The following is a 115343-nucleotide window of genomic DNA, read 5'->3' as shown; positions in this document are numbered from 1 at the left end:
GTTCTCGCCCCTCGGCAAGATGGCCTTGACCAATTACATCGGCGCGACAGTGATCGTGTTGGCGGCACGATTCCTCGTGCCTGGTCTCTTCGAATCCGAAGACCCTGCCTCGTGGGTGTGGTGCCTGGTCGGTTGTGGCGCAGTACTGGTCGTCCAATGGCTGTATTCGAAGGCCTGGCTACGCGCGTTCGCCCAGGGACCGCTGGAGCGCTTGTGGCGTCTGGTCACATGGTGGGGAAACGGGGCTTCTCGATCCGTGCCGCGGAGCAATTGATCGAATCCCGCAACCTTGTCGAGCAGGATCTAGGAGGCGACTGCAAAGCCCGTCCCAATGGTGATGAGGTGGAAGCTGATCGCAATTGAAAGCATGGGGCCTGCGATCCTTGGCCCAGTCTGTCCTGCCCATAGCGCGTGGAATATTTTTCGCAGCCGGTCCTCTGGCGAGACCCCTGCCAGTTTAGGACGTAACACGTTTTACACCCGTGGATACATGATCGAACATCCTGTACAGGTCCTTGCAAAAGACGTGGATTTCGGCATCCTAGCTCGTCTGCCGAGAGCGGGACCTACTTCACGTGGGCGAGGGGCCGATGACGTTACCGCCCGAACTGGCGCAATCGCAGCGCGTTCAGGACCACAAAGACCGACGAAAATGCCATCGCGGCACCGGCGATCATGGGGTTGAGAAGACCGAAGGCAGCTACGGGGATGGCGATGACGTTGTAGCCGAAGGCCCAGAACAGGCTCGACGTGATGACCCGGAGCGTGGCTTGCGAAAGGCGAATCGCCTGTGGAACCGAACCGACCTCGTCGCGCACCAGAGTGATGTCCGAGGCTTCGAGGGCGACATCGGTACCTGCCCCCATGGCAATACCCAGGTCGGCGCGCGCCAGAGCGGCCGCGTCGTTGACCCCGTCTCCGACCATCGCGACGACGTGCCCCTCGCTTTGCAGACGTTTGACCTGATCCACCTTGCCGCTCGGGCTGACACCCGCGATCACATCGGACCCGGCGATGCCGACGTCCGCCGCTATGGCCCGGGCCACGGGAGCGGCGTCGCCCGTGAGCAGAATCGGTCGCAGCCCCATGTCCTTGAGCTCTGCGATCGAGCCCTCGGCGTCGATCTTCGGCTTGTCGCGGAGGGCCAGCAACCCGGCAACGGCGCCGTCCACCGCGAGAAAGACCGAAGTGGCGCCGTCTTCCTGGAATTCGGTCATGACGTCGAGATCGATGGAGGGGACCTCGACGCCAACGTCCTGCAGCCAAGAAGACTGCCCGATCACGATGTCGTGCGCAGTGCCACCGATATCAACCTGCCCACGGACCCCGCCGCCGGGGGAGCTCCGGAAATCCGAAACAGGCGGCAGATCCCCAAATTCCCTGCGCGCAGCATCTGCAATCGCGCGGGCTATGGGATGCTCCGAAGCGTTCTCCAGGCCACCCGCGACCGCCAGAACCTCATGTTCATCAAGGCTCATGGCAGAAGAGTTTAGAACTCGGGTCTCCTCGAGCGTGAGTTCGCCGTTGGTTACTGTGCCCGTTTTGTCGAGCAGAACGGTGTCCACGCGGCGTGTGTCCTCGAGGACTTGGGCGGATTTGATCAGGATGCCGAGCTGGGCGCCACGGCCGGTTCCTGTCAGGAGAGCCGTCGGAGTCGCGAGCCCGAGCGCACAGGGGCACGCGATCACGAGCACCGAAACTCCCGCGACGAATGCCGGGGCCAACGCTCCACCGATGACCCACCAGAGAATGAACGTGAGAGCCGCAAGCGCCAAGACGATGGGCACGAAGACCGCCGAAATCCGGTCGGCCAGCCGGGCCACGGGAGCCTTGGAGGATTGGGCATCGGCGACGAGCCGCCCCATCTGCGCCAAAGTGGTGCCCTCGCCGACACGGGTGGCCCGGATAACGAGCCGCCCTCCCTGGTTGAGGGTCGCACCCGTGACGGTGCTTCCCTCGGCGACCTCCACAGGCGCGGACTCCCCGGTCAGCATCGACTCGTCGACTGCGGAGTTCCCGTTGATGACCGTTCCGTCCGTGGCTATTTTTTCGCCAGGGCGAACCAGGAATTCATCGTCTACCTGTAGTTCTTCGACCGGGACGCGGACCGACCGTGAGCCGCCGTCCCGCAACACCTCGACCTCACGGGCCCCCATGTCCAAGAGTTTGTGCAGGGCTTCGCTCGAACGGGACTGAGCGCGCGTTTCGATGTATCTGCCGATGAGCAGGAAGAACGTAACCACTGCGGCGGTCTCGAAATAGACCTGGTGTGAAGACATGTCCATGTGGACGCCGGGATGGGCCCCCGCGGTCATCGACGGATCTGCGATGAGGCGTCCGAGGGAATAGAGATAAGCGATGATCACGCCTAGCGAGACCAGGGTGTCCATGGTCGAGGAACCGTGGCGCGCGGCCCGGGCCGCGGTCACGTGGAAAGGCCACGCCGACCAGGTTGCCACCGGCAACGCGAGTACTGCGGCCACCCAAGCCCAGTGCGGGAACTGAAATACCGGGATCATGGAAATCGCGAACAGCGGGATGGTGAAAATCGCCGAAACCCAGATTCGCTTTTTCATGGAAGATTCGGCGGGCATCGCCATGTCATGCCCCGCGTGCTCACTGTGGCGGTGCGTTACCTCGTGCTCGCCGGAGCGCTCGGTTGCACTCGAGGAGCCGTGGGCGCTGGGGGCGATCGACGGCGTGTACCCTGCGCTACGAACGGTCTCGAGGAGAGTTTCGTCGGCAATATCCTTCGGTGCCGTCACCCGAGCCGACTTGAGCGGGAGATTCACACTGGCCTCGACCCCCTCGATTTTTCCCAGTTTGCGTTCGACCCGGCCGACACAGGAGGCGCAGGTCATCCCCTCAATGCTGAGGTCCACGATGCGGGTGCCACCCGATACGGAGCCGCCAGCGGACTGCTGGGATGCGGTAGCCATGATTCCTCCTTGGACGAGAAATTGAGGTGTTCAGCTGACGAGGGTGTAGCCGGCTTCTGCGACGGCTGAGCGAACCTCGGACGAATCGAGGTGACCCTCGTGGGTGATCCGGACAGGTGAGTCCCCGCCGGCGTTGAGCAAAACCTGGACGTCGCGGACGCCACCGATCTCCTGGAGCTCTTCCGTCACGGAGGCGACGCAGTGCTCGCACGTCATGCCCTGGACCGTAATGTCGGTGGTATTCATGAGTTTTTTCCTTTCGGCGGGATGCAGTGTCTGAGGCGAGCTGCCGATGGTTAGCTGCGGATCAGTCGGGATACCGCGGCGGTGGCCTCGGCTATTTTTTCCTGAACGGCCTCGGGATCGCCGCCGTCGGCTGCTGACTCCACGGCACCCACGACGCAATGACCGAGGTGTTCGTCCAAAAGTCCGACCGCCACCGCGTGGAGCGCCTTGTTGATTGCCGAAATCTGGGTGAGGACATCGATGCAGTACTTGTCCTCCTCGATCATCCGTTGGATGCCACGGACCTGCCCCTCGATGCGTCGCAATCGCTTGAGGTAGGCCTCCTTGTCATGCGTGTAGCCGTGGGGTGTCCGGGTGGGATCCGCGATGTGGTGGCTCGATGCTTCGCTCATAACCCGAATATATACCCCCTAGGGGTATGTCTCAAGAGGGTCGAATGTGAGAATTGAGGTGTTTGACCGGTCAGGAGACAACCACCGGAGATCTTTGTGCGAGAGTTAACCCATGGCTTCGAAGATTGAGGACTACGCCCTGCTCTCGAATATGAGCACCGCTGCACTGGTTTCACGCGAGGGGTCCGTGGATTGGTTCTGCACGCCCAGATTTGATTCCGAAGCCGCCTTCGCGGCGCTCTTGGGGGACGAAGACCACGGGCGTTGGCTGCTGGCTCCTGCGGCGGCAGTCTTCCCCGTGACCGCAAGCGAGGAAAACCCTGAGGTCTCCCAGGAAGAGGACTCATCGGCCCGAGTGGCCGAGAGGTTCTACGGCGAGAATTCTTTTGTTCTCCACACCATTTGGTCCACGGGCACCGGTTCGGTTCGCGTCACCGATTTCATGCCGTTGGGCAACCGCACCGAGATCGTCCGCCGTGTCGAGGGCCTGACTGGTGAAGTGACGATGCATCAGGAGCTTGCGTTGCGTTTCAACTACGGACGGACCGTGCCGTGGGTGACTCGTTACGAGGGGGCCCCGGACCCGCAAACCGGCTATCCCGACCCTGCCGATGGGATGCTTGTGGCGATGGCCGGTCCGGATGCGCTGGTCTACCGTGGCGACCCGATTCCCGAAGCCGCTCACCGATGCCACGCCGGTCAATTCGACATCTCTGCGGGACAGGTTCGTGATTTCTCACTGACCTACTTTGCCTCGCACCGGAATCCCCCCGCACCCGTGGACTTCAACGAAGCTCTGCACCGCACCGTGGATCAGTGGAGCGAATGGTCCGACCTGTACAACGACCCCAGCGAGCCCGCCCCCACCGGCACCGGTCCTGTCCCGACCACGACGGCGATGCCGATGGTCGACGTGAATTCCGACGCCATGCCGTTGGGTGCGGTCCCAGGAGGACAAACCGAGGCCGAAGAAAAAGATACGAGGCTCGACGACTACCGTGAAGCGCGCCTACGGTCGCTTCTGGTCATTCGCGCTCTCATGAACCGTGAGACCGGCGGCGTGGTGGCCGCCCCGACGACCTCGTTGCCCGAGGTCATCGGAGGCCCCCGAAACTGGGATCACCGATTCTGCTGGTTGCGCGACGTCGCCCAGTCCGTTGGCATCTCGATCGCCCATGACCACGATCGCGAAGCGACCCAGCTGCGCAACTGGCTTCTGCGCGCCATTGCGAACGACCCGACCAAATTGCACAACGTATACGGCCTGGCCGGCGAAAGCGATGATTTCGAGCGGCATATCAATCTGCCCGGGTACGAAGAATCGGAACCGGTGCGGCGCGGCAGTGGCGCGGCCATGCAGTTACAGGGGGACGCCATGGGACAGCTCATGGTGACCTTCGAAAACTTGCGTCGCCTGGGTTACGCGGAAGACCATCTTTCCTGGCCCCTCCAGCAGGCGCTGCTCGGCTCCGCCGTCGAACATGTGGGCGAGGAAGACCAGGGCATTTGGGAGACGCACGGAGAGACGCACGTCTACACTCACTCCCAAATCATGTTGTGGGCCGCGTTGGACGCCGGTGTCCGGGCGGTCCGCACGCACGGTTTGTCCGGGGACGCCGATCGGTGGGCTTCCGCCCGGGATCGGCTCGCCCAGCAGATCTGGGCCCACGGGTTCAACCGCGACCTCAACTCGTTCGTCCAGTACTACGGCGGAACGACCGTCGACTCGTCATTGCTCAACATCGCTCACACCGGCTTCGTCTCCTTCGATTCGCCGGAAATGCGCGGAACCGTCGAACGGATCGAGCGTGAACTCGACGCGGGCGGCGGCATGATTTACCGCTACCGCAACTCGGATGGGTTGGATGGATTCGAGGGGCAGGACAACCCCCATTTCGCCTCGACGTTGTGGCTTGCAGAACAGCATATTCGGTCCGGATACATCGAACGAGGGCGCGAAATTCTGGATGCCGTGCTCGAACGCGCCAACGACGTCGGGCTGTTCTCGGCCGAATACTCGCTCAAGCGGGGCCGGATGACGGGCAATTTCCCGCAGACCCTCGCCCACATTGCGCTGGTGTCCGCGATAGACGCGATCCTGCTCTAGCCGCCGTCCTGCCGCGTCGATTCCGTCGTTCCGGGGCGGGACGTCGAGTCTGCCCGTGGGGCAGGAGTGGTGGATCATGATCGGCTCGGTGGGATCGAACCAGCACCTGCGCTCCTCATTCGTTCAGGTCGATGGTTCTGTCCACCCGGATGCGTGCCAGGAAGTCTTCGTCGTGGCTCACGACGATCAGCGCTCCGCGGAATCCCGCCAGAGCATTGACGAGCCAGTCGACCGTAGCCATGTCCAAGTTGTTGGTCGGTTCGTCCAGAATCAGCAACCGCGGGGCGGGTGCGGACAAGAGGATCCCGGCCAGGGCAACCCTGAAACGCTCCCCGCCGGAAAGAGTCTTGACCGGGGAGAACACCCGGTCCCTGCGGAAGAGCAACCGGGCCAGATCGTCCCTGAGCTGCTGTTCGCTCGCGCGTCGGTTGGTGGCCGCAACCGTCGAGAGCACGGAATTCTCGGGGGCGAGTTCGATGCGCTGTGGCAAAAAACCTAAGCGGCCCACCCTGTACTCGACCTCGTACACACGGCCCATGCCGGGCGAACGAGCTGGCCGTGTGGCGTTGTCCTTTGGGCCTTCGACGATGCGGTGCAAAAGGGTGCTCTTGCCTGACCCATTGCGCCCCGCGATGCGCACGTGTTCCGGTCCGGTCACGATCACGTGACGTTCATCGGTGCCCAGTGGTGCACCCCGGACCTCTTCGGCCGTCGGATCCTCGGTGATTTGTAATTCCACAATTCTGATGCCGTTGCCGACGGCGGTGTCCGGCAGATCGAGGTACACCCCTTCGGTCTGTCGCAGCGAATCCTCGGCATCCGCGAGCCTGTCGCGAGCCGCGCGCTCGCGATCCGCCATGACGGACCGTGCCCGAGCCGAGGACTTCTCTGACTTCTCCTTGTCGCCGCCCATCGCGATGGGCGGTTTGCGTTTGGTCTCGGCGAACTTCTTTCCGCGTCGCTCGTCCCTCGTCTGCTTGATTTGCTGGTTCAGACGGTCGCGTTTTTCCCGCGAGGCGTTGGCGCGGGCATCTCGAATGTCGCGGTGTTTTGCGGCTTCCTCTCCTGCGACGGCGCTCTCCCATGCGGAGAAGCCGCCCTCGAATCGTCTGAGGACCGCTGCGTTGGTCCGAGGGCCCGCGGTCCTAAGCTCGCTGATCGAGTCGCAGGTCTCCAGAAGAGCCTTGTCGTGGCTGATGACCAGGATTGGGATCCGGGGTCGGAACTGGTCCAGGAGACTCCACAACTGACCGCGGGCGTCGGCGTCGAGATTGTTGGTGGGTTCGTCGAGAATCAGAGCTTCCGGCCTGGCCACTTGAATTCCGGCCATGGCCGTCCTGACGGCCTGTCCGCCGGAGAGGCTCCCGACGTCGCGCTGCATATCAATTCCCGGCAACCCGGAACGGTGCATCTCGGCACGGGCGCGTTCGGCGATGTCCCAATCGTCGCCAATGAAGTCGAAGTGCCGTTGGTCTATGTTCCCTTCGGTTACCGCGGTGATTGCGTCGAGAATTGGGGATATGCCCAATAAGTCTGCGACGGTCGCCGCTGTGTCGAGACCTAGGTCCTGACTCAGTACGGAAATCCGGCGCGGCGCGGCGATCGAACCGCTGGCTGGGGCGAGGTCACCCGCGATGAGTCTGAGGAGGGTGGATTTTCCGGAGCCATTGGGGCCGATGATTCCGTGGAGTCCTGCACCGTATATTGCGTTGATGCCAGTCAGGCAGGCGGTTCCGTCTGGCCAAGTGAAGTTGACTCCGGATATGGAAATGTTCTGTTGGATAGGCATAAAGCATTCCTCTCAGCATGAATTGGTGCTGAGCGGACGCAGGGTCTCACTCAGCGAATTGCGAGGAGAGGTGCACTATCCAATGCATTTCCTTTGCTCGGGGGCAGAAACGAGTAGAGCGTAGCATGCAGTTCGTTTCTCAGGAAAGCGTCGATCGGCGCGAGCGGCGATTATACCGTCCGGCGTCGGGGTCATGGTCCCGGACGCCGCCTGAGGCCCTGACCCGGTGGGGGGGGGGGGCGAGAGAGCGCCGCAATACCGGGTCAGCCATTCTCCGGCGGTTTAGGAGGCCATGGGGGCTGGCCGTTCCCGGGGTCGATACCATAACCACGGTCGCCACGGGAACGCGGGTCACCACCTTCATGAGCCGAAGAGCCGTTGGTACCCTGCGGGTTCGGTCCCGGGCCTCCAGTACCCTCAGCCGGTGATGGGGTCTGCGGTTGTGGGCCTTGCGGACCGCCCAACCCATTGGGTCCTCCAAAACTTCCGAAGCCGCGGCGACCGGGCCCGGCCCAATGGATGTCGAGAAGATCGGGTATCGGCCGATCACGCCGATCTGCGATGACCTTGTCGTGGACCACGTTGACGCCCCAGTGGGTGTTGCCGGGCCTCTCCGGATAACCGTCGATGAAGGAGTTGCCTTGCAACGGGTCCGGCCAAGAAGCGGCAGGCTCGGCCGCGGGAACCATGGAGATCGGATTGTTCTCCGGGTTGAATCGGGGCCTCCAAATGAGCCGTCCCGGGCGGGAGCGGTCACGGAGCGCATGGGCGCGCCACGTCGTCGCGGGATGGGACATATTCAGGTTGGCGAGCCAGGTAAACAAGCCGCGCTCGTAGACGGCGCGGTCAGCGAACTCTTGGAAATTGACGTCCTTGTTCAGGTACTTGCCGGCAGCCAGGGTGCGGATCGTTCCTTCCGAACCGCGCGGGCAAAAACGGAAACCGAAGTTATCCGCCGTGTACTCCTGCGCGCGGGAAAGGATCGAGGACAAAAAGGGCACGTTCTGGAAAGCAGAGATGCCCAAGAGCCGGAAATACGAGGTATGGCCTGCGGCAATATGCCCCACCTCGTGACCGATGATGAAACGCAGGGCATCGGGGTCGCGTGCCGCGCCCCCGATCTCGAAGAGGTCCGAGTAGATCGCGACGAAGCGCCGGTGGCCGTGGCCCGAAGCGAACGCGTTGATCGTGCCGTTGCCGAGGACCACATAGGCGTCAGGGACCCGCCGCAGACCGTGGGCTTTCGCCGCACCGACGAGCATTTTGTAGGCTTCCGGGAATTGCGTGGGAGTAATGCGCACGCCCGTCAGGCGCATTTGTCCGTACAGCATGCCGCGGGTGAAGAAAATGATGATCGGCAACAGGCACAGTAGGGCAAGAAGTTGATCGAAGGTCGACGCCGTATCGGCTTCCGCGTACGTCGTCGGAGTCGTCACCAAGGGCATGAACGTGCGGATGAACAAAACCCAGAACGCAAAGGTATATGCCGCGAGGGTGAAGCAGATTCCCACGATGAGCCACGGAATCTCGCCGGGATGCCGCAGTTTCTTGCGGAGGCTCTCGTCCAGGAGCGACTGGGGCGAGAACAAGGATGGGCCGGGAAAAGGACTGTGCGCTCTCTGGCGCGAGTCCTCGGGCACCCAACCGTTACTCACATCGTCAGCGAGCGGTTGGGACGGGATCGAAGCTTCCGGCGGGTGGATGCCGGGTGCACCGTACGTGTGTGCATCCTTCTCGAAGTTGGGGTCCGGTGGGGACCCGAACGGGTTCTGGGTCATGAACGTCCTCTCGGTGGTTCATATCAGCGAGACGTGCTTCAGGCGTCGCGGCAACGGTATGACTTCCAACTGTACCCAGGGCCGTCATTCGATGGGTGGATACGAAGTGAGGAAAGCCTGGGAGGACGGGGCCATACGGAAGAACGAACCGGCATGGCGGGATGCGGAACCCTCTCTGCCGGCAGAGAGCAATGAGCGTCGATGCCCGAAGACCGGACATCGACGCTCAACGCCCCTTGACCAAGGGGGAATTTAGCTCACATCTAGACCGTGTACGTCCAGGGGGTGTTGCCCTCGGCGGCCTGAGTGATGATGTTGGTCAGCTGGGTTTCGGTGGCCTGATAGGACTTCTTGGAGGTCTTCAAAGGGTCGTTGACCGTGAAGGTTCCCTTGTCCTTGTTGTATCCGGAGACGTAGACGAAATGGCCGTAACCCGGGGCCGCGTCCTCGCCGGAAATAACGCCTGTCTGAGTCAGCACGATGGCCTGTTTGCCGTCTTTGATGCTCGCGATCGCGTCGGTGGCATTGGCGTTCACGTGTGCCGTGCCCTTGACGCCATGATTACTGAGAATCGTGGCGACGTCATCGCTCTGCAGGAACTCGGAATTGCCACGCCCGGCTTCCTGCCGGATCTGGGTCATGGCGGCGCTCTGATCCGAGTCGGAGTACTTGCTCGGCAACTTTCCGTCGTTCTGCAGCAGGGCCATCAGAATGGAGGCCGGGCCGCAGTCGTTGTACTGCGAAGCCTGGCCCTGTACCTGGCTGATGTACTGGAACTTGTGCTGGGCCTGGGTTGAGGCCTGGACGTTGCCCGCGCTTTCCGGTGCTGCGGTTGTGGTTGCATTTGCGGCTCCGGCCATCGCTCCAGTGGCCAACGAGGCGATGGCGGCACCAGCAACGAACCTGCGTTTGAAGCTATTCATCTTTGAATTCCTTACCGTCTGTTTGGGGTGTTTCGGGCATTTTCGACGGTACGAATGAAATGTGTCATGAGTCAACGTTTTACCGGAGGTTTGTTGATTCCGGAGAATCGCTCGTAATTATCAATTTGTAATAGGTCGAATTAGTCAACGACACGGTGGCTCTATTGTGCGACAACCGTGGAAGTGTGTTCATTGCAGGGGTTCGGATCTTGGATTTAATAGGTTGAAATATCGCCCGCCTGACGGTATATATGGGGCGCTTATCTAAGTTTTAACATAGTTAACCGGCGGTTCCTCGAGAGTTTCTCTTAGGTCACACTCACGCGAACGAATTCATTCATCGATAATGTTTTCCCTCGTCAGATTCGACCGAGAGGGTGGTGGTCCTGGGTGATTTCGGTCCGGATGCCCGTTTTGTCATCTCAGTTTTCGTCGGTAGCTTGGGCTCAGAACCACTTTGCACTCCACCTGGAGAACCACGTCATGTCCAAAAATGGAATAACTTTGCCTGCCTTCGTCTCTGCGGCGCTTCTCGTCACGTCTTCTATCCTCCTGGGAGGGTGTTCCTCCGATTCCGGGGGCGACGCCGAATCCTCTTCTTCCGGCGTCTCGGAAGGTTCTTCGGAATCGCCGGCGGGAGAAGGAAAGGGCAAGTCGTCCGAACTCATCGGTGGCGGACGGACCGTATTTCCTGATCGTCGCATGGTCGCACTGTACGGAACTCCCGGAAATCCGGCGCTGGGGGCTCTCGGCGAGCAGGATCCTGCCGCCTCCGTGGCGCGGGTCAAGGACCTTGCTGAGAAGTATCAACCGTACAGTGATGAACCGGTCATTCCGGCTTTCGAGGTCATCGCCTCGGTTGCGGACGCCGTGCCCGGTGATGACGGGGACTACTCCAACGAGCTTTCTCCCAATGACCTCAAACCGTTGCTGGATGAGGCCAAGAAAAATGGGGTCTACGTGATTCTCGATTTTCAGCCCGGACAACAAGACTTCACGAGCCAAATCAAGGAATACGAGGAGCTGCTGAAGGATCCGAACGTCGGCGTCGGCCTCGACCCAGAGTGGCGGCTCAAGCCAGGTCAGAAGCCATTAGAGCAAATCGGCTCCGTAGACGCTTCGGAGATCAACGAATCGTTGGATTACATTGCCGATTTGACCCGTCGGGAAGACCTGCCGCAGAAGGCTGTGGTCATTCATCAGTTCGCGGGCTCCATGATCACTCAGCGGGAGAGCCTCAATACTTCCCATCCTGAGCTCGGCATCACCCTGCACGCGGATGGGCACGGGACACCCGGTCTGAAGGAGCAAACGTGGTCAGCGTTGCAGGAAGGCCTGCCGCAAAACATCTACATGTCCTGGAAGAACTTCTACGATGAGGACACGCCGATGTTCACGCCGGAACAGACCTACCAGATGGACCCCAAGCCGTGGATCGTCACGTATCAGTAGATCTCTGGGCCTCGCATGGCCCGAGGACGCGGAATCGTTCCATCACCACAGGGGTCGAATCATCGAGGATGAAATCTTTCCCCAACACAGAGGACATCTCCTCCGAATTCCAGTACGCCGCATGGCCTTCACGCCATTGGGTAACCGTTCGGTATCCCTCGCCCTCGCCGATGGCGTGTTCCAGCGGGACGTCCCCGAAAGGGACGATTTTAACCTCGGTCGTTTCAATGACGAACAGCTCGTGCCCCTCGGAATCGATGACGACCCCCTGTTCCCCAACAACCGGCAGCGGATCGCCTCCCACCTCGTATTCGCGAAGGAGTGAGCTGGTCGTGCATTTTGCGCCGGTCCTAATGGCGGCAATGAGTCGATCTCGCAAAGGCCCTGGGAACGCGAATTCTACGGGGGGCAGGTCGGTACGCATACGAACATTTATACATGGGGCAAGAGGCTATGAGTTCAGCGTCTTGGCAAGCGATCGCGAAACCTGGTGGATCACCTCATCGTGGCGGCCAGCTCTGACGAGTCTAGAGTGCGATCTGCGAAAACCAGCCGAATCGCCGTCGGGTCCGGATTCCCTGCGTCAGGCCCACGGTGTTGAAGGGTCAACCCAACCTTTCGGGCGACGGCCGCTGAGGCCTCGTTGTGCTCGAGCAGATATGCCACGATCGGCAGATCAGGGCGTAACTTGCGTGACCTTTCTACGGCTCTGTGGGAAAGCTCCGTCGCGAATCCCCGTCCTTGGGCTTCCGGGGCGAAACGGTATCCGAGATTCCAAAAAGTATTCTGGCGCAGAGCGCAGCCGCCGTGGCCGACCGTTATGCCATTTTCGCGGGCCACCCACGTTCCCAGACCTGATTCCCATGCGGCAATCCATCCGGAGAGGACTTCTTCCGTGGTTTCGATGTCTGCGAAGCGACCGCTCGGCAGGTGGCTCCAGACCCGGGGATCCGAATACAGGCGGTGCAAGTCGGAAAGGTCCGACGTCCGTGGGATATGAAGGTCCAGTCGTTCCGTCCGATCTTCCGGAAGATCTCCGTTGGCCGGTGCTCTTGTTGTGCTCACAGGTTGCCTCGCAATATCGATCGGACTTCGATTCCTGTGATGCATATTACGGCCCTTCGCACCTGTGGCGGTGCGGATGCGGCGTGCGTAGGCTGAGTTCATGGCTGACCAGACTTTTCATGCAGAACACAAAGTTGCCGGCGGCAAACTCGTCGTCGCCGATGTGACCACCGACGGCGAGCGTATTACTGACGCCACGATTTCCGGGGACTTCTTCTTGGAACCCGAGGAGGCGTTCTTCGAGCTCGCACCCGCACTGGTCGGTTCATCGGCTTCCGACGACGGTGCCACGCTCACGGCCCGTCTCGACGCCGCGCTCGCTCCATTCGGTGAGGACCTGGATCTTCACGGATTCTCCACCGGCGACGTAGCCCTGGTGGTCCGGCGCGCGATTACCGGAGCGAAGGACTTCGGCGACTTCGAGTGGAGCATGCTGCGGCCCGGGCCCCTCCCGACCAGCCTGAACGTCGCGCTGGACCAGTATTTGCTCGACGAAGTGGCCTCGGGGAGAAGGGGTCCGACCCTGCGTTTCTGGGATTGGGAGGACAGGGCAACGGTCATCGGGTCCTTCCAGTCGTATATGAATGAGTTGCATCCGGAAGGCGTCGAGAAGCACGGGATCGACGTCGTGCGTCGCATATCCGGCGGCGGCGCCATGTTCATGGAGGGCGGCAACTGTGTGACCTACTCGCTCTATGCGCCGGCTTCCCTGGTGGCCGGGCTGAGCTACGAGCAATCCTACGTTTTTCTCGATCAGTGGGTCCTTCAGGCCCTCGGGGAACTGGGCGTCAATGCTTGGTACAAGCCCATCAACGACATCACGTCCTCGGGCGGAAAGATCGGCGGCGCAGCCCAGAAGCGGGTGAGCGGTGCTATCCTGCACCACGTGACCATGTCCTATGACATCGATGCCGACAAGATGACCGAAGTGCTCCGAATCGGCAAAGCGAAGATTTCCGACAAAGGCATTCGCAGCGCCAAGAAACGTGTGGACCCGTTGCGTCGCCAGACCGGCGAGAGCCGCGAAGGAATCATCCAGACCATGGGGCGGACTTTCCAGGCGCGCACAGGCGCCCAGTGGGCCACGCTGTCTTCGGAAGATCTCGATGCCGGTCGTCGGCTCGTCGAGGAGAAGTTCGAAACCGAGGAATGGACACACAGGGTCCCGTAATCGTGTGGTTTGGGGGCGTGGTGCTGCCGGGAAAAGAGGCGTGCGTTCATCGTCGGGTCACCCGTCATGACGAGGACCTGGGCGTCGGATTGTCAGTGTGCTGGGTTGGGCGTCAGACCGTTTGGTCTTGTGCCCGACGGCGGGACCTCGGCCCGACCCGGGAAAGGTCGCGGATGCTCGGGGGCAGGGACAGCAGCAGAATGAGTAGGGCACCGATGATCAGGGCCCGGAAGTCGAAGAGCCAGAAGCCCGCGATTCCGATGCCGCCGCCGGCCATGAACAACATGACCAAAAGGGCCAGAACCGTGGCCTTCTCCCGGTCCATCCGGACCGGGGGACCACCGCTGCGCGGAAAACGCCCATAGACCCATGTGCCGACCTCGACGCCCAGATCGGTGATCATCCCCGTCACGTGGGTGGTGCGAACGGGGAAGTCGCGGATTTTGGTGATGAGAGCGTTTTGCAGACCCATGGCGAAGCACAACGGCGGCACGATGGTGAGCTCTTGGCTGAGGTGGTCCAGATCGCTGGCCAGAATCCCCACGATCAGGATGAGCGTTGCCTCGAAGACGAGTACATTGGCATACCTACTGGCCAGCCGCCTTCTTCTGGCCCACGTGAAGATAATGGTGCACGCCATGGTCCCGGCCGTGAAGGAGCCGACGGCCAGCAGGCCCGTGAGCAGGAGGCCGACTTCGGCGCGCATGACGTGATTGGCAATATCGGCAACCATCCCGCTCATGTGGGAGGTGTAAAGGCCCAGGGCCATGAACCCGATGGCATTCAATGCGCCGGCCTGGAGCACCAGCAGATACGCCAGATGTCGGTCGAATTTGGGGCGACGGCGCGGTCCCGAGATCAAGTGTGGGTACCGGGAGACTTTGGTCAGTTGGGTCAGGACGGTGCTATTGAGGTTCTTCAGGGCTGGTCCTCACGATCGCATCGGTGTTGGGGCCGGCTCAGCGCACGAGGTCCGTAGGGCCACGGGCGAAAGGTCACATGCGGCGATTTCTTGGTTTTTCACAGTGCCATTCCCGCGGGTGCGCGCGCCAGAGACGGATGGTTTTGGTCCTTCTGTGACACGCTCGCCGCGCAAGGCAACGGCCGCCGTGGCGGGCTACGGCGGCCGTTGCGGAATGGTTAAAAGGGGCGGCTACTTGACGCCGAATTCGACGGAATCCGTGGTCCACGCCCGGGCTTGATCGCTGAAAGTGACTCCCAACCCGGGACGATCAGGAACTATCATCCTTCCGTCCCTGGTTTCCAGTCGTTCGTTGAACAGGGGATCGAGCCAATCGAAATGTTCGACCCATGGCTCGCGAGGATAGGTCGCGGCCAGATGAAGATGAATCTCCATCGCAAAATGCGGGGCCAAATCCAGGCCTCTCTGGTCCGCCAGAGTCAGCAGCCTCTGGAATTGCGTCACACCTCCGACCCTGGGACAGTCCGGTTGGATGATGTCGCACGCGCGGTTGTCGATGAGGCGCTCGTGCTCCGCCACGGAAGCCAACATTTCGCCAGTGGCAATGGGGGTATCCAGTGATCGAGCCAGTTCCGCGTGTCCTTCGACGTCGTAGGCGTCCAAGGGCTCCTCGACCCACGTGAGGTCGAATTCTTCGAGGCGGCGCCCCATGCGCAGGGCCGTCCGTCTGTCCCATTGCTGGTTGGCGTCGACCATCAGCGGTACATCGGGACCGATGTGCTCTCTCACAGCGGCAACCCGGCGCAGGTCTTCCGCAGAATCCGGAAGGCCGACCTTGATCTTGATGCCGCCAATCCCCTCTTCGAGGGAACGAGTGGCACGGTCCTTGACCTCGCCGATCGAGGCGTTCAAGAACCCTCCGGAGGTGTTGTAGGTCCGCACCGCATCCCGGTGGGAGCCCAGCAGTTTCGCCAGAGGCAGCCCTGCCCTCTTCGCTTTGAGATCGTGGAGGGCAATATCGACCGCGGCCAGGGCCTGGGTCGCGACCCCGGAGCGTCCCACGGATGCCCCCGCCCAAAGCAACTTGGTGTAGATCCTGGCGATGTCGCTCGGGTCCTCGCCCAGAAGCCCTTCAGCGACCTCTTTCGCATGAGCGTACTGCGCCGGCCCGCCGGCTCGCTTCGAGTAGCTGAAGCCGAGCCCTTGGAGCCCTTGTACCGAGGTGATCTCAGCGAAAAGGAAGATCACCTCTGTCATGGGTTTTTGCCTGCCCGTGAAGACTTTGGCGTCGGAAATCGGCACCTCCAGCGGCAACCTGACGCTGGAGAGTGCTACGTGCCGGATCGAATCCTGAGAAGAGTTCATGGTGAGTTCCTATCGGTCGAGGGCCGGACGCTTGGCATCGAAGGTCCAACCGGGGACGAGATACTGCATCGAGGCAGCGTCGTCGCGCGTTCCCAATCCGTGCTCGAGGTACAACTGGTGAGCCGCTTCGAGCCGCTCGCGGTCGATCTCCACCCCCAGCCCCGGGGTATCCGGAACGCGGATTTGTCCTTCGGAAATCGTGAACGGGCGGGTGGTCACGTGCTGACCGTCCTGCCAGATCCAGTGCGTGTCCAAAGCCGTGATTTCGCCCGGTGCGGCAGCTCCGACCTGAGTGAACATTGCCAGCGAAATGTCGAAGTGGTTGTTGGAATGCGACCCCCACGTCAGTCCGAAATCGTGGCAGAGCTGTGCAACGCGTGTGGAGCCGGACATGGTCCAGAAATGCGGGTCCGCGAGCGGGATGTCGACGGACGCTTCCCGGATCGCGTGTGCCATCTCTCGCCAATCGGTCGCGATCATGTTGGTCGCGGTGCGCAGTCCCGTTGCACGGCGGAATTCCGCCATGACCTCTCGGCCCGAAAAACGGCCCTCGGCCCCGCATGGGTCTTCCGCATAGGCGATGTGGCCCGCCATTTCCCGTCCGTAGCGGACTGCATCCTCGAGCGGCCAACCACCATTGGGGTCGAGGGTGATTCGCGCCTCCGGGAATTCCTTGCTCAGGGCCTTGACGGTCTCGACCTCTTGGTCGCCCGGAAGGGCACCTCCTTTGAGCTTGAAGTCCTTGAACCCGTATTTCTGCTGAGCCGCTTTGGCGAGCTCGACGACGGACTCCGGCGTCACGGCCTCTTCTCGCCGCAACCGGTCCCAACCGGTCGCCGCAGGTTCCCGAAGATACGGAAGATCGGTCTTGTCCGGGTCTCCCACATAGAAGAGATACCCCAGCATCGGAACGCTGTCCCGCTGCTGGCCGTCGCCCAGAAGCTCGGCGACGGGAACGCCGAGAAATTGGCCGTTCACGTCCAGGAGCGCGGATTCCAGAGCGGTGACGGCGTGGATCGTGACGCGTTGGTCGAAGGTCTGATTCCCACGTCCGGCTACGTCCTGGCCCGCGAAGCGAGCAGCAACGTGGCGGAGGAGACTCTTGTACCGGGTGATCGGCTGGCCGGTCAGGAGCCCGGCCGCTTGCTCGATAGTGGACCGGATAGGCTCCCCACCGGGAACTTCGCCCAGGCCGGTGCGGCCTTCACTGTCCGTGATCACCACGATGTTCCGGGTGAAGAAAGGGGCGTGGGCTCCGGAGAGGTTGAGCAGCATCGAGTCGTGACCGGCGACCGGGATGACTTCGACCTGCTGGACGACGGGTGCGGAAGTAGGTGTCATGGCAATTTCCTCGCTTTCAGGCGGCTCACTTGCCGTCGATCGATTGGCTGACATCCCACGGGTTTGCATCCGTGGCCGGTGTGGGAAGCAGGTCCTGAGGGAAGTCCTGGTAAGCGACGGGCCGGAGGAAACGTTCGATGGCCAAGGTCCCCACGGACGTCGTGCGGGAATCGCTCGTGGCAGGGAAAGGACCGCCGTGCACCATGGCGTGTCCGACCTCGACTCCGGTTGGCCACCCTCCGTACAGGATGCGGCCTGCCAGATTCTCCAGTCGAGGCATCAGGGCGGCGACGTCGTCGTGGTCCGCCTCCGTCGCGTGGAGCGTCACGGTCAACTGGCCTTCGACCTTCGCCACGGCTTCCTGAAGTTGAGCCGGTTCCCGGTACCGGACGATCAACGAGGCCGCTCCGAAGATTTCCTTCTGCAACTCGGCGTTGACCAGGAGTGTTTCCGTATTCGTCTCGAACAGCACCGGTCCGGGAGCGTTGAAGCCCTGCCCGTCCTCTCCGCGGGCCACGATCTCGACGTCGCTCTGAGCCGACATGTGCTCGACTCCTTCGGTCCAGGATTGGGCGATCGAAGGGGTCAGCATGGTCTGGCCGACCGTGGCGTCCACGAGTTCGACAGCCCGAGAGACGAATTCGTCTCCCTCCGGGCCTTCCGGAACGAAAATCAGACCGGGTACGGTGCAGAGCTGCCCAGAAGACCCCGTGACGGAGCCGACGAAGCCCTCGGCCAGATCAGAGGCTGATTCCAGTGCACCGGGCAAGACAACCACGGGATTGATGGAGCTCATTTCCGCATATACGGGGATGGGCCGAGCGCGCTCGAAGGCGGTCCGGGCAATGGCCAATCCGCCCGAGCGGGAGCCCGTGAAGCCGACGGCCGTGATCCGCGGATCCGCGACGAGCTGCTGGCCGATCTTCGCGCCGGGGCCGTACACGAGAGAAAAGGCGCCCGCTGGCAGGTCCTGCTCCGTGATGGCTTCGTGGACCGCTTGGGCTACCAGCTCTGCCGTGCCAGGATGCGCGTTATGTGCTTTGAAGACCACGGGGCAACCCGCGGCCAGCGCCGAAGCGGTGTCTCCGCCGGCCGTTGAAAAGGCCAACGGGAAGTTGCTGGCCCCGAATACGGCCACAGGCCCCAGGGGGATCATGCGTTGCCGGATATCCGCCCGTGGAGCTGGTTCTCGCTCGGGCAGTGCGGGGTCGATCCGAACCCGGTGGAAGGACCCGGAGCGAACCACCGTCGCGAAGAGCCGAAGTTGATTCGAGGTCCTGGCCAGCTCGCCGTTGAGTCTTGCTTCGGTGAGTCCCGTCTCTTGCTTCGCGCGGTCGACGATGTCTTCCCTGCGATCCTCCAGGTTGGCGGCAATGCGATCCAAGAAGTCGGCTCGCGCCGTGGGATCCGTGGCGCTGTACCTCGGGAAAGCCTCGTGAGCGGCCCGAACCGCCGTATCGAGTTGGTCGGTGCCGATCAGCGAAAACACCGGTTCAAGGTGTTCTTCCGTGGCCGGATTGAGAGCTTTGATTTCTCCTTCGTTCCCGGGGACCCACTCGCCATTGATCAGTGAATTTCCGTTGAGGGTGTTGGTCATCGTGTCTCACCTTCCTGGGTGGTGCGAACGCGCGCGACGTTCGAGGTTTGAACCAGACGTTCGAGGTCGCTGAAATCGTGTGGTCTGAGGTCGTGCAAGGGCGGACGGACCGGACCGCATCCGCGTCCGACGATCTCGAGCCCGGCTTTGATGATCGAGACTCCATATCCTTTGCCGCGGTCCCTGATGTCGAGGTACGGCAGAACGAAGCTCCGCAGTTTTTCTTGGACCGAGGAATGATCGAGATTTCGGACATCGGCGTAGAACTCGAGAGCGAATTCCGGCGCGAAATTGAACAAGGCGGAGGAGTAGGTGCTGACGCCCATCTGCAGGAGTGGAAGTGCATAGGTTTCCGCCGTGGGGAGGCCCCCGAGGTAGAAGAGCCTGTCGCCGTTCAGGGCCGTGACCCGCGCGAGCTGCTCGATATTTCCGACAGCATCCTTGAATCCGATCAAATTCCGGTGCCTTTCGGCCAAACGGGCGATGGTTTCGGCGGAGTAAATCGCATTCGCGCGGTTGTACACGATGACGCCGATGTCGACCGAAGAGCACACCGCGGAGGCGTGTTCGAGCAGACCGTCTTGGTCGCATTCGGTCAGATAAGGAGGCAGCAGAAGAATGCCTTCGGCGCCGGCTTCTTCGGCGGCCTGGGCGCAACGGACCGCTTGTTTCGTTGATCCGGAGGCCGAGCCGAGCACAGGGACTTCCGGCCTGGTCGAATGAACCGCCCAATCCGTGACCTTGGCGTTCTCCTCGGGAGTGAGGCTGAATCCTTCGCCCGTTCCGCCGGCCGCGAAGAGACCTGCGACGCCGAAACTGGACTGCCATTCGATGTGGTTCCGGTAAGCGGCTTCGTCGAGCTCCCCGTCCTGTCCGAATGCCGTCGCGGGGAATGAGAGCAAACCATCCTTGAGATGGATTGCGAGCTCGTGGGGCGAGAACTGCGCCATGGGGACTCCTTCACGTTTCGTGCGTCGATGGGTGGAACTCATCGGAGTCTATGAACTGCGTCTCATGCATGTCCAAGTGCAATTATGCATATATCAATGCACTTCCGGTATCAATACGCTTCGCTTCACCGTGCCCAGTCCGGAGGCAGGGAATCCATGAGCTGCCGGAGTCGTATGGCGGTAGGTGTGGCTCGTTCTGCCAAAGTGATGAGCTGCAGCTCGACGATGTCCTTCCTCAAATCGTCGAATTGGCGGTACATGACGCCCGGGAAGTTCAATTTGGTCGCGGATTCCGGAACGAGGGCGATGCCGTGTCCGGCGGCCACCAGGCTAACCATCGTGGTGATTTGGCTCAGGGAATGGGAAACGTCCGCGTGGTCGATCTTGAAGTTCCTGACCACGAGGTCGTAGAAATACCGGGCTCCCTCCGCCGAGTGCATGATCAGCGGATGACCTGCGACGTCCTCGCGGTGCAGATGCCGCCCGGCCAGCAGCTCATGGCCATCTGGGGCCGCGAGGACCAGGCCCTCGGTGTGGATCGAGTCGGTTCTGAAGCCTTCCGACGGCATCGACAGCCGGCCGAGCCCCGCGTTAATCCGTCCGTCCTCGAGGGCCTCGAGCTGGCGGGACGTCACCATCTGGTGCAGATCGATCGCAACGCCGGGCATATGTTCCTTCAGGAGGGTCAGGAGGGGGCCCAGGGTCGTGAGTCCCGCGGCCGCCGTATACCCCAGGCTCAGGCGCCCCCGAAGCCCCTGGGATGCCTGGACGGCCGATTCCCCGGCACGAGTGACCGATGTCAGGATCAATCGGGCCTGGTCGAGGAAGGCCGACCCCGCCGCCGTGAGCTCAACTCTTCGGTGTGTTCTCAGAATCAACTGAGCACCCACGCTTTTCTCCAATTTCTGGATTTGGCGGCTGAGTGGAGGTTGGGTCATGGCAAGTTCTTCGGCCGCCCGGCCGAAATGCAAGTTTTCGGCGACGGCGACAAAGCATCTCAGCTGATCGAGAGTAAACATAGGCCTCCGAATGAGTGATGTCTTTTAGGTATTAGTTCATGCAAACCTAGTTATAGACAATATTGAAGCACAACTCATAAGCTCGACCCCAATGTGAACCAGAACACGAATTGACGCATCCGACCTGCTCTGGGGCTCTCGCCCGGGCGGCAGGGATTCGAAGGAGAATTTGATGCCCCTACTCATCGTGGCCGTTGCGGTGGCTTTGTTGCTCATCCTGATGACCAAGTTCAAGCTCAATGGTTTTGTGGCGCTGCTGATCGTCTCGGTATTGGTCGCAAGCTGGGGTGCTTTGTCGGGCGTGCTGACGCTCGACGACAAACCCGCCACGGTCGCCGACATACCCGACATCATCGGCAGCGGCATGGGTGGTCAGCTCGAAGAAACCCTCGCCGTCATCGGAATCGGTGCCATGATCGGCAGAATCCTCGGCGACGCCGGAGCGGCGCAAAGAATTGCCCTGCGCGTGGTGGACCTCTTGGGGGAGAAGCGCGTGCAGTGGGCCATGGTGGTCACATCCATGCTGATCGGCGTGACCATGTTCTACGAAGCTGCCTTCGTGATCGTGGTTCCGATCGCGTTCACGCTCGTCAGGGCGACACGGACCAACTTGCTGTGGGTCGGGCTCCCGATGTCCATTGCATTGTCGACCATGCATTCCTTCTTGCCACCACACCCGGGACCTACCGCGGCCGCGAGCATCTATCAGGCCTCTCCGGGGTTGGCGCTGCTCTACGGATTGTTCATCGCAGTTCCCGCCGGCGTGCTGGTAGCCATGGTGTGGCCCCGATTGCCCTTCGTGAAGAAGATCCAGCCCGAGATCCCTCGCGGCCTCATCTCGGAAAAGAGCTTCACGGACGAAGAGATGCCCAGTATGGGCCGCTCGTTGCTCGTTGCCCTTCTTCCCGTGATTCTCATCGCCGGCGCGGAAATCTACATCATGGTCGGGGAGGAAAGCTCGAGCCTGATGCAGTTCGTGACCTTCATCGGTTCGCCGACGGTCGCTCTGCTGATCTCGCTGCTCGTCGCCATCGTCGTCTTTGGTCCGATGAGCGGGAGGCCGTTGTCCGAGTTGGCCGTCTCCATGTCCGAATCCGCGCGGGCCATGGCCATGATCATTATGGTGATCGCCGCGGGCGGAGCATTCAAAGAGGTTCTGGTCTCCACCGGCATCGCGCAGTACATTGCGGACATGACCTCGGGTTGGCCGGTCCATCCGATCATTCTGGTGTGGTTGACCGCCGTAATTCTCCGAGTTGCCCTGGGCTCGGCATCGGTTGCCGTCACGACAGCCGCCGGAATCGCGGCACCGCTAGTCGCTTCGAGCGGAGTGTCCCCGGAGCTGATGGTCTTGGCCACTGCTTGTGGGTCGATCGCCGTGAGCCACGTCAACGATCCCGGCTTCTGGATGTTCAAGGAGTACTTCAACTTGTCGGTCGTGCAGACCCTCAAGGCCCGCACCACGTACACAACGGTTCTCTCGGTTCTGGGGCTGGGAGGAGTGCTGCTCATGAACCTGATCGTGTGAGGCTGGCCGGCCCCTACCATCCCGAGAGCACCTCGACCACATCTTGACACCGACCCGAAGGCGAAGCACATGGCCGCAGATACCACGATTTCAACCATCAGGATCACCCCAGTCGCCTTTTCGGACCCGCCCCTCCTGAACTCGGTGGGTGTTCACGAGCCATATGCGCTCCGTTCCATCATTGAAGTCGAAACGGCGTCGGGAATCACCGGTATCGGTGAGTCGTACGGCTCGGCCATCCACCTCTCACGACTTGATTTGGCCGCTCGCGCGCTCATCGGGGTCGACGCGGAGAGCCTGCTCGCGATGCGTTGCGCCGTTTCGCGCTCATTGACCGACGATCCTGTCCGCGGCGGAGACGGCATGGCCGGAATGGTCACAACGTCATCGACTCTTGATCGGGTCTACTCGCCCTTCGAAGTCGCCGCCCTGGACATCCAGGGGCAGAAGTTCGACGTTCCCGTCAGCAGCCTCCTGGGTGGTCTGGCGAGGGAAAGCGTCCCGTTCAGCGGATATCTCTTCTACAAGTGGTCGGCTCACCCCGGTATGGAACCGGATCAATGGGGAGAGGCGCTGAATGCGTCCCAAATAGTTACTCAAGCGGAGAAGATGGTGTCCGAATACGGTTTCACCGCGCTCAAACTCAAGGGCGGCGTCCTGAGGCCCGAGGACGAAGCCGAAACCGTGGAGGCATTGGCAGAGAGATTCCCGGACATGCCCCTTCGGATCGACCCCAATGCGGCCTGGTCCGTGAATACCGCGATCAGAATCGGCAATCGACTCGAGGGAAAGCTCGAATATCTCGAAGATCCCGCTCCTGGACTGGACGGAATGGCCGAGGTCCGGAGCTACGTTCCGATGCCGCTCGCGACGAATATGTTCGTCGTCGCCTTCGAGCACATCCCGGAATCCGTGAGCCGGGAGGCCATCGACATCATCCTGTCCGACCCACATTTCTGGGGCGGCCTGGAACAGACCAAACTTCTGGCCGGAATAGCGTCCACGTTCGGCATGAGTCTGTCCATGCACTCGAACTCCCATCTGGGAGTCAGCCTGGCCGCGATGCTGCATGCGGCCGGTGCGACACCCAATATCGATTACGCCTGTGATACGCACTGGCCCTGGAAGAAGCCCGAGGACGACGTCGTATCGGGAACGCCGTTCACTTTTGAAAGCGGCGCCGTCTCGGTGCCGACGGGTGCCGGACTTGGTGTTTCGCTGGACCACGAGAAACTGTCGCGTCTGCACGAGCAGTATGTGAAGGCCGAGATGCTAGAACGAGACGACACCGGCTATATGCAGACGTACAACCCAACTTTCGATCCCAGTATGGGGCGTTGGTAGAAGGCGAGGCGGCGGACCTCGCGGTACGGAATCGAGGTGCGCGCCCAGGACTTCCAGAGGGGCGAAGAGCCGAAATATGCCCGTACGTCGCCGCAACATGAAGGTGATAACAGCCACTCCGCCCGATGGGAATGAGCACAGGACTGGGTGGGTCCAACCTGACAGTTGCGTGATGTTCGATATCCTGAGGAAGCCGTAGGGACCGGTCATCTCCGATGATTGTCGCTTCTCCGCGGATGACAGACCAGCCAAGACGGCAGCGAGCTCCGGGGCACGCTTCTGGGCGGTCCCTTTGGTCCGAACTGAAGCCGAAATCGCGTGGTGCGTGAAACCTGGGGTATACGGAATATGCTTGATCCGTCTTGGAAAGTATTTACCCTTGCCCATCGGAGTTCAGAGATTTGCACAAGTTGAAAGAGGCCGACTCCCTTCAGTCGTCCGCGGTCGGTCAGTCCGTGGCGTGGGGCAAGGTCATTCTTTTCGGGGAGCACTCGGTGGTCCACGGGCATCCCGCAATTGCGTTCCCGCTGCCGCAGGTCGGCCTGACGGCCACCGCAACCCCGTCTCCGGGACCGCTGTGGCTCACGGTTGACATCTACGACGGCCCGCTCGCCAGCGCGCCCCCGATGCTCGCCCCGCTGGGAGCGACGATCACCGCAACCCTCGAGCTCATCGGGCATCGCCAGCAAGGTCTCCACATCACATGCATCGGAGACTTCCCGCTCGAGCGCGGACTTGGTTCCAGCGCCGCGGGAGCGGCCAGTATCGCAAATGCGATTCTCGACCTGACCGGAAACGACCTCCCGCGTTCCGTCCGCCACGGACTCGTCCAGACCGGCGAGAGGGTGGCCCACGGAAACCCCTCGGGGCTGGACGCGTATACCGTCCTCAGCCGCTCGCCCATCTGGTTTCAGGCCGGCATCGCAGAGAATATTGAGGTGAATCTGGGGGCACCGATTGTCGTCGCCGATTCGGGCCAGCCCGGTGACACCCACTCGGCCGTCGGCGCCGTGACGGAAATGCGCCGGACCAACCCGGGCGACGTCGCTCGATACTTCGAGACGATCCGCGACCACACGGTTGCGGCCCGCGAGAATCTCAAGAATGATGAGCGCGAGGCGCTCGGACGCCGTATGAACGAGGTTCACGAGGCCCTGCGCGAACTATCGGTCTCAAGCCCGCATCTGGATCAACTGGTTCGATCCGCTCGCGATGCCGGAGCCCTCGGGGCGAAGCTGACCGGCGGGGGCCGCGGGGGCTGCGTCATCGCCCTTGCGCGGGATTTCCAGCACGGCGAAGAGCTGGCCACGGAACTTCGGCAGGCCGGGGCGCTGCAAACCTGGAACCTGAACCCAGAGGAGTTCGAGCAGTGACCCTTGCCCGCGCGACGGCCGTGGCCCACCCGAATCTCGCCCTCATCAAATACTGGGGAAAGCGGGACGAGGAGCGGGTGCTCCCCTGGACCGGAAGCCTGTCATTGACTTTGGACGTTTTCCCGACGAAGACCTCGGTCACGCTCGACCCGTCATTGGACGAGGACCGTTTCTTCCTCAACGGGTCGGAAGTCTCCGGGACACCATTGACCCGTGTCCGTACATTCCTGGATCTGGTTCGGGAGAAGTCCGGTCGCAGTGCCCGAGCCACCGTCGAATCCCGGAATTCCGTTCCGACCGGCGCGGGACTGGCCTCCAGCGCCTCCGGATTCGCGGCTCTCGCGACTTCGGCGAGCCAGGCCTACGGGCTGCCCACCGACACCGTGTCCCTTTCCCGCTTGGCCCGCCGAGGCTCAGGATCCGCTTGTCGCTCCGTCCTCGGAGACCTGGCAGTCTGGCGTGCCGGCGAAGGATCCGGCGACGAAGCCGATGCAGCATCTTATGCGGAACAGATTCCCGGTCCTCGGCTCGCCATGGTCATCGCCGTGGTCTCAGCAGCGCAGAAGTCCATTTCCTCGCGGGTCGCGATGCGCGAGACCGCGCGGACCTCATCCTTTTTCGACGGTTGGGTATCCGGCACCACGCAGGATCTGACGGCGATGATCGCCGCGCTCGCTGACGGCGACTACACCCGAGTGGGCGAGTTGACCGAGTCCAACGCCCTGCGCATGCACGCCGCGATCAACGGTGCACGGCCGCCCATCCGCTACCTTGCTCCGACCTCAATTGAACTGTTCGACGCCGTGGCACAGTTCCGTGCCGACGGTTTGGAGGTCTACGGGACCGCGGATGCCGGACCCAACGTGGCCATCCTCTGCCGGGACGAAGACCTCGAAAAGACCCATCAGGCACTTTCGGATCGGTTCCCCGATCTGGAACTCATTCCGGCGCGCTCCGGTCCGGGTGCGCACCTCGTGGAGGATGCATGATCCTGTCAGAGGCGCCCGGCAAGCTTTACGTCGTGGGAGAGTACGCCGTCGTCGAGCCCGGTCACCGAGCGATTCTGATTGCGGTGGATCGTTATGTCAGCGTCGAGGCGCGCTCCGCGGAAGAGGTCGGGGTTCTCTTCTCGACCGCCAGTGACCAGCCCCTGACGTGGAGACACTCCGGAAACGTGGTCGAGTTCGACGAGGACACGGCCGGTTTCTACCGTTATCTCGTGGCCGCCCTGCAGACGGTCGAGAGACTTCGTCGCGAACGCGGGCTCGAGGCGAAGCACTACGAGCTGCACGTCAGCAGCCATCTCGACGACGCCGCAACCGGAACCAAATTCGGCCTCGGATCCTCTGGGGCGGTGACTGTGGCAGCGGTCGGTGCTATCGGGTGCATCTACGGTTTGAACCTCAGCCCGGAGAAGATCTACCGCCTTGCCATGATCGCGACCATGCAGGTCACGCGCACGACCTCGGGCGGTGACATCGCAGCGAGTTCACTCGGCGGATGGGTCTCCTACGCATCGCCGGACCGCGAATGGCTGTTCGAGGCTTCGCTCGAACGTGACGTCGAGGATCTCCTCGCCATCGAGTGGCCGGGGCTGTGCCTCGACCGTCTGGACGGGCTAGATCGCGATGATGAGGACCGTGCGGCTGCCTACACCGCGAGCTTCGCGTCATCGACAGCTGTCGAATCTCCCGCTGAGTCGCCGCTGACGGTGCGGGTCGGATGGACCGGTGAGCCGGCGGACACCCCGGAACTCGTGGGCCGCTTGCGGAAGAAGACGGCGCTCCCGTCGGACTTGCTGCGACGCTCCGATGCGCAGGTCGAGGCGCTTGAAAAGGCTTTGACCAGCGGAAACATTGAAAATTTGAGTGAAATTGTGGCCGAAGCCCGCACGATTCTGGGAGAATTGGCGAGGCAGCGGGACAGTGTTATCGAAACCCCTGAATTGACCGCGCTCGTGGAATCGGCGCTGAGATCCGGTTGGGCGGCCAAGTCCTCAGGCTCAGGCGGCGGAGATTGCGGAATCGCGATCGGTCCGGCGGGCAGTGACGACCGTGAGTTGGAAAGGGCTTGGATCAAAGCCAATATACGTCCGTTGCCTCTGCGCGTTTCGTCACGAGGGCAGAAAATCCTGGCGGATTCCATCCGTTCCACCAACCCGAGGGACTCAGCATGATCAGTAACCGCAAGGATGACCATCTGAACTTCGCCGCAGCCCAGCAGCGTGAGGAGGGGGCGCGGACGGACTGGGACGAGGTCCGCCTGCTTCACCACGGGCTGGCCGGAATCGACGCGAGCGACGTCGATATCTCTACCTCGCTGCCAGGCGATATCCGCTGGTCCCTTCCGTTTTACATCAACGGCATGACCGGCGGGACCGAAACAACCGGTAAGGTCAACGCCGCGCTGGCCGAGGCAGCGGCCGAAACGGGCATCGCGATGGCGACCGGTTCGATGAGCATCTACCTCCGCGACGAAAGTGTGCTTCCGACCTTCCGTGTGCTCCGTGACAAGAACCCTCATGGCTTCGTGATGGGCAACCTCAGCGCGGACGCCACCCCGGCGCAGGCGCGTCGCGTCGTCGAGGCCCTTGAAGCAAATGCCCTTCAAATCCACATCAATTCGGTTCAGGAGACCGTGATGCCGGAAGGCTCGCGCGGTTTCGGATCCTGGGCGGAGAACATTGCGTCCGTCGTCGAGTCGACGCCCGTTCCGGTGATCGTCAAGGAGGTTGGCTTCGGAATGTCTCGCGAGACCATCGCCCGCCTTGCGGAACTGGGCGTGAGCATCGCTGACGCGGCCGGAAACGGTGGAACCAATTTTGCCCGGGTTGAAAATGACAGACGCGCGGGCAAAGACTATGCTTTCCTGGCTGACTTCGGCCAGTCCGCCGCCGCATCGCTGCTGGACGCGACGACGCTTCCGGCGGAGACCCCGCGCCCGGCGTTGTTGGCTTCCGGCGGAGTGCGGCACCCCTACGACGTGATCCGGGGTCTTTCCCTCGGAGCGCGAGCGGTAGGAGTTGCGGGGACCTTCTTGCACACGGTGTTGGGGGAGTCAGGGGTCGAGGCGAACTCCGCGGGAACCAAACGCCTTATAGAGCAGGTCAACGACTGGCGGGACCGCCTTACCGAGATGTATGCGATGTTCGGTGCGGCCACGACCCGACAACTCGGCGAAACCGACGTGATGATCGGCGGCGAACTCGCCGAGACGGCCCGATTGCGGGGCGTGAATCTCGAGTTCCTGGCGAACAGGCGCAGCATTAGACGATGACCGGAGGAAATATGCACGAGCCGTTTCAGACACCTATCCCGACGCAGTGGATCGGGCCGATCCGTGTGTCCGGGAACGTGATCGGAAACGAAGAGGTCGAGGTTCCCCTCGCGACCTACGAAACGCCCCTGTGGCCCTCGGTCAAAAGAGGATCCAAGATTTCTCGGATGGTCGAAGGCGGGATCCGCGCGACTTTGGTCGACGACCGCATGACCCGCTCGGTGTACTTCGAAGCGCCCGACGCCGGAGCGGCTCACCGTGTGGCTCGTGAATTGGACGCGCGACGGGACGACCTCCAGGCCGTCGTGTCCCAGGCGTCTCGGTTCGCGAAGCTCATCGACCTGCACTTCCAGTACGCAGGCAATCTTCTGTACGTCCGTTTCGACTTCACCACGGGCGACGCGTCCGGTCACAACATGGTCACCCTCGCGGCCGACAACCTCATGCCCTGGATTCTTCAGGAATACCCCGAACTCGAGTACGGGTCGATTTCCGGGAACTTCTGCTCGGACAAGAAGCCCACGGCGGTCAACGGCATCCTGGGGCGCGGCAAGAACGTCGTGACCGAAATCGTGATCCCGCGGGACGTCGTCGTGCGTCATCTCAAGACCACACCCGAGCAGGTCGCGGACCTCAACGTGCGGAAGAACCTCATCGGTACCAACCTGGCCGGCGGTCTGCGTGCGGCCAACGCGCACTACGCCAATATGCTCTTGGCGTTTTACCTTGCCACGGGGCAGGATGCGGCCAATATTGTGGAAGGTTCGCAAGGGGTGACTACTGCCGAAGTCCGAGACGGCGACCTGTACTTCTCCTGCAATCTCCCCAACCTGATTGTGGGGACTGTCGGTAATGGCAAGGGTGCAGGTCTGACCGTTGTCGAGGACAATTTGCAGAAGCTGGGCTGCCGTGAGGATCGGGAGCCCGGCGCGAATGCCCACCGTCTCGCGGTTCTATGTGCCGCGTCGGTCTTGTGCGGGGAGCTTTCCCTGATGGCCGCTCAGACTAATCCCGGTGAGCTCATGGCAGCGCACGTGAAGATTGAAAGGAATCAGTAGTTGAGCACAGAAACCACGGAAAATCCGCAGGCGGGGGCCGCGCACGGCACCGTCCCGAGCGGAATCCAAGACATCGCCTTCGCAACCGGTCACTACTCCTTCGATCTCGCGCATCTTGCCGAGAAGCAGGACATCGACGTCAACAAGTACTACATCGGGATCGGCCAGGAGACCATGAGTCTGACCGCCGAGGACGAGGATACCGTGACCATGGGGGCCGCGGCGGCCCAACGCATCATCGACCGCAACGGTACCGAGGGGATTCGTACCCTGCTGTTTGCGACCGAGTCGGGAATCGACCAGTCCAAGTCGGCCGGCGTCTACGTGCACGGTTTGTTGAACCTTCCGCGCGAGGTTCGCACCATCGAGACCAAGATGGCCTGTTACGGCGGAATCGGCGCGCTCCAGATGGCGCTCGGCATCGTGGCCAGGAACCCTGAGGAAAAGGTTCTGGTCATCGCGTCGGACGTCGCCCGATACGACGTGGACACGTCCGGCGAGCCCACGCAGGGAGCTGCCGCCGTCGCGTTCCTGGTGCAGGCTAACCCGGATATTTTGGCGATCGAACCTGCCCAGGGCGTGTACACGCTGGACGTTCAGGACTTCTGGCGTCCGAACCATCGCAACACTGCCCTCGTGGATGGAAAGTTCTCCGTGGGAGCGTACTTGGATGCGTTGGTGGGGGCGTGGAATGACTACCGTGCACACGGCGGCGTCGGCTTCGATGACATCAACTGGTTCTGCTATCACCAGCCCTTCACCAAGATGGCGGTCAAGGCGCACGTTCGGTTGACCGAAGAAGCCGGGACGCCGCTGGAGAAGGCCGAAGCTGCCGCCGCACTGGCCCCGACCTTCGGATACAACAAGCAACTCGGCAACAGCTATACCGCCTCGATTTTCTTGGGATTCCTGGCTTTGCTGGATTCGGACGAGGAGATTGCCGGTCAGCGAGTCGGCTTCTTCTCCTACGGATCCGGCGCGGTCTCCGAATTCTTCGTGGGTGTGATCCAGCCCGACTATCGCGATCACCTCCGCGCCGAGGAACATCAGGCAATCCTGGACGCACGCGAGCCCGTCGACTACGACCAGTACCGGGCCCTGCACCCGGGGACCATGGTCCAGCCGCTCGACAATTACAAGACCCAGCGGCAGACCGAGTCCCCGTTCCGCTTTGAGGGCGTCGACGAGGGATCGCGGATCTACGGCAAGTCGTAATCGGTTCACAGGCTCCCCCGACGATGCGGCAACGATTCGTTGTCCGTAGTTCGAAAGCCGGGGAGGGGCCGTTCGGGAGGGGCGGTGGGTGCGGTTGTTCAACCTTATCCACTGCCCCTCTTAGCCGGTTCGGCGTTGATCAGGACTTGATGATGCCGAGCGGCACCGCGCTCAAGTCCGGATTCTTCCCACCGTGCGCAGCCCACAAGGGTCCGGGATTCCGGCGTCAGTCGCACGCGCGTGCGAATTCGAGACCGCCGATGGTTCCCTCTGCGAAGACGTCGAGACGGCCTGAACCCAGACGTGAAAAAGTTGCGTAAGCTGAAAGGTGTCTGGGAGATGCGGATATGGCAGAGGGCCGGGAGCGACGTCGGCGAGGCGATGGCGGCCTACGGTAAGGACGGCGTGGTCTGTGCGGCTGTCGGCGCCAATATGGCGAGGGCACTGAGACCCTTGCGCACTCATGTGGCAGCACGCACTCCTTGGACGGACCTGGACCGGCTCCAGCCTGCCGCCGCAGCGAATTAGCATCTGACAACAACTCAAAGAAGCCCGCGTATGTGCCAAGCATGCGCGGGCTTCTTCATCTCTCCGGCGTATAGGCTCTCCCCGATGACATTCTTCTCCGAGGCCGCTCTATCGAACAGTTTGTAGTCATCTCGGTGCGAACTGAAGGATACCGGCACGTCCCCGCTCCTTCTCGCCCAGGGTCGGTTGTTCGTTGACCAGCGCAATAACGCTCGGCTGCTCTTCCGGGATCCGAAAGTGCATGCGCTGCACCCCGGCTGATCCCGGTCCGTTCGAGAATCCGCGACCATGTTGCGGATGGAAGCGGGCCGGAACCTGCGTGACGGCGACTTCGGCCGAGGGGGGGAACGTTCGAATCGCTCTTAGCCGCCGACAACCAAGGGGAACACGGCCCGAGCGGTTCCGGCGATGGCGGCCTTCTGACCGGTGGTGTCATCCGTACGCTGTGACTTGGTGAAGACCGACATGATGACTGGAGCACCCTGCTTTGGCCAGATGACGGCGACGTCGTTGGACTCGCCGTGGGTGCCGGATCCCGTCTTGTCGCCGGTGAGTGTTCCCTCCGGGAGGCCCGCACGGATCTGTTCGGCGCCGGTTGTCGATTCTTTCATCCACCCGACGAGTTTGTCCCGCCCGGAGGCAGCCAGTGCGTCGCCGAGGGTCAGTCGGTTCAAGGTCTCGGAGAACGCGGCAGGAGTCGTCGTGTCGAGGGTGCCGGAGGCATCGTTGAGGTCGGGCTCGATCCGGTCGAGTCTGGTCGTGACATCGCCTGTGGACCGGACGAAAGCGGTGACGGTCTCGGGGCCTCCGCACTGCTCCAGCAGGAGGTTCGACGCCGTGTTGTCGCTGACCGTCAGAGCCGCTGCGCAGAGTTCCTCGACGGTCATGCCGCCCTCCAGATGCTGGCTGGTCACGGGTGCATAAGGAAGCAGGTCGTCCTGCGTGATGGTCAGCCTCTTGCCCAGCAACTGCGGATCATCGGCCGCCAGGTCGAGCACCGTGGCAGCCACGAGAACCTTGCTCACGGAGCAGAGCAGGAATGGCTGCCGGTCCCGGTAGCCGAAACAGGCGCCGGTCGACGTGTCGAATGCGTGGACGCCGATCTCTCCGTCGAGTCCGCGCTCGAGTTCACGGATCCTGGATACCACGTCGGGCCGTTGCGTGCTGTCCGGCGCCTGTCCCACGCCCGGAGTCGAAGCGCCGGCGGCGGTCGCGATCAGCGCCGCAGGGACCGCGGCGGCGGCTCCCGCCAGCACGGTTCGCCGGCTCATGCCGCTCGAGGCGGCCTTTCGGTCGATGGATCGGGCGGAATGTTCCTTGGGGCGGGACAATGACATAGTCAACCTTTCTCTGACATTTCACGGGGCTCGAGGTCAAGAGGGTAGGAACCACTGCTACAGGCGTTCATATCGTTCAGGCTTACCAGGGAAAACGGCCCATCCGCCAGGCCTGGCAGTCTCACCCGACCGAGCGCAGGGGCAACCGACGCACGACGTCGTCGTGTTGGGGCGGCACGCGGTGCCTCTGAGCACGTTCGATCTGACCCGTATGAATCAGCTCCTGCAGGTGTTCCAGACGGGCGGCAGTCGTCGAGTCCTCGGGCTGTTGGATCGAGAGAGCGAGCCTTCGGTCCTCCTGCACGACTAGGGTCAGATTGCTCAGGCGCAAGCTTCCCACCCAGGGGTTGTCCACGGTCTTGACGTGATTGGCCTCCCGCACCACGTCACCGGAATCCCAGAGCCTGCGGAATTCCGTGTGCGTCCGTAGCCTGTTCAGGTGCTCCACCCAATCCGGGTGCTCGGGCGACTCGCCGAACGACGCGCGCAGCTTGGCCACGAGAATCCTAAGCTGCTCGGGATCATTCCGGTAGGCGTTCTGCCACGTTCGGTTCTCCAGGAGCTGGTGGACGCAGGATCGATCCGTTGCCTCGTCAGCATCCTCGATCAGAAAGCGGAAAGCGGGATTGTAGACGCGCCACCGATAGAGCTCATCGTGAACCATGGCCGGGTACGGCATGGCCTTGTCCAGCATTGCGCGAAGCCTGTCATCGATGATGCTCGTGCCCGGGCGCTGGGCCTGCGCCGGGTAGCCGCCCAGCCTGAACAAGTGCGCGCGCTCCTCGGGTTCGAGCAAGAGCGCGTCCGCGATAGCGGTCAGGACGTCCACGGAAGCATGCACTTCGCGCCCCTGCTCGAGCCACGTGTACCAAGTGGTACCGACGTGGGCCAGAACCGCCACCTCCTCACGGCGCAGACCTGGCACGCGCCGTCGCGGCCCGCACGGCAGGCCGACGTCCCGAGGCTTCAGCCGATCTCGACGACTGCGCAGGAACGCACCCAACTCGTGGTTGCTCAGTTCCCCGCGGTTCGTGCTTGTCATGAGAACATTCTTGCAAGATCGTGAACCAGGAAGAAACCCCTCAACCTGGTAGCGGCACTACCAGCATCGTCCAGCACTGCCATTCCCTCCTCGCCTGCCGCACGGTTGAGGCATGAACAAACCAATCCTCTGGCCGCTGCACCTGGCGGCCCTGCTTTCAACTTTCGTCTTTTCCCTGGGATCCATCACCGCTCCCCAGATGAAGGAATCACTCGCCGCCGATGACGCTCAGAGCGCGCTCATGGTCGGCATCTTCGCCGCCGCGTTCGCCTCCGGGATCATCTACTGCGGTCGGTTGGGGGACAAATTCGGACGACGCCGCCTGTTCATCATTGGCATGCTGGGACTCGCCGTGTGCTCCGTCGCCGTAGCCTGCGCATGGAGTCCCAGTTCTGCCATCACGGCGCGGGTGGCGCAAGGATTTGCTGCCGCCGGGATGATGCCGCAAATCCTCTCGATCATCCAGGCCACCGTCTCCGGAGCGGCTCGGACCCGGGCGGTCGGGATATACACCGCCGCTGCCGGTGTCGGCACCGTGGCCGGTCAGGTCATCGGCGGGTTCCTGGTATCCGCGGGGGGACCTGAACTCGGGTGGCGGTTGGCATTCGCCGTGTTCGCCGTACTCTGCGTCCTCGCCGGGCTGAACGCATTCCGCTTGCCTTCCGACAGCGGAAATCCGGGGCTGGGGACCGACCCGGCTGGGGCTGTCCTGTTATTGACCACGCTCGGCGGCTTGATCATCGGACTCTCATTGGGACCGAAGGCGGGATGGCCCACCTGGTGCCTGGCTTTGATGGTTCTTGCGTTCGTGGCATTTGTCGGGCTGATCATGCAACAGAGAGCGACCGCTCGCGGAGGAGGACACCCTCTGTTGCCTCCGGAAGTGCTTCGTGCCCGGCCCCTGGTGATCGGCGGGACCATGGCGATGGTGTTCTTCGGCGGATATGGGGCATGGACGTTCAATTACGCCGTGCTCACCCAATCCGGACGGGGCGACCCCGCCTGGTTGTCCGGAACCGTGCTTGTCCCCTTCTGCCTGGCCTTCCTCCTGGCCTCGTTGCAGTACCACCGCATCACCGCCCGGCTGGGCGGGCCCGGAACCATGCTGCTCGGCGCGGCTCTCCAAGGGATCGGTCTGATCGGGGTGGGGCTGGTTTCCCTGATCTCCGACGCCGGCTGGGAATGGTGGTTCCAGGTTCCCGCCGTCGTCCTAGGGGTCGGTCAGGCCCTGCAATTCGGACCCTTGGTGTCCACTGTGATGGCGGAAGTTCCGGAGCGCGTCGGCGGGCTGACGGGCGGATTGATCTCGACGATGCAACAGACGGGGATCGCGGCCGGAGTCGCCACGATCGGCGCGGCCTATGCATGGTTTCAGTCTCTGTTCACGTCCACCCAGGCCTTCGGTATCGTCGCCATCGTCCAGCTGGTACTGGTAGCGGGATTCGGGGTGGGCGCCCTCGTGCTTAGACGCGTCTCCAGGAAAGCTGCGTACGAGGCTCCGGCCCCGGAGGATCATGGCCCCAGGGCCGCGTCGCGGAGCGCGGCACTGCCGGATGCCACATCCGAGCAGGGCAGCACTGCAGCGAGGTACGAGGACGTCGCAGCAGCGCTGACACGGACCGATCAGAGGTCTTGCCGTCTCTGAACGGGGGCTACCGGTGGTGGTCGATCCTCGCCTCGACCAATCCGGCAGTCGCCTCTGCGATGGCGCGTTCCTCATCGGTGGGGACAACCAGAACCGTGATCGCCGAGTCCTCCGCGGATATTACCCGGATCTCACCGGATCGGACCTCGTTGGCTTCTTCGTTCAACGTGATGCCCAGAGCAGTGAGTTCCTCGATGACGAGTTTGCGGAATACCGCCGAATTCTCTCCGATTCCGGCGGTGAAGACTAGGCTCCTCATACCGCCGACAGCAACGTGATAGCCGCCGATGTACTTCGCCAAGCGATATGCGGCCATGTCCATGGCCAACTGCGCGTTCCGATCACCGGAGCCGGCGCGTTCGGCGAGCTCGCGCATGTCATTGGTGCCGCCGACGGCCACAAGGCCCGATTCCTTGTTGAGGATTTCGTCCAAACGCTCGGCGTCGACATCTTTGTTGCGCGTCAGGATTCCCGTGAGCACCGAGGGATCGACGTCGCCCGAGCGGGTGCCCATGACAAGGCCGGCCAGCGGCGTGTAGCCCATTGAGGTGTCGATCGATGTGCCGCCCCTGATCGCGGTGACCGAGGCGCCATTGCCGAGGTGTGCAATGACCGCGTTGAAATCCTCACGAGCCACTCCGACGAATTCGGCGGCTTTGCCCGTCACGTAGTCGTGACTGGTTCCGTGGAAGCCGTAGCGGCGGATGCCGTGCAGGCGGTAGAAAGCGTCCGGAATGGCGTAGCGCCACGCCTTTTCCGGGAGGGAACGGTGGAACGCGGTGTCGAACACGACCACCTGCGGCAAACTTGGCCACTTCTTCTGGATGGCCCGCAGGCCCAGGGCCGCTGCCGGATTGTGGAGCGGCGCAAGCGGCGCGAGGCGTTCGATGGCGCGGATGATCTCATTGTTGACGATCACCGGCGCGGAGAAGCGTTCGCCTCCGTGGACGACGCGGTGGCCCACGGCGTCGATCTCGCGGCCGTTCAGCTCACGGTCCAAGCGCTCGGCCATCACGTCCAATGCCTGGGAATGATCGCCGATCTCCCCGCCTTCGCCGATGTTCTCGATGAGGCCTTTCGTCAGAACCTCATCGCCCTCCGCGCCAAGTGTCGCCCGCTCCAGGGTGATGCGTTCGTTGATGGCCGGCATCGATGAAGTGTAGGGAGCGATGTTCTCCTCCGATGTGGAGACCTCTCGTACCTGATACTTGATCGACGAAGATCCGGAGTTGATGACGAGGACGAGCATTGGATTCCCTTCGCGTCGTGACGGTGCACGGTCCAGTATCTCACCGTCACGACGCGATTCTGGGCTTCGAGTTCAGGATCACTTCTGGGGCGTGATGAGCCTGTCCGCGGCGTCGTCCTCGGCCGCGAGCTCCGCGACCTTGAAGTGCATCTTCTTGCCGGTTGGCGTCAGCGGCAGCTCGTCCACGAACCGGTAAGCGCGAGGTCGTTTGAAATCGGCCAAGCGCTGGTTGTTCCTGCACAGCCCGTCGAGCTCTTCCGCGGTGACACCATCGCCTTCGGGGAGGACATAGGCGACAATTCGTTGGCCCCAATGCTTGTCCGCCACGCCCACGACCACCGCGGCATTCACCCCGGGGTGCTCCTCCAGGGCTTCCTCGACCTGGACCGGGTGGACGTTCTCTCCACCCGAGATGATCATGTCGTCCTTGCGCCCGACGACGGTCACGAATCCCTGATCGTCCCACGTCGCCAAATCGCCTGGGTAGAGCCAGCCGTAATGGAATTTTTCCTCGTCGCGGTCCGGGTTGTTGAAATAGGAGAACCCGGACTTGGGGGAGCGCATGATGACCTCACCGATTTCGGTGTTGTCAGTGGCCGCCGTTTCTTCAGGGGTAGCGACTCGGTCTTCGAAGATTTTGACGACGGCGACGTCGTCGTCCGTGTTTGCCCGGCCAGCGGTACCCGCATGGTCCGGCAGGTCTTCGGGGCGCAGGAAAGTATTCCAGAAGGTCTCGGTCGTCCCGTATCCGTTGAAGATCCGAGGGGTCAGGGTCTCCTGGTATCTGATGGCATCCGCACGGGAGAGGGGAGCGCCCATCGTCACGATGCCTCGAAGCGTCGAGAGGTCGCGCGGGCGACGTTCCTGGGCAGCCGCGAGCATGCCGAGGGTCACTGGCGCCCCGATGAGGAAGCTGATTCCCAGTTCTTCCGTGAGATCCAGCGCCTTGTCCGCGTCGAATACGCGCATGGGGACCACCGAGCCGCCGGAGTAGAAGACAGGGTTCGGGCCCCCGGAATATAGGCCACCGCGGTGGAACCAGGGTGTGGTGTTGAGCGTGCGATCATTTGGTGACAAGGGGAAATGCATGATGACGTCGTGGGCGGACATCACGTCGACGAGCGAGGGGAGCGGCACGCCCTTGGGCATTCCCGTGGTCCCTGAAGTGTACAGACGGGTGGCCTCTTCATACGTGGAAAAGTCTTCCGGCACACGCGGGTTGTGGTCCGGGGCCGTATTCACGGCCTCCCAGAAATCGACGGCTCCGTCCCGCGTCTCGTCGCCAAGGACCCACTCGATCGGGTTGCCCTGTGCGAGTTCGACGGCCTGGTCGGCCGTCTCACGGTATTTGCCGGTGAATACGAAAACCTTGGGGGAGCTGTCGTCGAGAATGTGCGAGGTTTCCCCGGCCGACAAACGGTAATTGATCGGTACGCTGACCGCGGCGATACGTTGCGTTGCAAGATAGAGAATCGCGAATTCGGGGCAGTTGGGAAGCTGATAAACAACGGCGTCGCCGCGGCCTACCCCGGCCTCGATCAGTGCGGACGCGGCCCGCGCGACGTCGGCGTCGAGTTCGGCGTAGGTCCACTGTCGGTTGGTTTCCGGGTCGATGATCGCTGGGTCGGATCCGTACCGGCGAACATTGCGTCGGAAGCCGGCTTCATAGGTGAAGGCGCTTTCGAAGTAGTCCTTAAAGCGTTGGGGGTTGTACACCTTCCGCATCTCCTGTGTCGAGTGATTGATGTATAGGGAAACTATAGAAATTCTACGCCTGGAGCGGTCTCCGCATCGTTCTGATGACGCGAATGCATGGACAAGCCCTTGGTGCGGTGGCGATGTTCGAAATTCGTAGTGGTTCTGGTCTAACACAACGGGGTGCCGGAAGCACTGCCCCCGAACGAACAAAGCCCGGGAAATCATGTGCCTCGGCTAGGCCGATAACACGTGATTTCCCGGGCTGAGATGCTCGGAAATGGGCCGGATTACTTGGCTTCGGCCGGCGTACGCGTTTCTGCGCTGATGAACCAGGCCTGTTGCTCGAGTTTCTCGATGATTCCGTGCAGAATATCGGCCGACGTCGGATCGGCCTCGTCCACGGCGTCGTGTACTTCTCGCATGGTGCCCGTGGTTGCTTCGAGGGAGCGGACGACCACGTCGATCGCATCGGTGGTCAGTACTTCGCCCTGAGGCATCTCCGGCAGGGTAGTGTCCACCGCGACGACGGCAGGCCGACCATCCGGCGTAGCGTGCAGGGCACGCATGCGTTCGGCGACATCGTCGGAGGCCCCACGGGCGATGTCGACGACTTCGTCCAGATTCAGGTGCAGATCGCGGAAGTTCGGTCCCACGATGTTCCAGTGGGCCTGTTTCCCGACCATGTGCAGGGCGATCAGATCAACGAGAACCTTCTGCAGGTCATCACGCAATTCTTTGGGGGCAACGAATCCCTTTTCCGCGTTCTCGCGGCGGGTCTTGGTGTCGCCTGCGGGCTGCGGGGCCTTAATGGTTTCAGTCATTGCTACTCCTCTGTGAGGGTCCTTGCAATTCAGGACTCGAATGTGGTTCGTCTGATAGCTATGTGAAGGGGACGGGAGTTAGTTATCCGTAGCCGGCGTTCGTCCTTGAGAATCGGTCATGTCACCGACTGCGCCGTCGCCGGGTTCTCCCTGAGAACCCGATTCCTCTTGATAGGCCTTTTCTTCCTCCGGGCTCATCCCGATTTTTTCTTCCGGGGAGTCCTCTGCCTTGTTCGTGCGACTCATAGTGCACCTCCTGAAGAAGGGTTGTGTCGCCGGGGCGCTCTGTGCGCCCTGGGTCCGGGTCTCATCGGTCACCCCAGTCGGCGTGACCAACACCCATCTGTTCAAACGCTACTCCCATGCTCGACGGATGCGGAAGGGGTCTATGCCCAAGGCGTATGCGGTCCGCAAGCTCACGGGGCAACAACGGCGACGGCGTTTCGGCCGGGTTGGTGATCCTGGTTGGCGTTGGGCCGCGACCGGAACAGGTGGGTGCTCGGTTACTTGTCCTTGACGGGTATTGCCAGTCCAGTAACGAGCGTTTCGGTCTCGGCGTCGGGGCCCGGCTTGGTCTCGTAAGCCTCCCAGAAAGGCATGAGTGGGGTTTTACCGTCCGCTTCAAGCTTTTCCATGAAGGACTGCCACGATTCCGGGAGCCCGTCATAGGGGCCACGATGCCTCGTTGTGGCCAAGGGGCAGGCCGGCAACTCGGACGGAATGATCTTTACCTCGCCGACCGTGACCGTTTCGCTCAAAGGCTCGTTCACAGGGAAACCGGTCTCGAACGTAGCGGTTTGGTCGGGAACGGATTCGTAGCGGGAGAACGCGGGACCGGCTGGGCTGAAGAGGCCCTGCTGAACCGCTTGGTCCAACGTTGAGAATGCCTCGTCCATGGCAGTAGGCATTTCACGCATGGGCAGTTCACGGAACCGAACAACCACTGTTCTCATTCCAGGAAAATCGATGTATTCGGGATGGGGGACACTCATAGCGCTCGAACTCCTTCACGCGGTGCTTGAGTGAAGTCTAAGGTCGGACGCCCGGAACCGCTAGGACATTCCATGATCCCCGGGGCCGGCGGCGAGAACGGACGCAGAACCCTGCCGGGGTGTGGGCTACTCCGACTGCGCCTGAATCGCCGTGATGGCCACAGTGTTCACGATGTCGTCGACGGTGCAGCCGCGAGAAAGGTCATTGACCGGTTTGCGGAGCCCCTGGAGGACCGGGCCGACTGCCACGGCGCCCGAGGACTGTTGAACCGCCTTGTAGGTGTTGTTGCCCGTGTTGAGATCCGGGAACACAAAAACCGTGGCCCGGCCGGCAACCTGAGAACCCGGGAGCTTCGACTCCGCAACTGAAGCATTGGTCGCGGCGTCGTACTGGATCGGTCCCTCGACTTCGAAATCCGGGTGCGTTGAGCGCACCAACTCGGTTGCTTCACGCACGCGGTCAACGTCCTCACCCGAGCCGGACCCTCCGGTTGAATAGGAAAGCATGGCAACCCGTGGTTCGACGCCGAACTGCCTTGCGGTCTGGGCGCTCGCCTTTGCGATGTCGGCGAGCTGTTCGGCATTGGGATTGGGATTCACCGCGCAGTCCCCGTACACGAGCGCGCGATCCTCGAGGAGCATGAAGAACACCGAGGAAACGATGTTGACTCCCTTTTTGGTTTTCACGAATTCCAGGGCCGGGCGGATGGTGTTGGCCGTGGTGTGCGCAGCGCCCGAAACCATCCCGTCCACGTGACCGAGTTGAACCATCATGGTTCCGAAGTAAGAACCGTCCAGCATGCGTTCCTTGGCCTGCTCGAGTTCTACGCCCTTGTGGGCCCGGAGCCTGGCGTATTCGGCGGCGTATTCGTCGCGCAACGGGGAATCGGTGGGGTCAATCAATCTGACTTCGCCCCGGCTGGGGGATCCGCTGGAGGCGAAGTTGAGGTCGATACCTTCGGCCTGGGCCAGCTCGCGAACCGTCGACTCGTTTCCCAGAATGGTCAGGTCGCAGAAGTCGCGCCGGACAATGATCTCGGCAGCACGCAGGATTCGGACGTCTTCTCCTTCGGTCAGAACGATGCGGCGCCGATTCGAGCGAGCCGTTTCGATCAGTTCGTGCAGGAAGCGCAACGGGGTCATGGTGGCGGGGCGAGGCAGGTCAAGGCGCCCGAGCAGTTCCTTCTCGTCCACGGACTTCGACCATTCGCCCATGGCCGCCGCGATCTTTCGGGGCGCACCCGCCCGCAACTGGCCGTGGACCGCTCCCACAGCCTGGGCCGCGGAGAAAGTATCCACCGAAGTGCGCAGGATCGGAAATGGGGCAGCCTTGATCAACGCTTGGGTCGCGGTATTGATATGAAGGTCCCCGGAGAGGAGCACACCTGAAGGAACCGGGAACGTTGGGGAGAGCGCAGAGGCCAATGTAGCCATCACGACGTCGGAGCGGTCCGACGGTGTGATGACGAAGTCTCCGTCCGCCATCTGTTCGAGGAAATTGCCGACCGTCATCGCCGCGACTTTGACCGCTTGGATGTCGCGATCCAGTGACGCCCCGACGCCCTCGGCCTCGAGGTCGAGTTCGTTGACAACCTCGTCGACCGTGGGGTGCGAAATTGCTGGAGTCTCCGGCACAACGTAAACGTGGCCGCCGCGGCGCCCCGCGGGAACATGAGCCTCGACTTCGGAGGCCATCTCGGGATCAACCCTGTTGACGATGATGCCCAGCAGGTCAGTTTTGGCAGCGTGCAGCTCGGCGCGTGTGACTTCCACGGAGTTGACGATGTCTTCGACGCTGTCTGCCTCGGCCCCGGAGATCACTGCCAGGACGGAGCAACCCATGTTGTTGGCGAGTCTGGCATTCATGTCGAATTCTGCGGTTGCCGCATTGTGAGCCAGCAGATCAGTGCCGTCCACAATGACGACGTCGAATTTTTGACTCATCTCCGAGTAGATCGACAAGGACGTGTTGACCAGCTCGTTGAGATCTCCGGCGGCGAGGAGCTCGCGGCATCGCGCCAGCGAAACGCCGCCGCGTGCCGAAGAACCGTCCAGATCGAAGGTCTGGCGCATGAGCTTGATCCGTGGGTCGGTCTCGACCGTGTCGGTCTCGAAGACCGGTCTGAAGTAGCCGACAGAGTCCGCCCTGCGAATCAAGGAATCGGTCAGGCCCAAGGCGATCAGAGTCTTGCCCGCCCGCGGGGTCATTGCATCGAGAAAAATTCCGGTGGTCATGATTCGTCCTTCGCTGGAGGGCTCGCCTGCTCGGCGCGCTGACGTTATCGATTTTAGGCGCGCCGTCGTCACGGCGGTACGTGGTACGTCTCATGTGGAAGATTCAACGGTTGGCGGAATTCTCTAGGACATTGAGCATGGTCGGTGGCATTCTAGAATCATGTTGTTCGCATTCTCAGTTGCCCCGTCCGGCGGCGAGTCCCCCGACGCTTCGGTTCACGAGGCTGTCGCTGCGGCAGTCCGCATCGTCCGTGACTCCGGTTTGCCCCACCGCACCGATGCGATGTTCACCACCATCGAAGGCGGCTGGGACGAATGCATGGACGTCATCAAGCGCGCGACCGAAGCCGTCGGCGAGTACGGAACGCGCGTGTCCCTCGTACTCAAGGCGGATATTCGACCAGGGTACGAAGGTGAATTGACGGGTAAGCTCGAAAGGCTCGAGCAAGCAATCGCAGGAAATGAATGACCTTCGTCTGCGACGGAAAATATGTGATTTCTCCCGCTGGTGTCGAAGAAGCCTCGACCTACACGCAGGTGCACCTGAGTGCTCTCGAAAAGTCGTACCGGAACCTCATCGGGCCTGAGTTCGGATCCAGGATGCGTGCTCAGGCTGGCGACATCGCTTCCGAGGACCTTGAGTACCTCTCACAGTCGGATGCCCGTGCTTTCATCGCCTGGGCGAACCCCCAATTCGGTGAGAGCAACGATTACGGTTGCTGTTCCGTCGGTGCGGACCCAGATATGTGGTTTCGACCCGTTGGTATAGCCCTGGCCGCCGACGCGGGTCCGCTCGAAGCCTGGGAGCGCGAGATCGGTGCCCACCGGCTCGAACCCCCGGCAGGCCGGCGACTGCGCAAACTCATTAACCTGTACATCCTCCCCGAGGCGCAGAATGACGGTCTTGGAAAAGAATTGCTGCGGGAAGTTTTGCCCTCCGAGGACCCGGCTTTTTTGTGGCTTATCAACGGTAACGAGGCCGCTGCCCGTTTCTACCGCCGTCACGGGTTCCAGGAGCTGGGCGAGGCTTTTGAAACAGAAGGTTCATGGGCGCCGTCGACGACGGGCCGCATGGTTCGGGGAATGGCTTAGGCCGGACAGCATTGCAGGACAAAGGCACTCGTTAGGCCTATCTTTGTCCCGCAACGCTGTCTTGGGGCAGGCTTGACGACGATCGTGCGCATCTTTGGGTCAGCGCTTACCCCCAGGTTTGGCGCTCCAGCCCGCTCAGCAGCAGATCCAGCCCGGCGATGAATTCGGAGCGGTCGTCCATCTTGCCGAATTCCCCGAGAATCGCGTGTACAAACGGGAACTCTTCGGGGTCCGAGGCTTCCCATTCACGGATTTGATCGACGAACCCTTCTTCCCTGCTCTCCAGCCCAGCTATCTCCTTGGCACCCTCGGCGATCTCTGCGCCCATGCCGGAGGCGTAATTGATCACGGCCAGAGACGCGTGAAATTGCTGGGAACTGGACAGCTCCATGCGCAAGAGCTGTTGCCCTACCGTCTCCCAGTACATGAAGGAATTGCGCTCATCCGGTCCTGCCTTGATGAGCTGAGCGGCGAGCCACGGATGTCCGAGCATCTGTGCGAAGAGGCACAGGACCAGACGACGGAGCCTCATGAGGGCGTCAGCGGTTTGTCCGCTCGTACGAGGGTCGGGTGCTGGAGTCGCGAAATCCGCAAAGTCGGCAGGTGTGGGGGTCCCGGAGGAAGCCAGGATCTCGTTTTCCCGGAGGGCTCTGCCGAGCAACTCGTCAGCGGCCAACGCCATGAGCTCTTCCTTTCCGCTTGCGTACCAGTACAGGCTGGCGACCCCGCTGTCCAGGTCGGCAGCCAGACCCCGGAGGGTCAGCTTCTCCGCGCCCTCACGATCAAGGGTTGCGATGGCTGTTTCAAGGATCGAGTCGAGAGAAAGGGACGCTCGTTGACGGGCCATTCCCCGGCCGTTGCCGGGCCGTGACCGCTGATTGTCCACCCGGTCGCTCCTGCGCGCCTGGCGCTGAGCATTGCGCCGCGCATTGAGGCGTACCTCGCGCTGCTGCGCTCGCTCGGCGGCGGTGAGGCTCTGCCTGTTCGGCCGGGGTCTGGGCGATGTCATACCCAAAAATCTACGCAGGCTCTTGCGCGGAATCAAACAACGTTCTATTCTCGAACACAGTTCGATTTATCGAACGGCGTTCCATTACTCGAACGCAGTTCGATCCGATAGAAAGGTTTCCCTATGTCTGCCCAAGAAATTTCGACGTTGGAGGCTCCACCACAAGCCTCCAACAAGCCTCAGAGCCTGCGCGCGGCGTGGCCCGCACTCCTCGGCCTTTGTCTGGCGATGCTCGTGGAGATGGTCGACAACTCGATCCTCAATGTCGCCCTGCCTACGGTCGGGCGAGACCTTCGTGCGAGTCCGACGGATCTTCAGTGGATCGTCGGAGCCTATTCCCTCACTTTCGGAGGGCTGCTCATGGTGGGCGGCACCCTCGGTGACAAGCTCGGGCGGCGTCGCACCTTGTTGACCGGGCTCGCACTCTTTGGTCTGGCAGGTCTGGCGGTTCTGCTCGTGCAGACCCCGGCCGAGCTGATCGCCGTCCGTGCCCTGTCCGGGGCGTTCGCCGCGCTCATGGCCCCGCTGACCATGTCCTTGGTATTCCGCCTCTTCGACCGAGAAGACCTGCGGACCAAGGCGATCGGCGTGATCATGGTCGTGTCCATGATCGGCTTCGCGATTGGGCCGACACTGGCTGGGCTCGCCGTGGAAAGCTGGCCGTGGCAGTCGCTCCTCGTCCTCAACGCCCCGATGGCCCTGGTCGCGTGGTTCGGGGTTCGATTCGGTGTTGAGAGGGACAAGCTGGAGGACCGTCGAGTCGGCGGAACCGACGTTCCCGGAGCGCTGTTCTCCGTCGGAGCTCTCGGGTTGATCCTCTATTCGTTCACCGCCGGAACCGAATACGGTTGGTCCTCTCCGAAGACCCTGGGCATCCTGGCCGCAGGAATCGTGTGTCTGGTGTCTTTCATCTGGCGCGAGAAAACGGCCGAAGATCCGATGCTCGACCTGACGTTGCTGTCGATTCCGACGGTTCGGGGATCGGCCATCATCCAGACCGCCGTGATGATCGCGATGGTCGGTGTGATGTTTGGTTCGACCCAGCTGTATCAATTCGCCTGGGGTTGGTCCGCTTTCAAGGCCGGGTTGGCTAACCTGCCGTTCGTCGCAGGAATGCTGCTGGCCGGACCTTTCGTCGACAGAATGGTGCTCAAACTCGGCCACCGCAAGACCTCGATGATCGGTTCGGCGCTGGTTCTGGGGAGTCTGTTGTTGTGGGTGTACGCAGTTGCCCATAGTTATGTCTGGTGCGCAATCGGGATGCTCATCATGACCATGGGTATGCGAACCATCATGACGACGGGCGCGGTCGCCCTCTTGGGCGCCCTTCCTGAGACCCACACGTCAATCGGTTCCGCGATGAACGACACCGCTCAAGAACTCGGTAATGCAGTGGGTGTGGCGGTCGTCGGAACGGTCATGGCAACCGTCGTCGGGAAGACTCTGCCTCATGGTGCGTGGGATGCCGCGACCGTCAACGGATTCGTGCACTCCCAGCAGATCTCCTTCTGGATTCTTGCGGCCATTGTGCTCGTCATGTCCTTCATTGGGGTGCGCACCCTGACGGATTCCAAGGAGGCGGAAGAGCACTGAGGCTTTGCGCTTTGGCTGCACCAGGGCCAACGTGCTGATGCCGCAGGTCACCGTTTTCGGGCGCGGGTAGGGTGGTGACGTGGGCAGAAAGAACAAGACGCAGAAGGCTGCGGCATCCCCTCAGGGGAGCGTGAGCGGCCCCGTTGAGGGGGAGTACCCCATAGACACGGGTACGGCGGAACTGGAGCGGGACACGTTCCATCCCAACGCCTGGATGCTCAAGATCAACGGCGTGCAGTCGAGTCACGTGGTCGTGGGGGAGCCTCAAGAGCTCGCTTTCGAGTACATGCGCTGGATCGCTTCTGCGGCGAACCATTTCATCGACCGGCATCTTGAGTCGTCCAAGCTCCGCATGACCCACCTGGGTGGCGGTGCCTGTTCCATGGCCCGCTATTTCGCATCGGTATACCCGCAGAGCCGCCACACCGTCGTCGAATTGGATGGAAAGCTGGCCGCCTCCGTGCGCGAGTGGTTCGATATCCCGCGGGCCCCTACGGTCAAGATACGCGTCGGCGAAGCTCGGGAAGTCACCGAGTCGTTTGTCGAGGGTTCGCGTGACGTCGTCCTTCGGGATGTATTTGCCGGTGCGAAGACGCCTTCTCCACTCACGACTGTAGAGTTCTTCGAGCACGTGCACCGTTCGCTCTCGCCGGGTGGACTGTACCTGGCCAATTGCGGGGATACGCGGGAGCTTGTGGGGGCACGATCGGAAATTGCGGGACTGTCCGAGGTATTTGCCCACGTCGCATGTATCGCCGACCCGCCCATGCTCAAGGGGCGCCGTTACGGCAACATCATTCTCTTGGCTTCGGACACGCCGTTTCCTGATGCCCTGGATCCCGATGCCGCAGGGCTCGCCCGAGAGCTCCTGGGCGGTGCGGTTCCTGCGCACTTCAAAGACGAGGCGTGGACCAGACGGTTCACCTCCGGTTTTGCCGCGAAGCGCGACCAGGAGTGAGCGCGGCGCCGCCCAGTCGCCGAAGTGAACCGGGCGGCGCCATCTTTTGTTCTAGGGCGCGACCGCGACGGCCGGGATCAGCGAGGTCGCTTCCTGCACCTCATTCATCTGTGCAAACAGGTGCCGACGCTTCTGTCGCAAGGTGCCCAGGACTGCAAGCAAGATTCCGCCGACGGTCCAGGCGATCATGACCCAGACGGGCTGTGCGAGGGAGACGTCGGGGAAGTACGCCGCGTCCCGGACCGCCTCGATCCCTTGGGCAGAGAACAGCCACGGGTTCACGCCACCGTAGAAACCGTTGATCATATCCAGTGGACCGTTGATGCCGGACGCGGACATACCGAGGAACGGCATGAGCAACATCGACAGCGGCATCATCGCGGGCCCTATGACAAGCATTCCGCCGCTGGTCACCGCCAGACACGAAAGCCCCAACAGGTAGAACATGAACCACGGGGCAACGGCGGACGAATCGAAGATGCCGAACATTCCCCAGCCGTAGAAGATCTCGCCGAAAGCCACGATTGCGGGCATGACCAGTCCCAGAATCAGTCGGAGGGTGGTGGAGACCGGGACCATGCCCAGAATCATTCCGGCCATGAACCCGCCCAGCACCGCTCCTAGTGCAAGGTAGACGGCGATGTTCGCCAGGTTGTCGTCCGAGGACGCGGGCTGAATATCGTGCGACGTGAGGCTCGTCTTGGACTGTTGAGCCGTCGAGGAGAACAGGTTGGTTACTGCCGACTTGACCTGTGGCCCGTTGGCTCCGGCGAAGTACATATCCCCGCTCGCGGGATTGTAGGCCGCGCGTAGCGTGTGGTCCCTAATGTCGTTCTCGGCCTGGTTCACGGAGTCCACGCGGGAGACGTCGAATGAGCCCGCGGTCTGCTTGTCCAGATCTTCTGCGGTTTGCTTCATCTGCTCTTCCGAACCGATGACAGCCACTTTCATATGATGAGGTGTGAGGTGGTGAGTCATGCCGGTCATGACCAAAGGCATCATGACCATGATGAAAAGCGGAAACAGCATGCCGATGGTTACCATGCGCTTGGTGGTCAACGCCTGATTGACCTTGCGGGGTGGCTTGGTGGGGTCGGCGTGCACGCCAATCCCGGAGGCCGGCGGCGCCGCCATGAGAGTCTCTTTGCGGGTAGCTTTCCGGTGAGTGCTGGACCGGTGACGAGCAGATGTGGAACCGGATTCTTCCTGCTGCGGTGTCTCCGATGAGGAACGGTTTTCAGTCATGAGAAGTCTCTATTCCTATCGAGTGGGCTGGGAGGCGTACTTGGCGTCGCCTTCGGGCGGGACGGCATCGTCCTCATAAGCGGTCAGGAGCGGTTCATCCGGGGCCCGACGCGGCCGCCGCGGCTCCTCGGAGCCGATGGCGGAAGCGGGCTGAGAGCGGAGGGAAGCCATCCAGAGCAGACCGGCGCCCACGACCAGCCATACCGCGAGTACCAGGATCTGAGGCCCGATGCCGTGACCGTCGAAGTACAAGCAGCGTCTCATCAGCTCCGAGCTCGCACCGGTGGGCAACAGCTGATGCATGATGCGGAAGAATCCAGGCATCATGTCGAAGGAGACGGCGACGCCGGTCGCCGGAATTCCCAGGATCACGAATATCACCAATCCGATCAAGGCGGCGGCGGGTCCGAGTAATTCGACGAAGCCCAGCTGGACAATCGACGCCGTGAAGAACGTTCCCGCGACGATGAGGGCCACGGGCATGATGTGGCCGTCGAACGACCCGAAGATCTCGAAGGAGATCGCGGTTTCGATGACACCGGCCATGATCGCCATGACCGCGTGAACCGACAGCTTGGTTCGGAGTCGAAGGCGGGCGCCGAAGGCGCTGATCATGGAGGCGGTCATGTAACCGGCGATCGTGGCACCGATGATCAAGTAGAGGAACGAGGTTCCGGTGGAGTCGTTCTCGGTGGGGGCCCTGAGATCCTGGACCTTGAGGTTGGTCTGGGACTGTTGGGCGACTTGGGAGAAGACCCCTTCGGCGGCTTGGGTTGCTTGGCGTCCGCCCGCGGAGGCGACATACACATTCCCGTTGCTGGGATCGTAGGCGGCACGGGTGTTCAAATTCGTGACATCGTCCTTGGCGGTCTGCACATCGGGAACGGTTTTGACGTCAGTGGCGTCATCCGCCTGGCTCGTGATCTCTTGGCTGATCTGCGAGGCCTGTTGCGAGGTCCCAATGACTTCGATCTTCATGTCCCTGGGATGTGGATTGTGGAAAGCAGAAACGTATGAGCCGGGGTAGGCAAAGGCCATGAACAAAGGGAAGAGCATGGCCAGAAGGACGAATTTCGTCGGGATCTTCTGGGCGGTTAACCGCTGAGGCTGAACTGACATGGGGGACACTTTACACCTGTAAACCTGGGCATCAGGTGTAAGATGGGTCAACACTTCGAAAAATATGAGGGCAGCACCATGACGAGCGAGAGCAACGCAGAAGTTGCCGATCCCCGTATCCTCCATACGCGTCGAGCCTTCAAGCAAGCACTTCTCGATGCGGCCTCACCGAAATGGGATTGGAAAGTCTCGGTCTCCGAGCTGTGCAAGAAGGCGGGGGTTTCCCGGCCGACGTTCTATCAGCATTTCACGACGGTGGACGACGTCTATGCGGAGCTTCTGCATGATCGACTCGTAGACATCGCCCACCCCGAGATGTGGCACAAAGGTGCCGGGGTGCCCCGGGACAGCGAGCTCGTTTCATTCTTCGAGGATCTCCGGGAGGTGCCCGGGTTCTACGAACCTATACTCGGTGGGGACGAAGTCTTCGGCAAAGCACGGAGGGCTTTCGTCCACTGGGTTGCCCAACGAATAGCCGAGTCAGTATTCGACACGGCATACGAGGACCTGAATGCCGAGGCCCGCCAGCGAGCGCTCTTCATCGCAGGCGGCATCGTGGTCACGATGGGTCACTGGATTTACTCGCCGGACCCGTGCACCAGGGTGAGTGCCGTTGAGATTTCTCGACAGGTCAACTCGTACATCGCGGCGCTGTCGGTGCGGTTCGAGCCTGCGACGGGTGATGCCGGCCCGGAGGGGGCGGCCTGAGGAGCTTGGGGGGACCGAATCCGAGGTTGTGTTCTGGGCTCTGGCGAGACGGGGATCGCTATTCGGCGGGAAGCGGGTCTCCGTCCACATAGAACCACCGGCCGTTCTCGCGGACAAAACGGCTGTCTTCCCTCTGGGCGCCTTTGACGCGCTTGTCTGAGGGAGTCCCGGGTTGGGAGCGATAGTGGGCTGCGAATGCGACGCGGGCGGTGTCAGCGAACGGGCCACCGGCGGTTCGGAGAATGTCCAGGCGTTGCCATCGAATCGATTCGTCCATCTCCAGCGATGCCGGCCGGGTGCTCGGGTGCCATGTGGACAGGAGATAAGCCTCCTTGGACATTGCGAAAGCCGTAAAGCGGGACCTCATCAGGGCCTCGGCGGTGGGAGCAGTGTTGCGGCCCGTGATGAGCGGGCCGCAACATGCGCCGAAAACCTCCCCTGTTCCGCAGGGGCATCGCTGACCGTCGGAAATCAATGCCATACGAACCAGGGTACCGGCACACTATGAGGTGGCTTGATGGATTATCACAGGGCAATTCACTTCATGGGTGAATCTGTCCTGCCTTGCTTTGGGTGTCGAGAAGTAGCTGCAACACACGTTGAGCAACAAGGGTCCCTGCCTCGAGATAGTGGGGTGCGAAGTTCGCCGAAGTATCGTCGAGCTCCAACGTAGCTTCTTCGATGGTGCGGTGCTTTCGGCGGGGGTTTCGCTTACCGGACCGCCCTCGAGGCGCGTCGTCTGAGGGCCGCGGACAGGCAAGTCAGCTCGTCCAGCCCTGGATCACGCCCATCCCGAAGTAGGCGATGAAAGCCACGGAAACCAGGTACATGAGCGGGTGAACTTCCTTGGCCCGGCCCTGAACCACGCGGATAAAGGTGTAGGAGACGAATCCGGCGCCGATGCCGTCGGCAATCGAGTAGGTGAACGGCATCATGGCAATCGTCAAGAAAGCCGGTATGCCGAGGCCCCAGTCGTCCCACTTCACATGGACCGCTTGGCGGACCATCAGGAATCCGACCACGACCAGAGCCGGGGCGACGGCCTCGAACGGCACGATGTTGACCAAGGGGGAAACGAACATTGCCAGCAAGAACATGATTCCCGTAATGACCACGGAAAAGCCGGTGCGGGCGCCCTCTCCGATGCCGGTCGCGGACTCCACGAAGATTTGGGACGAGGATGCCGACCCGGCACCGCCTGCGATGGATCCGACTGCGTCCACGGTGAGAACCCGGTTGATGTCAGGGATCTTTCCGTCGTCGCTAATGTTGTGGGCCTCGGTCGCGAGACCGACGGACGTGCCCATCGCGTCGAAGAAGACTGAAAGCAAGATTGCGAAGACCATCAGGGATGCCGCCATCCCACCGAGGGTCTGGAATGCGCCGAACATGTCGAAGTTGCCGATCAGGGACAGGTCGGGCATTCCCACCCATTGGTGGGGAATCTCGGGGGACACGAGCGACCATCCCGTCGGTTGATCTGTGGAAGACCCCGCCGGTGCCACGGCCTCAAGGATGACGGACAGGATGGTCGAGATGATCACGCCGATCAGGATTGCACCGCGCACATTGCGGATCATCAGGGCAATCGTGAGGAAAAGGCCCACAATGAAAACGAGAATCGGCCAGCCGATAAGGTCGCCGTTGACGCCGAAAGAAACCGGAACAGTGGTGCCGGAGGAGTCGGGCATGCGTCGAATGAATCCCGCATTGACGAAGCCGATGAGCGAAATGAACAGGCCGATGCCCACGACGATGGCGGTCTTGAGAGACTGCGGGACAGCGTTGAAAACCGCGGTTCGGAAACCGGTGAGGACCAGTAGAAACATGATGATACCGGCCCACACCACAAGACCCATGAGGTCGGGCCATGTGAGATCGGGCGTCGTCGCGATGGTGGCGGCCAGAAAGGCGTTGATGCCGAGGCCTGCCGACATGGCGAACGGGTGGTTGGCGATCACCCCCATCAGGATGGTCATGACACCCGAGATCAGAGCGGTTGCCGCTGCCACGCGGGCGAGGCCGAGTTCCGAACCGTTGGCATCGGCAATGATGCCGAGGACCAGTGGATTCAGGACCACGATGTAGCTCATCGCGAAGAACGTGGCCAGGCCGCCCCGAATTTCGGTGCCAACGGTCGAACCGCGTTGCGTGATCTTGAAGAAGCGGTCGAAACCGTTTCGGGGACGGTTGGGGCGGCTGGGAGCCGCGGTGTTCTCAGAAGTCATTCGTGAAAATCCGTAGATACTCTCTCGATGGATGGGGTTGGGGTGCCTGGGGGTCGACGCCGACCGCGTTCTCGAAAACCGGGGTCGGCCACGACGTGGTCCGATTCAGCCGCCTCAAAAGGTAGAGGCGTCTCTTCTATCCCAAGCTGAGGGAGAAGCGACGCCGCTACTGGTGAGTCTAATGCATTGAGCTCAGGGTGAAATTCCGGTTGGGGAGACTAAGGACGGGCCAGGCGGGGCGTTCTCCCGGTCTTCCGCAGCGGCGTCGAGGTTCCGCAGACGTACCGCCCCGGTCCTGGAACCGTCCTGATTCGGTGCTTCCCCAGTTGCTTCACGAGCCTCATTCGGGAGGAGTTTTTCCAGAACCGACCGTTTCTTCCTGCTGTCAGGGTTATGACCTTGGGCGCTCACGGCTAGGGTTGAATCATGACTTCTACGCCGGAATATCGTTCATTGGGCAATTCGGGACTCGTCGTCTCCAGCGTCGGATTGGGGTGCAACAACCTCGGTCGTGCCGGAACACCGACCGAAACCCAAGAAGGCACGGACGCGGTTATCAAGACCGCGGTGGACTCGGGCATCACTCTGTTCGACGTCGCGGACGTCTACGGCAAGGAGCCCGGAACCTCTGAGCGGATGTTCGGCCGAGCGCTGAGCGGGCTGGGCAGCGCCGCGGATGATGTCGTGGTGGTGTCGAAATTCGGTATGGACATGCAGGGGGCAAACGGCGCGGATCACGGTGCTCGTGGCGCTCGCCGATACATCAACCGGGCCCTGGATGCTTCCTTGGAACGCTTGGGCCGCGACCACATCGACCTGTACTTCTACCACACACCGGACGGCATCACCCCGCCGCAAGAAACCCTTGCGGCTCTGGATGACGTCGTTCGAGCAGGCAAAGTGCGTTATATCGGCACCTCCAACCACGCCGGGTGGCAGATCGCAGACGCAGACCATCTGGCGCGCGCAACCAACGGGACCCGGTTTGTTGCGGCCGAGAACCACTACAACTTGCTCGACCGCCGCGCCGAACTTGAAGTCCTCCCCGCTGCCGAGAGGTTCGGAATCGGTGTACTCCCGTATTTCCCCTTGGCCAATGGGCTCCTGACGGGCAAATACCGGAACGGCAAGGCCCCGGACGGGTCACGACTGTCCCATTCCAAACCGGGTTTGCTGGAATCGACCAATTGGGAGCAGATCGAGCGCTTTATAGCCTTCGCCGAAGAGCGGGACCTGAGCCCGCTGGAGGTCGCTTTCTCCTGGTTGGCTTCGCGTCCGCAGGTTTCCTCGGTGATTGCCGGAGCGACATCGCCGGAGCAGGTCCGCACCAACGCTGCTTCCGCCGCATGGGTTCCGGGCGAGCAGGACTTGGCCGAGCTCGACGAGATCTTCCCGGCACCGGAGAAGATCGCGCTTTTCTAGAGAGCGGCCTTCGCGGCCTCGACGACTGCCTGCCGCACCCACCTGGGGGATCTCCCATCCAAGGCGAGGGAGGGGGTCGGTTGTCGCAGGGAAGGCATCCTTGAATGCTTGGTTCCATCAACCCGGTGGCCAAGTGCAAGGACTCGACCAGTCGCGCCGACGTCCAGCTCATGCGTGCAAATTCCGAGTGGGCAAAAGTGGCCACGTCGGATGCAATGGCACCTCAAGAGAACCGACGATCCGGCCCTATCCTTCCCGGGAAACCTTGAGATCACTGTTGAGTCGTTTAATGCGGGTCCCCTGGGCCGACTGGGTATGGTCATGCACCGGTTTGCCGGAGGGGGCACGGAGGTGCTCGATGTTTCGGTGGGCCCCTCCATGCCGAACTCCTTGACGACCAGTCCAATACCAAAGACATCGCGATCCTCGCGTGCGGTCCCTCATCTATCTGAGTCTGCACATGCCTGCATACGAGTCGAAACCGGTGAAGGGCCCCTTTCTCAAGTAGGAGGTCCTGACACAAGACAGGTCGTTGAGGGAGGGTTCCTTGCCCTCGCCCGATTCTAAGTTAATTTGTCCGGACAAAGCCTGGACAGGTCATCCTGAGCAAGCTAGTTTGTTCTACATCACATTTTTCACTAGCACGAGCTAGTTCAAGGTCGGTTCGGGTGGCCTCACTTCCCGATCGCCCAATGGACAAAGGAGTCTGCGATGTCAACATCAGCGGCCGATAGAAAATCTCCAAACCTGCCACCACTCGTTCCCGGGGCATACCGACGACGTCTGGGCCTCATGTCCGTCATTGCCTGCTTCGGCGGATTGCTCTTCGGCTATGACACCGGCGTAATCAACGGTGCATTGCGCCCCATGGCCGAAGAGCTCGGGCTCACCGCACTGACCGAAGGCGTCGCAACAAGCTCGCTTGTTTTTGCCGCGGCCATCGGCGCTCTCTTCGGCGGACGCATCTCCGATGCGATCGGTCGGCGGAAAACCATTATTGTCCTGGCGGTTCTCTTTTTCCTGGGAACCGTGATTGTGGTCTTCACACCGAACGTGGCGGTGTTAATCGTAGGTCGTATTTGCTTGGGTCTTGCGGTCGGAGGTGCCTCCACGGTGGTGCCCGTGTACCTCGCTGAGCTTGCTCCCTACGAGATCCGCGGTTCGATCACTGGCCGCAACGAAGTCGCCATCGTGATCGGCCAGCTCTCTGCCTTCGTCATCAATGCGGTTCTGGGCAACACTCTGGGGCACCTGGATCACGTGTGGCGCTTCATGTTCGCGATTTGCGCGATTCCGGCGATCTGTCTCTTCATTGGGATGCTCCGCATGCCAGAATCGCCGCGATGGTTGGTTGACCAGGGCCGAGATAAGGAAGCTCTCGCGGTTCTTCAAGGGGTACGCCCGGAGGGTCGCGCCGAAGCAGAACTCCTTGACGTCGAGGAAGTCGCGCATGAAGAGAAGGAGCAGCGAACCGGCCTGAGCGCGATCTTGACCAACAAGTGGTTGCTTCGCATCCTGCTCATCGGAATCGGTGTAGCGATGGCCCAACAGCTGACCGGTATCAACTCGATCATGTACTACGGACAGATTGTCCTGATTCAATCGGGCTTCGCGGCGAACGCTGCGTTGATCGCCAACATCGCACCCGGCATCGTTGCCGTGATCGGTGGGTTCATCGCTTTGTACATGATGGACCGCGTGGATCGACGTAAGGTCTTCACGATCGGCCTGACCCTCACTACCTTGTGTCACGCGCTCATTGGAGTCTCGTCTCACTGGATTCCCGAGGGCAACCCGTTGCGCCCCTGGGTGCTCCTGTTCCTGATCGTCGCCTTCGTGGCGTCCATGCAGACCTTCCTCAACGTGGCTGTCTGGGTGTGGCTCGCGGAAATCTTCCCCTTGCACATGCGCGGCGTAGCAATCGGTGTCTCAGTGTTCTTCGGTTGGACGACCAACGGATTCCTGGCCCTGTTCTTCCCCCAAATGGTCGAGGGCATGGGGATGACCGGCGTGTTCTTCCTCTTCGCGGGCATCAACCTGCTCGCCCTGATCTTCGTGCGAACGCAGGTCCCCGAGACCCGCGGGAGAACCCTGGAGGGCCTCGAAGAGGACGTGACCACGGGCGAGATCTACATCGTCAACAAGTAGTCGCCGACTGACATATCAGACCGTGGTCTTGGTACCCAGGATTCTCTCGACGACCGTGCCAAGATGAGATTCATGACCACCGAAGAAGCTCCGGCGTCCCCCAAAAGGAGGTCGCGGGCCCAACCTCCCACCATGAAGTCGATCGCGGAGCACCTTGGGGTCTCGCGCCAGCTCGTGTCCATCGTGTTGCGTGATCAGCCCGGCGCGAGCGAATCGACGCGAAAGCGCGTTCGGGAGGTCGCCCGCGAGCTCGGCTACTATCCGGACGCATCTGCCCGGGCGCTCCGGGGCAAACGGACCCGCCGTCTGGGGGTCCTCTTCTCGATGCGTCAGCCATTCGAAGTGGACCTGGTTGAGTCGCTCTTCGAAACGGCCAGGGCAAGAGGATTTTCCCTGATCCTTGCACCGCTGACCCCAGGGCGCACCCAGGACGACGCCGTGGCCGAACTCCTGGGGCAGCGAGTCGAAGCCATCTTCGTGCTGTCGACGGAGGTCGACGGTACCCAGGTGAAGCGTTTGCCCGTAGCCGTCCCCCACATGGTCCTGGGCGGGCCACGAAGCGACAGTGCCAAGGGCGACTTTCGCGTGGACGATGAGCTGGGTGTTCGCCTTGTCATGCATCATTTGGCGGAGCTGGGGCACCAAAGCATTTGTTATGTTTCAGGCGGCCGAGGATACAGCCCCTTGCTGCGTACGACGGCCTATCAACAGGTTATGGCGGAGCGTGGGTTGGAGCCCGATATTCTGGAGGCGGATTTCACCGAATCCGGTGGGGCGGAGGCGGCGCGTGCGATTCTGTCGCGCACCGTTTTGCCGACGGCGATCCTGGGCGGAAATGATCGCTGTGCCGCCGGTATTCTCGCAACGCTTGCACGGGCGGGCGTGGGTGTTCCCTCGGAGGTATCCGTGGCCGGTTTCGACGACAGTAGCGTCGCGCGCCTCGCGTTCATCGACCTGACCACCGTGGGGTACGTCCCGTCCAAGCTCTCGGAGCGCGCCGTCGATGCGATGGTCGAACTCTTGGACAATCCCGAGAGTACGAGGAAATCTCACCGTGAAGCGCCGTACCTCATCGAACGCGGAAGCACTGCGGCACCGCGCGCGGCCGACTGAACGCCCCGACGCCAAGACGGATATTGCCGGCTGACCTCTCTGTCTATAGACGGTCGTCGGATAGCCGGACTAGTGTTGGCACCCTCATAGCGGTCATAACCCCGCGGAAAGCAGGAACCCTGATGAGCACCCCCATGATCGCTCTGGTGACGGGCGGCAACAAAGGAATCGGCCGTGAAATCGCGAGCCAGCTCGCAGACCTGGGGCACACCGTGATCATTGGAGCACGTGACCGTGAGCGCGGTCGTGAAACGGCGGCCGAACTCCGGGAACGCGGAGGTGAAGTCACAGCCGTCGTCCTCGATGTGACCGAATCAGCCTCGGTGGCAGCGGCGGCGAAGACGGTGAAAGAACAGTACGGTCACCTCGATGCGCTGATCAACAACGCTGGGATCAGCAACCAACCCGGGGCCGACTTTTCCGGTCAGGCGCCTCGAACCGCCGATGTCGATCACATTCGCTACGTCTTCGAAACGAATGTGTTCGGCGTTATTACCGTCACCAGTGCTTTTCTGCCCCTCCTTCAGGTCTCGAAAACGCCGCGGATCGTCAACGTCTCCAGCAGTGCTGGATCATTGGCGGCGATCTCCGACTTCTCGAGTCCCGACCCGATCGCACTGGGGTATGTGCCGTCCAAGACGGCTCTGACCGCGGTAACGATCATGTACGCGCGTGATCTGCAGGACGACGGGATTCTGGTCAACGCCGTGTGCCCAGGGTTCATTGCCACGGATTTGAACAATCACCACGGCACAGGAACGCCACAGGACGGCGCGCGCCAGGCCGTGGCCATGGCCACGATCGCCGCCGACGGGCCGACCGGTACGTTCACCGACATCAATGGTCCGGTTGCCTGGTGACCGCAAGACACAGCCCCCGCTCCAGACCTCAGCCTGGGCGGTCGGGGGCTGTGTCCTCCTCCTGACCAGCGGCGCTAGCGGACTCCCGCTTGGTCCGCGGCGTCGAAAAGCGTCTTGGCGGCCAGCCGAAGTCCTTCGATCGCGTCCATCGACGTGTCCTCGTGCTCAATATTCACGCACATCTGCTCACCCGTGATTTTCTCGACTTCTGCCAGGGCGCGAAGGAACTCGGCCCAGTAGTCGGCGCCGTGTCCGATGCCGACCGCCACGAAATCCCATGCCGAATCCTGTGGCCACTCATTGGCATACTCGTCGCCGCCCATATGCGTGCGCTTCTCGTCCGGCCCGAGGCGGCGGAAACGCTCGTCTAGTACCCCGTAGATCGCAGCGTTCTCACGGTTGACACGGATGTCCTTGGCCGCGGCATGGAAAACCAGGGGCCCCAGCCAGCGAACGCATGCGACAGGGTCCATCTGCTGCCAGAACAGGTGCGATGCGTCGAGCTCGACGCCGATGTTGGTCGCGCCGATCCGCTCCACCAGACGGCGTGCTGTCGGTGGATTGAATACGAGGTTCTGAGGGTGGAGCTCCAAGGCGACCTTGACGTCGTTCTCCCTGGCGAGTTGGTCGATTTCGGTCCAGAACTCGCTCGCTAGGTCCCACTGCCATTCGAGGGAGTCCAGGGCGTGGGAACCCCAGGTGTTGACGTTCCAGGCGGGGTAGCGGCCGTCCGGGTCCGATCCCGGCAGGCCGGACATCGTGACGACCCGCGTCTGGCCCAGGGCGGCAGCGGCCCGAATTGAGCGTCGGATGTCCTCTGCGTCCTCCGGGCCGATGGCCGGATCGGGATTGAGCGGATTCCCGTTACAGTTCAGGCCCAAAATCTCCAGGCCGCGATCCTCGAACTGTTTTAAGTAGTCACGGGCGGCGGCATCGCTGCCAAGAATTGTGTCGATCGGCAGATGAGCGGGCGGGAGGAAGCCTCCCGAGTTGACTTCCATTCCGTCCAGACCGAGCTTGGCCACTTCGTCGAGTGCTTTGTCGAGGGGGAGGTCGTGGAGGATTGCGTTGTACACGCCCAGCTTCATGGCAGGCTCCTTTGCAGTCGGGGCGGGAGCAGGTGATGAACACCGAGGGGTGCAGAAGTAACTCCCGTCACGCCAGAGTACACACCATGACGTAGTTTGTCTGTACAAAACATTGACAGGACAAAGTTCGATGAGGCACCCTATAGGGAGTAAGACGGATCACTCCGGTGGTCCGAGGCGCACCGCCAGGCGAAGCGATCAGTCCGACTGCGGGCAGGACGCTCTCGCGGAAGACGAACCACGGGAAGGACCGGCCAGCTCATGAGCTATGACCTGCTCACCATGGGAAGAATCAGTGTGGATATCTACCCCAATGACATCGGAGTGGGCCTGGGGGATGTGACGTCATTCGGCAAGTACTTGGGAGGCTCGCCCTCGAACGTGGCGGTCGCGGCGGCCAAGCACGGACGCAGACCTGCCGTGATCACCCGGACCGGCAACGACCCCTTCGGCGAGTACCTTCACCGTGAACTGAAGCGCTACGGCGTCGACGACGCCCACGTGGCCCCCGTGGAAGGCCTCCAGACGCCCGCAACTTTCTGCGCGATCGTGCCACCCGAGGACTTCCCCCTGTATTTCTACGGCCGTTTCCCGACCGCCCCGGACCTGCAGATCAAGTCCGAGGACATCGATACCCAGGCCGTCAAGGATGCGCGAATCTTCTGGTCCACTGTGACCGGTCTCTGCCAGGATCCGAGCCGGTCGGCTCAACTCCATGCGCACCAGGCCCGTCCCCGCGAGGAGCTCGGGGACGACCAGCACACGATCCTGGACCTGGACTACCGCCCGATGTTTTGGGACTCGATCGAGGATGCGACCCGACAAGTTCGAGAGAACTTGAAATACGTGAGCATTGCGATCGGAAACCGTGAAGAGTGCGCCGTGGCCGTGGGCGACGGATCGCCTGAAGAGCAAGCCGACCGTCTGCTCGAGGCCGGCGTCAAGATCGCCGTCGTCAAAATGGGCTCCAAGGGGGTCATGGCGAAGACCGCAGCTCAGACGGTAGTCTCCGAACCCGTTGCCGTTGAAACCAAGAATGGTCTTGGTGCTGGCGACTCCTTCGGCGGAGCTTTCTGCCACGGAATTCTTTCCGGTTGGGAGCTTCAGCACGTGTTGGATTTCGCGAACGCCGCCGGCGCCATCGTCGCATCGCGCATCGCATGCTCGGAAGACATGCCGACCACGGCCGAGGTTCTGGGACTGCTGAACGAGCGCGGAAGGGGCTTCGCAGCATGAGCAACGCGCAAAAGCAGGCGGAAAGCCCCCTGTTCCGCTTCCCGGAACCGGAGATTGGTTCGACCGACCCCACGCGGTACGAGAGCCTGACCCGGATCCGACTCGAGGACCCAAATGCCGTACAGCGTGCCGCCGATGTTCGCACTCGTCACGCCGGCATCGTCTACGGCAAGCAGAACTTCATCGTGGCCGCAGACCACCCAGCCCGCGGGGCGCTCAAGGTGAGGGAAAATCCCCAAGCCATGGCGGACCGCCGCGATCTCCTGGACCGTCTGCGGGTTGCTTTGCAGAACCCCGCGGTCGACGGAGTCCTGGCTTCTCCGGACGTCTTGGACGATCTGCTCCTGCTGGGCGCATTGGACGGAAAGCTCGTCTTCGGTTCGATGAACCGAGGCGGCCTTTCCGGGCTGACCAACGAGATCGACGACCGCTTCACCGGCCATAGCGCGGAGGTCCTCAAGAAGCTCGGCGCGGACGGCGGCAAGATGCTCACACGCATTCACTACGAGGACCGGAACACCACGGCAACACTCCAGGCCTGCGCCGAGGCAGTGAACGAACTGGCCGAGAACGGTCTTTACGCCATGGTCGAACCGTTCATCTCGACCACCAGGAACGGTGGGATCGTCAACGATCTCAGTACGGAAGCCGTGGTCAAATCCGTCGGTATCGCCTCCGCATTGGGCGCATCGAGCGCCTATACGTGGATGAAATTGCCGGTCGTCAAGGACATGGAACGGGTCATGGCTTCGACCACGTTGCCCACCGTGCTTCTCGGCGGCGACCCCACATCCGCACCCGATGAAATATTCGCAACCTGGCAGGACGCTCTGGCGCTGCCGGGAGTCCAGGGACTGACCGTAGGACGCACGCTTTTGTACCCGGAGGACGACGACGTCGCCGGCGCCGTCGCAACTGCGGCTTCGCTTCTGCAGGACAAACGGAAATAGCGCGGAGCAAGAGAGGACCTCATGACTACTCAGACAATGACCGTCGGGCAGGCGCTCGTTCGCTTCCTGGGACAGCAGTACACCGTGGACCGCGTTGGCAACGAGGAATACCGCGAGCGGACGATTCCCGGTATGTTCGGCATCTTCGGGCACGGAAACGTCGCCGGGGTTGGCCAGGCGCTGCGTCAGTACCAGGGCCAGGATCCCAGCATCATGCCCTATTACCAGGGTCGCAATGAACAAGCGATGGTTCATCAGGCCACCGGCTACGCGCGCCACACTCGTCGTCGGGCGACCTACGGTTCGACGACATCGATCGGCCCGGGCTCCACGAACCTCGTGACGGGTGCGGCTCTCGCGACGACGAACCGGTTGCCGGTGCTTCTGTTTCCCTCGGACGTCTTCGCCACACGGGCGACCGACCCGGTCCTTCAGCAGCTCGAACGCCCGGACGCGTACGATATCACCGTCAATGACACCCTTCGTCCGGTCTCCCGGTACTTCGATCGTGTGTGGCGTCCGGAGCAGCTGTTCTCCGCGCTCCTTAACGGGATGCGAGTGCTGACGGACCCCGTCGAAACCGGCGCCGTGACCATTGCACTGCCGCAGGACGTTCAGGCCGAGCGCATCGACGTGCCCGAAGAGTTCCTGGCCCAGCGCGAATGGCGTATTCGCCGCCCGGACGCTGAGGACGAGGACATTCGTGCAGCGATGGACAAGATCCGCTCGGCCAAGAACCCGGTCATCATCGCAGGCGGCGGTGTTCATTACGCATTCGCTGTAGACGAACTCCGCACTTTCGCGGAAGCCACGGGAATCCCAGTCGCCTATACGCAGGCCGCGGTCGGCGTGATGGACTGGGATCATCCCTTGTGCCTGGGCGCGGTGGGCTCGACCGGTTCGACCGCGTCCAATGCTCTGGTCGCCGAGGCCGACCTGATCATCGGTATCGGCACGCGGTATGAGGACTTCACAACGGCTTCCCGCACCGCTTTCCAGAACGCCGACGTTTCCTTCGTCAACATCAACGTCGCCTCCTTCGATGCCTACAAGCACGGAACTCAGGTTCCCGTCGTCGCGGACGCCCGCAAAGCCCTTCTGAAGATGAACCAAGCCGTCTCCGGCTTCCACGTCTCGGAGGAATTGTCCGAGCGGGTCACCGAAGAGAAGAAACGATGGGACGAGATCGCGGATTCGGCGTTCGCCGAGAGGTACCGGCCGCTGCCTTCGCAGAACGAGATCATCGGTACCGTCAACGCTGCGATGGACGACCGCGACGTCGTGATCTGCGCGGCAGGATCCTTGCCGGGTGACTTGCACAAATTGTGGCGCGTCAAGGACCCGTACGGCTATCACGTCGAATACGCGTTCTCCTGTATGGGCTACGAAATCGCCGGCGGGCTGGGCGTGAAACGCGCGAGCCTGCACGAGAGGGACGGCCGCGACGTCGTCGTGATGGTAGGCGACGGTTCTTACCTCATGATGCATACCGAGCTCGTGACCGCAGTTGCCGAAGGCATCAAGTTGATCGTGGTGCTGATCCAGAACCACGGATACGCCTCAATCGGAGCGCTCTCGGAGTCTCTCGGATCGCAGCGATTCGGCACCAAATACCGGTACCACGACGACGAAAGCCAGTCCTTCGATTCGGGCGATACCTTGCCCATCGACTTGGCAACCAATGCCGAGTCCTTGGGCGTGAAGGTCATTCGGGTCGAATCCGGCGAGAACGTCGGACAAGATCTGGGCGCAGCCGTCCAGCAGGCGAAAGCGGCCCCTGAAGGTTCCGGCCCGATCCTGATCCACGTGGATTCGGATCCGATGATCGATGCTCCGGACTCTGAGTCCTGGTGGGATGTTCCGGTTGCTTCCGTTTCCGAACTGTCATCCACACAGGACGCTTACAAAGTGTACGAAAACAAGAAATCCACGCAGAAGCCTCTCTTGGGCTGATCAGTGGATTTCCCAACCCCGTCGAGTGCAAGAATTTGGCTCTAACTCTCGTGAGGAGAAGAAGTTGACTACAGAGATCAAGCACTTCATCAATGGAAGTGAAACAGATGGCTCGGGCGAGCGTCGCCAGGACGTCTACAACCCGGCCACCGGCGCCGTGACCGGAAACCTTCACCTCGGTGCGAAGGAAGACCTGGAGGCGGCGGTCGCCGCCGCGAAGAAGGCCAGCGAAACCTGGGCAGACATGTCCATCGCCAAGAAGTCCGCGATCCTCTTCAAATTCCGCGAACTCATTCACGCACATGTGGACGAGTTGGCCCAGATCATCACCGCCGAGCACGGCAAGGTTCTCTCGGATGCCAAGGGCGAAGTGGCTCGCGGCCTCGAGGTCGTCGAGTTCGCGTGCGGCATCTCCGAGCATCTCAAGGGCGAGTACTCCGAACAGGTTTCCACGGGAATCGACGTGTTTTCTTTCCGTCAGCCGCTGGGCGTTGTCGCCGGTATTACTCCCTTCAATTTCCCGGTCATGGTGCCGTTGTGGATGGCTCCGGTGGCCATTGCTACCGGCAACGCATTCATCCTCAAGCCCTCGGAGCGGGATCCTTCCGCTTCATTGCTGCTGGCCAAGCTCTGGAAGGACGCAGGGCTTCCGGACGGTGTGTTCAACGTACTGCACGGCGACAAGGAAATGGTCGACGGACTGCTGACCCACCCCGACGTGGACGGCATCTCATTCGTGGGCTCGACCCCGATCGCCAAGTACGTCTACGAGACGGGCACTCAGCACGGCAAGCGCGTCCAGGCGTTGGGCGGGGCGAAGAACCACGCCGTGATCATGCCGGATGCCGACATGACCATGGCGGCGGAGCACCTCAACGCCGCAGCTTTCGGCTCCGCCGGTGAGCGCTGCATGGCCATTTCAGTAGCAGTTGCCGTGGGTGATGCCGCAGACGAGGTCGTGTCCCGCGTCAAGGAACTGGCGGCCGGGATCAAAGTCACCGAAGGCACTGATCCCGAGGCCGATATGGGTCCCGTGATCACCCCGGCTTCCAAGGAGCGCATCACTCGCATCGTCGGGGAAGCTCAGGAATCCGGCGCAGCCGTGGTGCTGGACGGTCGCGATCTGGTCGTCAAGGACCACGAAGAGGGCTTCTTCGTCGGCCCGACCATCTTGGACAAGGTCAACAAGGAAATGAGCGCTTACGAGGAGGAGATCTTCGGGCCCGTCCTCGTGGTCATCCGTGCCGAATCCTTGGAAGAGGCCATCGAGATCATCAACTCGAACCCCTACGGCAACGGAACTGCCGTGTTCACCTCCAACGGTGCCGTGGCGCGTACGTTCCAGCGCAAGGTCCGTGTGGGCATGATCGGTATCAACGTGCCGTTGCCCGTACCGGTTGCTTGGCACTCCTTCGGCGGATGGAAGAACTCGCTGTTCGGCGACCTGCACATTTATGGACCGGATGGCATCAAGTTCTACACTCGCGGCAAGGTCGTGACCCAGCGTTGGCCCGAGCCTAAGTCGGTTTCCGGAGCGTCGTTCGCGATGCCGTCGACCTCCGACAGCTGAACACTCGAACCGGGAAGGTCCCGGTTCGCCCGGTGCGATTTCTAGAAAGCGCGCCATACCGCTCGGGCGCCGTAGTCAATCTTCAGGACGGCGCGGCGCCCGGGCTTCCCATACTTTTGATCTTTCAATGACGAAAGCGAGATTCCGCGATGACCGTCCCTACCCTCGAGAACAATCTCATCATTGGAACCGCCCCGGATTCTTGGGGAGTCTGGTTCGCAGAAGACGAGCAACAGACGCCGTGGCAACGTTTCCTCGATGAGGTGGCGGAGGCGGGATACAAGTGGATTGAGCTGGGCCCGTACGGTTACCTTCCTGCGAACCCGGAGACGCTCGCCAGGGAGCTCAAGGAACGGGACCTCAGCATCAGCGCCGGGACCGTGTTCACGGCATTCCACCGGGGTGCCGACCAATGGGACACCGCCTGGGAGCCTGCACGTCAGGTTGCCGAGCTCACGGCCGCAATGGGTGCTCACCACGTCGTCGTGATCCCTGCGCTGTGGAGGGATGACAAAACCGGGGAGGCTCTCGAAGAGCGCACGCTGACCGAGCAGCAGTGGGAGGACCTGGCCGCGGGGCACGACAAACTGGGCCAGCGGCTCCAGAGGGAATTCGGCCTCTACCAGCAATTCCATTCCCACGCAGATTCTCATGTGGAGACCATGGAACAGATCGAGAAGTTCCTGGCCATGACCGATCCCAAGCTCGTGACCCTCTGCCTGGATACAGGCCATGCCGAATACGGCGGTGCGTCGTCCGTCGAGCTCATCGAGAAGTACCCGGAGCGGATCGGCTATTTGCACCTCAAGCAGGTTCACCCGGACACTTTGGCGAAGGTGCGTGCCGAGGACATGACTTTCAAAGACGCGACCGCCGCGGGTGTCATGTGTGAACCTCCCTACGGGCTTCCCGATCTCCGCGAAGTCATCGAAGCGGCCGAGAAGCTGGGTCGTCCGCTGTACGGAATCGTCGAACAGGACATGTACCCCGTTGCGAACCTCGATGTTCCGCTTCCGATTGCGTCGCGTACCTGCAAGTACCTCCTGAGGTGCGGTTCACGCACCGTCGTCGCCTGAACCGCAGCCCACAAACTCTAGAATTCTCCGAAAGGAATTGTCATCATGACTGAACAACTGCGCGTCGCCGTCGTCGGCGCTGGCCGGATGGGCTCCGACCACATCACCCGCCTCCGGGACCGGATGAAGAACGTGCGCGTCGCCGCCGTCGTCGATATCGACGAACCCAGGGCTCAGGCAGCTATCGAAGGGATCCAAGGAGCCAAGGTGTTCACGGATTTCATCGAGGCCCTTGACTCGGGCGTGGTGGACGCCGTCATGGTCGCGACCCCGGGTTTCCTGCACGAAGAGGTTCTGCTTCCCGCGCTGACCAAAGGGTTCCCCGTCTTTTGCGAGAAGCCCCTCACCCCGGACTCCGATTCGGCGTGGCGCGTGGTCGAGGCAGAACAAGCCGTCGGCAAGCGACTCATTCAGGTGGGTTTCATGCGCCGGTTCGATCAGGGCTACCGGAACATCAGGTCGGCCGTGGAGTCCGGAGAGCACGGTGAACTGCTCGCCCTCGATTGCGAACACATCAACCCTAATGTGCCCAAGGACTACACCGGACGCAACCTGATTGACGACACCGTGGTCCACGAATTCGACATCGTTCGTTACCTGACCGGCGAGGAGATTTCGTCAGTCGAGGTTCGAACCTGCAAGAACTCATCCCTTGCCAAGGAGGGGCTCGTGGATCCGGCCCAAATTCTCATGGAAACCGAGGCCGGGATCCGCGTTTCGGTGAACACCCACGTCACCGCCGCCTACGGGTATGCCGTGACCACAAGGGCTTCTTTCGAGAAGAACCATCTCCACGAGGGCATCGACCAGGTGACTCCGGGCTTCGAGGAGCGGTTCGTGGATGCCTACGACACCGAAATCCAGGAATGGATCGATGGTTGCCTGACGGGCGCCATCGCAGGACCCGATGCATGGGACGGATACGCGGCCGCCGCGTGTTGCGAGGCCGGGCTCACGGCGATTGCGGACCCGGGAACCTCGGTCAACGTGAAGCTTAACGAGAAGCCGGATCTCTACCGATAATTGCACCCCAAAAGATACGAATAACCTCAAATTTTGGTGATTGAGGTGTTGAACAGTCCGTAATTGTGCATATGATAGGACAAATCAGGGTCGACCCCGAGAATGGGGGCTTGTGCGGGCAACCGAGGCAAGCCCCATTTTCGGATCAAATTTTCATTGCGACGCGAATCACATTGTCGACGCGTCGCGCACGACAAGGCTCAATGAGGAGAAACAGTGAAGCTTGCGCTCGATCCCACACCGTTCCATCAGACCCACTCGCTGCTCGAGTTCCCCCGTCTGGTCAAGGATCTCGGGTATGACTACCTGCAGATGACCCCTCATCCTGATTTCATCCCATTCTTCGGCCACCCGAAGGCCGACGACGACCTGGTCGACAAATTGCGTCAGGCCTGCAAGGACGCCGATGTGGAGATCGCTTCGGTCCTGCCCGTCATGCGCTGGTCCTCCCCGGATCCCGATGCTCGTGAGGCCGCCGTGCGGAACTGGAAGCGCATCATCCAAATCGCCGTCGACTTGGGAGTTCAACAGCTCAATACGGAATTCCAGGGGCGTCCGGAACTCGCGGAGGAGTCCGAGCGCGCGTTCTACCGTTCCATGGAGGAGCTGCTGCCGATCATCGAGCGAGAAGGTCTCCATGTAGCCATCGACCCGCATCCGGACGACTTCGTCGAGCGCGGTCTCGACGCGTGGCGCGTTATTCGTGGCGCCAACTCCAAGAATCTGGGCATGGTCTACGTTGCTTGCCATACCTTCCACATGGAAGACGAGCCGATGGACATCATGCGCGCCGCGGGCGACCGTATTCGCGTCGCCCACGTCGCCGACTCAATGGACCATCATCGTTCCAACGGTCTGCGTTACATCACCAACCCGCCCGGGAGCCCCGCACGAGTCCACCAGCACCTCAAAATCGGGGACGGAGACGTGGACTGGGGCGAATTCTTCGGCGGGCTCAACGAAATCGGATTTCTCGATTCCGAGGACACCGTCTTGGTTTCAAGCGTCTTCGCCGAAAACGAGGACGCCACCAAAGTCTCCCGCTATCAACTGGATACCATCAAGGAAATGGTTGAAGCGGCGCGTCAGGGCTGAAGGCCCTTCACCCTTATTACCAACCATTCATTCGCTCTGAGAGGCAATGTAGCTTCTCGGCTGTTATCTAAGGAGTCATCATGAGCGGCCCGACAACGGAGAGACCCTCCAAACCCCTTCCTCCACTGACCGAAGGGGTGCACAAGCGACGCCTGGGCATGGTCGCCCTGGTTGCGACTTTCGGCGGCCTGCTGTTCGGCTATGACACCGGTGTCATCAACGGAGCCCTCGAGCCAATGTCGGCCGAACTCGGGCTCAAAGCCGATACGCAGGGGCTCGTCACGAGTTCCTTGCTCGTCGGCGCCGCCGTCGGTGCGGTGAGCATCGGTAAACTCTCCGATGCCTGGGGGCGCCGGAAGACCATCATCATGCTCGCCGTATTGTTCTTCCTCGGTACCATGGTGTGCGTTTTCGCCCCCGAATTCATTGTTCTTCTGATCGGGCGCTTCCTTCTCGGTATGGCCGTGGGCGGCGCCTCGACCGTCGTTCCGGTGTTCCTGGCAGAGCTTGCGCCCTACGAAATTCGCGGGTCACTCTCCGGCCGCAATGAAATGATGATCGTTGTCGGTCAGCTCGCCGCTTTCGTCGTGAACGCGATTCTGGGCAACACGCTCGGCCACATGGACCACGTCTGGCGCATTATGCTCGCAGTCTGTGCCGTCCCTGCCATCTGCCTGTTCTTTGGCATGCTCCGCATGCCCGAGTCGCCCCGTTGGCTGATTTCTAAAGGTCGTTATGACGAGGCCCTGACGGTTCTGAAGACGATCCGCTCGGAAGAGCGGGCCCTCGCCGAGATCGACGACGTCAAGCAGGTCAACGAACTCGAGTCGCGGGAGCACGAGACCGGCCTCAAATCCGTATTCAAGAACAAGTGGTTGCTCCGTATCCTGCTCGTGGGAATCGCGATCGCGGTATTCCAACAGCTGACCGGCATCAACTCGATCATGTACTACGGGTCGATCGTTCTTGAACAGTCGGGCTTCGCCGTCAACGCCGCTCTCATAGCGAATATTGCCCCCGGCATTATCGCGGTCATCGGCGCTTTCATTGCGCTGTGGATGATGGAGAAGATCAACCGACGCACCACCATTATCACCGGCTACACGCTCGTGACCGTTTTCCACCTGTTGATCGGCATCGCTTCGTTCGCTGTTCCCGAGGACTCCGCGGCACGCCCGTTCATCATTCTGATTCTGGTCGTCTGCTTCGTCGGATCGATGCAGACCTTCCTGAATGTTGCAACATGGGTCCTGCTCTCGGAGATCTTCCCGTTGCACATGCGCGCGGTAGGCATGGGATTCTCGGTCTTCTGCATGTGGATCGCCAACGCCCTGGTGAGCTACTTCTTCCCGGTTGCCTTGGAGGCGATCGGCCTGACGGGGTCGTTCTTCGGATTCGCGGTCATCAACGCGATTGCGATCGTCGTGATGGTCAAGTTCCTCCCGGAAACTCGAGGCCGTAGCCTCGAGTCTGTGGAGGAGGATGTGACCACCGGCGCCATTTTCACCGTTGGACGCAAGAAATAGGTTGTTCTTCGCGACGACCGCCTGAGACATCGGCCCCTTTTGCCTGGAAAACCGGGCAACAAGGGGCCGATGTCTTCTATGACCTCGCGCATCTTGCAATCGGACCGCCGGGGACGGAGTATCGGAACATGACCCAAATCACCATTCCTGAAACCATGCGTGCCGCAATATGGGAAGGAGACACTCCTCGCCTCCACATCGAGGACATACCCGTCCCGGTGCCCAAGAAGGACGAAGCTCTCGTCAGAATCACTTCATGCGGCGTGTGCCATACGGATCTGCACGTGCTCAAGGGCGAGGTCGCCTTTCCCGGTCCGGGCGTGGTCGGGCACGAAATCAGTGGCGAAGTGGTCAGCATCGGCGAAGGTACCGAGGATGCCGGCCAGATCGGGGTGGGCGCACCCGTGATCGGCGCCTTCATCATGCCGTGCACCGAATGCGAACAATGCCTCCGGGGTCGCGACGACCTCTGCGAGAAGTTCTTCGGGGAGAACCGGCTCAAAGGGAATCTGTTCGACGGCACCTCACGGCTGGCCACTGCCGACGGCCGCCGGTTGTCGATGTACTCGATGGCAGGCATGGCCGAATACTCGGTGGTCCCGATCTCCGCGCTCACGCTGCGTCCCGCGAATGTTCCGCCCGAAGAAAGTGCCATCCTAGGCTGTGCCGCGTTCACCGCGTACGGGGCCGTGCGCAAGTCTGGTCTGGTCGAAGGGGAAACGGTCGCCGTTGTTGCGGTGGGCGGAGTGGGGTCCAGCCTCATTCAGGTTGCAAAGCACGAGGGCGCGTCCAAGGTCATTGCCATCGACGTGACGGACGAAAAACTCGAATCCGCGCGTCGTCTCGGGGCGGATGAGACCATCAACTCGACCAAGCGGGATCCCAAGGAAGCGGTCCTGGGCATGACTGACGGCAAGGGGGTCCACGTTGCCTTCGAGGCCCTTGGCCGTCCAGAAACCTTTACCCAAGCGGCGTCCCTGCTCCGAGAAGGCGGCCGTATGGTCGCGATCGGGATTGCGCCAGGGGGTGTCTACGGCGAGGTCGAGATCAGCCCCTTGGTCCGCCGGGGCCAGACAGTGACGGGATCTTTTGGCGCAGTCACCCGTGTCGACCTCCCCGCCGTCGCGAACCTCGCGGCGGAAGGAGGTTACCGACTCAGAGAAGCGGTGACGCGCCGATACGATCTGGCGGACGTCGACGATGCCTACCAGGCGCTCGATCGGGGTGAAATCACAGGACGCGCCATCGTTGTGATGTGACGGCCGCGAACGAGTATTCCACAGCCAGTGACGTACCGGAGCAGGATGTAAGCATGAGCGAAAACGTGAAGAATTCATCCGCTTCCGGCTGGTCGCTTGCCGCCGCGGCCTACATTTTCACAACCGTCATGATCGGCACCACGATGCCCACGCCTCTGTACCCGCAGTATCAGGAGGAATTCGGCTTCGGAGGGATGATCACCACTGAGTTGTTCGCCATATACGCGGCAGGCGTGATCCTGGGCCTGATCCTCTTCGGCCGATTGTCCGAAGCAACGGGACGAAGACCGGTTCTCATGGCCGGATTGGTCCTTTCCGTCATTTCTGCGGGCTTGTTCTGGATCGGTACCGCCGAGTGGTTGCTCTTCACCGGACGAGTCTTCTCGGGTTTCGCCGCAGGGCTTTTGACGTCGGCCGGAACCGTGAGCGTGATGGAGAACGCGCCCAAGGGCCGCACACGGCTCGGGGGAGCGGTGGCGACTGCCGCGAATATGGGCGGGTTGGGCCTCGGAGTCCTCATGGCCGGGGTTGTTTCCCAAGCGGCCCTGGCCATCCTGCCGCACGGCTGGTCCCTGCGATCACCGTACATGGTCCACGCCATCATGCTGGTCATCGCCGGATTGGCCCTTGTAAAGGTGCGGGACCCTGTTGACCGCAGTCAGGCAGGATTCCGGCTCCAGACTCCAGGCGTCCCTTCGGAATCGCGTCGGAAATTCGGCGCCGCGTCCGTGGGTGCCGTTGTCGGGTTCGCAACGATGGGAATCTATTCTTCCGTGGTGCCCAACGTATTGACCGGCGTACTGCATGTGAAGGCGCCGGCCGCGGTCGGGGTGGTCATTGGGCTGGTATTCCTGACATCGGCGGTGGCCCAGATCTGTCTGAAAGGGCTCGAAGACCGCTCTCTCATCCTCGTCGGGTCGTTGTCCCTGGCCGTCGGCATGGCCTTCAGCATCCTGGCCTTGTGGCTCGGATCCTTGCTCGTTCTGGTGATTGCCGCACTGCTGAGCGGCTCGGGGCAGGGGCTGCTCTTCATGACCGGAATGCGGGCCGTGACGAAAGCGACCCGTAACGAACGCCGAACCGAGGTGACGACCAGTTATTTCGTGGTCGCGTATCTGTCCATTTCGGTGCCTTCCGTGGCGGCAGGTCTCTTGATACCCGGGATCGGGCTCGCGCCCACGGGTTTCCTGTTCTTCTCCACGATCGGTGCGGTCACATTGCTGGGCCTGCTCAATCTCCCCAAGTTCCAGGGGCAACAAGGGCGACTTTAGGGAGCGGTCACTTGGATCGTGTAGTCGAGGAGGGCTTTTGTCGCCGGCCTGAGCTGGGCTCCCCGCCGTGTCAGGGCATGCACGTCGCGATACAGCTGGGATGAGACCTCGGCGGGCCACTCGATCGCATGGCTCGGGCGCGCTATGGGGTTGATGCCATTGTCGAAGACCATATCCGGCAAAAAAGCTGCGGCCATACCTGCCTGGACCAGATCGTGGTGAAAGCGCAGATCGGAGGATTCGTAGCTGACGCGCGGTTCGAATCCTGCCCGTCGGCACGTGCTGAGCGCCCACTCGGCGGCCGTTGTCCCACCGGTCTCGAACACCCACGGCACCTCCGCCAGCTCCTGCACTGTGGCCACGGGCCACGGGGCATAGGCGACGATGTAATCGCGAAATAAGTGAAACGAATTCATCTCGGTGTCCACCGGTTGCGGGCGACCCGAGAACTCGTCCGTAATGGCTACGTCAATACGCCGACCGATCAAACTGGATATTGCCGCAGCGGGTTCGAGGAGTGCGAACTCCACCGTGACCTCCGGATACGAGCTCTTCATGCGATGAAGGATCTCCGCGAAGTACGAGACCGCGAAGGAGCCGAAGGAGGCAAGGCGCACCGTGCCGTGGACCTCGCTTCGGGCGGCGTCCACCTCGGCTTCTGCGCTCTCGAGGACTCCGACCACCTGATCCGCTCGTCGCGCCAGCTTCTTGCCCATGGGCGTCAAGAGCATTCGACGACCAACTCGCTCGGTGAGGTTGATCCCAACCTCTTTTTCCAACAGGGCGAGCTGCTGGGATACCGCGGCGGGGCTGATTTCGTGCGCTCGAGCCACCGAAGCCAGGCTTCCTCTCGAGTCCAGCTCACGCAGCAAAATCAAGCGGTGAACGTTCAACATGGCCGTTCCTTATCTTGAAGGGTGTGATCTTTAACTGCAACTTAACTATAGGAGCAAGTTGTTCCCCCTTCTTCCGCCCCTGAGCCCCACATAGCATCGGTAACTACATGAACCGAGATGTGGCTCACAGAGTCCGAGAGGAGGGGAATTGTCCCGGCAGAACATCGACGGCACCAGGGAAGCCCCGTTTTCCGTCCAAGAATTTGAATCCCGCCGTCAACGGGTCCGTGATCTCGCCATTGAAAAGGACTTTGACGCCCTTCTGATCGCCGACCCGGCCAATATCTACTATTTGACCGGCTACGACGCCTGGTCCTTCTACACGCCGCAGCTCCTGTTCTTTCCGGTCGACGGGGATCTCTACTTCATCGCCCGGGAAATGGACGCGAACGGGGCGCACCGAACGATCTCCCAAGTGCCTCGCGACCGGATACTCGGTTACCCGGAAACGTATATCCACCAGGCAGAGATCCACCCCGGGGACTGGATGGCCCTATCTATCCGGGATCTGGGGTACGGACGACCACTCCGCGTGGGGTACGAGGGTGACGCCGCTTTCTTCACCGTCCGGACATACCGCGCCTTGGCCGCAGGTCTGCCGGAATGGGATCTCCAGGAAGACCACAACCTCGTGAACTGGGCCCGCGTCACCAAGTCCGAAACCGAAATCGACTACATGCGCAAAGCGGGTCGGATCTGTGAAATCTCCATGAATGCGGCATTCGACGGGCTGAGACTCGACCGACCGCAGAACCAGGTGGCCGCGGACGTGATGGCGGCCCAGGCCCGCGGGGACGGAACCGTGGACGGCGACTACGCCTCGATCGTCCCGATGTTCCCTACCGGTGCCGGCGCGGATACACCGCACCTGACATGGGCGGATACACCCACCCCATCGGGAGTGCCCATCTCGATCGAATTGGCCGGAGCCCACCGGCGATACCACGCACCCCTGGCGCGCACCGCGATCATCGGCGATCCCGAGCCTGAGCTCGCCCGTCTGGGAGACGTCACGGTCAAGGCTCTTCAGGCCGCGCTGGACGTCGTCCGCGAAGGCACCACCAGCAGCGATGTGGCCGAAGCGTTTACCGCAGTCCTGCGGCGCAACGGCTACTCCAAGAATTCCCGATTGGGCTACTCGATAGGTGTCGGGTATCCGCCGGACTGGGGAGAGCGAACCGTCAGTATCCGGGAAGGAGACAACACGGTTCTGCACACGAACATGACCTTTCACCTCATTGCCGGGATGTGGCTGACCGGCATGGGCTATGAAGTCTCCGAGTCCATCAGAGTCACGGAAAACGGTTGCGAGACCTTCAGCAACATACCGCGCGGTCTCATTTCTCTCGATTCACGGAGGTACCTATGACCACCCCAACAATCCCCACGACCCGCCTCGCAGGCAGAGCCGGCCAGCTGAAAGGCTCCGTGATCGACGCGTCAACGGCGTTGCTGGCCAGCCAGACCCACGACATCGTTCGCTTCGCTATGGGGGCTCCCAACGACGAACTGATCCCGACCGAGGACTTCGGACGGATTCTTGGTTCCGAGGCCGAAGGCCGATTCGGATACGGAGCGAGCGAGGGCGAAGCCGATCTGGTCGACCAGATCGTTCGATACCAAGCCGAGCGCGGCGTCCAGACCACTCCGGACCGGATTCTCGTGACTACGGGCGGAATGCAAGGGCTCGATATTGCATTCAAGATGATCGTGGACCCGGGTGACGACGTCATCGTCGAATGCCCCACGTACACCAATGGAATCGGAACGGCCCTGAGTTATCAGGCTTCTATCATTGAAGCGCCGATGGACGAGAACGGGCTCGTGGTCGAGGCATTGCCCGGTCTGGTCGAAGCGTCAGGACGACGCCCCAAGGCCATCTACACCATCCCGAACTTCCAGAACCCCAGCGGGACCACGATGACCCGCCAGCGCCGAGAACTGCTCCTGGAACTGGCCGAAGAATGGGACGCATACATCGTCGACGACGATCCGTACGGTGCGCTTCGGTTCGAAGGCGAAGAAGTTCCGGGATTCCTCGACCTGAGCCCCGGAAACCCCCGGGTCATCCAAGTCCGGACTTTTTCCAAGATCCTTGCGCCGGGACTGCGTGTCGGGTGGATGGATCTGGATCCTTCACTGCGGGATATCGCCGTCAACGCGAAACCGGCCATGGACACGTGCACCAGCGTACCGATGCAGAAAGTGGTCTCGGATTACCTGGCTGAAGGGAAACTGGACGAGCACATCTCCTGGCTGCGATCCGTGTACCGGGAACGCAAACAGGCCATGACCCGGGCCCTGGGAGACAGATTCGGGGACGACATCCGTTCCACGGATCCCGATGGCGGATTCTTCCTGTGGATCGATCTGCAGGGAAAGTACTCCGGTATAGATACCGAGGAGCTGTTCCCCTCGGCCTTGCGTCATGGCGTCGCATACATCCCGGGACCGGCCTTCACGGACTCCGGCAGCCAACGCCACTCACTGCGCCTGTGCTTCGCGACGTCTTCTCCTGAAAGGATTCAGGAGGGCATCGAACGGCTCGGAACCGCTCTGGACGAATTCGCGGCACAGCGGCGAGGAACGCTCTCATGACCCAAACCGACGTCTTTACCACTGCCATGCAGCAGTCCGAGCGGGTGACCGGGAGGATCGATGAGGAGAGCATCGTTGCGCTCGCGGAAGAGCTGATCCGAGCCGGAGGCGAGAATCCTGGGGGAACGGAAGAAGCGACCGTCGTCGCTCTTTCTGGGGCCCTGGCCGCGATAGGCGCGAGGACCGAAGTCGACGAAGTCGCTCCCGGCCGCTCGAACCTCATCGCCCGAATCGGCGGAGACGCCACCGACGCGGGCGGTCTGCTCTTCCTCGGCCACAGCGATGTGGTCCCGGCCGGATCCGGCTGGACGGGGGAGCCCTTCGAGCCGCGTCGCTGGGGTGGTCGCCTGGTGGGGCGGGGTGCCGCAGACATGAAAGGCGGCTTGGCCGCCGTGGTCGTGGCCATGGCCGCGGTTCACGCGGAAGCCCCCGAAATACCGATGACGCTGCTCGTGACTGTGGACGAAGAATGCGATGCCTCCGGAGCTCAGCACTATGTCGCGACGGAACCCGCCGGGGAGTATACGGGGTGCGTCGTCGCCGAGCCGACCGGGATGCACATCATCACGGCGTGCCGTGGGGCGACCAACTTGCGCCTCGAAATCACCGGGGCCAGTGCTCATGCGGGAAATCCCGATGACGGCGCCAGCGCAATTCTTGCGGCGGGTGACGTCATTCGGGCCGTGGAGGAAGACGATGCGAAGCTTCGCACGCAACCGGATCCTGACCTGGGCCGGGCCTGCTGGAACATCGGAGCCGTTCACGGCGGACACGGAACCTCGATCGTCGCTGACCACTGCGAGCTGGACCTGGACCGCCGAACTCTGCCAGAAGAAGAAGCCACGACGATTCTCTCCGAATTGTTGGCCGACGCGAGCCGGGCGATTCGCGGCCGGAACCGTGCCGGGACGGACAGGCTTTCGGTAACCGGATCCGTGGAGATGATCATGCCCGGATTCAAGACTGAGCCCACCGACGGCTTCGTGACCGTTTGTCAGGACGCGGTCCAGCGAGCTGGGGGGACCGGCGAGACAGGAGTGTGGACCGCCGCTTGCGAAGGTGGATTCATCTCTCAGGCCCATAGCGTGCCCACGGTCGTTCTGGGTCCGGGCGACGTCAACCGCCAGGCCCATCAACCCGACGAAAGCGTCGAGATCTCTGAACTTTTGACCGCCTCGAGAACCTATGCATTGATCGCTCTTCAGCGCTCGAATCCCACGACCCCTTGACCGAAAACCATCGAACCGGGTGGACCCACCACTCGCGCACCTTCGGGAGGATGCCATGTCCCAGACACCCGTCTACGAACCGCCACCGATCACCTCCGAGATAGACATGACGGTCGATGAGAAGAAGACCGCTCGCAAATCCGTTGCAGGATCGGCCATCGGTAACGCCATCGAGTGGTTCGACTACGGCATCTACGGCTACCTTCTCGTCTACATTTCGGAGCTCTTCTTCACCTTCGACGAGGACGGAAGCGCCCTGGCGCGTGTCATGGCCTTGGGCACATTCGCCGTATCGTTCCTCGTTCGGCCATTGGGCGGTTTCATCTTCGGGCCCTTGGGGGACCGGTTCGGGCGCCAGAAGGTTTTGGTCCTGACAATCGCGTTGATCAGCACCTCGACGGCGTGCATCGGTTTGTTGCCGACCTATGACCACATTGGTTTCCTCGCCCCTGTGCTGCTGATCCTTCTCCGCGCGATCCAGGGCTTTTCCGCTGGCGGAGAGTACGCGGGTGCCGCGGTCTTCATGGCCGAACACGCGCCGGACAATCGCCGCGGCATTTACGGGTGCTTTCTCGAATTCGGGACACTCGTCGGTTACAGTGGCGCGGCGATCCTGTGTACGGTTCTGACCCTCATCGTCGGGGAAGACGGAATGCTGGCGGGCTGGTGGCGTCTGCCCTTCGTCCTGACCATCCTGATGGGCATACTCGCCCTCTGGATGCGGCGCCACTTGCACGACCCTGAAACATTCACCGAGGACGTTGAGGAAGAAATCGACCACCCCTCGGCTATCAAGGCCTTGGGCAATCTGCTGAAGACCTACCCGCTTCAGGTGCTCAAGCTCATCGGTTTCGTCACGTTGCTGAACGTCGCGTTCTATCTGGTGTTGACCTACATGCCCAGTTACCTGTCAGCGACGCTCGGTCACGGAACCGCCGAGGCCAACTTCTCCTTGGTCATCATCCAGCTGATCATGATCGCGGTGATCGTCCCGTTCGGCGCGTTGAGCGACAAGATCGGGCGGAGACCCATCCTGATCACAGCATCCCTGGGATTCGTGCTCTTCTCGGTTCCCGCCGTGATGCTGATCCAGGTCGATTCGTTCTTCACTCAGCTCCTCGGAATCGGGATCCTGGGACTGTTCCTGGTCATGCTGATCTCCACGATTTCCGCGACTCTCCCGGCGCTGTTCCCGACGAGAGTCCGCTATTCCGGATTCGCGGTCGGATACAACATCTCGACCGCGATCTTCGGGGGCACGGCGGGCATGTTCAACGAATTGCTCATCAACAAGACGGGAAACGCGCTGATCCCCGGCTGGTATCTGGCGATAGCGGGCGTCATCGGCCTCATCTCAGTGCTCACCTTCAGGGAAACCGCGGGACGTTCACTGCGCGGAAACGTTGTTCCAGGAACCGACGACGAGTTGCGCGCCGCCCGTGGCGAGGAACTGATCGGCCTCAAAACCGGGTCGACCCCGGTCGTCGGGGAATCCACCACCTCACATTCTGATTCGAAAGAAGGATAAACGTTGATTTCACAGCAACCAGTGGCCCTGGTCACCGGCGCCAATTCGGGAATCGGCGTGGAGATCGCTCGCCGGCTCGTCGAGGACGGTTTCCGCGTGATCCTCTCCGGACGCAACGAGGAACGCGGTCAGGCGGTGGCCTCCGAATTGGGGCCCGAGGCGCAATGGATTCGTGCGGATCTCACGGATTCCGCAGATATCCAGCGTCTGGTCACCGAGACCGTAGATGGCGGTGGCCGTCTGGACGTCTTGGTCAACAATGCGGGGCTGGACCTGGTCGGTCCGATCCTGGACGTTCCTGAGCAAGAGCTCCGGGAGAATTTCGAGACCAACGTCTTCGGAACCATCGCAGCGCTTCAGGCCGCAGGGCGTGTCATGCGGGACCAGGGTGAAGGAGGCGCGATCATCAATATCACATCGCGTCTGGCTCTGATCGGCGTGCCGACGATGAGCCTCTACGGCGCCGGGAAAGGTGCGATTCAGTCGTTGACGACGGCCGCGGCCGTCGAACTCGCCCCACTGAATATTCGGGTCAATGCCGTTGCACCCGGAATGGCCAAGACGCCGTTGTACGAGACGTGGTTGTCGAACCAGGAAGATCCGGAAGCCACCGAGCGAGACGTCGCTGGAAAGATCCCGCTCGGAAGGATTGCCGAACCTTCGGACGTCGCGGCCGCTGTCTCCTACTTGGCGAGTCCGGGCGCCGCATACATCACCGGGACCACGATCCCGGTCGAGGGCGGCTACATCTCGCAATAACTCCGTGTTGATTCAGAAAGGATCACCATCATGACTACCACTGTTGAAAACAACGCATCTGCCAACTCGGGCAGGACTGCCGTCGACGGGCCCGTCCTCTGGCCGGCGCAGGCGCAGGCCCCGCAGGTCGTGGGACGGCAGCTCGTGATCGAGCGTGGCGAAGGCTCTTATGTTGTCACCCGAGACGGCCAGCGGCTCTTCGACGGGACGGCGGGCCTGTGGCACGCCAACATTGGCCATTCACGACCCGAGCTCGCACAAGCCGCGTACGACCAGATGATGCAGTTGGAGACGTACCACACGTTTGCCCGCTTCACGAATGACAAAGCCGAAGCCTTGTCCGCCAAGCTCGCGGAAGTCTCTCCCATTCCCGACCCCAAGATCATTTTGAACAGCGGCGGTTCGGACGCGATCGACGTTGCCTGCAAACTGGCCCGTAGGCATTGGCAGCGCGAGGGACGGCCGACGAAGCAGGTCATCCTCAGCCGCGAGTTCGCCTATCACGGCCTCCACGCCTACGGCACCAGTATCGCGGGGCTCGAATTCAACCGCGAGGGTTACGGTACCGAGTCCTTGGTGCCGGAAACGGCACGCATCTCATTCAACGACCCTGAGCAGGTCCGCCGGACGGTCGAACAGATCGGGCCGGAGAACATCGCGGCCATCGTGACCGAGCCCGTTCAGGGTACGGGCGGGGTCAACCCTCCCACGGAAGGCTACCTGGAGGCTATTCAGGAGCTGTGCCGGGACAATGACATCCTTCTGATTCTGGACGAGGTTATTACCGGTTTCGGTCGAGTCGGCACGATGTTCGCTTCCGAACGTTACGGGCTGCAACCGGACTTGGTGACCTTTGCCAAGGGTGTCACCTCGGGATATGCACCGCTCGGCGGGATATTCGTGAGCCCCCGTATTTGGGAGCCCTTCTACGAGGACTCGCCCGACACGCCAATCTTCCGCCACGGTTCCACGTATGCCGGTCATGCGACAGCAGCGGCCGTCGCAATCAAACACCTCGAGATCCTCCAGGACGAGAACCTGGTCGAACGGGTCAGGGATTTCGAGCCCGTATTCGACGCCGCCCTGGAAGATCTTGCGGCACGCAACGACGACGTCGTGGAAGTCCGCTATGCAGGTTTGCTCGGCGGTGTCACCCTGCGGGAGTCGGTTGCCGTGGACAAGGTCTGCGATCGAATGATCGACAAGGGCTTCATCTCTCGACCGCTTCGAGGCAATACTCTTCAGGTCAGCCCGCCGTTCATCGTGACCGAACAGGAACTGAACGATTTCCTCGCCGCAATGGATGAGGCTATCGGAGAAGAGGCAGCATCGTGAACACATCAACCACCACGGGTACGGCTACCATCACTTCCCCCGGCCAGGGCAGCCTCCAGCGTGCGGACGACGTCGTCCGCGGGCTCGGTCTGCCCGACACCGGAATAGAGGTGAACGACCCCGGAACCGAAAAGACGATCGCCCATGTCCCGGATGCAAACCAAACCGGTATCACGGATACCCTGCGCAGTGCCCACCGAGCCGGTTTGGACTGGGCGCAGACCACACCGCGTGAACGGTCGAATATTCTGCACCGTTGGTGGGAACTGCTGACCGACAATGCGGAGCGGATAGCTTTGCTGATCACCCGGGAGATGGGGAAGACCCTCCCTGAGGCCCGAGGCGAGGTGAAGTACGGCAACGACTTCGTCCGGTGGTATGCGGAGCAGGCTGTGCGTTCCGGAGGGCATTACCAGGACGCACCGGATGGAGGATCCCGCATTATCACGCGTCGAAGCCCGGTCGGCCTCGCCGTTCTGATCACCCCCTGGAACTTCCCGCTCGCGATGGCGACCCGAAAGATCGCACCGGCCCTGGCCGCCGGGTGCCCCGCAGTCATCAAACCCGCCACAGCGACGCCATTGACGGCATATTTTGCGGTTCAGCTGGCGCGTGAAGCGGGTGTCCCGGAAGACCTCGTCCAGGTTGTGACGACTTCCAGTTCGCGGACTTTCAGCGAAACATCGCTCCGGGACCAGCACACCCGAAAGGTGTCTTTCACCGGGTCCACCGAGGTCGGCCGGACCCTCTTGGGTCTGGCTTCGGAAAGGGTCCTGCGAACGTCCATGGAGCTGGGTGGGAACGCTCCGTTGATCGTTTTCGACGACGCCGACATCGAACGTGCCGCCGAGGGCGCCGCGGCGGCCAAACTGCGCAACGGCGGTCAGTCGTGCATCGCGGCGAACCGGTTCTATGTCCAGAACGGTATTGCCGAAGAATTCGTGGCGGCTTTTCGGGAAAAGATGCAGGCCGTCTCGATGGGGCATGGGCTGGCCGACGGCGTCGGCCTCGGTCCCCTCATCAATGGTGATGCGGTGACCGAGATGGGTCGACTGGTCGATGACGCAGTCGAAAATGGGGCCGACCTGTTGTACGGGGGCAAAGCTCCGGAGGGACCCGGTCACTACTTCGAGCCCACGGTCCTGGATCGGGTCCCGCCGACGGTTGAGGTCGCCACCACGGAAATCTTCGGACCCATCGCGGCAATCCAGCGTTTTGACACCGAGGACGACGCGATCGTGAGGGCCAACGACACCGAATTCGGGCTGTCCGGGTACGTCTTCACGGAGAACCTCGACCGAGCGTTCAGGGTCTCGGACCGTCTGGAAACCGGTTTGGTCGGCATCAATCAGGGGGTCCCTTCCAACGCGGCCGCGCCATTCGGCGGCGTCAAGCAATCCGGTCTCGGCCGTGAGGGCGGGGCCGCCGGACTCGAGGAATACCAAAACATCCGCTTCTACAACATCGCGTCCCGCTAGGACGCGCTCAGAACTTTCAGGAGGAAAAACAATGCGCATTTCGGTCGTCAAGGAGATCAAGCCGCAGGAAGAACGGGTCGGCCTGACCCCGGCCAACGTGGCCGAACTGGTCCGGAACGGCCATACGGTCTACGTGGAGGCGAATGCTGGGGTCTCCGCAGGATTCCAGGACCCGGCCTATGAAGAGGTCGGTGCCCAGCTGGTGGATCAGGAGGAGGCCTGGGAGCAGGCGGAACTGCTGATCAAGGTCAAAGAGCCCATCGAGTCCGAGTACCGCTTCCTGCGTGCGGACCTTACCCTCTTCACCTATCTGCACTTGGCCGCGGACCGCGCCTTGACCGAGGCTCTTCTCGACGCCGGTACCCTCGCTATCGCGTACGAGACGGTCCAGGACGAGACGGGGTTGCCTCTGCTGACTCCCATGAGCGAGATTGCGGGACGCCTGGCGGTCCATGCCGCGGCCAAACACCTCACCCGCGACGGCAACGGCCCCGGGAAGCTACTCGGCGGCGCCCCAGGTGTGGCCCCGGGTAGGGTCGTCATTATTGGTGGAGGCGCGGTCGGTGCCAACGCGGCGCTGCTCGCACTCGGCATGCAGGCGGAAGTCACGGTGCTTGATATGTCTTCCCAACGAATTCGGGAACTGGAGAACATCCTGGACAGGCGGGCTCGCGTGCTGATGTCGAATCCGGTGACCGTTGAGGAGGAATTGGCCCATGCCGACGTCGTGATTGGGGCCGTGCTGGTTCCCGGTCGCGCCGCGCCCAAGGTCGTCAGGAGAAACGATCTGAAACTTCTCAAGGAAGATGCGCTCCTCATTGACGTCGCCATCGACCAGGGCGGCGCATTCGAGACCTCGCACCCCACGACGTACCAGGACCCGATCTTCGAAGTGGACGGGATCCGGCATTACTGCGTCGCGAATATGCCGGGAACGGTCCCCGAGACCGCGACCAAGGCGTTGACCAACGCGACGATGCCGTTCATCAAGAAGATCGCCAGTAACGGCGCTGAGTACGCGATCGTTTCCGATGCGGCGATCGCCAAGGGGGTCAATACCGCGAGCGGACGACTGGTCCAGCCCGGCGTTATGGCCGCATTCCCCGACCTGGCGACGGACAATGCGGAGGATTCGAATCTCGTCCAACCCACCGCCTAGGACAGGTGGGTGGTTCACCGAAAGCCCATGGCCCCTTCGACTCCGCAGCGGAGTCGAAGGGGCCATGAACTTTAACCCATTTCGGCCGACCTCCGTATGGCCGAAGGCGTGCCGTTCTTGCTTCAGGGCATCAAAGGAGCAGGTACGCAATCGGCGTTGTGATGAGCAGGGAAAGCACCACACGTTCGAACCAGATCACAATCAATGCCCAGAATTTCAGGGGGATCTCCGTGGCCAGGATGGAGGGGACCATCGCGGACAGGAAGATAATGCCGGAAACGGAGACCACGGCGATCACAAATCGCAGGATCAAGCTCTGGTCGGGGCTGATCTCTGCGGAAGGCAGAAACATCTCCACCAGACCCAGACCTACTGCTTTGCCTGCCATCAATGGTTCGGGCAACCGCACTAGCCAGGTCACGGGGTAGAAGATCCAGGCGAGCCAGTCGAAAATCGGGGTGTGCTTTGCCAGAAGCAGCCCGATCAGCCCCACCGACATGATCGAAGGCAGGATGGATGAGGCCATCATGACTCCGTCTTTGAAGTTGGCCCAAATTACCCGGAACACGCCCGGAGTCGAGCGCAGGGTCCCCAGGGCTTGACTCCATGCGACCCCGAAACGGTTGTGGGTGACCGTCTCTTCCGGCGTAGGAGTGGAGCCGGGGTAATACTTGTCCGGAACGCGAGAAAGCGGCGGGATGCGGACGGTAATCGCCGTGACCAAGAACGTCACCACGAGAGAGACGAAGAAGTACATGAGCCAGTAGTCCATGAGGTCCAGGGCGTTGGCCACGACCACCATAAAGGTCACGGACACCGTTGAGAAGCCCACGGCCACGATCGCCGCTTCTCGTGTTGTGTACCCACCGGCTTTGTATACGCGGTTGGTGATGAGCAGGCCCAGCGAGTAGGAGCCCACGAAGCTCGCAACGGCGTCGACCGCGGAGCGGCCCGGTGTGCGCCAGATCGGACGCATGATGGGGCGGACGAATACGCCTACGAATTCCATCAGGCCGAACCCGATCAGGAATCCCAGAAAGATCGCACCGATCGGAACGATCAGCCCCACCGACTGCACCAGAGTCTTCCAGAGGAACGGGCCGATATCAGGATCTGCCAGCCATGCCGGTGGCTCGGAAACCATCAGGATTGCCGCTAACAGCCCTACCACGTTAAGGATCGAGAACACGATCTTCGTGGGCGTCTGGTTCCAGGACCCCGTTACGAACGGCCGAGCGGACCCGACAAGGATCAAGGCGAGCATCAGCCACGGGACGACGGGCCCGGCGTATTCACGGACCAGAGTGACCAGATGATCCAGCGGTATCGAGGACTTGCCGTTCATCGTGATGGGTACGAAGAACACCACGATCCCGATCAACGAGAACACGATCAGTTTGGCGGTATCTTTCCAGGCCCCCGGTGTGCCGACCGGGACCATGGCGGCGGTTTGCGTCTCCGCCCTTGATTTTTCGGTCATGTGCGACCCCTCATAGCTACGAAGTGGTTGTATATACAACGTAACACGGGTCACGTTTGCGGTGGGTGCTTTTACGGCTTTCGTCAGGTCGTCACGGCGAGTTCTTCGGGTGTTTTCCGGTTCCTTTCCGTGGCCCAGACTTGAGGGTCGAGGTGGCAGTTTTGTGCGTGATTCACGGTCGAATCTGCACAGAAGTGCCACCTCGGGCAGGGTGGGGCCGCGGGGGCGCAGATGTGTTACCTCGGGGGCCTCGTGCGGGCCTTCGCGGACCTATTTGTGCGCCTCCACGAGTTGGACGAGGCGGTCCACGTAGTCCCGGAGGAACTCGACCGTTCGCTCGGAAGCGATCTTCCCTTCGTCGTTGAAGAGTGTCGGTGACTGCCCGAGGAAGACTTCGGGTTGGCCGGGGGTTGGCATGTCGAAGTAGGACAGGGCCAGGCGGAGGTTCTTTTGGGAGCTGTAGCCGCCCATGCGACCGACGGAGTGGCTGATAATCCCGGCGGGTAGGGCCTTCCAGGCGACGTCGCTGTTGGGTTTGGAGCCGATATCGATGGCGTTCTTCAGGCAGGCGGGGATGGTGCGATTGTTCTCCGCGGTGACGAACAAGACGCCATCGGAAGCTTTGATGGTTTCGCGGAAGCGTGTGTACTCAGCTGGGGTGGGCTTCTCGGGGACCTCGGGGTCGTCATAGTCGAAGTCGTAGAGGGGTAGGTCGCGGATCTCGACGATCTGCGTGTTGTAGCCTGCGGGGAAGTGCGTCAAGGTCTCGTGGGCAATCTTGCGTGCGAACGAGCCGCGGCGCAGGCTGCCGACGAGGACGGAGATGTTCTTGGTCACGGGGTGCCTTTCGCTCGTCAGAAGTTGGTTGAATACACGGCTTCACAAGTCTCGGCTGGAGCAGTGGGTGTCTTCGCCTTAGTCAATGGCGTTGGAGAGGGGCCGGAGACAAAGCCAGGGTTCCTGTCAGCTCTGGGGCAGGGCGTTGGTGATCTCGGGGTTGGCTTCGGTCTGCTCCAGGACACGATGGACCTCCTTGCTCTCGGCTACGACCTGCCCTATCAGCAGCCACCAGATCATGTGCCCGTCGGCGTTAGGCGTGGGGCATCTCGTGGTAAAAGGCAGGCGAATCTTAAATATACGCTATGCCAGTGTTGATAAATACGCCTTAGCGAACATTGCCGTGTGGGGGCCAGAGGGAAAGCTTGGCGGGGTGCGATGAAGGCGCGTGGAGTCACGAGTTTTCGGCATCACGGTGATTGGTCGCGGTCCGCTCAGCCCTCGGCCGATGCGACCCAGTACTCGCAGAAGCGGCCATCACGAATTCGAAGAATGTCGTTACCGAAAAAGCGTGAAGGCGAGCAGTCCGTCGTGGTTCCGGTCCCGATCCAGCGGGCGGCCACCATATCCGCATCGGCTAGGGGAGCGACCTCGATCTTGAAGCTGAGTTCGGAGAACATGGCCTTGGTCTCCGCGATGAGTTGGGCCAACCCCTCAGGCCCGTGCACGTCCCTCCCAGGCCAATGGCCAACGAATTCATCGGTCACGAGTTGTTTGGCGGCCTCGCTCAGCTGCTCTGCGGAATCGGGCCCGTTCCAGAGGCGGTCGATCCACTCGCGATAGATTTCTTTGGTGTCGGTGTTCATCATGCCCTCCTTCGCGTTCCTCCATACTCACACCACGTCAAAGGGCGGGTCCAGGCCCCAGGAAAGACAATCCGGTCGGCGGAAAAAGTCGGAGGCGCCCTATCGCAAGGGCTTGACCTCTTCCGGGCGCCCACTGCGGAGCGAACGCTGAGCGGCGTCGAGAAGTTCTATGCCGGGCACACCGGAAGACGGCGGGCTGTCGTTGAGACCTTCCCCGGCAACCAGGGCCACGAAATCTTGCATCTCCATGACGAATGCGGACGAGAACCTGTCCTGATAACCCTCGAATGTGTGCTCCGGAGGATGAATCTCCCCGTCGGTGTCGATCCGCGTCATCGCCACCCTGTCGGCCTCGCCGACGGAGTAGGAATTCTCGGTTCCGTGAACGACTGCCCTGACGTCCTGTCCGACTGCATGCCCGCGCATCACGGAAATCGTCGCCGTGAGGCCCGATGAGAACGAAAGCTGGGCGGTCGCCGTGTCGAATTGATCGTGATCACGGTACGACTCGTGAGCGGCCGCGAAGCCTGTCGCGTACACGGTGGTCGCCTGTTCGCCCACGAGCCATGGCACGATGTCGAATCCGTGGGCCATCATGTCCGCGAAGATTCCCCCTGAGCCCGCGAGGCCTTCGGGGTCGGCTGCGTACTTGTCATGATCGACGCTGAAGACCGCACGTAGTTTTCCGGCCTGCCCGGCGTCCAACAGACCCTTGAGGGTTCTGTACTCCTTGCTGTGCCGGCGGTGGAAACCCACCATGACTTTGTCATCCGCCCCGGCCGCCGTGATCCCTTCCAGCAGGTCGGCGTATTCCTGCGCCGAAGTCGCCAGCGGTTTCTCGACGAAGACGGGCAGGCCCATCCGCACGGAATGTGCCACCAATTGCGGATGAGTCGAGCCGGGCGTGGTGATGACGACGCCGTCCGCAGCGTTGAGGGCCGAGTCCGCATCGGTGGTCGTGGTCAGACGTACTCCCGCACCTGCGGCCCCGGCGCGCTCCGTCACCTTCTCCGCGTGCTCGGAAACGCGAGCAGCATCTCGTCCCACCAGCTCGACTTCGGTAACACCTTCCGTGGTCATTAGATTGGCCGCGTGCATCTGGCCGATCGTCCCGGCCCCCATCACTGCGATTCTCATATCAGTGGACCTTCACTTCCGCGCCGGATTTGTCTGCTGACTCCGCGATGGCCTGGATGACCTGCAACGTGTGGAGCCCCTCGGCGAAGGAGCCGCACGGCGCCAGCTGGCTCGACGTCCCGGAGACCTGCTCGAGGAACGCACGGGCCTGGATCGCGAAGTTGTCGTTGTAATTCCAGCCAACTCCGGGAGCGTCCATTGCGCAAGAGTTCGCGTACAACGGTGTGTCAGAGTTCAGGATCACGCGGCGCTGCCCACGGGTATCGGGACTGGCCTGGGCGTCGTCATACATGAACTCGGCCGGCTTGGTGATATCGAAGGAAGCCTGAGCTTGCGGGCCGACCACGTGGTAGGTCTGCAAATTCGGCGTTCCGAAGGCGACGCGGGAGATGGTGTACGTGCCTATCGCGCCGTTGGCGAAGGTGCAGGTGAAGGTCAGGAAGTCTTCGTTTTCGACCGGTTCGACCTCGTCCGAGACCTCTACGTGGCCGTGGCCGACCACTGCACCCAGCGGAAGGTGCCTCTGTTTGTAGATCGTGTCCATGAAGGCGCCACGGACGGACGTCACGGGACCGTTGATGTACTCGCCCGTGTCGATCACGTGCGATCCGAGATCGCCCAAGGCGCCCGATCCGGGGCCGCCCTTGTAGCGCCATGACATGGGAGCCTTTTCGTCACACGAGTAGTCGCACAGGTAGGTGGAGATGAAGTTGGTGACCGGGCCGAATTCGCCCGAGTCGACTTTCTGCTTGACGGCGTTCAGTGCGGGCATTCGGCGGACCGTGTATCCGACCGAGGTGACGAGCGGGCGGCCGAGCCGGTCGGTCTTCTGTCCGTATTCTTTCTCCAGCTCGACCATTGCTTCGGCATCTTCGAGTGTTCCGGCAAGAGGTTTCTCGCAGAGCACGTGCTTACCGGCCTCCAGCAGCCCTTTCGCGATGCGAAGGTGTAATGCGTTGCCGACGACGATGCTCACGGCATCGATCTCCGGGTCTTCGGCGACCTCGGTCCAGTCCGAATAGGTCTTGTCGAATCCATAGCGGCGCGCGGTGTCTTGGCCCAGCTCGACGTTCATGTCCGCTACGGCCGCAAGGTGGATGTCAGGGAACTGGGGGTCGAAGACGGAGCCCGCCTGCCGATATCCGTAGGCGTGCGCGCGACCAGCCATTCCTGCACCGATGACCGCGACTGAGAGCTTCTGACCATTCATGGATTCCCCTTAAGCCTAATGACAGTTTGTCAGGACAAGTATTCTGAGTTGTGGGTCACAGGTCAAGGGGTCGGGTGCAGAGGTTTCAGGACCATCTTGGTTGAATCGATCTCTCTGACTGATGCCGACTCGTTCTTCAATGTTCTGCGCGACATGGGCGGGAAGTTCGTAACACGGGTGCTCTCTCCGGCAGGGTCGACCCTCGGGATCGTTGAGGGGGGGGGCATGGCGAGAGCTCCCGCTTTCAACGGGATGCCAAAACGGCGGCGTCGTCTCCGACCTCCTTCCTCGATCGTGGGGGAGTTTTTGGATTCGCGCGGGGTCTTCCGTCGGATGCCCCTTTGAGGGTGAAGTAAAACACATTGTGTGACTTCGCTTCGTACCTGTGAAGTTTGTGGAAACCATCTCTGTTTTACATAGTCAGAGCACGATTTTGCCTCTCTTTGAGGCTCCTGGAGCCAAAGCGCGGTACCGTCTGCATCGTCACTACGCCCCTTCGTGCGGCCCTCGCCGTATGTAAGATTGTCCAGGATTTGCTTTCCCGTCGTTTTGCCGCAGGCGGGAACTCTGTTGTCACTCTTTGATTGTGACGCTAAGACTTTTTGAGGTGGGGGCCTTGAATTTTATTGTCGGGCATAACCGGGACCGTGATTCCTACCAGGTTCCGGCCGCGCTTGCCGAAGTGTCCGCGCTGGACACTTTCGTCACCGATTACTACGAGGGCCGCGGTTTCTCCGTCCCCACGCTGAGCCATCGCCGCACCCCGCTCATCGATCCGTCACAGGTTCGTCAGTCCTTCGGGGCCTTCGCGGCCCAGCTGCCGTACGAGGTCAAGCGGCGGATCAAGAGGTCGGTGGACTTCCCGACGGCCCTGGTCGAGTCCCGCCTGGGTGCGACGATTGCCCGGGTGGCCGCGCAGAAGCCCGAGGCGGATCTTTTGCTGTACTCCGGCTCGGCCCTCCAAGCTTTCCAAGGTCCGTCCACCGGGCGCCGGATTCTGTTCCAGTATCAGGTTTCCCCTCAGTTCATCGTCGACACTCTCTCCACGGTCGATGATCTTCACAGCGTGCGCCCCTGGTTGCGCGAGGCTGAGGAGCTGGACCCGGGGATGCAGGAGCAACACGTCGCAGAAGTGAGTCTGGCGGACAGCGCCATCTGCGCGTCGTCGTTCACCAAGAGAGGGTTGATCGCCCAGGGGATGGACCCGGAAAGCATTACGGTTGCCCCCTACGGCGGTCCCCGGCCGGAGCGTATCGTCGAGGATGCCGCGGCGGGCCCCACCTGTTCCATGCTCTTCGTGGGTCAGGGCATCGCTCGCAAGGGGCTCCATATTCTGGTCGAGGCGTGGCGCAGGGCAGCCCTGAAGAATGCGACTCTGACTCTGGTCACATCGCGCCATGATCCGGAGATCGAGGACTTTGCGCAGGGCGTTTCCAACATCGAGTTCGTCGGCCGCCATTCCAAACCGGAAGTGCTCGCCCGGATGCGTACGGCTGACACTTTGCTACTCCCGTCGATTGCCGAAGGATTCGGCCTGGTGCTGAGCGAGGCGCTTTCCCAAGGGTGTCGCTTGCTCGCCAGCTTCAATACCGGAATCGTGGATATGGAACTTCCGGAGAATCTCGGGGTTGTAGTCGAGCCTGGATCCATCGAATCCCTGGTCGACGGGCTTCAACGGATAGCCGACACCTATGACCCTCGGAGATCCTATCGGGACCTCGCCTTCGACCATTCGGAAAGGCTCTCGTGGGCCGGTTTCCGGGGGAAAGTTCGTCAGGGCGCTGGACTGCCTACGGAGAACGGCGAAACTGCGCCGCTCAAGAAGGGAGAGTAGCCATGCGTGTGGTCATCATGGTTCATCGATTCCACCCGGACTTCGGCGGAGTCGAGGTGACGGCAGAGCTTCTGGCCAAGGGATTCGTCGAGCGTCACCAAGCCGAGGTCGTCGTCGTCACGCACACGCACGAGACCGAGCCTCACAAGGACTTTCCGTTCACGGTCCTGCGTGAGCCGAGCCCATTGCAGCTGTGGAAGGCTGTCGCCGGAGCGGACGTCGTGTTCCACAACAACCCGTGCATGCAGTTCTACTGGCCCCAGCTGTTCCTCCGAAAGCCGTGGCTCGTGGTGCTCCGTACCTGGATCACGCTTCCGGGTGAGAAGTTCGGGCCGCTGAACACGATCAAGTATTGGTTCAAATATCGGCTCGTAGAACGGGCCGACACCCTGGTCTCGAACTCCCAGGCGCTGGCCGGCCACGTCCGCGGCGACGTCGAGGTCATCTACAACAGCTTTCGGGAAGACATCTTCCGCATCACCAATACGGAGCCCAGGGATCCGTCCTCTCTCGTCTACCTGGGAAGGCTGAGCGCGGACAAGGGAGTCGATCTCTTGCTCCAAGCCATGAAGAATCTCAAGGACAAGGGCCTTTCCCCCAAGCTCAATGTCATTGGCGACGGCGACTACAGAGCAGAGATCGAGACTCTGGTCAGCGAGCTCGGACTTCACGAGGACGTTACTCTCCTTGGCGCCATGAAGGGTACGGAAATCTGCGAAGAACTCAACCGCCACGAGATCGCCGTTGTGCCTTCGAGGTTTCCCGAGCCTTTCGGAACGGTCGCGCTCGAGAACGCAGCATCCGGATGCGTCACTCTCGTGGCCGACCACGGCGGTCTGCCCGAAGCCATTGGGGACGCGGGGGCACGATTCCGCCCCAACGATGTCGACTCCCTGACGGATGAGCTCGAGCGGCTGATGACCGACAATGAATACCGCGCATCGATCAGGGCTCGCGTTCCGGCGCACGTACAGAAGTACAGTGTTGCCGCTTTCGTGGACAATTTCTATGACGCTGTGGAGCGTACGGCTCGGAAGGCGCGCCGTGGCAGGTAAGGCTAAGCCACGCAGAATCCTTCTCCTCGCCGTCCGGGATGTCACCGGGGTTCGGACGGGACGCATCGCGGTTCTCGAATCCGCCGTCCGCGGTCTGCAACGGCATGGGCACCACGTCGACGTACTTGCGATCACTCACGAGGACGGGCCCACTGCATGGCTGGGATGCGAGGTCCGCAGGATTCATCCCCCGCGCCTCGGCGCACTCGCCGCGCTCGTGCCTTGCGCTCTTCTCAGAGGTCGGTCTCTCAACGAGGCGTTGTTCAGCGGCCGGGCACTGATTCACAAGGTTCGGGAGATCGCCCGAGAACTAAACAGCGACGTCGTCGTCGGGGACGGTCTGCGGACGTGGGATCTGGCACGAACCGTGGGACTGCCCGTGGTCATGCACCTGGACGATCTCCTCTCCGAGCGATATTCCTCCAAAACCTTCCGCGACAACAACGATTCGGTTCTGGGGTACTTCGGGGACCGGATTCCTCGCCTTGCGCGCCCCGGGGCGGAGGCCGTGGCCAAGTGCCTGCTCGGTGTCGAAGCAAAACTGGCTCGCAGGCGTGAGGACTCGATTGCTCGTGAAGCCCGCGTTGTGGCACTGACCAGCTATGACGAAGCGCGGCGTCTGTCGCTCCGAACGGGACGGGAAGTGCTGGGGATCCCCATGGCGGTGGAGCAAGGGCGAATCTGCTCGGCTGATCAGGCTGCTGCCGGAACCCTGACGTTCCTGGGAGTCCTGCATTACGGACCCAATATTGCGGCATTGCGCTACATCAGGGACGAGCTGGTGCCTGAGCTGGAGAGGCGCGGCCGGCGTGTGCGAATCCGTGTCATCGGCAAGGCGAGTCCGGAACAGATCCAGGAGTTCGCGGGAGCACCCTTCGAGTTTTTGGGGTATGTGGAGAATCTGCCGACCGAGATGTCGGCGAGCCGCATGCTCATCTCACCGATCCGGGCAGGGACAGGGGTCAAGACCAAGGTCCTCGATGCTCTGAGCATCGGCCTACCCGTCGTGGCGACCCCGATGGGCGTGGCGGGCATCCCAGTGCGGAACGGCGTGAGTGCATTGGTCGCGGATACGGCGAGCGGCCTCGCTGACGCGGTCGAGGACCTCATGGATCATCCTGAACGAGCACGCGACATCGGACGGGCCGGGTACGACCTGCTCGGAACGAGCATGTCGCCCGAACACATTTACAACGCTTGGGGAACGGTCGTCGAACAGGCCGTTGGTGAGGAGAGCCATGCGCACTGACCTTTTGGAGCACGGGCCGATGGGCGAGTTCGAGACTACATCGCTCGGCGTGGGAACCGCGCGGCTCGGCGCATTCTGGCAGAAGCGCGGAATCGCGGAGGGCACGGCTGCCTTGAGCCAGGCACTCGACCTGGGCCTCGGCCTGGTGGACACGGCGGACGTCTACGCACGAGGGATCAGCGAGAGGATCGTCGGACGCGTGGTGAGGACCCGGCCGCGCACGGTGGTCATGACCAAGGTCGGTCTCCTCAAGACACCTATCGGTCTGGCCTCCGCGGCCTTCGGCGGAGAGCGCCGTCCGGGTCTCAGCGGCTTGCGGGCTGCCGGACGGGCGGATACTTGTTTCTCCCCGAAATACCTTCGGGAGGCGGCTCATCGGTGTCTGAAACGACAGGCCCGGGACGAACTGGACGTCCTGCTCCTGCACGAACCTCGTGCCGCGGATCTGCGGCGTGAGGAGGTCGTCCGCGAGCTGAACCGTATGAAACAGTCCGGGATGATCCGGGCATGGGGAGCGTCCGTCCGGGACGCCGATGCCGCGACGGCGCTTTTGGATGCGCCGGGTGCCACCTGGCTCCAGATTCCGGTCAATCTCGGTGACACCTCGACTTTGGATACCGTGCGGTCCCATCCGGAACGGGAACGCGTCACGACCGTCGGGATCGCGGTACTCGGCGACGGAGCGCTCATGCGGCGAGCCGCAGCGTCGGGCCTGGACGGCTCGCGAATCGTCGCCGCGCTGGTCGAAGGGGTTTACCGGATGGACGGCGTGGACGCGGTCCTGCTGGGAATGAGCAACCCGAGGCACGTCAGGGACAACGTGGGCGCCATCATGCGGGGAGCGCTGGAGGAAGACATCAGACGCCTGGAGGAGACACTGTGAAGACACCACTGTCGAAGAATCAGCTGACGGACGCTCGGGACCTGCCTGCCGGAGCCCGTATGTCCGCTACGGTTCTGGTGGTCGGCACCGGCCCCGCCGGAGCCACCGTTGCCCGGGAACTGGCGCCGACAGGCGTCGACATCCTGGTGCTGGAAGGCGGCGACGTGCGCGGATCCACCGAAGCGGACGACACCCTCAAGGGTGAGGCCGCATCCCAGGTCGTCGAGCCTCTGGAGAAGGCGCGAACCAAGAGGCTCGGCGGAGCCTCGATGCAGTGGGGCGGCCGAACCTACCCATTCGACCAGCTGGACTTCGAACAGCGTCGCCATGATGACTTCTCGACCGAGGCATGGCCGGTCACCCGGGATCAGATGCTTCCGTACTATCGCCGCGCGGCCCAGGCTCTCGATCTGCGATCCTTCGAGTGGACCGGGGCGCAGGCCATCCCTGGGGACCCCGGGGATCTGATCGGCCCATCGAAGACCATCAATTCGAAGGCCGTGTGGCGATGGTCGCCGCCCATTCGCTTCGCCGGAGCCCTCAGCAAGGATCTTGCCACGTACCCGAACATTCGTGTCATGCACCACGCGAACGTGACCCACGTGGTGCAGAATCCTGAAACCGGTGTCATTGATCGCGTTGAGGGCCAGACGCAACCGGGTCGACATTTCACCGCGAGGGGCACGCACGTGGTCATCGCCGCCGGTGGCCTGGAGACCACCCGCATTCTCCTGAACTCCGGGGTCCGGGACGATCACGACCAGATCGGCCGTCATTACATGATCCACCCGATTGCCGAAGTCGGGGAGCTCCGGGTCAAGGACCCCAAAGCCGTCGGACACTCGGTGACCCCGACCAAGAGCCACGATGGTGTGTGGGTCCGCCGCCTGTTGCAGCTCGAGGAGAAGGTTCGGCGCGAACAGGGTCTTCTCAACATGGGTTTTGCCGTGTGGTACCAGGATCCCCGGACTCCCGACCACGGCGATCCGCTCCTGTCTTCGTTTGCGCTGGTGCGCAAGCTGCTCACGATGACCGGTGGGTTCAAGGGCACGGGTATGCACCGCAGGTACGCCAGACTCGAGGATCCTCGCGGGCACGTGCTCAATGTCCTCAGAGGGCTTCCCGCGATCGGTGCCTTCGGTGCGCGGTGGGTTCGGGACAGGATTCTCGATCCACGCACCCTGCCCATGTTCTCGCGCTACTCGAAACAGGGCGTTTACCGTATCCGGTTCGACGCCGAACAGTCGCCCGATCCGGAACAGCGTGTGGTTCTTTCCAGGACGGAAAAGGACGCCTTTGGTGTTCCGCGCCTCGACGTCCGCCACCGGGTTTCCGACGCCGACCGCCAAAACTACCATCGGTCACTGGAGATCCTGGCCGAAGGGATCAAGGAATCCGGTTGGGGAACGTATACCCCGCCGACTCTCGACGACATGCTCGGGATGACTCTCGTGGACGCGACCCATCAGATGGGTCTGGTGCGCATGGGCTCCGATCCCACGCGTTCGGTCGTGGACCCGAATCTGCGCGTGTGGTCGTCCCCGAACCTCTATCTGGCGACCACCGGCACTTTCCCGACCGCCGGCATGGCGGGTCCGACGCTTACGGACGTGGCCCTGTCCATACGCTTGGCCGACCACCTGGCCCTAAAACTGCAACAGGAGGACGACCGATGAAGGACCTGACGGGTTTTCAGGGGTACGGCTACGACAAAGGGCGGCCAAAAGCGATTCAGGCACTGTGGCTGTCCGTGCAGGGCGCGTTCCTCCAGCGTTGGTGGTGCCCTCCGAAGATCCGCACCGCCGTACTGCGTGCCTTTGGAGCAAGAATCGAGGAGAACGTTCTCATTCGTCATGGGGTGACCATTCATTGGCCGTGGAAACTGCATATCAAGAAGAATTCCTGGGTCGGCGTCGGAACGTGGATTCTGAATCTCGAACCGGTCACGATTGGCGAAAACACGTGTCTCAGCCAAGATACCTTTTTGTGTACTGGATCACACCAATTCGATCACCCGAATTTCGAGTTCGACAACGGGGCCATCACCATCGGGGACCGGTGCTGGATTGCCGCTCGGGCGACCGTGCTGCGAGGTGTAGACATCGGCGACGACTCCCTGGTCGGAGCGCAAGCGCTGGTCGCGAAGTCGGTTCCGGCGGGGTCGAAGGTGCTCGCTCCTCTGGCCAGGGTTCTGCCCGGAAGAGACGCGGACGTCGAGTCGAATTCATCCCCGGACAGGGCGCAAAGAGAGTCGTCCGAGTGAAAATACCGGCCTGACTAGGCGCTTTGTTGACAAAGTCGGGTTGGTATAAAATTTTCGGCGACTATTTCGTCGGTCCGACATGGGGGAATGTTCGAGACGGCGAATATCTGTTTCTTGGGGGAACGGTTTGAGAATTCTGCATGTGGTCACGATGGTGGACCCTCATGGGTCCTTGGGTGGTCCTCTGCGAGTGTCCTGCAATCAGCTCGCCGAGCTGAAGAAGCAGGGACACGATGTTCTGCTCGTTGCCGCCGCGGAAGGGTACGCGGACGAGATGCCCTCGGAATACTGCGGTGTCCCTGTGGAGCTGTTCCCGGCCCGGCGTCTGATGCGGGAGAGCTTCGCAGGTGTCACCTCTCCGCAGTTGCTCCTGTGGCTCGCGAAGCACGGCCGCATCTTCGACGTCGCCCACATCCATATGGCACGTGACCTCGTGACGCTGCCCGCGGCGAGACTCCTCCAGATCCTCCGCGTGCCGACCGTGCTCCAGACCCACGGGATGATCGACCCGAGTTCCCAGCCGCTGGCCAAGCCCGTGGATGCTCTGGGGACACGACCTGCATTTCGCGCGGCCAAGAAGGTGCTTGCACTGACCAAGGCCGAGGCAGCAGATTTGTGCGCGGTTGATCCGCGGCTTGCGTCCCATTGCGTGACCGTAGTTCGCAACGGCGTTCCTATGGCCGATGTTGCCGCTCGTCCTGAGAAGCCTTCTCCCGATGTCCTCTTTCTGGCGCGACTCCAGGAGCGCAAGCGTCCTCTGGCCTTCGTTGAGGCAGCCCAGCGCCTGGCCCCGCGCCATCCCGAGGCGACTTTCACCCTCGTTGGACCAGACGAAGGTGAGGCCGAGGAGGTGCGACGCCGTCTCAAGGTCGACGACGCGGCGGGGCGCATTCGCTGGAATGGTGCACTTCCCGCTGACCAAACCCTCGGTCGCATGGCGAAATCTTCGGTCTACGTTCTTCCTTCCCGCGATGAGCCCTTTGGCATGACGGTTCTGGAAGCCATGAGCACTGGTCTGCCCGTCGTCGTTATGGAGGACTGCGGGCTTGCCCCGGAGGTCAAAGCCTCGGGCGGAGGACTGGTTGCCGGATACGGTCCCATTGAGCTCGCCGAGATGATCGGCCGATTGCTGGAAAGCCCCGAGAGCCGGCTGACCATGGGGAGCGCGGGAAGAACATTCGTGGCCGATCACGCGACCATGGAGCGCATCGCCCAACAGCTGCTGGACCTGTACAGGGATGTGGCTTCCTGAATGATGCCGACGCTGCTCCTTATGGGAGCCTCCCTCATTTTCGCGTTGCTGTTCGCCTCCAGGCCCCTGATTCTCCTCTCGGCCCCGATCCTGGTACGCCTGTTCCTCCCGGCGTACCAGGCCAGCGAATGGTTCAACGGGCTGCACCCCGCCGGATACATGGTCATGGCATCGGCACTCATCCAGACCATTTTCTACTGGCCCCGGGTGAAGAAGGTTCTGAGGTCGTCGTACCTCGAGATTGCCGTCTTCCTCCTGTTCTGCGCCCTGATCATGGCCAACGTGCTGTCGATCTTCAACTCGTTCACGGGCAGCCTGATCAACATCGCGGTCGTCTATCTTCCGCCCTTCGTGCTGTACCTGATGTTCAAGATGGTCATCTTCAGATCGGGATTTCAGGGGTTGCGCAAGGTCGCCTGGGCCATGCACCTGGCGATGCTGGTGCAGATGTACCTGGCTATTCAGCAGAACATCACCGGACACATTATCGTCTTCGAGGAGACCGCCAAGTCGGCTCTGTGGCAACTGCAAGGAATTGACGAGATCGGGCGCAGCCAGGGATTCGTGGAGACGGGACTGGACTTCACCGCGCTCTGCGCCTTCATGGTTGCCCTGACCTACTTCATTCGGATTCCCATCCTTCGATGGGCGTTCATCGGTCTGTATCTGTACGGCGCCCTGCTCGGCAACGGTCGGGCGTCCATGCTCGCCGCCGTGATTACGGCCGTGGCGGTGATCCTTGCAGGGAAGGACCGGATCCTGACGAAGCTCGTGGGCCTCATCCTTATGGTCGGAACCTTTGTCTGGATGTTGGGAACCGAGGTCGGCCAGGCGTTGACCACGAAGATCGAGGATGACGGTGGGTCCTCCGAACTTCGGAAGCAAGCTTACGTGTGGGCCGAAAGCCACTGGCACCTCTTCACGTTCACGGGATACCCGGGCAACCGCGACTTCCGTGGATCGGGGGTCCTGGGTTCCTCCCTTGAGAACGCGTACCTGATCGTGGGTGCCGACTATGGCCTCATCACCGCGGCGGTGCTGCTGGTGCTCCAGATCTTCCTGGCCGTGAGGAATATGCGGATCGCGGCCGGCGTGGTCATGGCGCTCGGCGCGCTGGAGATGATCGCCAATAACCTGACCAACAGCGGATTCACCTCGAACCAGGTGGGCGCCTACCTGACCTGGATCGCGCTGGGTTTCGCGACGATTGGTAAACACTACACCGACTACGGGTACGCAGGCCCTCGCCCGGGCTTCTTTTCCGGGCGTCGAAAAGCCAGATCAGCGCCTGGAGACGCCGTCATGGAGCAGATACCGTCACACCGCGCTTTGGCGGTGGGGAAGCCGGGACATGCTTAGCGTCCCTCATCCGTCCTTTCACAGAATCACGGAGAATTTCGATGTTTAGTCCTTGGCACAAAAAACCTGACGGTCCTTCGACCCCTGAGGTCAACCAGGTCGAACCTGCACCGACCGAACCTGCAGCAGCCGTGCCCACGCCGTCCGCTTCTGGCTCCCCGGAACCGCGGGCGGAGGCGGAAGCCGTTCCATTGGGATTCAGGGTCTACTTCGTGTGCACCGGAAATGTCTGCCGGTCGGCGCTGGCCATGGGATACCTCAACGACGTCACGGGAGACATCCCCGTGCGAGCAGAGTCCGGGGGTACGGGGGCCAACCCGGAGGTCGAGGTGCCCCAGGAGATCCTGGACATCGCCTCATCCCGTGGATTTGACTTGTCCGCTCACCGGCCACGGGCCATCACCGTGGATGGAATCAACGAGGCAGACCTGGTGCTGACTGCGACCACCGAGCAGCGATCCGAGGTTCTGTCCGCGATTCCAAGGGCGCTGAAAAAGACCTTCACGCTTAAGGAATTCGCGCGGTTGGCAGAGCTCGTCGAGTGGGAACCCGTGGATTCCTTCAGCTCCGCGGAGAACCTCGTCCAGAAGTGCTCCGCGTTCGTTGCGGAGGCATCCTCCCGACGCTCCCAGGTCGGTCGGGACGCGGAGGCCGACCTGGACATCGTCGACCCCTATCTCCAGGACGTGGCGGTCTACCGCCAAACCGGGGAAGAGGTCTTCGTGGCCATCGACCAGTTCCTGCGAAAGATGTTCCGCTGAGGCGCTTCGAAGAACGGGAACCACAAAACGTATTGGAGAGACAAGTAGGTATGGGCGAGAAGAACCCAGTGTTGATCGATGGAACCGCGTCGGAAAAGAGTTCGGGGCTGGTTGAGGCGTTTGTGCGTACTGTTCGCCGCCGTTGGTACTTTCTGGTGATCGGTGTGGTCGTCGGTGCGTTGATCGGCGTCGGCGTTTCGGCCCTCCAACCGCGCGTGTACGCGGCCGACGCTACGGGGATTGTCACAACCGACAACAACAACAGTATTGCTCTGGCCTCGACCACGGACACCCTTGCCAAGTCGAAGGCGACCCAGTACAAGAGTCTCGCGACCTCACGCGGTGTGGCCGAGGACGCCATCCGGTCCACCGGATTCGACCTCACGCCGCAGCAGGCGCTCGGCATGGTTTCGGTCGCCGTCCCGCTGGACACGGCGCAGATCCAGGTCACGGTTCGGTCCCAGGACCCTGACAGCGCTCGGGAACTCGCAGATGCGTGGATCGAGGCCCTGTCCACGAACGTCGAACGGGTCGAGACCGGGGGCAACTCGGCCGCACCCAAGGATTCTTCCGATTCTGAGGAATCGGAAGAATCAGAGGCCGATCCGGCCAATTCAGTGCTCAAATTCATCGAATACGTGCAGGCCGAGACGCCGACCTCGCCTGTCTCCCCGAACGTGAAGTTGAACGCCGCGCTGGGTGCGTTGGTTCTGCTTGTTGTGGTTCTGTTTCTGCTCCTGTTGCAGGCTTTCCGGGACCGGAGTATCCGTTCGGTCGAGATTCTTCGAGAGGTCATGGGCAATTCCCCCTTGCTGGGCACCGTGCCGTTGTCCGATTCGCTGAGCGAATCGCGATTGATCCCACCTGAGTCTTTGGGCGCCCAAGCGCATCGGCGTGACTTCAGCGTGGTGGAGTCTTTCAAAGAGATCCGGACCAATCTGCAATTCATGAATCCGGACCGGCCTCCCCGGCGGTTCGTGGTGACCTCCTGCCTTCCCGAGGACGGGAAGTCCACCGTGGCGGACAACCTCGCTATTGCCCTCGCCCAGGGCGGGGACCCGGTCTACCTCGTGGATGCCGATCTGCGGCGTCCCACGGTTGCCAAGAGGTTCGGTCTGATCACGGATGTCGGGCTGACCGACGTCATCATCGGCCGGGCCGAGATGGACGACGTCATCCAGGAAGTACACACGTATCCGAACCTGTTCGTCCTGGCGGCGGGGCACATTCCGCCGAATCCCTCGGAGATCCTCGCTTCGGAACGCTTCTCAACCATGATCGATCGGCTGGCCGAGAAGGGCACGGTCATCATGGATGCTCCGCCGTTGCTCCCGGTCAGCGACTCGGCAATCATTGCCACCAAATTCGACGGAGCCCTGGTTGTCGTCGAGGCCGGCGGTACCACGCGCGATCAGCTCGGAAAGTCGTTGCAGAACCTCGAACAGATCAACGCACAGTTGTTGGGCACGGTGCTGAACAAGGTGCCCACGCGGGGCAGCGAGGCCGGCTACTACAGCTACTACGGAAAGAACTACTACTACGAGGCCGAGAACGAGTCCTCGCGGAGTGGGAAGCGTTCGCGGAAGAAGGGTTCAGGTCGGAAGACTGGAAAGGCAAAGAGCGGCGTCTGACGTCGTCCAGGCACCGATCATGTCCGAATCCGAATCAGCTCGCGGGCCCTCGAAGGGGCGAGCCCCCGAGAACACCCCAGTGCAGAATCCGACCTCCATGGGGTCGGGGCTCTTCTATTCTCTGCTGAGTAACCTCTTGGCGCCCGTCGCCGGCCTGGCCATTGCCCCCATTCTCTCCCACGGGCTCGGCGAGGCCGGACGCGGGGCACTCGGCGGAGTGACCTCCATCGTGCTGGTTGCGTCTTCCGCGGGAGCATTCGGTATGCCGGAGGCCCTGACCTTTTTTGCGGCGCGGTACTTCCGACGACGGCGTTCGGTGCTCCGTCTGGCCCTCTGGACATTGCTGTCTCTCGGGGCGCTCTGCGCCCTCGCGGTGTGGGGGCTGAGCCCGTTCCTTTCGAGCGGTCACGGGGAGGAGTATCGGACACTCCTTCTGCTCACGGCCGTGGCGCTGGTCCCGAACATGCTGATTCTCATCCCGAGGGCATACGCCGCCGCGACCGGCCAGTGGAAGTACCAGGCCTTGGAACAAGGGTTGTTCTCGGTGCTCCGGCTGGTCGCGCTCGTGGTCCTGTTGCGGACAGGCCATTTGACGGTGCTCAACGCCGTGCTCGTGACACTGGCGTCTCCCGTGCTCGGGGCTCTCGCCTACGTTCCCGTACTCTGGAGGCTTCGGACCGACGGCAGGGGGGTACCGGAACGGGAAGAACCTCAGTCGGCCGGGGAGATGTGGTCCTACGGGTCGAAGATTTGGTTCGGTTCACTGTCCGGCATCATCCTGAGCCGGATCGACCAGACGCTCATGATCAAGTTGACCACCCTGGAGCAGCAGGGACTGTACGCCGTTGCCGTGACCATCGGGGAGGTCCCGTCTGTGCTCTCCAACGCGTTCCGCAACGTGGTTTTTGCCGCAGATTCCGCGGATACGGGGGACGGTGCCGCCTCGGAGTATGCCGATCGACGCCTGACCACGATGGCGCGGATTACCTTGATTCTGACGGTCCTGACCGCTTTGCCGATCGCTGCGACGTCGTTCCTCTGGGTGGGGCCGGTCTTCGGGGCGGAGTTCTCCGCGTCGATCCCGATGCTTCTGGTGCTTCTTGCCGCTGCCGTCGTGGGAGCCCCTGGATCGGTCGCGGGCGCAGGGCTCTCGGGCCGAGGAAGACCGGATCTCCGGAGCCGATCCATGGCCATCGGAGCCGCATTCAACCTTGCCGTCCTCTTGGGGCTGACACCTGTGCTGGGCGGCATGGGGGCCGCGCTGTCCACCCTCGTGGGGAGCGCGGTGGCCGGCAATCTGAATATCTATTACCTCCGCCGCCACTTCGGGTTCAGTCTCCGGGCGTTCTACGCGCTCTCGAGCGATGACGCAGCCATGCTGACGAAGGCCGCGGGAAAAATCCTTCGGAAAACAGGAGTCTCACGATGACAGAAACGCCTTTGGACCTGCAGGTCTCTCGGCCGTTGCGCATTCCGTGGAAGGCGGCGGCCATGGCGAGGCTTCGGTTGATCAACAGGTTCTCCTCTGGCTCCGCCCTGGGAGAGGCACCTGTCGCCGTCAACATCACCTCGTACGGTCACCGCCTCTCGACGGTGTGGCTCGCGATCGAGTCCATCGCCCAGGGCCGGGTGAAACCGCAACGCATGATTCTGTGGGTCGACGACGAGACCTTCGACGTCGAGAACTATCCTCAGCTTCTTCGCCTGCAACATCGCGGTCTCGAGATTCTCACGTGTGAGAACTTCGGTCCGTTCAAGAAGTTCTATCCGTATATTCGGATGACGGAGGGCCGTGAACTCGCCCTGGTCACGGCCGACGACGACCTGATGTATCCCTCCGGCTGGTTAGAACGCATGAGTTCCGCTCATCAACGGCATCCCCACGACCTGATCGCTGTGCGATGCCACCAGTGGACACTTGCCAAAGGGGGGACCGAGGTGGCTCCGTACTCGGAATGGGGTGCCGCCGAAGCTCCCAGCCTCAGCCACGCCAACTTCGTGACAGGCGGCAGCGGAGCCGTCTTCCCCGGGAAGCTCCAGGAACGCATCCTGCGGGATGGCACTGACTTCACGAAGACCTGCCCGCGCGCTGACGACATCTGGATCAATGTCGAAGCGATCCGAACAGGTATCAAAGCGAGATTCGTCTCCCCTGAGGGCCTGACCTATGTTTCCATTCCTGGCCTTCAGCAGAAGTCCTCGCTGCATCAAAGCAATGTCGCCGAGAACGGGAACGATGCGCAGATCCGGGCCACGCTGACCGGTGAGGACATTCGAATTCTTGCCGCAGAGGCACCCGTGATCGACTGATCTTCGTCCGAGGAGAAAAAATCGACAATGGTCCAGTGCCAGTCAGCGACGGATGCTTCGGTCTCCGGGGCCGGGCAGATGACGTCGAGGCGTTCCCTGTTTCGGGCCTTGGGCCTGGGGTCGGCCTCGCTCATGACGGCGGGATGCAGCCAGGAACCACTGAAAAGGATCGAGTCGCCTCGCCCCTTGATACGCAGTGGTCCCCCGACGGGAAATGCCCGGCATCGCTCCTCCCGTGAGGAGTGGGTGCACCTCGGAGACTCCTTCATCAACCTTTCCAAAATGGTTCCGGCATGTGCGGAGCTCACGGGCTACGAGCACATGGACGCAAGCATGATTGGAGACACCTCGTTGATCGCGGCGATCAGGACGGGGTGCGAGCCTCTGAGGGCACGGGTCGACGGCGGTCGGATTCCCGCGAAGGGCAGCGTTGAGCTGCTCGACTTCGATCCGCCGGCCTATCGGATGCACGAGGGCGTAGAGCACCTTGTCGAAATCTGTGGAATCCGGGGAGAGATGATTCGGCCAAGGGGATCGAAGAGGACATGGTTCCGACGACCCTGGTCCGGCGAAGGACTCGATGTCGCCGAAACCGTCGACATCACAGTGGACCCGCGCCATGAGCAGTCCATTGGAACCAAAGGGTTCCACCGGAATTACTCGGTCGTCTTCGCTCTCGGACGCAATGACATGGATATCGGCGGATCCGTCGATGAGTTGGTGAAGAACATACGAACCATGATCGAGAAGCACCCGGCGAAGCAACCGAGGTACGTGGTGACCGAGATCCCCGCGTGGCAGGACGAGGAGATCGGCGCTCCGAAGCGCCAGGAGCTCGATGCATGGAATGAAAGGCTCAAACAGGAATTCGGGGATGCGTTCATTGAGCCCTTCCGGTGGCTGATCGAACACCGGGAGAAGTCATTCGCCGTGGCGGATCGGAGGATGACCGGCAAGGACCGGACCGCCGAGGACAACGGCGTCATTCCTGCCTCCCTGACCCTGGACGTCCGTGGTCATCTCAGCATTCCTGGAGGAAAAGCGTATGCCGCGGGCGTGTTCGAAGAATTCAAACGCCTGCACCTGGTGTGATGCGGGGTTTCATCTCCGCCAATTTCTCAGATGAAGAGGAAGGACAGCTAACAATGAAGGAAGAGCGGTCGCTGCGTGGATATCCCAAACAGGGCAAGGGAAATCCACGGGAAGATCTCATCTTTGCCGCGACCGGAAAGAATGCGGAGCCAACCTGGATCGAGGCACGGAAGCCGGACGGACATCCGTCTGCAAACGCATATGAGAAGTTCGGTTTCGACCCCGAAGGGCCTGGTGACAGCCTCCTGGCGGTGACCGATGGTGTGCGGAGAGTGGACCTTCTCGATTCCTCGGGGTCGCTCTCGCCCCGGCTCCTCCGGTATTCGTCCAAGCACAACGGTGGTCTCATTCCGGCGGCCGCTGGCGGAGTCAAATCCGACGCCGTACTCGAGCGCAATCCGAACATGGGCATGGCATGGGAACCGAAGAGCGGTACCGACGACACAGAAGCGTTGAATCGCCTGGTAGTCTCCGTCTCCGAGAACGGCGGAGGCACGGTGGTCCTCCCTCCCGGCGCGACGCTGGGGAGCGTGACCCTTGCTCCCGGCGTCTCGCTGGCGGGATCCGGTCAGAGAATTACCAAATTCGTTCTTCCCAATGCCGCGAACAGACCCATCATTGCCGTGACCCCATCCGCCTCCGGGCGCAAGAACTATCGCAGTGAAATTCGCGATGTGACGTTGGAGGGAAACCGTTTCAACCAAACGGTGTGGTCCAAGGGGCGGGAATGGGCCCGAAACTCCCTGGGTCACGCCAGCGCCATGCCTCATGGAATTTGGATTGCACGGTCGGAGCCCAAGCCCGACCAGGACGACGAAGGTCTCGATCTCTACAACCTGGTCGTCAACGTGAGAATCAACGATGTCTACGGTACGGCGGTCTTTGGGCTGGGCGGGAACGGAGGAACCGTCTTCCACAATGTGGTGGCCATTCGGCCCGGCGTCGGATTCATTTCTCCGCCTGATTGTTCCTGGTCCGATTGCACCGTGGGGCAAGCGGAATTCGCCGGGGTCCGTTCACTGCACGGATCCGTGAACTATTCGAACCTCAAGACCTGGATGTCCGGAACAGCGGTTCTCAATCACCCGGCGCCGGACGGCAATGCGTATCGACGGAGGTGGGCCAATGGTTGGGAGTTCCACGGGAATGGAGCCGACGTCACCGTTTCGTCGTCTTCTTCCCAGAATCATTCGGGGCACGGTCTGTGGATTTCCCCGGGAACGGAAGGAGCGAATATCCAGATGTCCGTGGACGCGAACAACCTCGTTCCGCCGTGGGCCATGCGGGCCGACGATGACCTGGAGCCGTGGTTGACCAACGAAGAGAACCAAGCCCTTCAAGTCTATGGTGATGACGGGCGGACTCGGGTCAGCAACCCAGTAAGAGCTACAACACCCGCCGGGCACGTCGGTGCCTTCGTCGAAGGGTCGAGGAATGTTCTGAACCTTTCGTCGACCACGGCCGCGCAACAGGCTCCTGGGTCGTTCTACGGATGGCAGAAGCATGCCCTTGCCTTCGGCCCTGAGGCGCGGGAAAACATGATCACGGTGTCCCACCGCTCACTGACCAATGAGCGCCCCTCTGGCGAAGTCATCAGAGGCGGTGCCACCGGCCGGAACTATGTTCTCGGCAACGGACGGATTCTCGATCAGGTCTCGGACTAGGAGAAAATTCATGACCACGATGATTCGGACTCAATCGAAAATCACGAATAACCTGGCCGAGTACCTTCTGCCGGATCTCGGAGTGCCCGTTGCTGCGCGCTGGGTCGCATCCACCGTCAACCCTGAGGATCCCAGCCGGATTCCCGATGCCATGGGTCTGAGCCGCACGGCCGCCGTCCGGACCACGCCCGCGGACGTGCGAGTCGTCGAGAGCGCGGACGGCAACGGATTGCAGATCACCAAGGGGTCCTATCAATCAGGGCAATTTGTCTTCCGGCACTCGCGGGCCGCGGCTTTCACGATGATCGGCGTCTTTTCCTGCACGGGGCAGACGGGACCCATCGCGGACTTCGGACCGTGCCGGATACAGAGGACAGGGACCTACTCTCTGCAACGTGACAAGGATCTGATCCATGTCGAATCGCGCGACCGGAATGTGGTTCTCATCGCCAGTTTCGACGGAGCGAACAGCCATCTGACGGTCAACACCAAGCGTGCGTTCGGGGACCTGTCGGCCGGCAACAAGCCGGATTTCGAGTCCATGTTCGGTGCAGCCTACGGGACGATCACGTGGTACGAATTCGCCATCCTCGACCTCGCGGTCTCACCCGAGCAGGCGGACGAGCTCGTGAACGTGATGCGCGGAATCTACCCGAATCTCCTGGGGCGATAGCCGCACATCGTGTGTCGGTCTGCCCGCCGCGGGTACCTCGGCGAAGCCCCGGAAAAGCGTGCGGTGCCTACCTTGGCTCCGGTCGCGCGGGGGATCCTGTGCCAGGATATGGAACATGGAAAAGACCTCTGACCGGAATGATCGCCCGACGATCCGCGATGTGGCGGCCGAAGCGGGAGTCTCCAAGTCCTTGGTTTCCTTGGCATTCCAAGACGCTTCACGCGTGGGTCCGGAGCGGCTCAAGAGGATTCATGCCGCCGCCGAGAACCTCGGATACCGCCCGAATTTTTTGGCTCGCACACTCGCGACGGAGGGGTCTCCTTTTGTCGGGATCCTGGTCGTCGACCTGGAGAACCCCGTCCTGACCGAAATTGCCGAGGCCGCGAGGGTGGCTTTGCACGAGCACGGCCAATACGGCTTGGTGGCCAGCGCGACCGCTGCCGGTGCAGCGTACCGGGGGGACAGGTACGGGGAGATCAACGAACAGGTTCTCGATATGTTTCGTGACCTCCGTCCGCGTGGCCTCGTCATTGTGGGAACATCCGTCGAAGATGCCCGCCTTCCGGTCGGGATGCCGGTGGTTTTTGCCAGTGCCACGGCAGTGCACGGGTCGGACCACCCTTCCGTCCGAGCGGACGACGAAGCGGGTATCCGTTTGGTCATGGATCACTTGATCGAACAGGGACACCGGGACATCGGTTTTGTCGGAGGTGAGGGAGGCGGGGTCTCGAGGGGGCGCCACGCCGCGTATCTGAGGTTCGTTCGCGAGTGCGGACTGCCCGAGCGGGCCATGAAGGCGGCCTTCTCGGAAGAGGAGGGTTTCGAGGCCGCGACTGCGATGTTGACTTCTGACTCCCGCCCGACGGCGATCGTAGCGGTCAGCGATCTGGTGGCTCTGGGTGTGCAGTCCGCCGCCGACCACATGGGACTGCGGGTTCCGGAAGATCTTGCCATCACAGGATTCGACAACACCTCGATTGCGGCAATGTCCCGTATCTCGTTGACCTCGGTCGATCCCAGAAATCGAGACATCGGGCGCCTGGCGGCGGATACGGTTGCGGAATCGGTAGCGCAGCCCGGCCACCACGGCGAAAGCGTAACTCTGATGCCGGAATTGGTGGTCCGTCGGTCCACGACGGGGTAAGCCCCGGGGATTCGGAAATTCACGTCTTGACCTGTGGGTTGGGTCACCCTAAAGTGTGTTGGACCGGTCCATATCCACCTCGACTCGATAGACAAGGGTGATGTGGAATCCAATTTTGGACCGGTCCAAAAGCTGCAATGACGTATCCGCGCGACGTCGTCGTCAACCGAAAGGCACACACCATGGTCAGCAAGGAACTCCTGATCGGAGGCATCTGGGAGAAAGCGAGTAACGGTTCCGCTCCTCGGGAAGTGACGTCGCCTTTCGACGGGCGAATCGTCGGGCAGGTGGCCTCTGCCGGTTCCGGCGACGTCGAAAAGGCCATCCGTGCGGCGGAACACGGCGCCGCGAAATGGCGTCGGACCCCGGCATACGAGCGCTCGGACATTCTCCTCAAAGCCGCTGACCTGGCGGACCAGCGCTCCGAGGAGATCGGCCGCGTACTGAGTGCAGAAAACGGAAAGACGCTGGGCGAGGCCATCGGCGAAGCCAAGCGCTCCGGGGACATTATCCGTCTTGCCGCATTCGAAGGTACGCAGCTTTACGGTCAGTCCCTGCCACTGGACGCCAACCGAGGCACCGGCCTGGAGAAGCTCGGATTCACCATCCGGCAGCCAGTGGGAGTGGTCGCCGCGATCAGTCCCTTCAACTACCCGGCTCTCCTGGTCAACCACAAGATCGCCCCCGCTCTGGCTGCGGGCAACGCCGTCATCCTCAAGCCCGCCGGGGCCACCCCGTTGACCGCGCTCGCGCTCGCGGAGTGTTTCGTGGATGCGGGTCTGCCCGAAGGTGTCCTGTCGGTTCTCACCGGGTCGGGTAAGACCATCGGCGACGCGCTCACCTCGGACCCCAGGGTCCGGAAGATCAGTTTCACCGGGTCCACAGCGGTTGGGCAGCACATAGCTGCTACGGCCGGCGTGAAAAAGCTATCCCTCGAACTAGGGTCCTCCGCGCCCGTGGTCGTTCTGCCGGATGCCGACATCGAGCTCGCGGCCAGCGCCGTTGCGGCGGGCGGCTACATCAACGCGGGCCAGGTATGTATTTCGGTTCAACGAGTCGTCGCACATCGCGATGTCGCAACCGATTTCCTGGATGCCCTCAAGGCCAAGGTTGCAGAGCATCGCACCGGCGACCCATCGGACGGCACGACAACCGTGGGCACGCTCATCAACGAGCAAGAGGCCCAGCGTGTGGAACAGGCTTTCCGCCTAGCCGTCGACGAAGGCGCGACTTTGGCTCAGGGTGGCGAGCGGGATGGTGCGATCGTGCAACCGACGATCCTCTCCAACGTCGACCCGCGGTCCTCAATTGCTCAGCAAGAACTCTTCGGTCCCGGTGTGGCCGTCTCCGTGGCCCAGGACGTCGGCGAAGCACTGGATCTGGCGAATTCGACCGATTACGGCCTCGCAGCCGGTGTGTTCACCCGTGACAACAACAATGCGGTCCGTGCCGCGCGTGAGATTGACGCAGGCGTCGTGCACATCAACTGGACACCCTTGTGGCGTGCGGACCTCATGCCGTACGGAGGGCTGAAGGCTTCCGGCGTCGGCAAGGAAGGTCCTCGGGCCGCCGTAGCCGAGATGACCGAAGAAAAGGCCGTGGTCCTGCACGGCCAGCCCTGGGACCAGTAACCCGGGCCCGCCCAACTGTCAGACCACCCGTTGAATGCAAGGAAGCATCATGACTCATCAGGACCCGACGATCCGACTCACCGTCGCTCAAGCCATCGTCAAATTCATCAGTAATCAGTATTCGATCATGGACGGCGAACGGCGCCGTTTCATCCCGGCCGCCGGAGGGATCTTCGGACACGGGAACGTGTCTGGTTTCAGCCAGGCATTCTCCCAGTACGCGGACTCGATCCCGTTCATCCAGGGACGCAATGAGCAGTCCCTCGGCCACATCGGCTCGGGCCTCGCCAAAGCAACCCAGCGGCGCCAGACCCTCGCTGTGACGGCCTCGATCGGGCCCGGGGCCATGAACCTAGTGACGGCCTCAGCCTTGGCGACCGTCAACCGGTTGCCCTTGTTGCTTCTGCCAGGGGATACCTACGCGACGAGGCGCCAGGGCCCGGTCTTGCAGCAACTCGAGGACCCCAGTGACCCAGGCCTGACCGTCAATGACGCATTCCGGCCCGTGTCCCGCTTCTTCGACCGGATCAGTCGACCCGAGCAGCTCATTACCTCCCTGCCACAAGCCTTCAGGGTCCTCGCTAACCCGGTCGAGACCGGGGCCGTCGTGCTCTCGGTCTCGCAGGATCTGCAGTCCATGGCGTACGACTACCCCGTCGAGCTCTTCCGCGAGCGGGACTGGCCGATTCGTCGCACAGCACCCCAGGAGGAAGAGATCCAGGCGATCGCCGAGGCGATCCGCGGTGCAGAAAAACCCCTGATCGTTGCCGGTGGCGGGATCCACTATTCGTTGGCCCAGGAAAAGTTGCAGCAGCTCGGGGAGGCGACCGGCATCCCCGTTGCCGAAACCTTCGGCGGCAAGGGCGCCGTTCAGCACGATGCAGACTGGTTCCTCGGCGGACTCGGCCTGGAGGGAAACCCGGCCACCAACCGGCTCGTGGCCCAGGCCGACCTGGTCCTGTCGATCGGTACCCGCCTGACCGATTTCTCCACGGGATCCCAGACCATGTTCAAGAACCCCGATGTGCGGTTCGCCGCAATCAACATTGCAGAAATCGACGCCATTAAACAGGGCGGGATCGCAGCCGTCTCCGACGCTCGACGAGGCATCGAAGAATTGTTGTCCGAACTCAGCGGTTACGGTGTATCCCAGGACTGGTCCGAAGAGATCCGCAGTCAGAAGGACGAGTGGCGTCCGCAGCGCGCCGCAGCGTTGGACCCTGACACTCTGTTCGACAAGAACGCACCCGAACACGCCGACCTCAATATCCCGGACACGGATGCCGTGCTGACCCAGGGTCAGCTGATCGGCTTGATGCAGGAGCACTCCCAGAGCGGCGACGTCGTGATCGCGGCGGCAGGCGGCCCTCCCGGTGACCTCCTCAAGGTCTGGGACGCGACCGAAGGGCGCCATGCGCATCTCGAATTCGGCTTCTCGTGCATGGGGTACGAGATTCCTGCCGGCATCGGGGTACGTCTGGCGAATCCTGATGAAGAAAAGCGCGTCTCGGTGTTCATCGGGGACGGGACTTTCCTCATGAACCCGACGGAGATCCTCACCGCGGCCCAAGAAGGTCTCAAGGTGACCTACGTGGTTTCGGAAAACCACGGTTTCCAGGTGATCCGCCGTCTTCAGATGATGAAGTTCGGCGAACAATTCGGAAACGACTTCCGGTACCGCGGCCACGACGATCAGGGGCGGCTCTCGGGCGATTACCTTCAGGTGGGGCTCGAGAGCATCGGGGAAGGGCTCGGTGCCAAGGTGATTCGAGCGACCTCTGCTCAGGAAGTTCGCACCGCTTTGGACGACACCAGAAGCCATGAGGGCCCAGTCATGATCGTTGTCCCCACCATTCCCCTGGTGGATCTGCCCGGATCGGAAGTTTTCTGGGACGTGGCTCCGGCTGAAGTCAGTGAGCAGGAGTGGGTCCCGCCCTTGCGGGCGGACTACGAAGAGGGGCTGCGGGATCAGAGGTGGCATGTATGAGCTCGACTCCATTGGACCAGGGAAAGCTGGCTCGACGCATCCGCTCGGGCGAGCTGACGCATGGTGCCTTTTGTGGCATAGGACATCCCGCGGCGGCGGAAATCATGGCAGCTGCCGGCCTGGACTGGGTTCTGCTGGACCTCGAACACGGGGGATCCGACGAGTCCCACATCGGTCAGGTCGTCGCTTCCACGGGCGGCTACGGTACGGCGACTCTGGTGCGCGTCGAATCCTTGGAGCGCATTCGCATTGGTCGGGCGCTGGACGCAGGTGCCGCAGGGATCATGCTGCCCCGAATCAACGATGCCATCCAGGTTGAGGAGACGTTGCGCTATTTCCGGTACCCTCCTCAGGGTATGCGCGGAGTGGCCACGTACAACCGTTCCGTTCGGTGGGGTCTTGACACGGGTGCGCTGGATACCGCGAACCGCGAAGCCCTGTGCATCGTCCAGATCGAAACCCTTGGCGCGCTCAACGAAGTGGAAGAGATTGCCGCCCTGGACGGAGTCGATGTCCTGTTCATCGGGCCGCTGGACCTCTCCTACGCTTTGGGAACCCCGCGCAATTTCGAATCGGAGGAATTCAAGGACGCCGTGGACCGTGTTCTCGGCGCCGCACGGAATGCCGGGATCTCGGCAGGAATTCTCAGTGCCAATGCCGACCTCGCGGAAAAGCGGGCCGCGCAGGGTTTCACGTTCCTGCCGGTCGGGTCGGACTCGACCCTCTTGGCAAATGCGGCTCGCGACGTCGCCGCTCGGTTGGGAGGGGCTCGCCATGACTGAATCCACACAGCGGAATCGCCACGTCGTCATAGGATTGGGCCCGGTGCCGCCCGAGGAGGTCGAGACAGTCCTCGGGGCCGACGTGGATTTTGTCGCCGATCCGGGTCCGCAGGACCTTGCCGTCGCGGAGGGCGCGATAGTCCGCGCCGCGGTGACGGTCGGTGAAGCGGAGCTCGCGCGCATGCCCGAGCTCAAGGTCATCGCCCGAACGGGAGTGGGGGTCGACGACGTCGACGTTCCCGCTGCCGGGAGGCGCGGTATCCCGGTTGCCATAACCCCGGGAACCAATACCAATGCCGTAGCCGAAGGGGCTTTCGCCCACATCCTGCACTTGGTCAAGTCTTTGGACCCACTGACCCGGTTGGTGCGCGAAGGCCGTTGGTCCGAGCGAGCCGGAGTTCCGGTGGGTGATCTCGAAGGCGCGACCCTGGGCATCGTGGGCTATGGACGTATCGGTCGACGTGTGGCGCATATCGCTCAGGCCTTCGGAATGGAGATCCTGGCCTACGATCCCGTGGCCACGGTTGATTCGGAGATTCGTGCGGAAACCGTGGGAGAACTCCTCAAGGGTTCCGACGTCGTTTCTCTCCACCTGCCGTTGGTCGAGCAAACCAGGAACCTCATCGACCGAGATGCCTTGAACATCATGCGACCCGGGGCGGTTCTGATCAACGTCAGTCGCGGCGGGATTGTGGACGAGGACGCGCTCCTGGAAGCCCTGGAAGAAGGACGTATCGCCGGAGCCGGCCTGGATGCCTTCGACCCTGAGCCGGCCCAGGACCACCCTCTGTACCAGCATCCCAAGACGGTCCTGACTCCGCATGTGATGGGACTGAGCAAGAATGCGGCTAGCGCGACCTTCCACGATGCGGCCTTGGCGGTCCGTGCCGTTCTGGACGGTGGTCAACCCGCTGCCACGGCGTAGGCCTGAGAAGAGCGGTATCCAGCCGCGGGGAAGCCGCTTTCCCATAATTTGTATTGACATTAGAACAATCTGAAAAATAAGCTGAATCGATATGGACCGGTCCAATACTCCGGTCGGGCGATCTCAATGAGGAGAAATCATGGCAGAACAGCAAACCGTCGGAGTGGGGCTCATCAGCGTTGGTTGGATGGGAAAGGTCCATTCTCGGGCGTATGCCAACATTCCTGTCTTCTACCCGGAGCTAGGGATCAAACCTCGCTTGGTGATCGCCGCCGATACCGCCGAGGACCGTGCCGAATACGCTGTGGACGTCTTGGGTTTTGAGAAGGGAACCACCGACTACCACGAGGTCCTCAACAACCCTGACGTGGATGTTGTCTCGATCTGTGCCCCGAACTTCTTGCACGCTCAGATTGCCCAGGACGCGGCGGCCGCTGGCAAGGCTTTCTGGCTCGAAAAGCCCGCCGGACGGTCGGCGGAGGAGACGCAAGCCATTTCCGACGCGGCGGATCGGGCCGGCGTGGTCAGTGCCGTGGGGTTCAACTACCGCAATGCGCCCGCCATCGAGTACGCGCGGCAGCTCGTGGCGGACGGCAAATTGGGGCGAATCACCAACATCCGCGGCGCGTTCTTCGCCGACTACTCGGCGGATCCCCGGGGGGCTCTGTCGTGGCGCTTCGTTCGCGATCTGGCGGGGTCGGGCGTCCTCGGAGACCTCATGGGGCATCTGATCGATCTGACGCACTATGTGGTGGGACCCGTTGAAGAGGTCACGGCCGCGACCTCGACGGTCTACTCCGAGCGCCCTGAACTTCCTATGGGCAGCGGGACCCATTTCGCGATTGTCGAGAATGGCGAGATGAAGCCCGTGGAGAACGAGGACTACGCTTCGATGATCGTCCGTTACACCCAACCCGATTCTTCGGGGTCGGCATCGCCCGTCATCGGAACGCTGGAAGCCTCTCGTGTGGCCAATGGACCGCGTGCCTCCTATGGCATCGAGGTCTACGGAACCGAAGGGTCTTTCCGTTGGGACTTCGAACGCATGAATGAGCTCCAGCTCGCGCTCAATACCGCGCCCCACGTTGGTTACACCACGGTCATGGCTGGCGCGGAATTCGGCGACTTCTCGGTCTTCCAACCGGGTGCCGGAACCCCCATGGGATATGACGACCTCAAGACCATCGAGGCCAAGAAATTTCTGCTCGCTTTCCTGGGGCAGGACTCGCAGCACGCAGACATCAAGGACGGTTTGGCGGCCAACCGCGTGGTTTCCGCGGCGGAGAAATCAGCCGAAAGCGGCAGCTGGCAGAACGTCGAGCAGGTTTCCAACACCAGCGCGCAGGGTCAGGGGAGGAAATAGTCATGCAAGATCTTTTGAAGGACAAAATCGTTCTGGTCACGGGCGGTTCTCAAGGCCTGGGGCTCGCCATAGCGCGGGCCGCGGCTCGGGAAGGGGCCCGTGGTGTCGCAATCGTTGGACGTAACGGGCAAAAACTGGCCGACGCGGAGAAAGGCCTCGGCGAATTCGCTGCCGAGACCTTGGGCATCGTCGCGGATCTGGAGGTTCCAGGGGAGGCCGAGCGCGTCGTCGCCGAAACCGTCGGCCGGTTCGGTCGGATCGATTCGTTGGTCAACGCGGCGGGGGTCACCACACGGGGTTCGCTGGAGAACACTGACCGTGAGCTCCTTGGCCAGCATCTCGCGGTCAACCTCGTCGCACCGTTCATGACGATGCAGGCTGCTGTGTCCGATATGAAGGGTCGCGGGGAGCCGGGAACCATCCTCAACATCCTCACTATGTCGATGCACGGCGGACAGCCCTACCTTGCGCCGTACGTAGCCTCTAAAGCCGGGCTGGCCGCGGCGACCAAGAATGCTGCTTATTCCCACCGTTGGGACAGGATCCGGATCAATGGGCTGAACATCGGGTGGACGCAGACTCCGGGCGAAGAAGCCATCCAAAAAACCTTCCACGATGCTTCGGACTCTTGGCTGAAGGAGGCGTCCGATTCACAGCCGATGGGCAAATTGGGGCAGCCGGACGAAATCGCGGACGCCGTGGTCTTCCTCCTCTCGGAACGCAGCGGTGTTGTCACGGGATCGATCATCGACTGGGATCAGATGATTCCGGGAACGCACGACTGAAAAACATGCCTCACGGAAGAGGGAACATTATGACGAAATTGGCCACCGCCCCCATTACCTGGGGCGTTATCGAGGTCCCAGACTGGGGAGTCCAACTCAGGCCAGAGCAAGTCCTCACGGAGATGAGGGGGCTCGGGTTCTCGGCGACCGAGTTCGGACCGGAGGGCTTTCTGCCAGACGATCCCGAGGGCCGTTCAAGGGTTTTGAAAGAACACGGCCTCTCGGCCGTCGGCGGCTTCTTTCCTGCGGTTCTGCATCGTGAAGACCAGGATCCGCTGCCGCAGATTCGCAAGGAACTTGAAGCGTACG

The 115343-nt window shown here is 61.9% G+C and carries 98 protein-coding genes (2 of these 98 running past the window's edge); 64 read left to right on the top strand and 34 right to left on the bottom strand.

What is annotated here, in order from left to right; translation table 11 throughout:
- A protein-coding gene (locus EWV35_RS07800) for a DUF418 domain-containing protein (RefSeq protein ID WP_129660181.1) crosses the window boundary here: on the top strand, positions 1-274 show its final stretch. The gene continues 764 nt to the left of window position 1, outside the view; only the last 274 of its 1038 coding nucleotides appear in the window; its start codon lies off the left edge, out of view; its stop codon occupies positions 272-274.
- A 322-nt stretch (positions 275-596) separates the two neighbouring features.
- On the opposite strand, the gene EWV35_RS07795 is transcribed toward EWV35_RS07800, so the two are convergent.
- The 3 genes from EWV35_RS07795 to EWV35_RS07785 are packed head-to-tail and all read right to left on the bottom strand — an operon-like array spanning position 597 to position 3577.
- Positions 597-2939, bottom strand: a complete 2343-nt coding sequence (locus tag EWV35_RS07795) for a heavy metal translocating P-type ATPase (protein ID WP_129660178.1) — start codon at positions 2937-2939, stop codon at positions 597-599.
- A 30-nt stretch (positions 2940-2969) separates the two neighbouring features.
- Complete coding sequence (locus tag EWV35_RS07790) at positions 2970-3185, bottom strand: heavy-metal-associated domain-containing protein (RefSeq protein WP_129660175.1); 216 nt, start codon at positions 3183-3185, stop codon at positions 2970-2972.
- Positions 3186-3235: 50 nt separating this feature from the next.
- Positions 3236-3577, bottom strand: coding sequence for a metal-sensitive transcriptional regulator (locus EWV35_RS07785; protein WP_129660172.1), 342 nt, complete (start codon positions 3575-3577; stop codon positions 3236-3238).
- A gap of 112 nt (positions 3578-3689) precedes the next feature.
- Between EWV35_RS07785 and EWV35_RS07780 the strand changes: the two genes are divergently transcribed.
- A complete protein-coding gene (locus tag EWV35_RS07780; protein ID WP_129660169.1) occupies positions 3690-5684 on the top strand; it encodes a glycoside hydrolase family 15 protein in 1995 nt (664 codons plus the stop codon).
- A 115-nt stretch (positions 5685-5799) separates the two neighbouring features.
- On the opposite strand, the gene EWV35_RS07775 is transcribed toward EWV35_RS07780, so the two are convergent.
- The 3 genes from EWV35_RS07775 to EWV35_RS07765 all read right to left on the bottom strand — a co-directional run bounded on the left by EWV35_RS07775 (position 5800) and on the right by EWV35_RS07765 (position 10174).
- A complete protein-coding gene (locus EWV35_RS07775) occupies positions 5800-7473 on the bottom strand; it encodes an ATP-binding cassette domain-containing protein (protein WP_129660166.1) in 1674 nt (557 codons plus the stop codon).
- A 263-nt stretch (positions 7474-7736) separates the two neighbouring features.
- Positions 7737-9251 (bottom strand): M48 family metallopeptidase, encoded by a 1515-nt coding sequence (locus EWV35_RS07770; protein WP_129660163.1) that lies wholly within the window; start codon positions 9249-9251, stop codon positions 7737-7739.
- A gap of 263 nt (positions 9252-9514) precedes the next feature.
- Positions 9515-10174 (bottom strand): C39 family peptidase, encoded by a 660-nt coding sequence (locus EWV35_RS07765; protein ID WP_129660160.1) that lies wholly within the window; start codon positions 10172-10174, stop codon positions 9515-9517.
- Between the two features lie 483 nt (positions 10175-10657).
- On the opposite strand from EWV35_RS07765, the gene EWV35_RS07760 reads away from it, so the two are divergent.
- Positions 10658-11626: a hypothetical protein gene (locus tag EWV35_RS07760; RefSeq protein ID WP_129660157.1), complete on the top strand. Its 969-nt coding sequence runs from the start codon at positions 10658-10660 to the stop codon at positions 11624-11626.
- Here the strand turns inward: EWV35_RS07760 and EWV35_RS07755 are convergent.
- Both EWV35_RS07755 and EWV35_RS07750 read right to left on the bottom strand, forming a co-directional pair.
- Positions 11613-12050, bottom strand: coding sequence for an ASCH domain-containing protein (locus EWV35_RS07755; RefSeq protein ID WP_129660155.1), 438 nt, complete (start codon positions 12048-12050; stop codon positions 11613-11615). The genes EWV35_RS07760 and EWV35_RS07755 overlap by 14 nt on opposite strands.
- Before the next feature lie 71 nt (positions 12051-12121).
- Complete coding sequence (locus EWV35_RS07750; protein ID WP_238654291.1) at positions 12122-12691, bottom strand: GNAT family N-acetyltransferase; 570 nt, start codon at positions 12689-12691, stop codon at positions 12122-12124.
- Between the two features lie 100 nt (positions 12692-12791).
- On the opposite strand from EWV35_RS07750, the gene EWV35_RS07745 reads away from it, so the two are divergent.
- On the top strand, positions 12792-13862 hold the full coding sequence (locus EWV35_RS07745; protein ID WP_129660152.1) for a lipoate--protein ligase family protein: 1071 nt from the start codon (positions 12792-12794) through the stop codon (positions 13860-13862).
- A gap of 112 nt (positions 13863-13974) precedes the next feature.
- Here the strand turns inward: EWV35_RS07745 and EWV35_RS07740 are convergent, their stop codons facing one another.
- From EWV35_RS07740 to EWV35_RS07715, 6 genes are all read right to left on the bottom strand, one after another.
- On the bottom strand, positions 13975-14724 hold the full coding sequence (locus tag EWV35_RS07740; protein ID WP_238654289.1) for a YoaK family protein: 750 nt from the start codon (positions 14722-14724) through the stop codon (positions 13975-13977).
- Between the two features lie 291 nt (positions 14725-15015).
- On the bottom strand, positions 15016-16149 hold the full coding sequence (locus EWV35_RS07735) for an L-talarate/galactarate dehydratase (protein WP_129660147.1): 1134 nt from the start codon (positions 16147-16149) through the stop codon (positions 15016-15018).
- A 9-nt stretch (positions 16150-16158) separates the two neighbouring features.
- Positions 16159-17490: an enolase C-terminal domain-like protein gene (locus tag EWV35_RS07730; RefSeq protein WP_129660144.1), complete on the bottom strand. Its 1332-nt coding sequence runs from the start codon at positions 17488-17490 to the stop codon at positions 16159-16161.
- A gap of 25 nt (positions 17491-17515) precedes the next feature.
- Positions 17516-19087 (bottom strand): aldehyde dehydrogenase (NADP(+)), encoded by a 1572-nt coding sequence (locus tag EWV35_RS07725; RefSeq protein ID WP_129660141.1) that lies wholly within the window; start codon positions 19085-19087, stop codon positions 17516-17518.
- On the bottom strand, positions 19084-20037 hold the full coding sequence (kdgD, locus tag EWV35_RS07720; RefSeq protein ID WP_129660138.1) for a 5-dehydro-4-deoxyglucarate dehydratase: 954 nt from the start codon (positions 20035-20037) through the stop codon (positions 19084-19086). The genes EWV35_RS07725 and kdgD overlap by 4 nt, the downstream gene beginning before the upstream one ends.
- A 125-nt stretch (positions 20038-20162) precedes the next feature.
- A complete protein-coding gene (locus EWV35_RS07715) occupies positions 20163-21056 on the bottom strand; it encodes a LysR family transcriptional regulator (RefSeq protein ID WP_129660135.1) in 894 nt (297 codons plus the stop codon).
- Between the two features lie 172 nt (positions 21057-21228).
- Here EWV35_RS07715 and EWV35_RS07710 point away from each other — a divergent pair, with 172 nt between their 5' ends.
- From EWV35_RS07710 to EWV35_RS07670, 9 genes are all read left to right on the top strand, one after another.
- Positions 21229-22584, top strand: a complete 1356-nt coding sequence (locus EWV35_RS07710; protein ID WP_129660132.1) for a gluconate:H+ symporter — start codon at positions 21229-21231, stop codon at positions 22582-22584.
- A gap of 69 nt (positions 22585-22653) precedes the next feature.
- On the top strand, positions 22654-23928 hold the full coding sequence (locus EWV35_RS07705) for a glucarate dehydratase family protein (RefSeq protein WP_129660129.1): 1275 nt from the start codon (positions 22654-22656) through the stop codon (positions 23926-23928).
- Between the two features lie 401 nt (positions 23929-24329).
- Positions 24330-25301: a mevalonate kinase gene (mvk, locus tag EWV35_RS07700; protein WP_165168446.1), complete on the top strand. Its 972-nt coding sequence runs from the start codon at positions 24330-24332 to the stop codon at positions 25299-25301.
- Positions 25298-26290 carry a diphosphomevalonate decarboxylase gene (gene mvaD / locus EWV35_RS07695; protein ID WP_165168444.1) on the top strand — a complete coding sequence of 331 codons (993 nt, stop codon included), beginning with the start codon at positions 25298-25300 and terminating at the stop codon, positions 26288-26290. The genes mvk and mvaD overlap by 4 nt, the downstream gene beginning before the upstream one ends.
- Positions 26287-27477, top strand: coding sequence for a phosphomevalonate kinase (locus EWV35_RS07690; RefSeq protein ID WP_129660121.1), 1191 nt, complete (start codon positions 26287-26289; stop codon positions 27475-27477). The genes mvaD and EWV35_RS07690 overlap by 4 nt, the downstream gene beginning before the upstream one ends.
- Positions 27474-28577 carry a type 2 isopentenyl-diphosphate Delta-isomerase gene (fni, locus tag EWV35_RS07685; RefSeq protein WP_129660118.1) on the top strand — a complete coding sequence of 368 codons (1104 nt, stop codon included), beginning with the start codon at positions 27474-27476 and terminating at the stop codon, positions 28575-28577. Before EWV35_RS07690 ends, fni begins: the two co-directional genes overlap by 4 nt.
- Positions 28574-29635: a hydroxymethylglutaryl-CoA reductase gene (locus tag EWV35_RS07680; RefSeq protein ID WP_238654287.1), complete on the top strand. Its 1062-nt coding sequence runs from the start codon at positions 28574-28576 to the stop codon at positions 29633-29635. The genes fni and EWV35_RS07680 overlap by 4 nt, the downstream gene beginning before the upstream one ends.
- Positions 29636-30850 carry a hydroxymethylglutaryl-CoA synthase gene (locus EWV35_RS07675; protein WP_129660115.1) on the top strand — a complete coding sequence of 405 codons (1215 nt, stop codon included), beginning with the start codon at positions 29636-29638 and terminating at the stop codon, positions 30848-30850. It begins immediately after the preceding gene.
- A gap of 339 nt (positions 30851-31189) precedes the next feature.
- Complete coding sequence (locus EWV35_RS07670) at positions 31190-31378, top strand: hypothetical protein (RefSeq protein WP_238654285.1); 189 nt, start codon at positions 31190-31192, stop codon at positions 31376-31378.
- 362 nt (positions 31379-31740) lie between these two features.
- Here the strand turns inward: EWV35_RS07670 and bla are convergent, their stop codons facing one another.
- Together bla and EWV35_RS07660 are read right to left on the bottom strand one after the other, a co-directional pair.
- Positions 31741-32715: a class A beta-lactamase gene (gene bla, locus EWV35_RS07665; protein ID WP_129660109.1), complete on the bottom strand. Its 975-nt coding sequence runs from the start codon at positions 32713-32715 to the stop codon at positions 31741-31743.
- A 121-nt stretch (positions 32716-32836) separates the two neighbouring features.
- Positions 32837-33757: a helix-turn-helix transcriptional regulator gene (locus EWV35_RS07660; RefSeq protein ID WP_129660106.1), complete on the bottom strand. Its 921-nt coding sequence runs from the start codon at positions 33755-33757 to the stop codon at positions 32837-32839.
- A 112-nt stretch (positions 33758-33869) separates the two neighbouring features.
- On the opposite strand from EWV35_RS07660, the gene EWV35_RS07655 reads away from it, so the two are divergent.
- On the top strand, positions 33870-35402 hold the full coding sequence (locus EWV35_RS07655; RefSeq protein ID WP_129660103.1) for an MFS transporter: 1533 nt from the start codon (positions 33870-33872) through the stop codon (positions 35400-35402).
- Positions 35403-35409: 7 nt separating this feature from the next.
- On the opposite strand, the gene EWV35_RS07650 is transcribed toward EWV35_RS07655, so the two are convergent.
- The 6 genes from EWV35_RS07650 to pta all read right to left on the bottom strand — a co-directional run bounded on the left by EWV35_RS07650 (position 35410) and on the right by pta (position 42397).
- Positions 35410-36651, bottom strand: a complete 1242-nt coding sequence (locus EWV35_RS07650) for an acetate/propionate family kinase (protein WP_129660099.1) — start codon at positions 36649-36651, stop codon at positions 35410-35412.
- A 78-nt stretch (positions 36652-36729) separates the two neighbouring features.
- On the bottom strand, positions 36730-38376 hold the full coding sequence (locus tag EWV35_RS07645) for a class I adenylate-forming enzyme family protein (RefSeq protein WP_129660096.1): 1647 nt from the start codon (positions 38374-38376) through the stop codon (positions 36730-36732).
- Positions 38377-38636: 260 nt separating this feature from the next.
- Positions 38637-39170, bottom strand: a complete 534-nt coding sequence (locus tag EWV35_RS07640) for a Dps family protein (RefSeq protein WP_129660093.1) — start codon at positions 39168-39170, stop codon at positions 38637-38639.
- A gap of 78 nt (positions 39171-39248) precedes the next feature.
- Positions 39249-39416 (bottom strand): hypothetical protein, encoded by a 168-nt coding sequence (locus EWV35_RS13180; protein ID WP_165168442.1) that lies wholly within the window; start codon positions 39414-39416, stop codon positions 39249-39251.
- Between the two features lie 257 nt (positions 39417-39673).
- Positions 39674-40162 carry a GyrI-like domain-containing protein gene (locus EWV35_RS07635; RefSeq protein ID WP_129660090.1) on the bottom strand — a complete coding sequence of 163 codons (489 nt, stop codon included), beginning with the start codon at positions 40160-40162 and terminating at the stop codon, positions 39674-39676.
- 126 nt (positions 40163-40288) lie between these two features.
- Positions 40289-42397, bottom strand: coding sequence for a phosphate acetyltransferase (gene pta, locus EWV35_RS07630; RefSeq protein ID WP_129660087.1), 2109 nt, complete (start codon positions 42395-42397; stop codon positions 40289-40291).
- A gap of 160 nt (positions 42398-42557) precedes the next feature.
- Between pta and EWV35_RS07625 the strand changes: the two genes are divergently transcribed.
- Complete coding sequence (locus EWV35_RS07625; protein ID WP_129660084.1) at positions 42558-42866, top strand: thiamine-binding protein; 309 nt, start codon at positions 42558-42560, stop codon at positions 42864-42866.
- Complete coding sequence (locus EWV35_RS07620; RefSeq protein WP_129660081.1) at positions 42863-43489, top strand: GNAT family N-acetyltransferase; 627 nt, start codon at positions 42863-42865, stop codon at positions 43487-43489. Before EWV35_RS07625 ends, EWV35_RS07620 begins: the two co-directional genes overlap by 4 nt.
- A 106-nt stretch (positions 43490-43595) precedes the next feature.
- Here the strand turns inward: EWV35_RS07620 and EWV35_RS07615 are convergent, their stop codons facing one another.
- Entirely contained in the window at positions 43596-44498 is a 903-nt protein-coding gene (locus tag EWV35_RS07615) for a TetR/AcrR family transcriptional regulator (protein WP_238654279.1), read from the bottom strand.
- Positions 44499-44621: 123 nt separating this feature from the next.
- Between EWV35_RS07615 and EWV35_RS07610 the strand changes: the two genes are divergently transcribed.
- Both EWV35_RS07610 and EWV35_RS07605 read left to right on the top strand, forming a co-directional pair.
- Positions 44622-46091, top strand: coding sequence for an MFS transporter (locus EWV35_RS07610; RefSeq protein WP_129660078.1), 1470 nt, complete (start codon positions 44622-44624; stop codon positions 46089-46091).
- A 79-nt stretch (positions 46092-46170) separates the two neighbouring features.
- The gene (locus EWV35_RS07605) at positions 46171-47049 is read left to right on the top strand and encodes a spermidine synthase (protein WP_129660075.1); all 879 of its coding nucleotides are present in this window, start codon (positions 46171-46173) and stop codon (positions 47047-47049) included.
- A 51-nt stretch (positions 47050-47100) separates the two neighbouring features.
- Here the strand turns inward: EWV35_RS07605 and EWV35_RS07600 are convergent, their stop codons facing one another.
- Positions 47101-48294 carry an ABC transporter permease gene (locus EWV35_RS07600; protein ID WP_129660072.1) on the bottom strand — a complete coding sequence of 398 codons (1194 nt, stop codon included), beginning with the start codon at positions 48292-48294 and terminating at the stop codon, positions 47101-47103.
- A 15-nt stretch (positions 48295-48309) separates the two neighbouring features.
- Positions 48310-49413 carry an ABC transporter permease gene (locus tag EWV35_RS07595; protein WP_129660069.1) on the bottom strand — a complete coding sequence of 368 codons (1104 nt, stop codon included), beginning with the start codon at positions 49411-49413 and terminating at the stop codon, positions 48310-48312.
- 78 nt (positions 49414-49491) lie between these two features.
- Between EWV35_RS07595 and EWV35_RS07590 the strand changes: the two genes are divergently transcribed.
- The gene (locus tag EWV35_RS07590; RefSeq protein ID WP_165168440.1) at positions 49492-50121 is read left to right on the top strand and encodes a TetR/AcrR family transcriptional regulator; all 630 of its coding nucleotides are present in this window, start codon (positions 49492-49494) and stop codon (positions 50119-50121) included.
- Positions 50122-50179: 58 nt separating this feature from the next.
- Here the strand turns inward: EWV35_RS07590 and EWV35_RS07585 are convergent, their stop codons facing one another.
- Both EWV35_RS07585 and EWV35_RS07580 read right to left on the bottom strand, forming a co-directional pair.
- Positions 50180-50602, bottom strand: coding sequence for a YchJ family protein (locus tag EWV35_RS07585; RefSeq protein WP_129660063.1), 423 nt, complete (start codon positions 50600-50602; stop codon positions 50180-50182).
- 280 nt (positions 50603-50882) lie between these two features.
- Complete coding sequence (locus EWV35_RS07580) at positions 50883-52349, bottom strand: NCS2 family permease (protein ID WP_129660060.1); 1467 nt, start codon at positions 52347-52349, stop codon at positions 50883-50885.
- A 426-nt stretch (positions 52350-52775) separates the two neighbouring features.
- Between EWV35_RS07580 and EWV35_RS07575 the strand changes: the two genes are divergently transcribed.
- The 4 genes from EWV35_RS07575 to EWV35_RS07560 all read left to right on the top strand — a co-directional run bounded on the left by EWV35_RS07575 (position 52776) and on the right by EWV35_RS07560 (position 57892).
- On the top strand, positions 52776-53771 hold the full coding sequence (locus tag EWV35_RS07575) for an aldo/keto reductase (protein ID WP_129660057.1): 996 nt from the start codon (positions 52776-52778) through the stop codon (positions 53769-53771).
- 711 nt (positions 53772-54482) lie between these two features.
- Positions 54483-55919 carry a sugar porter family MFS transporter gene (locus EWV35_RS07570; protein ID WP_129660055.1) on the top strand — a complete coding sequence of 479 codons (1437 nt, stop codon included), beginning with the start codon at positions 54483-54485 and terminating at the stop codon, positions 55917-55919.
- A gap of 72 nt (positions 55920-55991) precedes the next feature.
- A complete protein-coding gene (locus tag EWV35_RS07565; RefSeq protein ID WP_165168438.1) occupies positions 55992-57032 on the top strand; it encodes a LacI family DNA-binding transcriptional regulator in 1041 nt (346 codons plus the stop codon).
- A gap of 122 nt (positions 57033-57154) precedes the next feature.
- Positions 57155-57892: an SDR family oxidoreductase gene (locus tag EWV35_RS07560; protein ID WP_129660049.1), complete on the top strand. Its 738-nt coding sequence runs from the start codon at positions 57155-57157 to the stop codon at positions 57890-57892.
- Positions 57893-57966: 74 nt separating this feature from the next.
- Here EWV35_RS07560 and EWV35_RS07555 read toward each other — a convergent pair whose 3' ends face one another.
- Positions 57967-58980, bottom strand: coding sequence for a sugar phosphate isomerase/epimerase family protein (locus EWV35_RS07555; RefSeq protein ID WP_129660046.1), 1014 nt, complete (start codon positions 58978-58980; stop codon positions 57967-57969).
- Positions 58981-59241: 261 nt separating this feature from the next.
- Between EWV35_RS07555 and iolC the strand changes: the two genes are divergently transcribed.
- The 10 genes from iolC (at position 59242) to EWV35_RS07505 (ending at position 71939) form a co-directional block, all read left to right on the top strand.
- Positions 59242-60216 carry a 5-dehydro-2-deoxygluconokinase gene (gene iolC, locus EWV35_RS07550; RefSeq protein ID WP_129660043.1) on the top strand — a complete coding sequence of 325 codons (975 nt, stop codon included), beginning with the start codon at positions 59242-59244 and terminating at the stop codon, positions 60214-60216.
- Positions 60213-61166 carry a Cgl0159 family (beta/alpha)8-fold protein gene (locus EWV35_RS07545; RefSeq protein WP_238654276.1) on the top strand — a complete coding sequence of 318 codons (954 nt, stop codon included), beginning with the start codon at positions 60213-60215 and terminating at the stop codon, positions 61164-61166. Before iolC ends, EWV35_RS07545 begins: the two co-directional genes overlap by 4 nt.
- A gap of 36 nt (positions 61167-61202) precedes the next feature.
- Positions 61203-63119 carry a 3D-(3,5/4)-trihydroxycyclohexane-1,2-dione acylhydrolase (decyclizing) gene (iolD, locus tag EWV35_RS07540; RefSeq protein WP_129660994.1) on the top strand — a complete coding sequence of 639 codons (1917 nt, stop codon included), beginning with the start codon at positions 61203-61205 and terminating at the stop codon, positions 63117-63119.
- 64 nt (positions 63120-63183) lie between these two features.
- Positions 63184-64689, top strand: coding sequence for a CoA-acylating methylmalonate-semialdehyde dehydrogenase (locus EWV35_RS07535; protein WP_238654275.1), 1506 nt, complete (start codon positions 63184-63186; stop codon positions 64687-64689).
- Positions 64690-64838: 149 nt separating this feature from the next.
- On the top strand, positions 64839-65765 hold the full coding sequence (locus tag EWV35_RS07530) for a sugar phosphate isomerase/epimerase family protein (RefSeq protein WP_129660040.1): 927 nt from the start codon (positions 64839-64841) through the stop codon (positions 65763-65765).
- Between the two features lie 45 nt (positions 65766-65810).
- Positions 65811-66788 (top strand): Gfo/Idh/MocA family protein, encoded by a 978-nt coding sequence (locus tag EWV35_RS07525; RefSeq protein WP_129660037.1) that lies wholly within the window; start codon positions 65811-65813, stop codon positions 66786-66788.
- A 216-nt stretch (positions 66789-67004) separates the two neighbouring features.
- Positions 67005-67883 (top strand): sugar phosphate isomerase/epimerase family protein, encoded by an 879-nt coding sequence (locus tag EWV35_RS07520; RefSeq protein ID WP_129660035.1) that lies wholly within the window; start codon positions 67005-67007, stop codon positions 67881-67883.
- Between the two features lie 80 nt (positions 67884-67963).
- Complete coding sequence (locus tag EWV35_RS07515; RefSeq protein ID WP_129660032.1) at positions 67964-69409, top strand: sugar porter family MFS transporter; 1446 nt, start codon at positions 67964-67966, stop codon at positions 69407-69409.
- Between the two features lie 128 nt (positions 69410-69537).
- A complete protein-coding gene (locus tag EWV35_RS07510; RefSeq protein WP_202976056.1) occupies positions 69538-70668 on the top strand; it encodes a zinc-binding dehydrogenase in 1131 nt (376 codons plus the stop codon).
- Positions 70665-71939, top strand: coding sequence for an MFS transporter (locus EWV35_RS07505; protein ID WP_274542951.1), 1275 nt, complete (start codon positions 70665-70667; stop codon positions 71937-71939). Before EWV35_RS07510 ends, EWV35_RS07505 begins: the two co-directional genes overlap by 4 nt.
- Here EWV35_RS07505 and EWV35_RS07500 read toward each other — a convergent pair.
- Positions 71936-72835 (bottom strand): LysR family transcriptional regulator, encoded by a 900-nt coding sequence (locus EWV35_RS07500; protein ID WP_129660026.1) that lies wholly within the window; start codon positions 72833-72835, stop codon positions 71936-71938. The genes EWV35_RS07505 and EWV35_RS07500 overlap by 4 nt on opposite strands.
- 148 nt (positions 72836-72983) lie before the next feature.
- On the opposite strand from EWV35_RS07500, the gene EWV35_RS07495 reads away from it, so the two are divergent.
- From EWV35_RS07495 to ald, 8 genes are read left to right on the top strand one after another with little or no spacing between them, the layout of a single operon-like run.
- Complete coding sequence (locus EWV35_RS07495; RefSeq protein ID WP_129660022.1) at positions 72984-74204, top strand: M24 family metallopeptidase; 1221 nt, start codon at positions 72984-72986, stop codon at positions 74202-74204.
- Positions 74201-75433 carry an aminotransferase-like domain-containing protein gene (locus tag EWV35_RS07490; protein ID WP_129660019.1) on the top strand — a complete coding sequence of 411 codons (1233 nt, stop codon included), beginning with the start codon at positions 74201-74203 and terminating at the stop codon, positions 75431-75433. The genes EWV35_RS07495 and EWV35_RS07490 overlap by 4 nt, the downstream gene beginning before the upstream one ends.
- The gene (locus EWV35_RS07485; protein WP_238654273.1) at positions 75430-76662 is read left to right on the top strand and encodes a M20 family metallopeptidase; all 1233 of its coding nucleotides are present in this window, start codon (positions 75430-75432) and stop codon (positions 76660-76662) included. Before EWV35_RS07490 ends, EWV35_RS07485 begins: the two co-directional genes overlap by 4 nt.
- A gap of 55 nt (positions 76663-76717) precedes the next feature.
- Complete coding sequence (locus EWV35_RS07480) at positions 76718-78190, top strand: MFS transporter (protein WP_193554091.1); 1473 nt, start codon at positions 76718-76720, stop codon at positions 78188-78190.
- A gap of 3 nt (positions 78191-78193) precedes the next feature.
- A complete protein-coding gene (locus tag EWV35_RS07475; RefSeq protein ID WP_202976055.1) occupies positions 78194-78949 on the top strand; it encodes an SDR family NAD(P)-dependent oxidoreductase in 756 nt (251 codons plus the stop codon).
- Between the two features lie 30 nt (positions 78950-78979).
- The gene (locus EWV35_RS07470; RefSeq protein ID WP_129660017.1) at positions 78980-80284 is read left to right on the top strand and encodes an aminotransferase family protein; all 1305 of its coding nucleotides are present in this window, start codon (positions 78980-78982) and stop codon (positions 80282-80284) included.
- Positions 80281-81762: an NAD-dependent succinate-semialdehyde dehydrogenase gene (locus tag EWV35_RS07465; protein WP_202976054.1), complete on the top strand. Its 1482-nt coding sequence runs from the start codon at positions 80281-80283 to the stop codon at positions 81760-81762. Before EWV35_RS07470 ends, EWV35_RS07465 begins: the two co-directional genes overlap by 4 nt.
- Positions 81763-81793: 31 nt before the next feature.
- Complete coding sequence (gene ald / locus EWV35_RS07460; protein WP_129660014.1) at positions 81794-82921, top strand: alanine dehydrogenase; 1128 nt, start codon at positions 81794-81796, stop codon at positions 82919-82921.
- Between the two features lie 130 nt (positions 82922-83051).
- On the opposite strand, the gene EWV35_RS07455 is transcribed toward ald, so the two are convergent.
- From EWV35_RS07455 to EWV35_RS07435, 5 genes are all read right to left on the bottom strand, one after another.
- A complete protein-coding gene (locus tag EWV35_RS07455; RefSeq protein WP_238654271.1) occupies positions 83052-84401 on the bottom strand; it encodes a YjiH family protein in 1350 nt (449 codons plus the stop codon).
- 270 nt (positions 84402-84671) lie between these two features.
- Positions 84672-85238 carry an NADPH-dependent FMN reductase gene (locus EWV35_RS07450; RefSeq protein WP_129660011.1) on the bottom strand — a complete coding sequence of 189 codons (567 nt, stop codon included), beginning with the start codon at positions 85236-85238 and terminating at the stop codon, positions 84672-84674.
- A 434-nt stretch (positions 85239-85672) separates the two neighbouring features.
- A complete protein-coding gene (locus tag EWV35_RS07445; protein ID WP_197964446.1) occupies positions 85673-86047 on the bottom strand; it encodes an ester cyclase in 375 nt (124 codons plus the stop codon).
- A 96-nt stretch (positions 86048-86143) separates the two neighbouring features.
- Positions 86144-87181, bottom strand: a complete 1038-nt coding sequence (locus EWV35_RS07440) for a Gfo/Idh/MocA family protein (RefSeq protein WP_129660008.1) — start codon at positions 87179-87181, stop codon at positions 86144-86146.
- 1 nt (position 87182) lies between these two features.
- Entirely contained in the window at positions 87183-88391 is a 1209-nt protein-coding gene (locus tag EWV35_RS07435) for a Gfo/Idh/MocA family protein (protein WP_129660005.1), read from the bottom strand.
- A 616-nt stretch (positions 88392-89007) separates the two neighbouring features.
- Between EWV35_RS07435 and EWV35_RS07430 the strand changes: the two genes are divergently transcribed.
- The 23 genes from EWV35_RS07430 to EWV35_RS07320 all read left to right on the top strand — a co-directional run.
- Positions 89008-90225: a glycosyltransferase family 4 protein gene (locus EWV35_RS07430; protein WP_238654269.1), complete on the top strand. Its 1218-nt coding sequence runs from the start codon at positions 89008-89010 to the stop codon at positions 90223-90225.
- Positions 90226-90227: 2 nt separating this feature from the next.
- The gene (locus EWV35_RS07425) at positions 90228-91280 is read left to right on the top strand and encodes a glycosyltransferase family 4 protein (RefSeq protein WP_129660002.1); all 1053 of its coding nucleotides are present in this window, start codon (positions 90228-90230) and stop codon (positions 91278-91280) included.
- Positions 91270-92529: a glycosyltransferase gene (locus EWV35_RS07420; RefSeq protein ID WP_165168435.1), complete on the top strand. Its 1260-nt coding sequence runs from the start codon at positions 91270-91272 to the stop codon at positions 92527-92529. The genes EWV35_RS07425 and EWV35_RS07420 overlap by 11 nt, the downstream gene beginning before the upstream one ends.
- A complete protein-coding gene (locus EWV35_RS07415) occupies positions 92519-93412 on the top strand; it encodes an aldo/keto reductase (protein WP_129659996.1) in 894 nt (297 codons plus the stop codon). Before EWV35_RS07420 ends, EWV35_RS07415 begins: the two co-directional genes overlap by 11 nt.
- Positions 93409-95088, top strand: a complete 1680-nt coding sequence (locus tag EWV35_RS07410) for an FAD-dependent oxidoreductase (RefSeq protein ID WP_238654267.1) — start codon at positions 93409-93411, stop codon at positions 95086-95088. The genes EWV35_RS07415 and EWV35_RS07410 overlap by 4 nt, the downstream gene beginning before the upstream one ends.
- Positions 95085-95675, top strand: a complete 591-nt coding sequence (locus EWV35_RS07405; RefSeq protein WP_129659993.1) for a DapH/DapD/GlmU-related protein — start codon at positions 95085-95087, stop codon at positions 95673-95675. Before EWV35_RS07410 ends, EWV35_RS07405 begins: the two co-directional genes overlap by 4 nt.
- Positions 95676-95802: 127 nt before the next feature.
- On the top strand, positions 95803-96927 hold the full coding sequence (locus tag EWV35_RS07400) for a glycosyltransferase (protein WP_129659991.1): 1125 nt from the start codon (positions 95803-95805) through the stop codon (positions 96925-96927).
- 21 nt (positions 96928-96948) lie between these two features.
- Positions 96949-98286: a hypothetical protein gene (locus EWV35_RS07395; RefSeq protein WP_129659988.1), complete on the top strand. Its 1338-nt coding sequence runs from the start codon at positions 96949-96951 to the stop codon at positions 98284-98286.
- A 41-nt stretch (positions 98287-98327) separates the two neighbouring features.
- Positions 98328-99047, top strand: coding sequence for an arsenate reductase/protein-tyrosine-phosphatase family protein (locus EWV35_RS07390; protein ID WP_129659985.1), 720 nt, complete (start codon positions 98328-98330; stop codon positions 99045-99047).
- 50 nt (positions 99048-99097) lie between these two features.
- The gene (locus EWV35_RS07385) at positions 99098-100678 is read left to right on the top strand and encodes a polysaccharide biosynthesis tyrosine autokinase (protein ID WP_129659982.1); all 1581 of its coding nucleotides are present in this window, start codon (positions 99098-99100) and stop codon (positions 100676-100678) included.
- Between the two features lie 19 nt (positions 100679-100697).
- Entirely contained in the window at positions 100698-102107 is a 1410-nt protein-coding gene (locus tag EWV35_RS07380; protein ID WP_129659979.1) for a lipopolysaccharide biosynthesis protein, read from the top strand.
- Positions 102104-102988 carry a glycosyltransferase family A protein gene (locus tag EWV35_RS07375; RefSeq protein WP_129659976.1) on the top strand — a complete coding sequence of 295 codons (885 nt, stop codon included), beginning with the start codon at positions 102104-102106 and terminating at the stop codon, positions 102986-102988. The genes EWV35_RS07380 and EWV35_RS07375 overlap by 4 nt, the downstream gene beginning before the upstream one ends.
- 27 nt (positions 102989-103015) lie before the next feature.
- Positions 103016-104080 (top strand): SGNH/GDSL hydrolase family protein, encoded by a 1065-nt coding sequence (locus tag EWV35_RS07370; protein ID WP_129659973.1) that lies wholly within the window; start codon positions 103016-103018, stop codon positions 104078-104080.
- A 53-nt stretch (positions 104081-104133) separates the two neighbouring features.
- Positions 104134-105744, top strand: coding sequence for a hypothetical protein (locus EWV35_RS07365; RefSeq protein WP_129659970.1), 1611 nt, complete (start codon positions 104134-104136; stop codon positions 105742-105744).
- Positions 105745-105754: 10 nt separating this feature from the next.
- Positions 105755-106417, top strand: a complete 663-nt coding sequence (locus EWV35_RS07360; RefSeq protein ID WP_129659968.1) for a hypothetical protein — start codon at positions 105755-105757, stop codon at positions 106415-106417.
- Between the two features lie 115 nt (positions 106418-106532).
- Positions 106533-107561, top strand: a complete 1029-nt coding sequence (locus EWV35_RS07355) for a LacI family DNA-binding transcriptional regulator (RefSeq protein ID WP_129659965.1) — start codon at positions 106533-106535, stop codon at positions 107559-107561.
- A gap of 137 nt (positions 107562-107698) precedes the next feature.
- Positions 107699-109192: an aldehyde dehydrogenase family protein gene (locus tag EWV35_RS07350; protein ID WP_238654265.1), complete on the top strand. Its 1494-nt coding sequence runs from the start codon at positions 107699-107701 to the stop codon at positions 109190-109192.
- 49 nt (positions 109193-109241) lie between these two features.
- Positions 109242-111179, top strand: coding sequence for a 3D-(3,5/4)-trihydroxycyclohexane-1,2-dione acylhydrolase (decyclizing) (gene iolD, locus EWV35_RS07345; protein ID WP_129659962.1), 1938 nt, complete (start codon positions 109242-109244; stop codon positions 111177-111179).
- Complete coding sequence (locus EWV35_RS07340) at positions 111176-111961, top strand: HpcH/HpaI aldolase family protein (protein ID WP_129659959.1); 786 nt, start codon at positions 111176-111178, stop codon at positions 111959-111961. Before iolD (EWV35_RS07345) ends, EWV35_RS07340 begins: the two co-directional genes overlap by 4 nt.
- Positions 111954-112886 (top strand): hydroxyacid dehydrogenase, encoded by a 933-nt coding sequence (locus EWV35_RS07335; RefSeq protein ID WP_129659956.1) that lies wholly within the window; start codon positions 111954-111956, stop codon positions 112884-112886. Before EWV35_RS07340 ends, EWV35_RS07335 begins: the two co-directional genes overlap by 8 nt.
- A gap of 139 nt (positions 112887-113025) precedes the next feature.
- Complete coding sequence (locus EWV35_RS07330) at positions 113026-114249, top strand: Gfo/Idh/MocA family protein (RefSeq protein WP_129659953.1); 1224 nt, start codon at positions 113026-113028, stop codon at positions 114247-114249.
- Between the two features lie 2 nt (positions 114250-114251).
- Positions 114252-115034, top strand: coding sequence for an SDR family oxidoreductase (locus EWV35_RS07325; protein WP_129659950.1), 783 nt, complete (start codon positions 114252-114254; stop codon positions 115032-115034).
- Positions 115035-115063: 29 nt separating this feature from the next.
- Positions 115064-115343 carry the beginning of a TIM barrel protein gene (locus EWV35_RS07320; RefSeq protein ID WP_238654263.1) on the top strand. Its footprint extends 581 nt past the window's final position, so 280 of the gene's 861 nt are visible here — the first part of the coding sequence; the start codon lies at positions 115064-115066; its stop codon lies off the right edge, out of view.

Origin of the sequence: Rothia uropygialis, assembly GCF_004137765.1 — a bacterium.
GTDB lineage: Bacteria > Actinomycetota > Actinomycetes > Actinomycetales > Micrococcaceae > Rothia.
This window is presented reverse-complemented; position numbering and strand designations above follow the sequence as displayed.

What these genes read in the sequence shown, in the direction of transcription:
- EWV35_RS07705 (WP_129660129.1), top strand. Translation starts at nt 22,654, where the DNA reads ATGGCCGCAGATACCACGATTTCAACCATCAGGATCACCCCAGTCGCC.
- EWV35_RS07370 (WP_129659973.1), top strand. Translation starts at nt 103,016, where the DNA reads ATGGTCCAGTGCCAGTCAGCGACGGATGCTTCGGTCTCCGGGGCCGGG.
- EWV35_RS07710 (WP_129660132.1), top strand. Translation starts at nt 21,229, where the DNA reads ATGCCCCTACTCATCGTGGCCGTTGCGGTGGCTTTGTTGCTCATCCTG.
- EWV35_RS07690 (WP_129660121.1), top strand. Translation starts at nt 26,287, where the DNA reads ATGATCCTGTCAGAGGCGCCCGGCAAGCTTTACGTCGTGGGAGAGTAC.
- EWV35_RS07600 (WP_129660072.1), bottom strand. Translation starts at nt 48,294, where the DNA reads ATGACTGAAAACCGTTCCTCATCGGAGACACCGCAGCAGGAAGAATCC.
- iolC (WP_129660043.1), top strand. Translation starts at nt 59,242, where the DNA reads ATGAGCTATGACCTGCTCACCATGGGAAGAATCAGTGTGGATATCTAC.
- EWV35_RS07660 (WP_129660106.1), bottom strand. Translation starts at nt 33,757, where the DNA reads ATGACAAGCACGAACCGCGGGGAACTGAGCAACCACGAGTTGGGTGCG.
- EWV35_RS07455 (WP_238654271.1), bottom strand. Translation starts at nt 84,401, where the DNA reads ATGACCGAAAAATCAAGGGCGGAGACGCAAACCGCCGCCATGGTCCCG.
- EWV35_RS07395 (WP_129659988.1), top strand. Translation starts at nt 96,949, where the DNA reads ATGGGAGCCTCCCTCATTTTCGCGTTGCTGTTCGCCTCCAGGCCCCTG.
- iolD (WP_129660994.1), top strand. Translation starts at nt 61,203, where the DNA reads ATGACCGTCGGGCAGGCGCTCGTTCGCTTCCTGGGACAGCAGTACACC.
- EWV35_RS07745 (WP_129660152.1), top strand. Translation starts at nt 12,792, where the DNA reads ATGGCTGACCAGACTTTTCATGCAGAACACAAAGTTGCCGGCGGCAAA.
- EWV35_RS07500 (WP_129660026.1), bottom strand. Translation starts at nt 72,835, where the DNA reads ATGTTGAACGTTCACCGCTTGATTTTGCTGCGTGAGCTGGACTCGAGA.
- EWV35_RS07545 (WP_238654276.1), top strand. Translation starts at nt 60,213, where the DNA reads ATGAGCAACGCGCAAAAGCAGGCGGAAAGCCCCCTGTTCCGCTTCCCG.
- EWV35_RS07680 (WP_238654287.1), top strand. Translation starts at nt 28,574, where the DNA reads ATGACCGGAGGAAATATGCACGAGCCGTTTCAGACACCTATCCCGACG.
- bla (WP_129660109.1), bottom strand. Translation starts at nt 32,715, where the DNA reads ATGTCATTGTCCCGCCCCAAGGAACATTCCGCCCGATCCATCGACCGA.
- EWV35_RS07480 (WP_193554091.1), top strand. Translation starts at nt 76,718, where the DNA reads ATGTCCCAGACACCCGTCTACGAACCGCCACCGATCACCTCCGAGATA.
- kdgD (WP_129660138.1), bottom strand. Translation starts at nt 20,037, where the DNA reads ATGGCGCAGTTCTCGCCCCACGAGCTCGCAATCCATCTCAAGGATGGT.
- EWV35_RS07470 (WP_129660017.1), top strand. Translation starts at nt 78,980, where the DNA reads ATGACTACCACTGTTGAAAACAACGCATCTGCCAACTCGGGCAGGACT.
- EWV35_RS07640 (WP_129660093.1), bottom strand. Translation starts at nt 39,170, where the DNA reads ATGACTGAAACCATTAAGGCCCCGCAGCCCGCAGGCGACACCAAGACC.
- EWV35_RS07790 (WP_129660175.1), bottom strand. Translation starts at nt 3,185, where the DNA reads ATGAATACCACCGACATTACGGTCCAGGGCATGACGTGCGAGCACTGC.
- EWV35_RS07575 (WP_129660057.1), top strand. Translation starts at nt 52,776, where the DNA reads ATGACTTCTACGCCGGAATATCGTTCATTGGGCAATTCGGGACTCGTC.
- EWV35_RS07765 (WP_129660160.1), bottom strand. Translation starts at nt 10,174, where the DNA reads ATGAATAGCTTCAAACGCAGGTTCGTTGCTGGTGCCGCCATCGCCTCG.
- EWV35_RS07360 (WP_129659968.1), top strand. Translation starts at nt 105,755, where the DNA reads ATGACCACGATGATTCGGACTCAATCGAAAATCACGAATAACCTGGCC.
- EWV35_RS07620 (WP_129660081.1), top strand. Translation starts at nt 42,863, where the DNA reads ATGACCTTCGTCTGCGACGGAAAATATGTGATTTCTCCCGCTGGTGTC.
- EWV35_RS07405 (WP_129659993.1), top strand. Translation starts at nt 95,085, where the DNA reads ATGAAGGACCTGACGGGTTTTCAGGGGTACGGCTACGACAAAGGGCGG.
- EWV35_RS07755 (WP_129660155.1), bottom strand. Translation starts at nt 12,050, where the DNA reads ATGCGTACCGACCTGCCCCCCGTAGAATTCGCGTTCCCAGGGCCTTTG.
- EWV35_RS07445 (WP_197964446.1), bottom strand. Translation starts at nt 86,047, where the DNA reads ATGATGAACACCGACACCAAAGAAATCTATCGCGAGTGGATCGACCGC.
- EWV35_RS07490 (WP_129660019.1), top strand. Translation starts at nt 74,201, where the DNA reads ATGACCACCCCAACAATCCCCACGACCCGCCTCGCAGGCAGAGCCGGC.
- EWV35_RS07340 (WP_129659959.1), top strand. Translation starts at nt 111,176, where the DNA reads ATGAGCTCGACTCCATTGGACCAGGGAAAGCTGGCTCGACGCATCCGC.
- EWV35_RS07425 (WP_129660002.1), top strand. Translation starts at nt 90,228, where the DNA reads ATGCGTGTGGTCATCATGGTTCATCGATTCCACCCGGACTTCGGCGGA.
- EWV35_RS07560 (WP_129660049.1), top strand. Translation starts at nt 57,155, where the DNA reads ATGAGCACCCCCATGATCGCTCTGGTGACGGGCGGCAACAAAGGAATC.
- EWV35_RS07565 (WP_165168438.1), top strand. Translation starts at nt 55,992, where the DNA reads ATGACCACCGAAGAAGCTCCGGCGTCCCCCAAAAGGAGGTCGCGGGCC.
- EWV35_RS07375 (WP_129659976.1), top strand. Translation starts at nt 102,104, where the DNA reads ATGACAGAAACGCCTTTGGACCTGCAGGTCTCTCGGCCGTTGCGCATT.
- EWV35_RS07515 (WP_129660032.1), top strand. Translation starts at nt 67,964, where the DNA reads ATGAGCGGCCCGACAACGGAGAGACCCTCCAAACCCCTTCCTCCACTG.
- EWV35_RS07645 (WP_129660096.1), bottom strand. Translation starts at nt 38,376, where the DNA reads ATGCGGAAGGTGTACAACCCCCAACGCTTTAAGGACTACTTCGAAAGC.
- EWV35_RS07670 (WP_238654285.1), top strand. Translation starts at nt 31,190, where the DNA reads ATGCGGATATGGCAGAGGGCCGGGAGCGACGTCGGCGAGGCGATGGCG.
- EWV35_RS07485 (WP_238654273.1), top strand. Translation starts at nt 75,430, where the DNA reads ATGACCCAAACCGACGTCTTTACCACTGCCATGCAGCAGTCCGAGCGG.
- EWV35_RS07775 (WP_129660166.1), bottom strand. Translation starts at nt 7,473, where the DNA reads ATGCCTATCCAACAGAACATTTCCATATCCGGAGTCAACTTCACTTGG.
- EWV35_RS07385 (WP_129659982.1), top strand. Translation starts at nt 99,098, where the DNA reads ATGGGCGAGAAGAACCCAGTGTTGATCGATGGAACCGCGTCGGAAAAG.
- EWV35_RS07435 (WP_129660005.1), bottom strand. Translation starts at nt 88,391, where the DNA reads ATGAATGGTCAGAAGCTCTCAGTCGCGGTCATCGGTGCAGGAATGGCT.
- EWV35_RS07615 (WP_238654279.1), bottom strand. Translation starts at nt 44,498, where the DNA reads ATGACATCGCCCAGACCCCGGCCGAACAGGCAGAGCCTCACCGCCGCC.
- EWV35_RS07770 (WP_129660163.1), bottom strand. Translation starts at nt 9,251, where the DNA reads ATGACCCAGAACCCGTTCGGGTCCCCACCGGACCCCAACTTCGAGAAG.
- EWV35_RS07650 (WP_129660099.1), bottom strand. Translation starts at nt 36,651, where the DNA reads ATGCTCGTCCTCGTCATCAACTCCGGATCTTCGTCGATCAAGTATCAG.
- EWV35_RS07735 (WP_129660147.1), bottom strand. Translation starts at nt 16,149, where the DNA reads ATGAACTCTTCTCAGGATTCGATCCGGCACGTAGCACTCTCCAGCGTC.
- EWV35_RS07635 (WP_129660090.1), bottom strand. Translation starts at nt 40,162, where the DNA reads ATGAGTGTCCCCCATCCCGAATACATCGATTTTCCTGGAATGAGAACA.
- EWV35_RS07325 (WP_129659950.1), top strand. Translation starts at nt 114,252, where the DNA reads ATGCAAGATCTTTTGAAGGACAAAATCGTTCTGGTCACGGGCGGTTCT.
- EWV35_RS07355 (WP_129659965.1), top strand. Translation starts at nt 106,533, where the DNA reads ATGGAAAAGACCTCTGACCGGAATGATCGCCCGACGATCCGCGATGTG.
- EWV35_RS07525 (WP_129660037.1), top strand. Translation starts at nt 65,811, where the DNA reads ATGACTGAACAACTGCGCGTCGCCGTCGTCGGCGCTGGCCGGATGGGC.
- EWV35_RS07785 (WP_129660172.1), bottom strand. Translation starts at nt 3,577, where the DNA reads ATGAGCGAAGCATCGAGCCACCACATCGCGGATCCCACCCGGACACCC.
- EWV35_RS07625 (WP_129660084.1), top strand. Translation starts at nt 42,558, where the DNA reads ATGTTGTTCGCATTCTCAGTTGCCCCGTCCGGCGGCGAGTCCCCCGAC.
- EWV35_RS07350 (WP_238654265.1), top strand. Translation starts at nt 107,699, where the DNA reads ATGACGTATCCGCGCGACGTCGTCGTCAACCGAAAGGCACACACCATG.
- pta (WP_129660087.1), bottom strand. Translation starts at nt 42,397, where the DNA reads ATGACCACCGGAATTTTTCTCGATGCAATGACCCCGCGGGCGGGCAAG.
- EWV35_RS07585 (WP_129660063.1), bottom strand. Translation starts at nt 50,602, where the DNA reads ATGGCATTGATTTCCGACGGTCAGCGATGCCCCTGCGGAACAGGGGAG.
- EWV35_RS07655 (WP_129660103.1), top strand. Translation starts at nt 33,870, where the DNA reads ATGAACAAACCAATCCTCTGGCCGCTGCACCTGGCGGCCCTGCTTTCA.
- EWV35_RS07365 (WP_129659970.1), top strand. Translation starts at nt 104,134, where the DNA reads ATGAAGGAAGAGCGGTCGCTGCGTGGATATCCCAAACAGGGCAAGGGA.
- EWV35_RS07335 (WP_129659956.1), top strand. Translation starts at nt 111,954, where the DNA reads ATGACTGAATCCACACAGCGGAATCGCCACGTCGTCATAGGATTGGGC.
- EWV35_RS07415 (WP_129659996.1), top strand. Translation starts at nt 92,519, where the DNA reads ATGCGCACTGACCTTTTGGAGCACGGGCCGATGGGCGAGTTCGAGACT.
- EWV35_RS07725 (WP_129660141.1), bottom strand. Translation starts at nt 19,087, where the DNA reads ATGACCAACACCCTCAACGGAAATTCACTGATCAATGGCGAGTGGGTC.
- EWV35_RS07440 (WP_129660008.1), bottom strand. Translation starts at nt 87,181, where the DNA reads ATGAGAATCGCAGTGATGGGGGCCGGGACGATCGGCCAGATGCACGCG.
- EWV35_RS07730 (WP_129660144.1), bottom strand. Translation starts at nt 17,490, where the DNA reads ATGACACCTACTTCCGCACCCGTCGTCCAGCAGGTCGAAGTCATCCCG.
- EWV35_RS07590 (WP_165168440.1), top strand. Translation starts at nt 49,492, where the DNA reads ATGACGAGCGAGAGCAACGCAGAAGTTGCCGATCCCCGTATCCTCCAT.
- EWV35_RS07580 (WP_129660060.1), bottom strand. Translation starts at nt 52,349, where the DNA reads ATGACTTCTGAGAACACCGCGGCTCCCAGCCGCCCCAACCGTCCCCGA.
- EWV35_RS07780 (WP_129660169.1), top strand. Translation starts at nt 3,690, where the DNA reads ATGGCTTCGAAGATTGAGGACTACGCCCTGCTCTCGAATATGAGCACC.
- EWV35_RS07595 (WP_129660069.1), bottom strand. Translation starts at nt 49,413, where the DNA reads ATGTCAGTTCAGCCTCAGCGGTTAACCGCCCAGAAGATCCCGACGAAA.
- EWV35_RS07570 (WP_129660055.1), top strand. Translation starts at nt 54,483, where the DNA reads ATGTCAACATCAGCGGCCGATAGAAAATCTCCAAACCTGCCACCACTC.
- EWV35_RS07555 (WP_129660046.1), bottom strand. Translation starts at nt 58,980, where the DNA reads ATGAAGCTGGGCGTGTACAACGCAATCCTCCACGACCTCCCCCTCGAC.
- iolD (WP_129659962.1), top strand. Translation starts at nt 109,242, where the DNA reads ATGACTCATCAGGACCCGACGATCCGACTCACCGTCGCTCAAGCCATC.
- ald (WP_129660014.1), top strand. Translation starts at nt 81,794, where the DNA reads ATGCGCATTTCGGTCGTCAAGGAGATCAAGCCGCAGGAAGAACGGGTC.
- EWV35_RS07330 (WP_129659953.1), top strand. Translation starts at nt 113,026, where the DNA reads ATGGCAGAACAGCAAACCGTCGGAGTGGGGCTCATCAGCGTTGGTTGG.
- fni (WP_129660118.1), top strand. Translation starts at nt 27,474, where the DNA reads ATGATCAGTAACCGCAAGGATGACCATCTGAACTTCGCCGCAGCCCAG.
- EWV35_RS07610 (WP_129660078.1), top strand. Translation starts at nt 44,622, where the DNA reads ATGTCTGCCCAAGAAATTTCGACGTTGGAGGCTCCACCACAAGCCTCC.
- EWV35_RS07760 (WP_129660157.1), top strand. Translation starts at nt 10,658, where the DNA reads ATGTCCAAAAATGGAATAACTTTGCCTGCCTTCGTCTCTGCGGCGCTT.
- EWV35_RS07510 (WP_202976056.1), top strand. Translation starts at nt 69,538, where the DNA reads ATGACCCAAATCACCATTCCTGAAACCATGCGTGCCGCAATATGGGAA.
- EWV35_RS13180 (WP_165168442.1), bottom strand. Translation starts at nt 39,416, where the DNA reads ATGAGTCGCACGAACAAGGCAGAGGACTCCCCGGAAGAAAAAATCGGG.
- EWV35_RS07530 (WP_129660040.1), top strand. Translation starts at nt 64,839, where the DNA reads ATGACCGTCCCTACCCTCGAGAACAATCTCATCATTGGAACCGCCCCG.
- EWV35_RS07390 (WP_129659985.1), top strand. Translation starts at nt 98,328, where the DNA reads ATGTTTAGTCCTTGGCACAAAAAACCTGACGGTCCTTCGACCCCTGAG.
- EWV35_RS07380 (WP_129659979.1), top strand. Translation starts at nt 100,698, where the DNA reads ATGTCCGAATCCGAATCAGCTCGCGGGCCCTCGAAGGGGCGAGCCCCC.
- EWV35_RS07795 (WP_129660178.1), bottom strand. Translation starts at nt 2,939, where the DNA reads ATGGCTACCGCATCCCAGCAGTCCGCTGGCGGCTCCGTATCGGGTGGC.
- EWV35_RS07715 (WP_129660135.1), bottom strand. Translation starts at nt 21,056, where the DNA reads ATGTTTACTCTCGATCAGCTGAGATGCTTTGTCGCCGTCGCCGAAAAC.